The organism is Eoetvoesiella caeni (assembly GCF_003315175.1).
Classification (GTDB): Bacteria; Pseudomonadota; Gammaproteobacteria; order Burkholderiales; family Burkholderiaceae_B; genus Eoetvoesia; species Eoetvoesia caeni.
The window spans coordinates 1-107,833 of the sequence record NZ_QNRQ01000005.1 but is presented as its reverse complement, the minus strand read 5'-3'; the positions used below and the strand labels follow the sequence as shown (position 1 = coordinate 107,833).

The following is a 107,833-nucleotide window of genomic DNA, read 5'->3' as shown; positions in this document are numbered from 1 at the left end:
AAGGACTGTTCCAGTTTTTCCAGGAACAGTTTGCGTGCGACCGGCTTGGCGCCAAGGCTGCCAAGGTGCTTGGTCTGCTGCTGGCAATCAATATACTTGACGCCGTGCGCCATAAGGTAAATGACCAGATAGGCCAGCGCCAGCTTCGATGCGTCGGCGGCGCGGCTGAACATGGATTCGCCGAAAAAGAAGCGTCCAAGGCTGACGCCGTAAAGGCCGCCGGCCAGTTCGCCGTCGATCCAGGTCTCGATGCTGTGCACGCGTCCTTCCTGATGCCACTGGCCGTATGCGGCAAGGATATCGGGCGATATCCATGTGCCGCTTTGGCCGTCGCGCGGCTCGGCACAGGCTTGCATGACTTGTGCAAACGCCATATTCATGCGGATCTGGACGCGGGCGTCCGCGTCCTGTTCTTGCCGGGCAAGCTGGCGCAGTTTTTTCCGCAGCGAGCGCGAAGCGTTGAAGTCGGCGCAACGCAACAGCATGCGCGGCTCGGGGCTCCACCACAGAATCGGGTCGCCCTCGTTATACCAGGGGAAAATGCCTTTGGAGTAGGCCTCGGCCAGCCTGGCTATTGTCAGCGTGCCGCCGGCCGCCAGCAGGCCGTCGCCCAGTGCATGGTCGGGATGAGGGAATGGCGTATGCTCGTCGAGCCAAGCCAGGGTCTTCAAACCGCCGCCTCCTAGTCGCCCACAGGAAACAGGACGTCGTAGTGGCGTGTGGGAAATTGCCCGCTGGGCTTGTCTTTGAAATAGTGTTCGAGCGTGCTGCTGACAGTACGGAAGGCCAGGTCGCCCCACGGAATTTCCGACTCTTTGAAAAAGCCGGCTTCCAGGCTTTCGGGGCCCGGATGCAGTTCGGGGCTAAGCACTTTGCCCAAGTAAAAAATGTGCACCTGGTTGACGGCGGGTACGTCGATGACGGTATATAAAGGCCCTAGTTCGATTTGCGCACCGGCTTCTTCCTGGGTCTCGCGCATGGCTCCCTGGGCGGTGGTTTCGCTAAGCTCCATGAAGCCGGCGGGAAGAGTCCACTTGCCGTAGCGTGGCTGGATGGCGCGCTTGCACAGCAAGACGGTATCGTCCAGGACGGGCAGGACGCCCACGACGTTGCGCGGGTTCTGGTAGTGGATGGCACCGCAGTTTTCGCAGACATCGCGCTGGCGGTTGTCGTCGGGCGGTATGCGGATTACAAGCGCCGCGCCGCATTGACTGCAGAATTTTTGCGTTCGGGGGGCGGGGAAGTAGAAAGAGGGCGCGGGCATAGTCATGAGGGGCATTTTATAACCAATCGGCCACGAACCAAAGCACAAGAGGCATCCGCCCGAACCGGATCGGCACAGAAGTTCTTTCGTCGCCCAAGACTGTTGCCGGTCGTGGCGTCAGGGCTTTCAGCATCACGGCGGCGCGCCATCGGCGTCCGGCGCGGGAAAGCGCGTAAACCCCATCTGCTGCGGAATTTGCGCGGCCGGGCAAAAATGCATGGGCGCGGTGCGGGCTTGGCTGCCGGCATACAGCGGCGCCAGCATGACCGGCTGCTTTGGCGGCGCAGGATCAAGCACGTCCAGCAGGGCCTGGCCGTCCGCGGTGCGCAGCGCCTCGAACACGCCGACGGTATCGCGCCCCGCGATCAGGCCCGGGCCGTGCTCGGTGCTGGCGTAGAGCCTGCCTTCGTCGTCCACCCACCAGCCATGAATATCCCGCACCGGCAGGTCATTGTGCGTTTGCAAGCACGGGCCCGCGCCTATGGTGCGCAGAATATAGGGTGCGCTGTCCAGGCGAACGAAGACGCGTTGCGGACCATTCTGAAAATACCAGCGTCCTTGCATGTCGCCGCAGTAGTTGCGATTGATGAACTGAAGGATTTGCGGATTGGTGATGGCTTCGCCTTCGGCAAGCACGGCCTCGCCGTGCGAGCCTGCCGAGCCGCCATTGCCCTGGGGGTGTATGCGCCATTGCCCCTGCCGGTTCAGCGAGAGCCAGCCGAAAACAGCCGGTACGTCAGGCCAGCGGGACATGGCGGCAACGACTTGGTCGTCCATGAAAGCATCTGCATAAAGTTGGCAACGCTTCTATGTTAACCCTTGCGCTTTGCGGCCGGGCTGGCCTTATCGTGCCCAATGGGTTACCCTTAAAGAGGTGGGGGCGCACTGTGCGCCCCTAAATGCATTTAAGGAGAGTTCGTTACTATGTCGAAAAAACCGGCGCAGAAGAAAACACCCTTGATCATCGAGCCGCTTAATTGGGCGGCCCCCGAGTCCGAGAACCAGGAAGAGCAGCGTCAGGAAGACGTTGAAAAGAAAGACGGCAAAAAGGGCGAGCGCAGGTAGAGGGGATATAAGCCCCCACGCTGCGCCGCTACCGCGGTTGGCTTTCCCCCAGGCAATATAGTATGAATGCTTGACGGACCGTTGATACGAAAAAGCACGCCGGCTTGCATGGCGTGCTTTTTTTTGGGGCCGCGGCGGGCGATATGGTTTCAATCCGCAGTGGGGCCCCATACCGCACGGGCACAGCCCAAGTTAGCCCAGGCTTTGCTTGAATTCCGCCTGGTCGTACAGCCACGCATTACCTTCGCAGAATTGTTCCGCCGTGCGTCCACGCAAGAAGGCATTGCGCAGGTCGCGGGTTGCACCGGCGGCGTGGTAGACGTTGCCGTACAAGCGGGCGGTCAGTTGCGCCCGCGCAGTGCGCAGGTAGCGGGCGTCTTGATAAGACACCAGCGCGGCGGGCAGGTCGCCCTTCGATTCCTGTACTTTGCGAGCCAGGCAAACTGCGTCTTCCATGGCCATGCAGGCGCCTTGCGCCAGATATTGCAGCATGGGATGGGCCGCGTCGCCCAGCAGTGTTACCCGGCCCTTGCTCCATTCCTTGATGGGCTCGCGGTCGCACAGCACCCACATCCGCCATGATTCGATTTTGTTCAGCATCTGCTTCACTTCCGGAACGACGCCTTCGAATCGAAGCATCAATTCTTCGGTGTCGCCGTATGAATCCCAGCCTTCTTCGTAGCGATCGCTGTGGAAGACCGCGACCAGATTGAACAGCTTGCCGCCGCGCAAAGGGTAGTGCACCAAGTGGTTCTTGGGGCCGGCCCATAACGTCATGGCGTTGCGCCGGTTGGCTTCGGGTACATCTTCGATGGGCAGGACGGCGCGGTAGGCAATGTGCCCCGAGACCCGCGGCGGGCCGTCGTTGACGATTTTGGCCCGCACGCCCGACCACAGTCCGTCGGCGCCGATCAGCGCGTCGCCGGTGTAGGTTTCGCCGGCTTCTGTACGCAGGACGACATGGTCGCCCAAATCTTCGAAGTCGGCCATCTTGCAGCCTGAATGCATGGTTATTTTAGGGAAGTGCCGGCATTCGTCCAGAAGCACCGCGTGCAAGTCCGCGCGATGGATAAGGCCGTAGGGATAGCCGAAGCGTTTGCGGATGAGCGTCGCGGCCGAAATGGCGGTGATTTCGTCTCCCGAGATGCTGTCCATGACCACCAGGTCGTCCGGGAAAGCCGCCAGCGCGTTGATCCGATCAGTCAGCCCCAGTTGGTCGAACAGATAGAACGCATTGGGCCCCAGTTGGATACCCGCGCCGATTTCCTTGAATTCGCTGGCCTGTTCGAACAGATGTATGCGATGCCCTTGCTTGGCCAGGGACAGTGCGGCTGCAACGCCGCCGATGCCGCCGCCGGCGATCAATAGTGTGTGTGGATTATTGCTCATGGTTGCTGCTGTCCTCAAGATTCCAGATAGGTGTGCCAGGCATCAAGCTGTGTCTGTTGACCCAGGCGCCGTATGTGTTCGCCGCTCGCGCTAGCCCCGGCTTTCGCGCCACAAGCCCAGGGCTTTCTGGGCGGGGCGGTCGGAAAAGCTGAACAGCACGGAGTCTTCGTCCGACTGGTGCTGTACCTCGCACCACGAGGGCGCGACAAAGACATCGTGTTGGCCCCACTCGATGGTTTGTTCGCCGATGCGGCTGCGTCCGCGGCCTTCCACAACGCAGTAGACCGTGCCGTCCGTGCAACGATAGGCTGCACTTTCGAAACCCGCTGGCAGCAGTTGCGTAAACGCTGCCATGGTTGGCATGGGCGCGCCGCCGGTGGCGGGGTTGGCATATTGCAGCTTGATGCCGTGGTGGGCGTCCAGCGGGCCATTGCGATGGAGTTGATCAAGGGCTTCCCGGCTGCGGCTGTAGGGATAGACGAACAGCGGGGACGAGCTGCCTTGTGGCGTGTAGTCCAACGGCAGCAGGGTAGCGCCGTAGCGTGCCGCGGCGTCGCCTTCGGGGCGCACGATGGCTTGCGTTTCTTGCGGGTAGCTTTCGGCAAAACTGGCCGTGAACATATTCACAATGGGCACGTCCAGGCCGTCCAGCCAGATGACCGGCTCCGAACCCGGATTGCCGTGGTCGTGAAATGTCCACGAAGGCGTAATGATGAAGTCGCCGGGATGCATGGTGATGCGTTCGCCGTCGACGGCGGTATATGCGCCTTGGCCTTCGATGACCAGGCGCAGGGCCGCCGCGGCGTGGCGGTGGCTGGGCGCGATTTCTCCGGGCATGATGAGTTGCAGGCCGGCATACAGGCTTTGCGTTATCTGCGAAATGCCGCGCAAGCTCGGATTTTCAAGAACCAGCACGCGGCGTTCGGCTTCGCGCGCTGTAATCAACCCGCCTGCCTCCATCAGCAACGCCCGCATCTGCGCATACTTCCAGGATGCCGGAGCGTATTGGGCGCGCGGCTGGGGCGTGACAAGCCTGGCCATGGCGGCCCACAGCGGCGCGACGCCGTTCTGGTCCAGCCGCTGATAGAACTCTTGCCGCACGGCGTCATGTTCTCGCGTGCCGGGGGATGTAGCATTGCTCATGATGATCTCCGGAGTGCAGGCGGCTGTTGCCTCAGGCCGCGCGCACGTTTACCTGCATGGATCCGATCCCTTCTATCGAGGCCTTCATGACGTCGCCGGGCACCAATGGGCCCACGCCTTCCGGTGTGCCGGTAATAATGACGTCGCCCGGATGCAAGGTATAAAAGGACGAAGCAAACTCGATCAGTTCGGCAACGCCGAGGATCAGGTCGCTGGTGTTGGCCTGCTGGCGTGTTTCGCCGTTGACCGACAGTTCCAGGTCCAGGCTGGAGGCATCGGGCAGCTCGTCGGCCGTGACCAGCCACGGGCCCAGTACGGTATAGCTGTCGGGCGATTTGCGCAGGCTGCGTTCTTCAGGTCCGCGTATGGTGATGTCCAGGCCTATGCAGTAGCCCGCAACGTAGTCCAGCGCATCTTCGCGCCGGATATTGTTGCCTTGCTTGCCGATGACGACAGCCAGCTCGACTTCGTGATCGTTGCGCCTGTCGAGCTTGCGCAGGGCGATGCCGGCGTCCGCGCCCACCAGCGAACTGGGGGCCTTCAGGAACAGGCCCGCGCGCTGGATATGGTTGATCCGCATTTCGTGATGCAGGTTGGGGTCGTCCAGGACTTCCTGCAAATGCTTGACGTAGTTGACCGGCGCGGCAATGATCTTGCCGGGATTGGCCACTGGCGAGAGCAATTGCGCGCCGGCAAGCGGCACAGTCGGGGCCTGTTCCTTGATGGCGTCGATGCGTGCCATCAGTTCGCCCAGGTGGGCGATAAGCGGGTCATGGCCGGGCAGGGGATAGCGATGGCTGGGTAGCACGTCAAGCGCGGCGCTGACGTCGCGGATTTGTGTGCCTTCCACGAGTCCAAGCTGGTTATTGCCGAATCTGCAAAGTTTCATGGTGATATTCCAAATAGATAGGGTGATGGCGCTGCCGCGCCTGCGGCAATGCTCGCCAAGACGAGCCAGCCCGACAAGGATGGCCCCAGTATAGGCATCACAGGATTATCAGTCGATACATCATTTTTAATAATGTTTATCAAAATAATTGATGCTAAAGTATCTGGATGCACGATTGGCGATGCTTTCGCCGCCGGACGATCGGGATAGAGGGCCATGGACAACATTGATTTGAAACTGCTTGCCGTATTCGACGAGATCTTCAATACGGGCAATATTTCGCAAGCCGCCGAAAAGCTCGGTATCGGGCAGCCGGCGGTCAGCATGGGTTTGCGCAAGCTGCGCGAACATTTCAGCGATCCGCTTTTTGTCCGTACCAAGCAAGGCATGGCGCCGACAGCACTGGCGCAGGACCTGTTGCCCTATGTCCGGCAGACGCTGGCTTTGCTGCATACCATGTTGAATCACCGGGCCCGCTTCGAGCCCGCCACATCGCAGCGTTCGTTCCGTGTGTGCATGAGCGACATTGCGCAAGTGACCGCCTTGCCGTCCTTGCTGCGTGTGCTGAAGCGCGACGCGCCTTCGGTGCGGGTGGACATTACCACTGTGTCCGAAGACACTTTGCGCCTGCTTGAATCGGGTGAGGTCGACCTGGCAATAGGGTTCATGCCCCGGCTGGAAGCGGGCATTTACCAGCAAAAGCTCTTGGACGAGCGTTTTGTCTGCATTGCCAGCGCCGGGCATGCGCGGGTTCGCGACAAGCTAACGCGTGCGCAATTTCAGCAAGAGCTGCACATGACCGTAAGCCCCTCGGCCACCAGCACTGGCCTTATCGACGAGATACTCTTGGCGCACGGCATACAACGTACCATCGCCGTGCGCGTGCCGAATTTTTCCGGCATAGCCGCCAATATCGAAAACACCGACTATCTGGTCATCGTGCCCGAACGCCTGGGTTTGTTCCTGCAGCAGAATCGCCACATCAAAGTGTTTCCCTTGCCGTTCAACGTGCCGGGGTATCGGGTAATGCAGCATTGGCACGAGCGCTGCGCCCGCGACCCCGGAAACCGCTGGCTGCGCAGCGTGGTTTCCGGGATTTTCGCTTAGCCCGAATTGCGCAAGCCGGCGGCCACGCCGTTGATTGTCATGTGTATGGCACGCTGGATCTGGTTTTCGCTGCCGCGTGCCGATCTGGCGCCGGCCTGACGGTGGCGCCGCAACAGCTCCACTTGCAAGTGATTGAGTGGGTCGATATAGGCGAACCTTTCGCTCAGCGCGGCGGCCAGCACAGGATCTTCGGCCAGCACCTCGCGCTGCGCAACGCGGGTGAACATCTCTTGCGTCAGCGTGAGTTCGGCTTCGATGCGCTGGAAGATGTTGTTGCGCAAAGCGGCATCCGGCACAAGCTGCGCGTATTGCCTGGCAATGCCAAGGTCGGTCTTGGCCAGTACCTGCTCCATGTTCGACAACAGCGTTTTGAAGAAAGGCCAGGTTTGCGCCATGTCCTGCAACTGCGCCAGTCGGTTTTCGGGCGTGGAAGCCACCCCTTCTAGGCCGTTGTCGATATAACTGCGCAGCGCCGTTCCCATTCCGTACCACCCGGTCAACAGCAGGCGGCATTGAGCCCACGAGAAACCCCAGGGGATGGCCCGCAGGTCTTCGATCCGGCTATTGGCCTTGCGCGAAGCCGGGCGCGAGCCAATATTCAAGCCGGCGATTTCGAGCACAGGCGTCGATGCGAAAAAATAGTCATTGAAGCCTGGTGTGGCATAGACCAGGTTGCGGTAGGCGCGCTGAGCCGCATCGGACATGAAGTCCAGGGCCGGCCCAAACTGCGCCATATTGTCGTCTTCCATCCGGGTAGCGGTTGATGCCGGAACCAGGCTGGCTTCGAGCGTGGCGGCGACGAACATTTCCAGGTGGTAGCGGCCCACCTCGGCATTCTTGTATTTTGCCTGGATGACTTCGCCCTGTTCTGTCAGGCGTATTTGTCCATTGACCGTGCCGGGCGGCTGGGCCAGGATGGCATCGAAGCTGGATCCGCCGCCGCGGCCCACCGAGCCGCCGCGGCCGTGGAATAGCCGCAACTGCGTTTTGCGCTTCATGAAGACCTGGACCAGCCGGCGTTCGGCCTGGTAGAGCGACCAGTTCGAGGTCAGGTAGCCGCCGTCCTTGTTGCTGTCCGAGTAGCCCAGCATGACTTCCTGAATGTTGTCTTGCACATGATGCACGCGTGCCTTGACCTCGGGCAGGTCAAGCCAGGCGGCCATGATGTCGGGGCTGCGTTCCAGGTCGGGGATGGTTTCGAACAGCGGTACGACCATCAGGCCCTGGCGCCCGGCATGGCCGTCGGCGGGCGTTGGCTCGATAAGCCCCGTCTCTTGCTGCAGTACCAGCACTTCGAGCAGGTCGCTGAGGGTCTCGGTATGCGAGACGATGGTCTGGGTGATTGCCATCTCGCCGTATTTTTTGCGGCAGCTTGCCGCCATGCGCAAAATGGCCAGTTCTTTTTCGGTTTCCGGCGAGTAGGCCGCCCAGGGGGAAACCAGCGGCCTGGCCTGGTGGATTTCGGCGCGCAGCAATTCAATGCGGTCTTGTTCAGACAATGCGGCGTAGTCCACGATACCGCCGTCATGCCTGACTTGCGCGGTCTTGAACAATTCGGTCAGGACGCGTTCGTGTACGTCTGAGCTTTGGCGCAGGTCGACAGTCGCCAAATGAAATCCGAACACCGCGGCAGCCTGGCGCAGGCCGGTCAGGCGCAATTGCGCGATGAGGGCGCCATGGTGCTGGCCGAGCGAGTCGGCAAGCACTTGCAGATCGTGCATGAAGTCCCGTGGCGTGGAATAGGGCGGGGCGTCGTAGGTCGGCCACAATGCCAGCGTATGGCCGGCCAGTACGGTGGAGGTAGCGGCCAGCCGTGCGTAAATATGAATCAGCGCGCGGCGGTAAGGCTCGTCCATCCGGTGCGGCGAAGGGTCGCCGCTGGCCTGTGCCAGGGCCAGAAGTTCGGGGCTGACATCGCTTAGCGATTGGGATATCGACAATTCGATTCCCAGCAACTTGATCTCTTGCAGGTAATGCTGCAACACCAGCGTGGACTGGCGCAGCAGCGCCTGTTCCAGAGTCGAGGCATCCACATTGGGGTTGCCGTCGCGATCGCCGCCTATCCAGCTGCCCATGCGCAGGAAGGGCGGCAGCGGCTCGCTGCTTTCATTGAGCAGCGTGCGCGCGGCGGGTTGCAGCTTTTCGGCCAGATCCTGGTACAGCCTGGGTATGGCACGCAGAAATGTACTGTCGTAATACGTCAGCGCGTTGTCGATTTCGTCCAGCACGGTCAGTTTTTGCTGGCGCAGCATGCGCGTTTGCCACAGGACGGCAATCAGGCCAGTGAGCCGCTTTTGCATATGCCGCGCCTCCGACGGCGTCAGCGCGTCGGTATCGTGGGCCAGCAACACCGCGATTTCGCGGTGTATGTCCAGTGTGCTTTTGCGCTGTACCTCGGTTGGGTGGGCCGTCAAGACCGGCACGATGCAGGCGCTGTCCAGATAGCGGCGCACTTTGCGCGAGTCCACGCCCCGCGCTTTAAGGAAGTCCAGGACATGCAGCAGGCTGCCGTGCATGGGCGCGCCGTCGGCCAGTTCATGCTGGCGCTGGCGCCGATTCTGGTCGCGGTCTTCGGCAATATTGGATAGATGCAGAAAATAGCTAAAGGCGCGCGCAACCGAGTTGGTTTGGCCGGCGGCCAGTTTTTCAATCTGTCGGACAAGAATTTGTCCCGATTTAAGATCGCCCTCGCGCCGAAACTTTACCGCCGCCTGCCTGAGCTTTTCAACGACATCGTATGTGGCCTTGCCGTCGTTTTCCCTGATGACCTGGCCAAGGGTTTTGCCCAGCAGCCGAATATCGTTGCGTAGAAATGAAGGCGCTTCGGCGCCCCGTGCGGATTGCTTCACAAAGTCTCCTGTCCGTTTCGGTATGTTTGTTTTTGTTGCTGTGCCGCATGGGTACTATACTGATTTTGCTGCGGCGCAGCTAGGTTTTTTGCATATCGACGGACAACGAAAAGCCCTCCGTAGAGGGCTGGCGGGGCATTCGGCGGCCGGCCTGTGTGGAAAAATTTTCAGCTATACCAAGGGAGGATCGCTCTCGCGTCCAGGGTGCCTGTGTTTTTGCACTGCCGCAACAAAATCATCGATCGTGTTTTGCGCAAGATCTTTGGCGATGATCAGGCCTGCGTCCTTGGGGTCGATAGGGATGGCCGCACGTTGTATAAGAAGTTCCCCGCCTCCTATCGCTAATAATGCCTTGCCATGGCGGAACAGGTCCCGCAAAAACTCCAGCGCCAGTCCGTCGGCTGCGAGGGTTTCGATTGCAGCAGCGCCATCCGGTATGACGGCAGCGTCAAAAAGCGGCGAAGGGCTGTTTTGTAAAGAGGCGTCCAGGTCCAGCGGCGTTTCGGAATCCGCCGAGACAAGGCCGATATGCTGCCCCACCAGCCGGACCACCGCGCCTTGTGCAATCAGGGCTTGCGCCATTTGTTCGACTGTCTTGGCGTTGATCCCGTCGGCGGCAAGGATTGCGATTTTGCGTGTCCGTATCCCGGTCTCCCCGGGACGGGCCAATAGCGAAAGAAAATCCGAGCGCGTCACTTCGGGAATGACTTCTTGTGCGTTCGCCTTGGGCATCGGATCCGGCATTTCGCGCATTCCCAGATTCCCTGCCACGGCCGAAGCCAAGGTTTCCGAGACATTGCGCAGCTGAGCCACCATTCGCTGCCTGATCCCGGGGACCGTCACCTTGCTTAGCTCAAAAGAAAATGCATTGATGATGTGTTGTTTTTCGTGCTGGGCCTGGCTTTCGTAGAACAGGGTTGCCTGGTTGTAGTGTTCCGCGAATTTCTCGGGCTTGCCCCGAAGCTCGGTGGCGTCGACCGGTTCGGGAAACGATATGAACCCGGCCGAGCCAGCCTGGAATGGGCATCCGCCGCCCAGCGAGTTCGGCTCGTAGGCTGCCCGTCCATGATGGACGGCCTGCCGATGCATGCCATCCCGCTGATTGTTGTATACCGGCGCCAGCGGCGCATTGATCGGAATCTCGTGGAAGTTAGGGCCGCCCAGGCGTGTTATCTGTGTATCGATATAGGAATGTATGCGTCCCGCCAATAACGGGTCGTTCGTGAAGTCGATGCCGCGCACCACATGCGCCGAGCAGAAGGCCACCTGTTCGGTTTCAGCAAAAAAATTGTCGGGATTACGAGTGAGTACCATGCGGCCAATAGGCGTTATGGGAACCAGTTCCTCGGGGATCAGCTTGGTCGAGTCCAGCACATCGAAGCTGAACGATTCGGCCTGCGCTTCGTCGAAGATCTGAACCCCCAGTTCCCATTCTGGGTATTCGCCGGCCTCGATCGCTTCCCAGAGATCGCGGCGATTGAAGTCCGGGTCGGCGCCGGATATCTTGACGGCTTCGTCCCACACCAAAGAATGAGTGCCCTGTTTGGGGTCCCAGTGGAACTTGACGAATTTTGATTCGCCCCGTTCATTGATGAAGCGGAAGGTGTGGACGCCGAAACCCTGCATCATGCGAAAGCTGCGCGGAATGGCGCGGTCGGACATCAGCCACAACATCATGTGCGCCGACTCCGGCATCAACGATACGAAGTCCCAGAGGGTATCGTGCGCGGAAGCCGCTTGTGGCATGCCGTGATGGGGTTCGGGCTTGACGGCATGCACCAGGTCGGGAAACTTCATTGCATCCTGAATGAAAAAAACGGGCATGTTATTGCCCACCAGGTCCCAGTTTCCCTCATCCGTATAAAACTTTACCGCAAAGCCCCGTACGTCGCGCGCGGTATCTTTCGAACCGCGCTCGCCGGCCACCGTGGAAAAGCGCACGAACACGGGCGTGCGTTTGCCGCTTTCGGCAAACAGCGAGGCGCAGGTCAGTTCGGCAAGCGACTCATAACTTTCAAAATAACCATGCGCCGCCGAGCCGCGGGCATGGACGACTCGTTCGGGAATACGCTCGTGATCGAAATGAGTCAGCTTTTCCCGCAGGATGAAATCTTTCAATAGTGCTGGGCCCCGCAATCCGGCCTTCAGCGAGTCCTGATTGTTGGCGACGGGAACCCCCTGATTCGTGGTCATAGCTTGTCCGCTGCTGTCCGCCCGCACTCTGTCCAGCTCGCCGCTTGCCGCGTTGACTCCCGCCGCTGCGGGTTTCCCCGTTTTTTGCGATTCATTTGCTTCAGAGAGGGTGCTGGCGGTGGCCGAAGGATCGTCGGGTTGGACGGTATTTCCCGCCGGCGGCCGGGTCGCCGCTTCGCCGTACTCTGCCGCCTTGTTGGGGTTGGTGGGCATGCCGGCCGCCATCTCGCCGACCGCAAGTCTTTGTTTCAGGGCAGGGTGCTGTGCGTTAGCAGCGGGCAGTGATGCCGGTCCGCTGTCCGAATTCATATAGGCGGTATCGACCGCCGCCTGTTTGGTTTGCGTCTTTTTGCTGTTTCGGGTTGCCATTGTCAATTCCTTTCAAGACAGGTTTAAGGCTGAATGTCGCGTTATTCAGGACTACGAAAATCCCCGGCGGCGGGCGGCCGTGCGGGGTGGTGGCGGCAACTGCGGGAGCAAGGACGCTAGAGGTTCTTTTCGATCTCGGGGCTTTCCAGCGGGTCGAAGTCGCGCCACGTGCCGTTCTCCCAGCGCCCTTGTGCGCGTTCTATCTCCTGGCCGCCGGCATCGCGCAACATGCGTGCAATCTGCAACTCGTGTTCCGCATCAACATGAACGGCCAGGACCACGCCCGAAGGCCTGCCATCCCTGGGCTTGGCCGTCGTTTGTTCGGAGCGGGGTTCCGATCGCGGCCGATCTATCATTCTCAGGGCGCCAGCCAGCGACCCTACGTAGGCGCCTACCCCCGCGCCTCCCAGGACACCGGTAGTCGTAGAGCCAAAGATAAATCCGATAATGGCGCCCGCGCAGGCGCCGACCAGGCCTATCACGGCTGCGCCAAGCCATGCTCCGACGAAACCGCGCTTAGAAGCTCGCGTGCCGGTTGCCGGATGGTGGCTGTGGCTTTCTGTTGGATTGACGAAGAAAGTAAAGAGATTGTCCGCTTTGACCCCCGCAGCCATGAGCTGGCCAGCGGCGACTTCAGCGGCATCGAAGGTGTTGAAACGGGCAGCAACGATCAGGGCCATCTTGTCCACCTTTTGCGTGATGTGACACACGTGGTACCCACTGCAGCAAGTCGCGTGCCGCCGGCGTCGCCGGCGATGTTGCTTGCTGTTGGGACGATTACGCTGGCGCGTTCAGCCATGCCATTCCACGGCTATTGATCGTTGCGCGATTCCTTGGACTTTTCGAGCGTCTTCGGAATGCCCTCAAGCTTCTCGGCGTCCCGTTCCTCTTTTGCGGCTGCGTCCATGTCGATAGGGCGGCTCTTTTGAAGTTCCCGCGCCTTGGGTCCCTTGATGCCCGGATAACTTTGCGTCTGCTCCTGGGCGGGCTCTTGTGATGAAGGCTTCGTGGGTTTGCATTCCTGCGGCATGATTTGGCTCCTGTACATGACATCGGCTGCTCGGGGGTGCAGCCATCGTGAACGCAAAGCAAGCCCCATACCTGTAAAAGCGCACTTTGTAAGCAGAAACAAAAAAGCCCCATCAGCGCGGTGCTGTGGGGCTATGGCTTTGTGGTTTTGCGGAAATAGTCAAGAATTGCGGAAATAATCTTGTCGCTACATCGCTGGAAAACCGCATGTATTCTGGAGGCGCAACTCGGAATCGAACCGGGGTACACGGATTTGCAATCCGCATAAGAGGGTGAGTATTCATGCGGGTTTCTGTCCTGTTTTCAGTCCGCAATTCTTGAAAATCGACCTCTGCAAAGCCCCTATCCATGCGGCCCTCTCTTTTTTTGCGGACCGGAAATCATCGGGTTGGGCTGACCTTTTTACCCAGTCGGTGCCTGACATAATGCCGCGTCATGCTCTCGCTTGCGTGGCCTAATTGGTCTTTCGCTGCGGACATGCCTTGCGTATCCTCTTTGTCCGTTCCGGCCTTGGCGCGCAGGTCTCGGAACTGGAAGTCGTCAGCCGGTATGCCGGTATCCTCCCTGACTTTCTTTAGCCACTCGGACACTGTACGTCGCTGTACGGGCCTGCCGTACTGGCTGACCACTAAGTATGTCGTGACAATCTTAAACGCGTTGCGCCGCGCCCTGATGCGCTCAATCACCTCTTTGAGCTTGCCTGTCACTTCAATGCGCAGTTTTGCGCCGGTCTTGCCCTGCTTTACGTGTAAGTATCCGTCGCGTATGTCGTGGTCCGATAGGGCTACGGTATCGCTTGGCCGCTGGCCGGTAAGATAAGCAAGGTCTAGCGCGTCCCGCAATGGCGCGGGCGCTGCCAGCCAGACCGCTTCAAACAGCGCGTCCGATACGTACACATCCCGGCCATCCTCGTCATAAGAGGAAACGCCCTGGCAAGGGTTCGGCGCGTCCGTCAAGCCAGTATCCCGAGCATAGTTGAATATGTGGCTGAATAGCGCCTTTTCCCGGTTCGCCCGCACCTGGCCCGCGTCGACATCAACCTGCCTGCCTTTTCCTGCCAGCCAGTCCCGCGACTTCCTGCATCGCCATGTTAAGAACTGGCGAATATTGATTGGCCTGATTTCAGCCAATGGTGCACCATCAAAGAACTCCAGCAAGTTCGGCAATTCTTTCAGGTTGTCTTGCTGCGTCCTGGCGGCCTTGGTGGGGATAACGTCAATGCTGTACATTTGCGCCGCGTCGTTGAAGGTGGGGCTATGCACGGGCTTGACCTGCTCAAGCTTGGCCCATTCTTGCAAGGCGACGATATAGTTTGAGCCAAGTGGCTTTTCTTTGCGTGGCTTGCCGCCAAGGTCGTAATAATAATAAATCACGCCCCTGGCCTTGGCTCTGGCCCTCATGCGCGGCGGCAGATTCGTATTCTTGTATGCTTTGCGGCCCATGACTTACCCCATTCGTAACACTTTCGGCTCCCATGCTGGTTTAGGGGCAGGGGCGTTTTTTGGCGCGGTTAACGATTCGCGTACAACCACTGGCTTACCGCGGGCGTTTGGATAAAACGCGATACCTTGCTTGCGTAGATGTTCGCACTGCAATTCTTCGCGAGTGCGTTTGTCGCGTCCCGTCGCTATGCCAGTTAGTAAGCATAACTCCTCGTCGGTTAAAAAGAACTCGGACATTATCCGTACCTCCCCAAAAAACCCCGCACCAGGCGGGGCAGATTCCAATCTTTCGCTGTAACAGACAGCATTCGCTCAATTTCGTCGGCCATAGCATTTAATGATGGTGCGGGAAGCGAACCAAATCGCCGCGGAGACGACAAGGGCGCCGGGCCAGTTGACGATGGTCAGAAATTCGATGATGTCAGTCATGCCGGCTCCTTTGCGTCAGATTTCAGGGCGCTTACGTCGCGGGCGCATTCGTCCAAGGTTGCAACAAGGCCCGGATACATATGCTCCTGTCTGGCTTCTTCTTGCGCCTCGCAAATTATTTCCACGGCGACGGATAGTCCCGCATCCCGGCCAGCGGCGTAAGCATCGCGGGCGCGCTGTTTGTCGCCATTGCCCGCTGGGTCGTAGCCTGAAAACCAAGTCGCGAATGACGACTCCCCAACACGCAAGGTCGGAGTGCTATCCTTGTAGGCGGCAGGCTGTGCGGGCTGGCCGAAGCGGGATAGCACGGATTTTGCAATGTCCAGAAATTCATCTTCGTCGCAAAACAGGAAAAACTGTTCCTCACCACCGAACGCTATCAACTCGTCATCGCTCGGCACCTTCACCGGCTCGGCGGGTTGTGGGGTGGCAAGGACGGCTCGTATCCATTTCGCTGCCGCTTTCATGGCCCATACATCACGGTTCGCACCCGGCTTGATCTTGGCGTAGCCCTCCAAGGATTCGGCTAGGCGTTCCGCTGGCCCCTGAGCGCCATCCCACCACGTCACAAGCGGCCAAGTCACCGGCTCGGCTGGCATGAAGGCGGTAGGCCATGTGGCGTGCAGGCGCTGACAGACTTCTTCCAGGGAGTATTTCTTATCGGGCCAGTTGTCGGCGATGTAGTCCGCCAGCCTGTCCAGATTTAGTTTGTCATCTTCCGGCTCGGCAGCAGTCAAGGATTCCTTTACAACTGGCTCGGCGGGTTGTGGGGCGAAAGAAGCGGCGTCAAGCGCCTCTGAATATTCCGCATAGTCATCGTCATCAAGGTTGTTGCGCAAGAATCGGTCAACCTTGTCATAGGCATCATTTATCGCCACCGGCTCACCCCGCCCCTGCCGGTCAAGGGCGATGGCGGCTTGCCAAACCTCCCAAGCTCGCATGGTGGGCACAGATATGTATGTGTCGCTATGCACATTGCGTTGCAGCATATAGTGATCGCTGGCCCACGCCTCAAACGTCTCGCGCTCTTGTTCGATTTCGTTCATGATATTTACCTCAACTGAATGGCATACACGCGAACGGGGTCAGGCCCGAAGTGCGGATGCGTGATGGTTTTTATGGCGTAGCCGCGATACGGCAGAACAAGCCTGCGGTCGGTATCGTCTTTTGGCGGATACCCGAGAGTGAGGATGATTCGCTCGAAGTGGCGGCGATCAAGGCGGCGCGTCCAGTAGGGCGTTACGAGCCGGTATTCCTCCGTCTTCGCACCCGCCTTGATCTGCTCGAAATATTCGCCCTTGAGCGGCAAAACGAGATCAGCCATTCCCTTCCCCCCCAATGCGGCGACGGGCGTTCTCCGTGGCCTCCGCGTTGTATTCATCAATGGTTTTAAGCGGGAGGGATGGGTTTTGATGCCAATATCGCTCATGGCACCAGTAGCCGAACATAGTGACGCTGTAGCGCCCAAACCCTTGATTGCTGACTACCCCCAACTCGGCAAGGCGCTTAATCCGGTCCTTGCCAACGTCATAGCCCTGACCGTCTTCGGTCGTTTCGATAAATCGGTGCAAGTCGTGCTGATCGTCTTCTTGAAGGAAGGGCGACGCGTCATTGGGCTGCTCTTGCAGTGCTGCGCGGCGGTTCCACTCGTCAACGGCATCCTGCTGATTTTTATGGAATAGCGCGCTGGCATGGCCTACACACTTCCAATTCGCGCAACTGCAACCGTATCGTCGGCTCTCGCCATCTCCCCCTGATTGCCGATCACCGGGGCCGCCACAAAACGGACAGGGCTTGAGTTCGTCAGTCTTGGTTGTCATCAGGGGCCCCATGCAGATAATTGGTAATGGCGAGGTCCATATCCTGACCCTCGGCGATGGCCTTCAGGCCGACGCTCACTACCTCAGGCGGATAGCCGTACAGATCATGGCGTTGCTCGATGGCTACGCAGGCTTGGAAATTTCCGCTGATCATGGCTTTTGAGTAAATCTCCAGGTCAGTTGGCGCGTTAGTGGTTGTCATTTCCTTGCTCCTCTTCGTATTTCCGGTACAGGCCGTCTACGTGCTTTTGACGTTTATCCAGCTTCTTGCATCGCTCGATGTGCTGTTGTAGCGCCAAGTCATACGGTCTCATTTGCCTCAGAAGCCTGAGCTTTTCCTGCGGGTTTATGCTTTCATTGAATTGACGCGCAAGCCCGTCCCGCCTACTGAAGTCAGGCTTGTTTGCGGCCCAATGATCCATCTCTTGCCGATGGTCGTGTTCTATAGTTTTAGCCGCCAATTTCCACCGAATGAATAGCAGATCGCTTTTCCTGACCCGCGCAAAAGCATTCTCTCGCACCCACTGGAGAATTTCGGTTTTTGAAAAGTCCTGAAGAATGTCGAAGCTCATACTTGCTCCTGTTGGGTGAGGGCGGCACGCGCTAGCTCGCCAAGCTCAACTAGCGTTGACGCGTGAATCATCGGCTCGCCCTCGAAAGGGCATATCTCGCCATATCGCTCATATATGGTCAGCGCATCGTCAGCGGCCTGGGCGGCCATGCGCAGCCGCGCTATCTCCGCTGCCTGGGCATCCCTCTCAGCCAGCAGGGCGCGGATGGCTTCGGGGTTGGCGGCAGCGATGTAGCGGGTGTTCTTTGCGTTGGCGCGGACGGACAGGTCGTTGCCATCGAAGCCTGGCCAGAACACAACACACGGCCTTCCGCCGGAAGCTTGCGGAGTGCTATCTACCTGCATTGTGTTGCCGCTGATGTAAGCGCTCCACGGCCCCGGCGTAGGCCCGGCATCCAGCGCCGCCCGCAGTTCTGCGTATTGGTCAATCATTTCAACTCCATAAACAAGAACGCAATCGGCCAGGACATAAACAACATCGCCGCAATAACAATGACGATGACTACCCAACTCGACTCGCTGCCTGGATGACAATTGACCGGGGAACCTTGGGCGGCCGGATTTACTACGGTTGCGTGAATTGGCCTCGGGTTATCCCTAGAGTTATTCACAGGATTAGTGGATAAGTTCATGTGGCATGCTCCAGCTCTTCAAAGTCGAAGAGGGTGGGCATTGACGCTTCGCGCTCGGCCTGTCGAAGGTAATGGACTTGATCCTTGAAATACGCCGCGCTCAGTTCAGAACCGCCGGCCTTCCGGCCGAGCTTGATGGAGCGCACTCCAACGGTGCCCAGGCCGTGAAACGGGTCATAGGTCTTTTCGCCCTTCATGCTGTAGCGCTCGATTAGGCGATCCACAATATCGAACTGAAGCGGGCAAACATGTTTTTCGACGGCCCGGCGTGATTGCTCGCCGTTCAGAGTGTGCATACGACTGACGTCGTGCCACACTTCCGGATGATGGCTGCCAGGGGCAAGACTCATGAAGTCGCTGGGCAGCGCCTTGCGAGCCTGCAACTGCTCGCCGATTTCGCGATGATGATCAAAGTCATAAATGCGCTGCAGGCTGTCTTCGGTAAAGAACTTTGCCAGTTTGCCGGGGCCCATCATGGCCATTTCTTCGGCGGTCATCAGGCGATTGCCGCTTGAGCGCCAGAATGCATGCGCGTCAATCTGCCAACGAGCTAGGCTGTACTCGGCTTTGCTTTTGACTACTGGCGTATCGGCATAACCGCGGCTGCGGTCTGACTGGGGCTTGTGGAACAACAGCACGTACTCGGGCGAACCTACGCCCATTTTCGTACCGTCCTTGCACATTTCGGTGTATCCCAGCCGGTATGTTTGGTTGTTTTCCCGTACGACGTCGGTAATGACGGTGATCATGCCCATGTAATCAAAGCCATGCTTTTGGGCGTGGAAGATCGCTTCAGCGTGGAAGGGGCTTATCGTGGGCACGCCGGCGCCGGTGACATTCCCGAAGTTAATGCGATCTTTGACATGGCAGCAGTACATGCGGCCGGGCTTGAGGATCCGTAGCAGTTCCGGCGTCAAGTAGTCCATCTGGTCCCAAAAGTGATCATTGCCCTCGGTATGGCCGAAATCGTTGTAGCTGGGCGTGTATTCGTAGTGGTTCGCAAACGGGATGCTGGTAATGATCAGGTCGACGGAGTTCTCGGGCTGCTCGCGTGCTTCCAGAACACAATCGTTGTTTGCGACCTCGAAATACTCGCCTCGAACAACTTGGCGCTCAACGCCGATGCTCCTGGCCAGCGTGTCGTGCATGGCCAGCTGATCCAAGCCATACTCGCGCACCAGAGCTGCCATGCGTTGTTGTTGCTCGTCATGGCGCCGCCACTTCTCCATCAAGGTCGCGACGACTTCTCGCTCGGCTTCCGTGTGGATGATATCCAGACGCACACGTTCAGTTTGGCCAAAGCGGAATGTTCGGTGCACCGCCTGGATGAAATCGTTGAACTTGAACCCGACGCCGGCGAATATTTCGCGGTGACAATGTCGCTGGAAGTTGCAGCCGGATCCGGCGATGATGGGTTTCGTGGATAAGATACGGTGCAGGCCGTCGCTGAAGTCGATGATTCGCTGCTCACGCTCCTCCAGGTCTTGCTGGCCCCAGACACTCACGGCTTCGGGCATCGCCTTTTGGATGGCGTGGCGCTCGTCTTCGAGGTCGTGCCAGATAATGAAATGATCATCCGGCGACTCACCCACCAGAGTTTCGACCAGCTCGACGCGAGCGGGCAGGCTATCTCGCTTCTCGCGCGCAGCGGCCGACAGACCCATGGCCATGTCCGGCACCAACAGCCCTTGGCCGTTCTTTTCAGTGCCGGCCGTTGCATAATCGCTCGGGATTTCATGCCAGCGAACGTCCAGTTCGGGCAGAATGTAGCCTTCGTCACTGTGGCCCAGGTCGCTCGGCTTGGTAATAAAGACAGCCCAACTGGCGACCCAAAGCCAGAACTCCTTCTCTTTGTGCGGGTACAGGGTGAGATTGCCTGCTTTTTCGCTGTCGCGCTGGAAGAACCTGGTCAGAGCCTGGCCGGTGTCCATGACGCCCAGATAACCGGCATAGTGGATCAGTTCCTTATAGCGGTTTGGGTCGGGCGTGGCCGTGGCAACAAATTTGAATTCCACCGGAGCGAACGCCGGCAAGAACTCCTGGTATGTCTTACTGCCGTAGCTGCGGAGTATGGCCGCCTCATCCAGGCTGGTAGCCCGAAACAAGGAAGGGGTGATTTTGCCCTCGCGGACGCTCTCGTAATTGGTCAGGTAAATGGTGCGCTCGTCGTCGATTTCGGTATCGCTACGAATGAAGCGCAGGTCGACGGCGAAATCGTTGTGGAATCGCTCCCTGACTTCGCGAAAGAACTCTTGACGCACTCCGAGCGGCAGCACCTGTAGCCGTAGGCCGGGTCGGTGTGCGCCGATGATGCGTAAGGCTTCGAGCTGCGTGGCGGTCTTGTGAAGGCCAAAGCTTGCAAACACCGCCCGATTACCGCCCTTGACCATCCAGCGCACGATATCGCGAGTGTGTGGCTTGAGGGCTGGATTGACTTCTTCCATCGGTACATCAAAGCCGTTGAATGTGGCTAAATTGATCTTGTCGCGTAGAAAATCCTCGTACGGCTTCATAGTTTTTCCCTCACATAGCGGCTGTGGATCGACGCGACAGAATCGCGAGTTAGGCCCAGTTCCTTGGCAATGTCGGCATTCAACATGCCCTCTGCCTTCAGCTTCGCAATGGGCGGGCCCCATTTCAAGACATAGCCAGACGGGCCGGCTTTAGGCTCGGGTTCTGGGGCAGGCGGCAGAAGTGCAACGTGTAGATGTTGGCCGACGATGTGGGCGATGGCGTTCATGCTTCTTGCTCCTGCTCATTGCCAGCCATTACCCGCTTGCCCGGCTTGATCTGATTTATTTTCCCAATGAGAGTGCCGCCAGCCGATCCGTCTTTGCGCACAAACGGGTCGACGTATGGATCGTCAATCACGCAATACACATCCTTGCCTTTCTTGAGGGAATCGATGAGCCTTTCAGCCCTAGGGCCCCATAGCTCGGCTTCGACGAATTGCGTGGGACGGCAGCCATCCGGACCTTTGGCACCATAGTCGTAGGCCAATACCAACGTGGTGACTGGCATGCGGTTTGGCGTATAGCGCAGGACGGCATCTTTACAAATGCGGAAGTTGTCGATAAGGGAAGCCATTACGCGGCCTCCTTTTGCAACTGAGATTCGTCGTACCTCTGGATTCCCCAGGCCAAGGCGTAGCAGCACCAGGTGAACCTATTGGTGTAGCGTTGGAAGCCGTGCTCAAAGAGGTCTTCAAACCGCCAATGCGGGCGCGTAGAAACTCCGTAACCTGGTTGCCAGCAGAAGTCATAGGCAGCATAGATTGCCCGATCACCGCCATTGTCCAGCTCACCCAGGACATCGCGATCCACGGCCTCCCACAGTTCCCGCCGCTCGGCAACTGATAGCTGGCTGCGCGACTTGGCTTCCCGTACCCAGTTAACCCGGTACTCTTGGACGACCTCGCGAAATCGGTCTTCATCAAACTCCATGGCGCTGCCACCCGTTCGATGACCATCAACGGCTTCCAGCTTCTCCGCCCAATATGAGAGGTTGATGCCAAGCTGGCGCCCATGCCGTTGCGCGTACTCTCGATCTGTGCGGAAGAACTGGAACATATCCGCCAGCCGCGTAAACACATAGGTGCCCATATCCCCGCAGTAGCATAGGTAGCCGGGCCATGTGATCAGGTCAAAGTGCTGCATCATCGTCCCTGGCTCACGAAATCGAATGTGCCGGTACAGGCCGTCGTCCTTGATTACTTCCATAACATGGCTGTCCACGTCTTTAAGGAATCGTTGCTCGGTCGTCATGGTGCCTCTCAAATATCCGCAAGAGTGGAAACTTCACCGGGCTTAGGAAACCAAGCCGGTAGGCCGTCGAAACTGTCTCGCAGCTTCATGATTCCGCCGAAGCATTCAAGATCGCCCAGGCCGCCGAGAACGAACGTCAGCGGGCTATCGCTGTCTCTGGTGAAGAATCGGATGGAGTCGCCGAAGGTCTTGCCTATAGATAGGGCGTCATTTAGATATCGTGGGTTGACCGCGCCCGAGATCCCTTCCTTGTACCCAATGGTGCTGGCGACCCGTTCAATGCGCGGGAAGTCGCCCTCGACGAGGGCATTTCCCGGCTGGATAAAGAGGGGCTGGGCCGCCTCGCCAGATATCGTTGCGCTGCCGTTCGACATGACGTCGAGCGTGTGCTTGGCATTAGCGGCGTGCTTGAGTGCCGCCTTGTCCAGCGCGACAATGCACTCCTCCTCGGCAAAGCCATTCGGATCGCGCACGACGATGTACCGATGACCATTGGTGGCTACCAACATCACGGAATCATCTTCGAGTGGCCGGATGTTGATGCCATTCAGGTAGTACCGGATGTCATTCTGAGCGGCAAAGGGGTAGACCAGCTTCACAGCGATCGCATTGATGCGGACGATCAGGTGCGCGGCTTCAGGCGCTTCCGCAAATCCGTCAATGGCCGCTTGCTCCTGTTTCGTGTTGCTATTCATGGGCGTCCTCGCTGGCGACGATGGTCGCTTGGTACAACTCCGTCACGTTCTCGTACGGGAACAGATCCGGGCTGCGCTTTATGAACTTGCCGAAATGCGAACCTTTGGACTCGGCAGCCTGGAACGCCGCGAACTGCTCGTCCGTGAAATTGGCGTAGTGGTAGACGCTGCAAACGCCCTTGCGATTCTCGGGAAACCGGATTGCAAGTGTGTTGGTTTCTGGATGGTGGCCGATAGCAGCGATCTGCGAGGATTCAACCGAATCCATGGCGATGATTGGGCGGGGGGCGATGTTCTTATCCATGTTTCTCTCCGTGGTGGTGGGTACTAAATCTGGTGCCGCAGGCGGGAATCGAACCTAATGGGTATCCCCATCGCGCCTTCAGATTAAGAATCTGGTGCTCTCCATGAGCTACTGCGGATTTGATAAATGTCGCGACTGGTTTATTGGACGCAGCCGCTCCTTGTGGGAAATCGTTATGCAACCTCCAACTGTTGCTGGCGGACTGAGTTGATATGGCCGATGAGGGCCACACAGATCCGGTCAAAGTCGGATTCGTGGAAAAGGACGGAGGATCTCTCGCGCCCGGCCGGTTCGAATCCAATGGATTGCAGGAAATCGGCGGTCACGGCAAAGCCCAGGCGATCAGCGATGTGGCCAAGCCGCAAGGTCGGCGCCGTGGTCGGCAGGGTGGATTGGCGCCCGGTGTAGCCAATTGGAGTACTGCGAGGGCGCATTTCGGACGAGGCGGCTTGCTCAGCCGGCACAATGGGGGCGGCCTGGACGGGCTCCTGCTCTGCGGCCACAACGGCCCGGGCCTTTTCCTCTTCCTGCTTTTGAATCTCGACCCGTTGCGCTTCCAATTTTTCCGCCTCAGCCTTTTTGTGTTCGGCAATGCGCGTCGTGACGACTAGTTGGAAATCCTCGTCGGCCTTGGCGACCAGCTGCTGCATATCCATGAACAAAAATCCATAGCCATCGGCGTTTTCCTTGCACCAGGCCAACTTCGAACGAATGCCCTTAGCGACCGCATCGGCGGCGATTTTGGCGTTCGCCAGCTCGGTATTGATAGCGTCGTGCAGGCTGGCCAGCGTCCGCTTGTTCTTGGCGGCGCCGGCGAAATCGGGCTGGGCGCACACAATGCGGATCGGCTTAACTTCAAGATCCAAAGATTCGATGTGCTTGGCGTAAGCATCCCGCGCCGCGATCATCGCGTTTTCCTTGATGGTCGTCTTCTTCGTGGCGACGAGCTTTGTGAGTGTCAGCCGTTTGGTGCGCAATTCGGCCTGAATGAAGTCGATAGTCTTCATCAGCTCGTCAATACTGGCTGTCTGGCCCAGTGCCGCCGACTTCGTCAACTCAAGATTTTTTTCCGCAGACTCGCAGAATTTGACCGTGGCTTCAGCGTTCGAGAAGTCCTCGTCCGTTTCGAGATCAGTCTTGATTGTTTCAATGAACTTGATGGCGGCATCTTTGAATGCCGGCAGATTGCTTACAACCACTTCACCGCGAATCTGGACAGCCAATGCAGGCAACTGCATGATGGTGTCGGCAACGGGCTTTTCGGCGTACTCAACAGGGGCGTATTCCGTAAGGTCGGAGGAAAACTGCGCCCAGCCGGCGCGGATCTTGTCGGCAAGGACCGGGTTCGCGGTGTACCAGCAATGCCGCTCTTCGACCAGTTCGTCCCCATCCCACTTGGACGCCATGAACAATATCCGCTGCGCGGCAGATACCATACACTGTTGCTCCATCTGGATCTGATAGTGCATAGGCAGGTCAGCGCCAGTGCAATCGGGCGTCATGACGGAGCGCAGTTCATCGTTGAGGCTCTTATGCTCAAAGCCTGTTGATTCGTCCATGGTCAGCCCATCGAACGAAGCCGAGAGCTTGCCGTCGGAGCCAACGACTGGGTACAGATCGTCGTCGATTATTTCCTCGCCCAGCGGGCGGGCCAGAGCTTCGTAGCGGTGCCCATCGTCAAACCGACGCTGTGTCGCGGCAGTCACTTCGGGGCTGACGCCGGTATGCAGCTCGTGCAATAGTTCGGACCGGGTCTTATAGGGAGACTCCCCCATCATGGCCGGAGCGTCTGAAGCATTGAAGTGGTTGCGCCTGTGCTGATGCCAATCAACACTTCCCTGCAAGCAATTTACGATTTCCATGCGATTTCCTTGATGATTTTTCTGGTTTGCTCGCGCCCAAGGCCGAACGTCTTTCCAAGCGCGGTCATGGTCTGGCGAGGATTGGCGGCGTGCGCTTCACGGATCGATGCAGCAATGTCCATCGTGATCTTCGCGTTGTTGTTCATTTCGCCGCTGCCGTGCAACTTGACTATGTTCTGTCGAGCGATAGTGCGCGCCCTCTCTGGATCATGTCTCGTCCAGTGATCGGATCCGGCGGGAGCTTTTGCGCGACCTTTGCGCACCATGTCGGTCATGTTTTCCTGATGCGTCCCAATCGATAAATGGTCAGGGTTCACGCACAACCCGATATCGCATGAGTGCAGCAATTCCATACCCGGCGGAATAGAGTGGCCCGCCATTTCGTAAAGGGCTCGATGCGCGCGGACGATTCGCCCATTAAGATAAAGGTGCCCGTATCGGTTCCCAGAAGCCATCCATATCCAACATCCAGAAAAAGGGATGCGGGCGATTTTCTTTTCAATTCGATCGGGCAGGTGGATTTGCACGTTATTCCCCTTTGGTTTCAACGACTGCCCAAGAAGCGATTTCCATCTTCTGGTCTTCGGTCAGCAGTTCTTTGGATTCAATAGTGGCGATCAGGTCGTTGACCGACTTTTTCCCGCCTTCGATGGCCGCCTTCCAGCCGGCCTTCTTCTTATCGAAGGACTCCTGGGAGCATGCTTTCGGCTTGGCGGCGTCGGCGGCAGGGGTCTTCGACTGCTCGGCCTGGTTCTGCATAACAGTTTGCCAAGTGGCCTCGCCATCTCGAATGGCGCCATAGATGCCGCGCAGGCTTACCAGTTGCGCCGGAGAGCATTTGCCTAGGTCGTGCCCTAGATACCCGGTTAGGTCGGTTGCGGTGACATTGATTTCCGCGAACGCATCGACGATCTTCTTGCGCTCGGCGTCGGGATCCTGCGCGGCCTTGTCTAGACGGATGTGTTTGATAATGTCCTCGGCTTCGTCGCACAGGTCGCCCGGGATGATCCGCAAGCCGAGCGTTCGGATGGCTTTGGAAATCAAAGCGCCACGCTTATTCAGAATGTCGTCGTCGGTGCCTTCGACGGTGTACGAATCCTTCCCGTAGCTGTTCTTGCGCACGCTGATGTACGAACCGTCGCTATTCGGCTTGGAGCGCTCCACGGTCTTGGAAACGCGAACATCGAGCGGGTAGGTGATATTGGCCTCCAGATCGGTGACCGAGACTCGATGCACTTCCTTGAGATTGTCCTCAAAGATCATCGTGGTTTCGATCAGCACGTTTTTCATGCAGCGCAACGCTACTTCGACAAACCGAATGCCCAAGCCTTCGACGCCGGCGCCGATGGGTTTGGTGTAATAGGCGCTCTTGTTGTGGGCGAAGCTCGGGCGGCGGCATTCTTTGATCAGATCGGCGCGCACCTGGTCCCAACTGCGTGGGTTGCGCATCGCCATGATGTAGCGAGACTCGACCATTGCCTTGGATTGAGCCGCTATAGCAGTAGAGGCGGTTTCTTGCATGGCGAAGGTTTGCGTGTTTTCGCTGAATCCTTGGCTGACGGCCAGTGCATTTTGATTTTCAGACATTGTTTTCTCCTATGGCGTTTTCTCGCAGCCGTATTTTTTCCATGGCGCTCAAATGACCAGCGGCTGCGTTGCAAAGCTGGTGAGCCAGGACTAGATTGCTAATGTGGTTGGGGCCGGCATGGGCGACAGGCACTAAATGTTCGATGCTTCGGTCGCCATCAGTCATTGACCAGCGGCAGTAGAAACACAGGTTGCCGTCTCGCTCCAGCAGAGTCTTTGTGAGCGGAGATAGCTTTTTGCGGCGCTGCTTGGTACCTGCTTGCCAAGATCCGTTGCTGACAAACGCATTCCAGGCCGACTGCGCTGCGCCTGTAAACTTCGTATCGCCTTTCGCGTTGCAATAGATAATCGATACACCAGCGGAGCAGTCGAAGCGGATCAACTCCCATTCGCTGGTAGGCAAAAGCACCTGCGCGCCGCGAGAACAAAGAAACTCTCGGAACTTGATTTGCTTTTTAGTGATCGTGGACTTGCTGACCATGATCAAAACCCCACCGCCGCGCCGATATACATCACGGCCCCGGCAATGACCATCACAACAGCGGTACCGGCGATGACAGGCAGCCATCCGCCCGGAGGCGTCGAGCTATTCGGAGCCCAATGGCCCTGGCCGTCGTATTTGCTGACGCGAGGTGTTTTGCCGGTGAAGTTGGAGTGGCCGTAGTTGACGCCACCCGGCCAGTTATTTGATTGGCTCATGCCGCATCCTTAAATTTGGTCGCAACAACGCCGTCGCAGATCAATGCAAATGCGACAACTGCGTAAACGAGGGAGAAGGTGAGGACGGACATTAGTAGCCCTCCTGAACCAGATAGACGCGTTCGGCCTGGGCGGCCATCAGTTCGGCGTGAGCCTTGATGAATGGAGCGATGCGCGTGCCGAGGAACTGGTCGCATAGTGTGCGCAGGAAGGCGCTATCTGGAGACAGGGCCAGGCCCGCAAAAATACGCAGGTCGGCTGATTCTTCGTTTTCGGTCAGAACGTCCCAAAGATCGCCGGCGTCGTAATTGACATAGCGGCCCTGCGAATCAACGCTCTGCAGATGCCCTTGACCTGTGACCAGAATCTGGCGCACCAACACAATGGCGTTCCGCGTTTCGGCATTGAGGGTCTGCTTGTAGATCGATTCAGCCGAGGTATGAATGCCGTGCGGCAATTCGGGTGGTGTGATCGGTGGCTCTGGCTGCCGGTGCTGTATGTGTCCCATCTGGGTGCTCTCCATCTCGTACGTTGACGCTGTTAAGCGTGTTTGTGATGCGTGTTTGTGATGCGATGGACGAATCTTAGCTTAAAGCTAATGCGCGCAGCAAGCATTATCTTAGCTTTTGGCTAAATAAATTGTAACGGTGGAATCTGCCACTGCGGAAAGGGCGAAAAAAAGCCCGCGAGTGCGGGCATTTAAATTGATTGATGGCTATGTTGGCCTGCGGCGGGCGCAAGTGCTGGCAAGGGCGCATCGAGCATCAAGCGCTAGGTCGTAGGCGAGCGTCGCTAGGCTACCTTGGGCCGGGGCAACTAGACTTCCGAAAGTTCTGCATCCATCGCTGCTTGTTAGCAACAGGAGAGCCTCCAGTTGCTCCAATTTGGCAATACCTGCCTCGTAGTTATTTGTTTCGATGCTAATAACGCTACACACAATATTCACCTCTATTCAGGGTTTTAAGTTGTATTGGCCTCTCCGGTGCTTTGGCTTGGCATCTGACCGCTTATTGGTACGGTCAACCAAGTAGATCACCGTTGCAAGGATTCGCAAGCGTCGAATAAAGGTCAATACATGCAGTTTGCATGTATATTGCATGCAGTTATGAAAGATATGCTGCGCCACATGACAAAAGAAACTCAAAAAGACGCGCAGCAACAAACCCGGGGCACCCTTGAGAAAATAGATGTCCGCCTGCCGAGTGAAACAAAGAGTCGCCTTGAGGCAATAGCCAAGCGGGAGCAGCGATCCGGCAATAAGCAGGCCGTTTATTACATTGAGAGCGGCGTGAACGGGATAGACCTTGAGGCGCTGGCGCGAAAGATCGACCGAATCGAAGCGATGCTTACGGAGGCATTGCGGCGCCTGGACGAAAAGTAGGCAAAAGAAAACCCGCCGGGGCGGGTTGGAGGGTTTGCGCTAGTGCGCCGTGCGGTGTATCGCTAGACGCTCTAATTGCGAGTACAGCATCGCCTTTGCGAGTGAGCCGATAATTTGACGTTCAGCTTCCGCTCTTTCGGGCTCATCCGCATCAAAGATAACAATACGAATTTCTCGACCATTAAGGTAGGGCGAGTTCTTGATATCGCCGGCTTTCCGCATTACCGCCCCAGTCGCCGTGTGATTCGGAACGATAATGTCGATGTATTCGCCGTCAATGAGGTAGTTAAAAGAATATTTGTTTTTCGATTGCCCTTTGATTTTTGGCGACTTCTCGATTGCGCACCCTGGCTTCCATTGGCGCAATAGTATCTCCGCCTCTTCGACGATATTCCGGTTTCTTTCGCTCAAAGCAAGATGCTCGTGCTCCCATTCCGCAATGGAGAGCATTGCGGAAATTCCTGAAGCTAGCATGTGCGCCGACTGAGCTTTGGGGAAAACGGCTCGTACGTCTAGACCGTCGCCCATGAAAAAATTGTGCGCCGCTAGTTTTTCCTTGAGGTGCGCCATCCGGTTGCCCGACACATTAATGCCGACAGAAGAAAGATGGCTCAGCATGTCGCCGTTGTCGCTGAGAAGTACATGGTCACCATGCTCCAGCGCATAAAAAACTATGGCAGTTCCATCGGCATACGAGAATGGAGTCCCGATCTCAATTCCGGCCTCTCCATTGATGCCCCTAACCGGCACGCAGTTGAATGCGGCCGCATCTTTAAGCCAATCGCAGTTCATAATGGTGAGTTAAAAGCGCCAGTAAATTGCAAATTAATGCGTTCGCAGAAGAAGTTAAATGCTACATCCAAATTGCCGCATTGAACACCTTTTTCATTTACCGCATAAACGGCATCCCCGATATGTTCATGCGGCCCAAGAATTGGGCCTAGCAGCGCGTTATGGGAAACCTTATCAAACGGAGTCACGTTCAATTGATATGCGCGCCTGCTTGCCCCATTATGCAGTTTGAATAGGCCGAACTCGTAAAGACAGCGCTCAACGACGATTGGTTTTTTAATCTCTAATCGCACGGTCACTCCTGCGCTGTATGCGCCCGTCTCATCCTCGACCTGGAAGCTTGCAATCAGAAGCCCCTTGTGATTATTCCTCTCCGCCCACGAAAGAGAGAGATTGGCAAATTTTGCCGTCCGCATTAGCTCTGAAGCCATCGTCTCCGGCAGGTCATTAATCATCTTCTTTACCACGAACCCTCCGGAGCAAACGTTCGGACATCAATCTAAACTTTCGTTACACGCCAGCAAAGCCGCTTCCATACTGACAGGACCACTTTTAATCGGGGATGAATTGACCGATAACAACGCCGCAAATTGTCGCGCTGCTGTTGATCTCTATTAGCTTGGGGCCGGGCCAATCTGGGTTTAAGGCGCGCAGGAACTTGGTGTCACCCTCGACCACCAATTGCTTGAATGTGGCTTCTGCTTCGTTGTCCATGCGCACCACCACATTACTGCCGTGATCGGCCTGCTTGCTCGGGTCTACGAAAATAATACTTCCATCCCTATACCGAGGCTCCATGCTTACGCCCCGCACTCGTAATGCGTAAGCGTTAGGCCCATGAGCGCGCGGTATTGGTAACCATTCTTCCGCATCGCCTGGCGAAAAATTGTCGACAACGCCGCACCAATCTCCCGCCTTGACCCAGGATATTAGAGGCACGGGCGCGTGCATGGCGGGGCCTGCTCCGGTGTTCGCGCCAAAAGGGGAGGCGGCGGCACGATGGTCTGTGTCCAACCAGCCCGCCGGCTTCCCTGCTTTTCTCTCAATCTCACGGCATGTTGACGAGCGCATTCCCCGGGGCTTTCCCGTTCCCGAATTTATTGATCCGTTGAGCCACTGACTGACTTGGGAAGTGTCTTTGCCAATGTGCTCGGAAAGCTTTCCCACCCCTCCGAATTCTTCAGAGAGGGCAGCAAGGTTGTGTCGGCGTAATTCATCAATAAGCATGTGTGCAATTTAATAGCATAAAGCTAATAAGAAGAATTAGCTAAAGGCTTGTGTTTACATTAGCTTTAGGCTAATCTTTGGGTTATGAAACTAGCCGACTACCTATCTCAAGAACGGGGACGCCAATCCGCACTGGCGAAATCTATCGGCGCGCACGCTCCCGATGTGAGCCGGTGGGCCAGCGGCGCGCGACCCGTCCCGGACAAATATGCCTTTGCTATCGAGCAAGCCACTAACGGGAAAGTGACGCGCAAAGAGCTTTGCCCTGACGACTGGCAGCGGTACTGGCCTGAGCTGAAAGAGCCCACCCATGCGTAGATCACTCATTGCTTCCCTCGAACACCATCCGAAGAAAAATCTTCTCGACTTGCTCTTGGGTCGGCTCTCCGTACTTGGCAACCGCCAGCGCAATGGCCGCGTCAATAAGCGCCTGCAGCTCGTCGCCTTCGGGCACTTCGAGTCGGATGTCCATTTAATGCACCGTCACGCAATCAGCCTGCGCCCCGCGCTGGGCACACCAGACCAGCCACGCGTACACGCCGGTTATGTGGCCGTCGGTCGGATCGTCGAACGTTTCGTAGGCCAGATTGATGGCCTGATCAAACAGAGCCTCAGCATCGTATTCAGTCATTGCCAAATTATCGGCGGCACAGGGCAGGGTGGACATTCGTATTTTCCGTGGTGGATCGCAATGCCTACATCGTCTCTTTTTTTTGCGCAAAGGGGGTACACAAATGGGTTCAAATATTAATGCCCGGTTTGAAGACCCTGCTTATCAGGTCGAACTGGCGCTTACTCGCAGGCCGACTCAAGCCGATGTCGCCATAGAGACGGTGCGCAAACAAAGAAGTGCCGCTGCCGCCTTTACGCTGGCCTGCGGCGCATCAGGCCTGGAAGACAAGGAAATCTACCTCGCCATTGGTATTGATGCTGGTTATTTCAGCAATATCAAGAAGGGGAAAGCAACATTACAGGCAGACCTCGTAAGCCTCTTTTGCAAGCAGGTAGGCAACACCATCTATCCAGAGTGGCAGGCATACCAGCTTGGCTGCACCCTTGTCATGATCAAGTCTGAGGCTGAGCGCCGCATCGAAGATCTGCAATCCCAACTTGATAAAGAGCGCGAACGCCGCGCGTGGGCAGAGGACATTGCACTCGGACGAAGGGCAGCGGCATGACCCAACACAACCTTTCCTTCGTCACTGGCCGCCAGCTACGCGATGCCGGCATGCACACAGCTATCGGCCATGCTGCAGCTACACATGACGACTGGCCCGAGCAAGCCTTTGAGGCCTTGCAGACCTATGTTGCGACACACCCCGGCAAGGAATTCATGGCCGAGGATGTACGCAACTACGCCTATGACGTACTCGCGATTCCATACCCGCCGCACTGCCGGGCCTGGGGATCCATTATTGCCAGGGCCGCCCGTGAAGGGATGATTCGCCGCGTTGGGATTGGGCCGGTCAAGACAGCCAGTAGCCACATGGCGAATGCGTCGGTGTGGAGGGCTGCGTAATGACCGCCCCTATCCAGCCGCTCGATTTCTTGCAAGGCACAACGGTAGTTGATATCGGCGATTTGCGTGTAGCCAGAGGCAGGACACGGCGCGCGTGGTCATCGTGCAAGCATATGGCTCTGACGTACGACACACAAGAGCGCCGGGTGTATTGCACCGACTGCGAAACGGATGTCGAGCCGTTCGACGCCTTCATTCAATTGGTTGATTTACATGCGCATATCGAAGCGCGTATCACTCGGCTGCGCGAGGCCGAAAAACATACATTGATCATCCGTGCAGGAAAGCACATGGACGAAGCATGGCGTAGCCGACGTATGGCGCCACTATGCCCGCATTGCCGCGCCGCGATCCTTCCTGAGGATGTTGCGAATGGTGTGGCGATGGTCAACAAAGAAATGGAAATAAAGCGCCGGTCTGTCCGCGCTGCAAAAGGAGGCGCGTAATGGCTGAAATTACGCTTGTGCGCCAGCACGACATTCACCTTACCGAAGCTGAAAAGGAAATTGCACGGCGCGCCATGTTCGGCTACGTCGATGGCCTGGGCGAGCGCGGGCAAAAACAATGGCGCCGTCTCTGGAATCGCATGTTCAAGCTTGAGCCTGGCGAAATGATGCATATCCAGACCAATTTGCCTCGCAGCGGCCCATACCATCGTCGCCACATGAAAATCGAGCAAACGGTGTTCGAGGCCCAGGAGCGATTCCAGATATTCGATCAGTTCCTCTACTGGGTAAAGGTTGGAGCGGGTTGGGTCACATGGGCAGCCGGGCCATCGGGTGGCGTTGTGCCGATTCCCCGCTCCATTAGCTATGCCACAGCCGATCAGGACGAGTTCCAGCAGTTTCACGAGCAGGTTATGGGCTTTCTTCGTGGCCCCCATGCGGCTCGGTATCTCTGGCCACACCTTAAAAATGGTGCCGCTGACGAGATGATGGATTCAATTCTTATGGGGTTTCAGGAATGAATATCCAAAAAGGCGATTTGGTGATGGTAGTTAAGCCGACAGAATGCTGCGGTCTGGCCGTTGGTCTCGGCGCCATCTTCAGGGTAGAGCGGACTCTCTCAGGTCGCGGCAACTGCGGGCACTGCCAAAAGAAATTGGGCGCAGTCAGTGTCGCTTTTGGCCATAAGGGCACGACCGTGTTTCCGTTCCGCTCACTAAAGAAAATCGACCCTCCTGCTGATGGCGACTCGTTGCCTACCAGGGCTGATATTGAGGTGCCGGCATGATGCGTAGATCTGAAATTAAGCGCGGCACGTCACAACTGAAGCGCAGTCCTATGACCCGCAGCCGCGAGAAGAAGGGACCCGGCTTGGCCCAGCGGATAGCCGACTCCTTGGGTCGCGCCATCAATCACGCTCACAGCGAGCCGTCGGTCTTTCGCAGCCGGCAGCACCGGCAGAACGTTGCGGCGTTGCCGTGTGTGTATTGCGGCCTGGAAAAGAACAGCCAAGCCGCCCACCTGAACCTGTCAGCCCTGGGGAAGGGATTGGGCCTGAAAGTCTCCGACGCTCTGACGATTCCTCTTTGCTGCACACGCCTGGGTCAAATCGGCTGCCATGTCCGCCTTGATAGCTCGGGGCAGTACGACAAGGCTACTTCTGAAGCGCTGCAGCTTACGTGGATGCACAAAACCCGGAACACGCTTACCGCGCTGGGCCATTGGCCCGAGCAAGCCGAAGCCGACATGATTCATGTCGTCGGCGCCTATTTAAAGAGGGCGGCATGAAACAATCTAGTTTCTTCGATGGTTCGCGACGCCTTCAGATGACAGAAAGCATTGAGCTAACTATTCAATCGCTACAGGCCTACGGCGACGATCATCCGCATTGGGCTCTCGCCTGGTCGGGTGGGAAGGACTCATCTGCCACGCTGACGTTGATCATTCACTTGCTGGACACTGGCAAGATCACGGCACCAAAGACGTTTACGGTCTTTTATGCTGACACTCGACAAGAACTGCCACCTTTGGCGATCGCTGCGCGCCAGATCATGGATGAATTGGAAGATCGTGGTATTCGCACAGAAGTTGTCACGGCGCCGCTGGATAAGCGGTTTATGGTTTACATCCTGGGGCGTGGCGTGCCGCCGCCGAATAACAACACACTTCGATGGTGCACTCGTCAGATCAAGATCGACCCGATGCAACACGCGCTCGAGCAACGCCTAGCTGAACTCGACGGGAATGTCTTGATGATTACCGGCGTACGCCAGGGCGAGAGCGCAATTCGAGATCATCGCATTGAAATGAGTTGCGGCAAGGATGGCGCCGAGTGCGGACAAGGCTGGTATCAGAAAGTATTGCCAGAGGCGAAAGGGCTACGTGGACGTCTAGCGACGTTGGCCCCGCTCCTGCACTGGCGCGTATGTCATGTATGGGAATGGCTCAAGCATTGGGCGCCCCAGGCCGAATTCGGGGATTGGTCAACCGCCATGATTGCGGATGCCTATGGTGGCGACGAAGCCGAAGAAATCAACGCCCGTACCGGGTGCATTGGCTGCCCTTTGGCCAGCGAGGAAAAGGCGTTAGAAACCGTTCTAGCGATGCCGCATTGGGCCTATCTTGCCCCGTTGCGCGGCCTGAAACCGCTATGGCGAGAACTGCGCGAGCCCCAATACCGCTTACGCAAAGCTGGCCTGGAGCGTCGGAAGGATGGCTCCATCGCATCCAACCCGCAGCGGATGGGCCCATTGACGTTTGAAGCCAGGCTTATGGGTTTAGATCGCGTATTGGCAATACAAGTCGAATGCAATTCTGCCGCCGCACATACAGGCCGGCCGGGCATAGACTTGATCAATCCGACGGAGGAAGCGCGAATACGTGAACTGATCGCTGCCGAAACTTGGCCAGACGGTTGGTCCGGTGACGAGCCGCACGGTGATGTAATTCTGCCTGCTGTGTATCAGAACGGCTGGATTCAGCCTTTGTTGTTCAGCGAGGGGGCTGCATGAAATGGTCTGAGCAATCAATAGGCCGAGCCCTGGCGCAGCAGTTTTTCAACCGAAAGTACTTGGTGGTGGTGCCGAACTGCAACTGGACAGGATACGAGTGCGACATCCTTGCTGTCACTGAGAATCTGCGCATCATCGATGTCGAGATCAAGATCAGTCGTAGCGACTTGAAGGCCGACGCCAAGAAGGACAAGTGGGTCAAACGTACCTTCACCGGCTATGCGCCGGAAGAGCAGATCCACAACGAGCAGGGGCGGCTGATTCAGATTCGACGCCGGGCCCTTTACGATGAATTACGCCTGCAGTGGCCGCGCAAGATCTGGAAGCACTACTACGCGCTGCCTGAGGACATTTGGGAAGACAATCTGCTTGATAGCCTCGGCTCACCGGCCAGCGGCGTTCTGCTGCTCACTCAGATCGATGATCGCTTGTATGTACGCTGCCGACGGCCCGCAAAGCCATGCAAGGACGCAGACAAGCTGAGTCCGGCCACAGCCATAGATATTGCCCGCCTAGCCAGCCTGCGCATGTGGAACGCATATCAGAAATTGGACGAGGTGTCTTGCGCCCTCGTTCAAAAGACTTTTGATTCGCCGGAAGTCATGATGGGTAGTAACTCGTCAACGGAGGCCTTTTAATGGATTGGTTCAGGCTCTACGGCGATATGCCCAGCGATCCCAAGGTGCAGATGATGAGCGCGAAAGCCCATGCCCTTGCGGCTATAGCGCATGCGATAGCCTCGGAAAATCGGACATGTTACCCAAACTGGCAGGACGTCGCAAAGAAAAGCGGCTTGAGCCAAGACGAATTTATGTGCGCGTTTGATGAGCTAGTTTCGAACGGGATAGTTTTTGACGGATTTCCAAGCTTACTCGTGCTGTTGGCCGATGATTACCCTTTGGCGCCTATGTTTGGGCCGATTAACAGCGCAAGGCCAAGCGCATCGGCGTGGGCCTCAATTCGAACTCGCATATTTAAGCGTGACGACTATACATGCACATATTGCGGCACGAGAGGCGGAAGGCTGGAGTGTGACCACATAGTCCCTATTGCTAAGGGCGGCGGCCATGATGGCTCCAACTTGACCACATCTTGTTTTCGGTGCAACCGATCGAAGCACAGCAAAAGCTTGGCGGAATGGAGGTCACTATGGCCGGCAATTGGCTAAAGCTGGAAGCGAGTACGCCCGATAAACCGGAGGTCTTAGCAATAACTGTGGCTATGGGCTGGGATGATCCCGATCTTGTTGTCGGAAAGTTGTTCCGCGCATGGCGGTGGTTTGATGAGCACACCATCGAAGGTAACGCACCACGCGTTACCGTAGCGTTGCTGGATCGAATCATTGGAGTTAGCGGCTTTGCATCTGCAATGGCTGAGGTCGGCTGGCTCGTGATCGCTGATGATGGGTTGTCGTTGCCAAACTTCGACCGGCATAACGGCAAGACCGCAAAAGACCGCGCTTTGACCGCGAAACGCGTGGCGACTCATAAAGCTAACGCAAAAAGTAACGCTGATAACGTTACCGACGCGTTACCTAGAGAAGAGAAGAATAGAGAAGATATACAGAAGAAAGAAGCTAAAGCTTCTTCTGCGCCGGCTCGAAAAATCGAGCTCGACGCCGACGGCAAATGGACCGGGATACCGATTGCTCAGCGATCAACCTGGGAAACAGCCTATCCAGCCCTCAGCCTGGATGCGGAGCTCGCGAAAGCTGCCGCTTGGATCCTTGCCAATCCAAAAAACAAAAAATCGAACTACGCCCGCTTCCTGACGAACTGGCTCTCCAGGGCCCAGGACAGCGCACGGCCGGCCACACCATCGAATCAACAGCGATTCGACCCAGTGGCATTCGTAAACCGAAATAGGACTGACCATGGACGCAATCACGGCACCATTATCGACGTGTAATCAATCCGTCTGGATGCAGCAAAACCAGGCCCTTGGCATGTCGCTCATGGACCACTTGTTCAACCGCTTGGACGGTGCGTATCCCCGAAAATGGCGGGCGGACTTCCAGAACGAGATCGCCATCGCGAACTGGAAAGAGACCTGGGCGGAAGCTTTTGACGAAGAGGACGTCACGCCGACGGAGATCAAAACCGGGCTTTCGAACTGTCGTCGGATGTTCGACTGGCCGCCCTCGCTGACCGAGTTCTTGCGTGCTTGCCGTCCTGGCATGGATCCGGAGATTGCTTTTCACGAGGCGGTGCAAGGTTTGATATGCCGCCGAAGGGGAGAGCGCGGCGCATGGTCTCACCCAGCGATTTACCATGCTTCCGTCGATGTTGGTCAGCATGATGTACTGAACTGCACGTATGGCGCCGTGAAAGTGCGGTGGGAAAAATGCCTACTTGCGCAACTGGCCAAAGGAGCATGGGCTGAGATACCCGAGGCAACCATCGCGCTGCCAGCCCCAGCGAAAACGGAACAGAGCAACGCCGAGGCCAAAGCCGCCATGAACCGGATGGGCGCCGGCAATATCCTGAATAAATCCGGGCGTGAACACAAACGCTGGGCGCACAAGATTCTCGACAATCCCAAAGGAAGATCGCCAACGGTTATTGCGATGGCTAAGGCCGCTCTGGAGGGCGCTGCCGCATGACCGTCCAATGCATCGCCTGCCAGCATTTCTCCTACCAGAACGCTCCACGCCAGATAGCGTCCGATGGCGGCTATGGCCACTGCGCCTTCGACCCGGCCTGCCGATTTTCCAGCGCGATCTACGAACACCATTGCCCGAAATTCAAGGCGGCCGATAAGGAAACCGTGGATAAACGGCACGCCTGGCGCGACGAGCGCCAAGCCAAATTTGCTCGGGAGGTGCTGAAAAATGATCATTCTTGAGCTCCCGTGGCCACACGAAGACTTGAGCCCGAATGCTCGTGTGCATTTCATGGCCCTATCCCGCGCCAAGAAGAAATATCGCTCTGATTGCTGGTATCTGGCTCTGGCAGCCAGGGGTAAAGCACAAGGGCCGCAAACGCTCAGCTTTATGTTTCACCCTCCGCACAACCGCAAATACGACCGTGACAACCTCATTGCGTCAATGAAGGCCGGCATCGATGGGTTGGCTGACGCGCTCAAGATCAATGACAGCGACTTTCATCTTGGCGATATCGATATTGGCGCGCAGGCCCCAGGCGGCAAGGTTCGGGTATTCATTAGTGAAAAATCCGAATGACGACACCAAAACCCCGCATCATCCAGATCGACAACGGCAAATGGCAGTGTTCTGATGCCAACCTGACCCGTACCGGCAAAACCGCCAAACAGGCATATGACCGGTGGATGTCCGCAGTCTTGCACAACCAGGCCAAAGCCCAGCTAAAGCGCGTGCGCCAGCCGCATCAGAACCTCACTATCGCCAAGCCGCGCAAGGCCGCGCCCGTTGCGGCGCCTAACTATCACGAGTCGGTGGTGCAGCAGGTCGCCGGTACGCAGCCGCGCAGAAAGTACGTGCCGCCGGCACTGATGCGGCTCAATGGCCAGCGTGCAGCGGCATTTCAAAAACCGATGATCACGCCCAACGGCGTTGGTAATTACCGGGAATATTCAAAGGAGACGGAACGATGACACTAGCGCACGATAACGACGGGCTGTTCGAGACCGCGCACAATGCGCTGCTGTTCGCCTTCAACTTTTCAAACGAACAATATGATCGGCCATTGATGAATCGGTATGCCGATGACCCGGTCTCGTATGTCTCTAAGGAACTGTCCGGCATGGACGGGGCAGGGCAGGCCGGGATAATCATGAGTAGGCTTATGGGACTGCCCCCGCTATATCAATACATTATCTTCGCCAAATACGCGCCGCAGGTCATCAAGTGCGACTGTGATCGCGCTTGTTGTCGGGGCTATAGGGATAACCGGCTATGGTTGGCGGCGATCAGTGAAATTTCATCGACGGCACTGCGCGAGGCGTTATCAGGCTGTATCTCGCATCGGGTTTTGCGCGACGGCATCGTCAAAAAGCTTTTCGAGCGCAAGAAGGCGAAGCATAAGATCGTGCTGTCCGACCTGGCAGAGCGCTGTGGCGTTCCTCAGCGTACCGCCCTGGATCAATCTGCAAAGATCCGGCGCTGGTACCACGGGGCGAACGCAACGAAGAACCACGAGGCCATACAGGGGCATGTGCAACGGGCGGAATTGCTGGCTGAGAATCTGTTTGAATCGTGCGGAATAGTGAAAGTTCTTGACTGACTGCCAAAACACATGCAATATAGACAGTAATTTGAGATTCTCATAGTTGCGCCTAAAGCTCCGAAACAGAAATGTTCGGGGCTTTTTGCATTTTGACGTGGGGTGGCGCAGTTGGCAGCGCGCCGGGCTCACAACCCGGAGGCCGCAGGTTCGAATCCTGCCCCCGCAACCAATTTCTTGTTTGTCTCCTTGCTGGGAAACCGGCAATTTGCGGCCCTACTGTCACTCGATGGTGGGGCCGATCTTTTTGAACAGAATATGGCAAAGCGACAATCCGAACCGACGATTGTGCGCCCCGTGCCACCAGAGTCGGCTGAAGACGAGTTGTACGCCCGACTGATGCCAGCGCCAGAGGTCGGCACTTGGGTGCAAGACAGCATCTTGGCTGAAGATGGAACGCTACACAATCTAGATCATACCCACCTGATAGACGCTGATCTGTGTTTCCTGTGGGCATCATCTGCATTCAGTAAGCAAGGCCGTACCGTGGTAGGCCAGACCGAGCAGGTAATGTTCCGCGCCGGCGGCTGGCAGAAGGCCCGGCAAGAGCAGCAGATGCGCGACTGGTTCGGCCGGGTGCCGGCCTTCATCATTACCCTGGCTGCTGATTATTGCGCTCAATGCAGCGATGCTGAGTTCTGCTCTCTGGTCGAACATGAGCTTTATCACATCGCCCACGACACGGACGAATTCGGCACACCCAAGTTCACCAAGGAAGGCTTGCCGAAGCTGGCACTGCGTGGACACGATGTCGAAGAGTTCGTCGGCGTAGTGCGGCGGTACGGTCCTAGCCCTGAGGTTGCGCGCATGGTCGAAGCTGCCAAAGGCCCTGCTGAGGTGTCCAGGCTGAACATCGCACACGCATGCGGCACTTGCTTAATGAAGGCTGCGTAATTTTTACCCACTCCCTACGGATATAACATTATGGCAAAGCTCAATGAGGCGATGCAGCGCTTCATTGTGCAAGCGCTGGCCTGTTACGACACTCCCACTCAGGTGGCAGAGTCAGTAAAGGAAGAGTTCGATATCGTAGTCACCCGCCAGCAGGTGGCGAGCTATGACCCCACCAAGGTAACGAGTAAGGCGCTGGCCAAGAAGTGGCGCGATCTGTTTGCATCGACCCGCGAGCGCTTCCGCAAGGAAATTGCCGAGATCCCGATTGCTGACCAAGCATACCGGTTGCGTCAATTGCACCGCATGGTTCAAAGTGCCATGAATCGCAAGAATATCGTTCTGGCGGCGTCGCTTCTTGAGCAGGCGGCCAAAGAGCAGGGCGGCATGTTCACCAACAAGCGCGAGCTGAGCGGCCCGAACGGTGGACCCATTCCTATGATGCCTACCACTATCGAGCTGGTCGCGCCCAATGACCACAGCGAGGATTAAGTTACCGCCGAAACTGATTCCAGTTTTCAGCGGTCTAGCCCGGTACCGCGGCGCGCGCGGCGGCCGGGGCAGCGCTAAAACGCGCAGCTTTGCGCTGATGACGGCGGTACGTGCCTACATGTTTGCCGAGGCCGGTGTTTCAGGCGTAATCCTGTGCGGCCGTGAGTACATGAATAGCCTGGAAGATTCCTCTATGGAGGAGGTCAAGCAGGCGATTCGTTCGGAACCCTGGCTGGATGCCTACTTCGATATTGGCGACAAGTACATCCGCACGAAGAACAAGCGCGTGGCCTATGCGTTCGCCGGCCTGCGCCATAACCTGGACAGCATCAAGTCCAAAGCGCGGATCCTGATTGCGTGGATCGACGAGGCCGAAAACGTCAGCGAGACGGCCTATATCAAGCTCCTACCGACAGTTCGAGAAAATGGCTCGGAAGTCTGGATCACCTGGAACCCGGAAAAGGACGGTAGCCCGACCGATCAGCGGTTTGTGAAAAACCCGCCGCCCGGGTCCAAGATTGTCGAGTTGAACTATACCGACAATCCCTGGTTTCCGGATGTGCTTGAGCAGGAACGGCTTTCTGACCGTGATCGGCTGGACGATCAGACCTATGCCTGGATCTGGGATGGTGCTTACCGCGAAAACAGCGATGCTCAGATCCTAGCCGGAAAGTACCGGGTAGCTGAATTTTCGTTTGAAGATGCGTTCGATGGCCCGTATTTCGGTCTGGATTGGGGTTTTTCGCAGGATCCCACGGCAGGCGTTCGATGCGGCATATACGACCAGCGTCTATATATAGAGCATGAGGCCGGCAAGGTTGGCTTGGAGAACGATGATATAGCCAGTTTCATGATCGCCCGCCTTCCTGGTATTGAATTGCATGTGGTTCGCGCTGACTCGGCCAGGCCGGAGACAATCAGCCACGTTAAGAGCAAAGGCAAGAATGGCCAGCGCGCCAACCTGCCACGCATCGAAGGCGTGGAAAAGTGGAAGGGCAGCGTCGAGGATGGGATTGCCCATCTGCGCAGCTACAAGGAAATCATCATTCACCCACGCTGCAAAAAAACACTGCACGAGGCCAGGACATACAGCTACAAGGTAGATCGCATGACCGGCGATGTGCTCACCGACATTGTGGACGCTAACAACCACTACATCGACGCAACGCGTTATGCCCTTGGTCCGCTCATTAAACGCAGCGGCGCCTTGGGTCTGATGCTTCCAAAACGCCTTCAAGGCAAAAAATAACTATGGCCATTTTCAAACTATCCGCGCTCGATGGTGGCGTGGTGCTGATCGTGCGCGCCCGTTGCCTGACATGCGCCCGGCAGGTTGCTATTGATTATGCCGGCCCTGAGGGCACGCGCGTATGGGCCAGCCGCTCGAATTCGACGGTAGATCTGATCCGAGACCCCGAGAGTCACGGCTATCTGAGCGAAGGCAAGAGCGGCCTTATCAAGCGAATTGAACATGACTCAACCGAATAACCTGACGCTGGCCGTCAATCATGCGCTGAACGATGCCAGGATGGCCCGCGCACGCATGGGCTTGCTGACTGGCGGTTATGCCCTGGACGACAAGCGCAAATGCAGCGCTTGGGCGGAATATGGATTTCCGACCGATGTTACCTATGACATGCTATTCGGGCTGTACCGTCGCGGCGGTCTGGCCCATGGCGCCGTCAATAAGGTCATCGGCGCATGCTGGAAAACTAGCCCGTGGATTATCGAAGGTGACAAGCTAGACGAAGCCAAGAAAGAAACGCCTTGGGAGAGTGCCGCTACCCGCACATTGACCGCCCGCATTTGGCGCTCTTTCGCTGAAGGGGACCGGCGCCGCCTTGTCGGGCGCTACTCTGGCCTGTTGCTGCACATCAACGATAGCCAGGGCTGGAATAAGCCAGTTGCCAAGGGCAAGAGCTTGGTCAAGGTCACGCCCGCTTGGGCCGGGGCCCTCAAGCCGTCGAAATTCGATACCGACGAGAATTCGCAGACCTACGGCCAGCCCACCGAGTGGGAGTACGCCGAAACCCGGCGCGACGGCATGGTGGGGCGTCGAGTCAAGATTCACCCTGATCGCGTATTCATTCTTGGCGACTGGGATGGCGATGCTATCGGATGGCTGGAGCCGGCCTACAACGCGTTTGTGTCACTGGAGAAAGTCGAGGGCGGTAGCGGCGAATCGTTCCTGAAGAATGCGGCGCGCCAGCTCAATATCAATTTCGACAAAGAAATCGACTTTGCGAATCTCGCCAGCATGTACGGCGTGTCAGTGACCGAGTTGCAGGAGAAATTCAACGAGGTTGCGGTAGAGATGAATCGCGGCAATGACGTTGTGTTGCCCACTCAGGGCGCGACGGTTACCCCGCTGGTTACTGCGGTGGCCGACCCGGCCCCTACGTATGGCATCAACCTGCAGACGGTTTCCGCTGCGCTGGACATTCCCAGCCGCGTACTGGTTGGCAATCAGCAAGGCGAACGCGCCAGCACTGAGGATCAGCGATATTTCAATGCCACTTGCCAGTCTCGTCGCATGAATCTTTCATTCGAGATCGAAGACTTCGCTGATCACCTAGTGCGCATCGGCATCATCAAGCCGGTTGGTGAAAAAACCGTCATGTGGGATGACCTAAACGAACAGACAGCGGTCGAAAAGCTGGAAAGCGCTCTGAAAATGAGCCAGATCAATCAAACCTCCATGGCTACCGGCGAAGCCGTGTTCCAGAGCGACGAAATCCGCTCGGCCGCCGGCTATGACGCGGATGGCGCGCAGCCGCTGGATGAGGATGAGGATGAGGATGGCGGCGAAACCTAAATCACCGATCCTACCGAGTAATCCTGCTGATCCCACTGGCGTTGATCGCCTGGAACGGGGCGCGATGCGTGAGTTTGCCAAGCGTATGCGCAAGATTCGGGACGGCTACATAGCGGTTCTCAAGCGTATCCCCGCAGAGCTTGCGGTGAATGAGCGCTACACGTTCAGGCTGGACCAGTACGTTTTGGAGGCGCTTTACGCCGAGTTGTCTATTGTCGTCGATAGCGTCCTGCTGGAGGGCGGCGCTCGCGACAACTGGTTCCTTCGCGCTTATGCCGAGGTGTCGTACCAGCGTGGCACGGCTCAGGCGCATGTGAATCTGGCGCAGCAGTCCGAAGCCTACAAGGCCGGGCGTATGTCGCTGGACAGCTTATTGCGCTCACCGCCATATCAGGCCCGTGTGGCACTGGTCAGGGCTCGAGCGTTCGAAGAGATGAAAGGTCTGGCCGCTGACGTAAAGGCCAGGATGGGCCGTATTCTGGCCGATGGCATTGGTCGCGGCAAGAACCCGACCGTTATTGCCAAGGAACTCACAAGCCAATCGGAAGGTATAAGTGCCGGTCGAGCTCGAAACATTGCTCGAGCGGAGATACCCATGGCCTTGCGCCGGGCACGTTGGGATGAAAAGGACCAGGCCGAAGAAGATTACGGCGTGCAATCCAAATTGATGCATATATCCGCGCTCAGTCCGACGACGCGCATTACGCACGCAGCGCGCCACGCGAAACTTTTCACTTCAGGCGAGGTGCGCGATTGGTACAGCAAAGATGGTAACGGAAATAACTGCAAATGCGCCCAGACAGAGGTTTTAGTGGATGACGACGGTAAGCCGCTGGTGCCTGGTATCCAGGCACGTGCGCGTAAGAACTATGACGTCATGAAAAAGAAAGGCAAAGGCCCTTGGGCCAAGGAATAGGCCATGAAAACAAACAAAGTCACGTTGCGGGTCAACCGCGGCGATGTCGACCAAGTGCAAGTCAATGTCACGACGCAAGTCAACGCCAAGCAAATCCGCAAGATTACGCACAACGGGCGCGAGCACTGGGTGCTACCCAGCTATACGCTGCCTGCCAACGTCATTATGAACGGCGGCCTGTACCCGGCCAGCGAGATCGATGCCCACTATCAGGGCCTGGAGGGCACGCTGGCCCCGCTCGGCCACCCCACGGTCGATGGCAAGTTCGTGTCCGCCTTCAGCCCCGAGGGCATCAATGTGGGCTATGCCGGGGCATTCAACCGCAACGTCAAGAAATCCGGCAATCGGGTCTATCTGGAAAAGTGGGTAGATATCGAGGTCGCAGGCCGTACCGAACAAGGCCGCGAGTTGCTGGAACGTGTTGAAGCGCTGGAAAAGGGCGAAGACGTGCCGCCCATCCATACCAGCGTGGCTGTGTTTCTCCAAGAGATCGAGCCCAACGAAGAGCAGAAAGCCGCCGGCGCGGAATGGGTCGCCAAGATCAACGGCATGGATCACGATGCCATCCTACTGAATGAAGTGGGCGCGGCTACCCCAGAGCAGGGCGTCGGACTCATGGTCAATGCTGACCAGGCCAAGCCACTGGCGGCGAACTCAGGCGCACTGGTGGGCGAGTCCTACCGTGAACGTGAGCAGCGCCTGGATCGGGCCGCCAAGGAGCGTTTCGCCCCGGGCGGCGATGACTATGCGTGGATAGCCGACTTTACCGATACCCAAGCCATCATCGTGCGCAATGGCGGAGTAGCCGAGGTCTATGGCTACACCACGGAAGGCGGCAAGATCGTATTCGGCGATTCCGGTGCCGCTGTTGTCCGCCAGGAGTCCTGGGTGGCGATGATTGCCAACAGCGTTAAGAAGATTTTCAACCATCAGGCCCGGCCTGATAAAACCATGGAGGGCGATATGCCTCTAACCCCTGAAGAAAAGGCCGGCCTCGTCACTGATGTCGGCGCTGCTGTTGCTGCCAATGTGGCGGAGCAGCTCAAGCCCCTGACGGATGCCGTTGCGGCATTGCAGGCCAATCAAACGGCGCTATCCGACTCGCTGACGGCCAACGCCCGAGCCGAGGAAGTTGAAAAGCGCAAGGCCGTAGCCGAGAAGCATGGCGAAGTAGTTGCCAATGCCTTGTCCGGCGATGCGCTGGAAGCGATGTACAAGTCGCTGGGCACCGCCGCTCCTTTGGCGGGCAACTCCGGCCAAGAGCAGGCCGAGACCGGCGCGCCCGACCCCGCAACCTACTTCGGAGGTAAGTAATCATGGCACGCTATCGTCGCGTCAACATTGACGGCAAATCCCTCTTCAAGACGGAAACGCGGCTGCTTGCGGCTGCTACCTATCCCGGCACCTTCGCCGTGATCAACGGCAGCGACAAGTTCGCCCAATCCGCCGCTGTGGCGGGCCGGATGTACATCATCGACTGCGCCCATCACGAAGGCCTGGGCATCGAGGATCAGATCCCCGCAGACCACTCGGCCATCGGCAACTATCTGGAAGAAGGCCGCGAGTTCGCGGTCCGTATGGCGGCCGGGACCTATAAAAAGGATCAGGCTGTCACGGTTTCGGCTAGCGGCCTCGCGATCCCGGTACCAGCGGCAGCCGGCACCTATTCGGTGATCGGCTATATCCAGGACGACGTAACCACGACTGCGGTGGATTTCATCCGCATTCGCGCTCGCGCCTCTTCCGTAACTGTGGCATAAGGAGCCAGGACTATGTTTTTTACCCCTGAAACGCTGGCCGCGAACAGCCGCATGCGTGGTCATTGGACAGAGCTGTGGGCAAACCGCAATCAGTTCAATTCCCAGCAAGCCATGATGGTCAACGCATATCGCGCGACCATGACCCCCGAACAGATCGCCTGCAACGCCGTCGCCGGCCTGGGCCGTGACTTCTGGGCCGACGTTGACCGCCAAATCATCCAACTGCGTGATCAAGAAGTTGGCATGGAGATTGTCAACGATCTAATGGGCATTCAGACCGTGCTGTCGGTGGGCAAAACGGCCAAACTGTACAACGTGGTTGGAGATATCGCCGACGACGTATCGGTCAGCCTGGACGGTCAGGCGCCGTACTCGTTCGACCACACCGACTATGGCAGCGACGGCGACCCGATCCCGGTGTTCTCCGCCGGGTTCGGCGTGAACTGGCGCCACGCGGCCGGCCTGCAAACGGTCGGAATCGATCTGGTGCTGGATTCGCAAGAAGCCAAAATGCGCAAGTTCAACAAGAAGATTGTTGCCTATACGCTGGACGGTAGCGCCAACGTTCAAGTCCAGAATTACCCTGCGCAAGGTCTGCGCAACCACCGCAATACGGTCAAGATCGACCTGGGCGCCGGCGGGGCGGGCATCAATCTGACCACGGCCACAGCAGCGCAAATCATCGCGTTCTTTGGAACTGGCGCATTCGGCCAGACCGCGCGCACCAATAAGGTCGTCGCTTATGACGTCCTTTGGGTATCGCCCGAAATTTGGGCGAACTTGGCCCAGCCGTACGTGGTCAACGGCGTCATCAGCGGCAACGTGCTCAATGCCATTCTGCCTTTCGCGCCAGTCAAGCAGATCAAGATGACCTACGCGCTCACGGGCAACGAGTTCCTTGGCTACGAGCGCCGTCAGGATGTGGTTACACCGCTGGTAGGCATGACCACAGGCACGATGCCGCTACCGCGTCCGCTGCCCAACACCAACTACAACTTCCAGATCCTCGCGGCCATGGGTATCCAGGTCAAGAGGGATGACGACGGCCTGTCGGGTGTTGTGTACGGCGCTGACCTAACATAAGGAGGGTGAAATGGCTAAATACCAAGTAGTCCGCCCGTGGTTCGGCGTGGCAATGGGGCAGATCGTGACCTTGAAAGAGGTTCATCCTGCGTTGCGTGCCAATGTCATGTTGGTGAGCGAAGGTGCGCCGAAGGAATCGGATGCCGCGGCCAAGGTGCTTGATGCGGCCCGGGCAGAGGCGCAATCCATCATCGATGCGGCTAAAGCCGAGGGCCAGGCCATCATCGATGCGGCCCGGGCAGAGGTCGAAAGCCTCATTGCAAGCGAAGTCGCTGAAACTGCGTCTTTGACGCCAGCAACGCCGGACGCAACGTCCGACAAGCCCAAAGCAACGCCGAAAGGCAAGTAACCGCCACCTTCGGGTGGCTTTTTAACGGCCCTGCCTCATGGTGGGGCCGTACCTATTTCTGGGTTCAGACATGATCACAACCGAGCAAGCCGCCGAGTATCTGGCGAGCGTGGGCGTCAATCTGCCTGATTTCATCCTGGCCGCGCTCGTTGAGCAGGCCAACACCATAAACGATTGCCTGGCCGAGCACTATTCGCCCGCCGTGGCGCTGTTGATTCAGTGCTACTTGCTGGGCTTGATGGCTTTGGGCCAGGGCGACCGCTACATCAGTAGCCAGACCGCCCCATCGGGGGCCTCGCAGTCGTTCCGCTATATGGCGTTTGCTGATCGCTGGCGCAGTCTTATGGGTCTGCTTCGCGGCCTGGATACCTACGGTTGTGCGACTGGCCTTGTTCCTCCAGACCCGACAGCCGTGGCCCACGGCGGTATCTGGATCGGCAAGGGCGGGCGCTTTTGCGAGGGCTCGTAGCCAATACTGTTTATCTGCTCAGCAATGAGGTAAAATGGACGAGCCCGCAAAGTGCGTCAACACCGTGCGGGCTCTAACCACAACATCATTCATTGGAGGAATGACAGCATGGCTACGCCAATTTTACATCACGTTGAAAGTGATGAATATCTGATTTCTGGTGTTTACGCTATACGAAATCGAGTGACGGGAGACTTCTATGTTGGGTCTTCCAAGAATATAAGAAACAGATGGGCGGTACATAAGTACCAGTTAAGCAAAGGAACTCATGGAAGCTCAAGGCTTAGAAATGCTTGGGGGGAATACGGGGAGGCGGCTTTCGAGTTTCTGCTTCTCAAGATTGTTTTAGGCTCAAGGGCTGAAATATATGCGGCTGAACAGCAATACCTGGACAGCTTCAAGCCCAGCTACAACATATCAGCAAGCGCCATAGACAGTTCCGGCGTCGTTCCCTCAGAGGAAGCGCGTCGAAAAATGTCAGAAGCCAGAAGCGGGGAAAAGAATTATTGGTTTGGCGTAAAAGGTCCAGCCAACCCGGCGTATGGAAGAAAGCAGCCTGAGCGCCTCAAGGCTCTATTGTCTGAAATGCGGAAAGGGGAAAAGAACCCTATGTATGGCATCACGCCGCCGCACGCGAAACTGACGGACGATCAGGTCAGGCAGGTCAGGGCTTTGCTCGCAGAAGGAAGAACGATGGCTTCGATAGCCGAGGCGTATGGAGTGTCCATAGGGGCAATCAACCATATAAAGCATGGACGATCCTATGTGCGAGTTGCGTAGGAAAATAGGAATGGCCCGCTTCGGCGGGTTTTTTAATGGACGCAGACTATGTGCAGCGCTGTCGCTAGATGGAGTTATCAGAACACGGCAACGGTCAAGCCATTCGTATCTTTGGACGACTGGACCGGTGCAACCGTGTACGGCCCTGAGTACACGATTGCCTGCACATGGACCGCGGACTCGGAGCAGGTACGCGAGACTGGCGGTCAATCCGGCGCGCGTGGCGCTGAGTTCGTCTCCAAGCACATCATCTTTACCGAAGATAAACGCCCCAAGTATCTGGACATGATCATGTTCGATGGATCCGATGGTTGGGAAGAGATCCGGGCTGTGACCGGCTGGGATATGTCCAGCCTTGGCGAGCCCGATAGCCCCGACTTTAAGCTGGTGACATAGCCATGCCTGCAAAGGGAATAGAGCGCGTGCGCAAGAGCTATCGTCGCACGGTGGAGCGCATCGCCGGCCAAGTATCGGAAGGGGCCGTGTACGAAATCCTATCGCAGGGCGGCGCAATGGCAGCGACCATGACGCCGATTGACACGTCGAATCTGATCAACAGCCAGTATGCGCCGCAAATTGAACAGAACAAGGGCAAAGTGTCCGGCCATATAGGCTACACAGCGGAGTATGCCTCTGCCGTGCACGAAGCACCCGGAACCCTGGCGGGCCAGCCGCGCAAGAGCGGAAATGGCGATTACTGGGACCCGAACGCCGAGCGGGAGTTTCTTTCCAAAGGCTTTGACGAGATCAAGCCGGCCATCCCCGCCATCTTGAAACGGAACTACCGCAATGCTTAACGAATTCAAGGAATGGGCCGAGGCCGTGCTTGGCTCGGCCTACGTCTATTCCATGGGCATGTGGACGGATCGGCCTGGAATCGCAGAATCAAAAATTTGCGCTATTCAGGGGAACGGCGGCCCAGGCCCAGACGTTGATGACCGGCGCGCACGGTTTCGCGTGATTCTGCTGGGGCCTGCCAATGGCCGGCAGCATGCGGCAGCGATCATGGCAGACGTGCAGGCCTTGGCGCTTGCCGCGCTGGGCGATTCAGTCCCGTGTGGCGCGGCTCGGGTGCGCGCTATCGGCGAGCCCACCGGGCCAGGCTACACCAACGAGACCCGAGCATGGTTCTCACTCGATTTTGAAGTGCTTTTCTGACCGCCTCCGGGCGGTTTTTACTTTCTGGAGGCCACCAAATGGCATGCAATAAAACGAAATACACGGGCCGTGACGTGGTCCTGGAATACTTCATCGGCTGCGGCGACGCGTTGCCGGCTGAGGCCGATTGGAAGCGCTTTGGGTCGATGCGGACCAAGGAATTTACCCTTGAATGGGAAACCGCTGACGGAACTGCCGATGATTCGGTAGGGGCGCTGCGTGAGAACCTTGCGACGTTTCAGAGCCTGTCCATTTCCGGCGATGGCACGCTCAAGGCATCCGGCAGCGGCTCGGCCAACCTGATCGAAATGACCAAGCACGTGGCCAATCCCACGGCAACCGGCGGCGAACCAGTGGCCTGGATGCGCATGACGTTCCCGGACCTGACGTTCGTTGCGTTCATGCTGGTCACCAACATGAGCCGCAGCGCGCCTTACGACGACGTGGCCACGTACAGCCTGGAAGCCAGCGCTACCGCGTCCGACTTCGGTCTGATCGTTACCGACACTCCAGATCCGGATGCGCCAGCAGTGACTTCAGTAGAAGTCGTGCCGGCCACTCTGGCCATGACTGTGGGCGAAACCTACGACCTGGAATCCGTGGTGCTACCCACTAATGCCAATCAAGGCGTGACGTGGTCTAGCTCTGTGCCTGCCGAGGTTTCGGTGAATGCGGTAACTGGTGCGGTTGAAGCGCTGACCGCGACCACCACTACAGCGACCATCACAGCGACAAGCACGGACGATCCGACCAAGACCGATTCTTGCGTCGTTACCGTGTCGTAGTCATTTACGGGGCTGGTCGGGCATGCGCTCGACCTGTCCAGCCGCTGCACCTAATCCTGTTCCGTACTGGCTTTGGGCTGTGCTGTAGTCGATCAAGGTGTCATTCGCGTCAAAGCGAAGCGTTGCCATGTTCGAGCGTGAGTCCGCGCCACCAATGAAGGCCCCGACGAACGGAATGTAAGTTTCAGGTCGGGCGCTTGATTCAACGTAGTTGTAGACCACCGTTACGGTGCCATCGGACTGGCGCATGGTTGTGGTCGGCTGACCTAGTGCCGCGATCACCTCGGTCTTCGTGGTTTGGCCTTTGGTGAATTTTGATACTTGATCATCAGTCACCCGCACGCCCGATGATGCACAGCCTACAAGTAGGGCGACGAGAAAAACCGCAACGAATCGAATCATGAGCACTCCAAGTTTATTGAGCGAATGTAACAGAATGAGCGGCCCATGCAAATCCTAACCGAGATTGGCGAGATCGGCGTCTATATGGGCGACGAGTCATATTCGCTTCGGCCTTCACTTTATGCGATGACGCGCTTGGGTGAGCCCGCAGACATTGTGTGCACTTATGCGAACGTCATGGCAGGCGACCTGCAAGATGCACTTGCTGTCATATTCGCATGCTGCGAAGCCGACTTATCTGCCGTATTCGGATGTTTTGAGAGCACAGAAGCAGGCTTGAAATACGTCGCTGGTTCCGCGCCTCAGGAGCATGTTGTTCCGTTGGCTCAGTGCCTGATGAAGCATGGCATTACCGGTGCGCTTGAGCCGTTACCGCGCCGTCACGACGAGGATCCGGAGTATGTCGTTCGGTTCCTTGCGCGCGATCATGTGGCACTGGCAATGGCTCATCTTGGCATGAGTGAAAAGGACGCCTGGAATATGACCATGACAAGTCTGGTCGGAGCATTGCGCGCCAAGTTTCCGCAGCAAGAAAGTAATGCGCCCGGGGCCAGGGCGCCAAGCAAAGAAGAGCACGAAGCCACGATGGAGTGGTTTGACAAGATAGAAGCAAAGCGCAAGGCAGCGCAAGGGGCGCATTGATATGGCGGCACAAGGCGAAAATGTAGGCGGCATCTACTACGAAGTCGAAGCGGATACGTCCAAGCTGGTCAATAGCAGTCAGAGCGTTGATAAGTCGCTCGATGGCATGAACAAGCGCTTTGCGCAGACAGACAAAGCCGCTGCCAAAGCTGACATGCGCATGACGAAAGTTGCCGCGTCAGTGCAGCGAATGGGCCGCGAGTCCGGCATAGCCAGTGTCGCTATGGGCGCCTTAGCGAAAGTAGTGTCTGGAATCGTTTCGCTTAAAACAGCCGTCATGCTGGTGCAGATGGCAGAAGCCTACAACGAAATGGCCGAGCGGATTGCCATGGCGACAAACGGCACTCGCGAATTCAATATGGTGCAGGACCGGCTGCTGTCCACAGCCAACGGAACTTACCGAGCGCTATCCGAGGCCCAGGAGGTCTATATTCGTACCGCTGACTCATTGCGGTCGATGGGCTACAGCACTGAGCAGGTCCTGGACATTACCGATTCACTGTCGTATTTGTTTGTGACCAATGCCGCCAGTGCGGATCGCGCAAGCACGGCCATTTCTGCATATTCCAAGGCAATAAACAAGGGGAAGGTCGAGTCGGACGCGTGGGAATCGATTATTGCTGCCACGCCTTCGATCATCAACGACATTGCCGAGGCCAGCGGGAAGAGCGCAGCCAAGATACGCGAGTTAGGCGCTTCAGGAAAAATAACGGCGAAGGAGCTTAATGAAGGGCTGCGCCAGTCCTTGCAGAGCAATAAGGCGGCTGCGGATGGCATGGCCACGACAGTTAAGGATGCGCTGGTCGCTGTGCGCAACAACCTTTCAGTGCTTGTCGGCAAGGCGAATCAAGCCACAGGCGTGACGGATGACCTGGCTACGGCAATTAAGGGTGTGGCAGAGGCCATTCAGAGCGTTGACGTAAACGAGCTTGTGCGCCAGGTCGACGCTCTTCAAGTGTCGATGGTCGCCGTTAATGACTTGGCTGGTGACTGGCTCAAGCCATTCATGGTAAGCACCGATGAGGCCGCATCCTATCTGCCGAAGTCTTTCGCTGACTCCGTACTTAACACCGCAAAGGAGATAGACGGCCTTTCGATGATCTTTACTGGTACGGTAGGCGCAATCCAGGGGATATGGCAGGCTCTGGCGAACAACATACCGGCATTTTTCAAGAATGCATATAACTCGGCTTTGTCAGATGCTGCTAGCTTCGTGAATGGACTGGCAGACATCATCAATCAGCCGCTTCAGGCATTTGGGCGTGAAGGGATTGGCAAAGTATCGTTTGGGGCCGGCGAACAGAAGAAGATTATCAGGCTCGCCGATGCGGCAAAACAAGGGTGGAATAACGCTGCTAAATCTGCTGGCGCCTATGCCGCTATCGCAGGCGGCATGGAGGATCGCGAGCTTCTTCGGTCGGTGCTTGCTTGGGGAGAGGCCTATGAAACATCTGGCGCACGAGCGAAGAGCGCAATTCAAGGCGCTACTGATGCAACCGAAAAGCTAACGGCCGCGCAGAAGAAGGCGATCAAAGATCAAGAAGCAAACAAGAAAGCCATCGATGATCTAGCGCAATCACTGATGCTCGCAGCGATATCCGGCGAAGAGTTGGCCGTTGCCAGGGCGAAGCTTGCATTGAATCCCGCTGCGACGGCAGATGAAGTTGCCCAGGTAGAGGCTTTGGCCCGCGCCCTATGGGCAGTAGATGAGGTGGAGAAAGCCAAGAAGAAGTTTGGCGACGATCCAATGAAGTACATCAAGGGCGACGTGTCGCCGCTATCGGGAGGCGCTTTTGATGACCAGACGGCGCGATACGAGGCTGAGGCGGTCGCTGAGCAAGAAAGGTACACGGCGCAGCTTATCCGATTGCAAGAGGCGCTGAATCTGCAACAAGTCACTCGAGAGCAATACGCAGCCCAGGAGCTGGCGTTCGCACAAACTCACGCCGATCGCATGGCGCAGATCGAAGCGGCAAAGCAGCAAACCATGCTTGCGGCAGGTGAAAAGGGCTTTGGCGCCATGGCCGATGTCCTGAAAAAATCACAAGGGGAGCAATCTGGCATTTACAAGGCGATGTTCGCTGTATCGAAAGCATTCGCAATTGCGCAATCAATCGTTGCTATTCAGACGGGGATTGCGCAGGCCGCTGCGTTGCCTTTTCCTGCCAACTTGGCGGCCATGGCGGCAGTGGCAGCAGAAACCGCAAGTATTGTCGGCACCATTACCAGTGCAAATTTTGGTGGCGGACGCCAATACGGGGGCCCTGTTGCTGGCTCCGGCATGTACCGCATCAACGAGACCGGCGCGCCCGAAGTGCTGAACACCGCCAGCGGCAAGCAGTACTTGCTGCCCAACACGCGCGGCCAGGTCGTGAGCAACAAGGACGCAACCAGCGGGTCTGGGGAATCGGCTCCGCGTGTTACGGTCAACCTCATTGAGGATGCTTCGCGCGGCGGCCAGGTCGAGCAGACCCAGGGCGACCAGGGGCAGATCATTGATGTGTTCGTTGCTGATATCCGCGGTGGCGGCAAGGCTTCGCGAGCCATGGAATCAACGTATGGACTTCGGAGGCAAGGGCGATGATTGAAACTGATATCGACTACCCGGAGGGGCTGCCGAATCCGCTTCGGGAAGGGCATAGTCTTCGCCCTGTGTCACCTTTTATGATTACCGGCATGCAGTCAGGGCGCTCTCGCTCGCGGCGGGCATTTACGAGCGTGCCGACACGGGGCACATGGGACTTCCTCTTCAAAACCGACAATCATGCAGCCGCGTTTGAGGCGTGGTTTCGGGATGCGATCCATGACGGCGCGGACTGGTTCAACATCGAGCGCAAGACGCCCTTAGGCTTAATTAAGCTGGTGTGCAAGTTTACCGACGTGTACACCGGCCCGACCCTGATCGGTCGAAGCTCGTGGCGATTCTCTTGTCCGCTAGAAGTCTGGGAACGCCCGCTCATGCCAAAAGACTGGGGTAATTTCCCTTGGTTTGTTATTGACGCCAACATTTTCGACCTGGCTATGAATCGGGAGTGGCCCGAATCATGACTATGGTAGCTGTTTGGTATGCCAGCGCGCCGACCGATGAGGTGGCGATTGCTTCACTCGAGATTAATGTTCCGGGCCATGATCCAATCCGCATTTGCAATGGGTACGAGGATCAGTGGCTCGGCATTGAGGGCATATACCGGCTTTTCGAAGCCGAATCGCTGTCTGTGGCTTTGCCCGCCAAGAACACAACAGGCCAGCAGACGCTCAGTTTCGGCGTGCCCGGCGTAAACGGCATTGCGCAGCGCTATGTCGATGACGCGCTGGAGGCTGGTGAGGTTGTGACGATGACCTATCGCATGTACTTGGTGAACGATAAATCTGCGCCGGCTGAGCGCCCGAAGATCATGACGGTGGTGGGCGGTGGCTTTGAGGGCGCAGATGCGACATTCGAAGGTTCGTACTATGACCTTCTGAATTCAGCGTGGCCGCGCGAACGGTACACAGTCGAATCGGCGCCAGGCGTGCAATACCTATGACCATTGACGATCTACTGAAGACTCGGTATGTGAAGTACGGGCGCGGGCCGAATGCCTATGACTGCTGGGGCTTGTCGAGGGTCGGGCGTGTCGAGTTATTCGGGCGCGAGTGGCTGCCCAGCTTTGTGGATATTGACCCCGATGACAAAGAGGGTCTTACCGTGGCCGCACTGGACGTGCGCCGGGCCGGGGCTTTTGAGGAAGTGGGCTTTGTGCCCGGCGCCATCGCGACGGCCTGGCGCGCGCGTCTATGCGTCCACGTCGGGCTGGTGGTCGAGGCCGACGCCAGACTGTGGATTCTTGAGACCGATGTCGGCACCGGCCCGACCCTTACCAGGCCTAGCCAGTTCGAGCGCCGTTATACGAAAGTGATTTGCTATGACAATTAAAGTCTATCCTTCGCTCATGCCCGGGGAGCCCATGGAGACGCACACGTGGGAGGGAACGCTGGCCGGCTGGCTCGAAACCAATGGAATCGACTATACGGCCCAAGAAACCCAACCCATCAGCGTTACGGTCAATGGTCAGGCGTTACCGCTGGATCAGTGGGCGACACAAAATCTTGCGCCTCTGGACCTGGTCGAGATTCGGCCCTTACCCCATGGCGGTATATTCAAAGGGCTGGCCAATATCATCGGCGGCCTTTTCAATGCCGTTTTCGGCTGGCTATTCCCCAGGGGCGGCGGCGACGATACAGGAACGCCAGAACAGGGCCGTCAGCTTGGCGCCGCAGAAGGCAAGGCCAATCGCGCGAAGCTGGGCGAAGTCGTGCCCGAGTTGGCCGGACGGTTCCGTCGATACCCGGATTACCTGACGCCGCCGCGCCGGCATTTCGTCAACCGCCGTGAGCAGTGGCTAGAGTTTCTGGCTTGCGTCGGGCCAGGCCAATATCAAATCCTTGACGACGAGGTGAAGGTGGGCGATACGCCATTTTCATCTTTGGGGGCGGATGGCGAATATCAAATATTCGAACCGGGCGCGGACTTGTCCGGCGTGTCGATGCATGAGCATTGGCATACGGTCGCCGAGGTTGGTGGCACATCATCGGGCACGGCCGGCCTAGAACTCAGCACAGAGGTGGGCAACCGGGTCAATGCGGATCCGACCTCCTACAGTTTTAGCGGCCTACAGGTGGACCGTACTTCAGGCGCATTTCCTCCGGCTTGGGGCGCTTTGACGCTGGTCACCATCGAGTATCCACGGTCATATGCGATCACGACACAATCGGAAGTGATCGGCGGGTCGCTGACTAGCATTTCCGAGTTTGAGGGCTATTTCGGCCACCTGGACGTCACACCATCAAGCAAGATTGCGATGGGGCCGCGCGGTGCGGCTGTCGAGTATACGATCCACTCTGCAGTCGCCGTCGGCGCCGGCGTCTACAAGGTAAGACTCACGACGTTTTCGGGGGAGCCGCCTACGGAGGTCCCTGTTCTGCTACCGCCATCGCCCAGCCAGACGTTGATGTTCGGATCGCCCGTACTGCGCACCATCGGAATGATGGCCGACACATCGATGACCCTGCAAGGGCCGCTGACGTTCGAGACGGCAACCGTGTCCGGCGCGACAATCGTGTTTGCCGGTGGGCGCGTATACGGAGAATGGACGAGCGAGTTTGTCGCATGCCCGGGAAACGAGATTTCGACCGCATTCGAGGTAGATGTCTTCTTCCCTGGGGGGCTTGCCTATATCAACGAGGATGGGTCGCTATCTGGCAGATCCATAGATATTGAGATCCAGTATCGAGACATAGCGGGCGGCGCCAGGACAACGATGCAGCGCTCGTATAGCGACAACACGCTTGATCAAATCGGCGTTACGGAGCGGATCAACATATCTGCGATGAATGCCGCCTTCAGGGTGCGTCGCGTGAGCGCCGAGGGCACTGAAACCAATGTTCGGGATACCGCGCACTGGTACGGCCTCAAGTCGCGCCTGCGCACACGGACCAGTTACCCGAACTGGACAACGATGTCGACCAAGCTGCGCAGCGGCGGCCGTCTCGCTGCTCAGTCAGAGAACCAGATAAACATTGTGGCCACCCGAATCTTGCCAACCTTATTACCTGACGGCACATGGTCCGCGCCGCAGCCAACTCGAGATATATCCGCATTCCTGCGCTATATCGATCACTCCATTGGCTATACGGATGCCAACCTGGATATGGAAGAGCTACAGCGCTTGCAGGCCATCTGGGCGTCCCGGGGCGAGACGATGGACCATGTGTTCGATCTTACGACCGTTAAAGAGGCTATGAATGTCACGCTCGGCGCCGGCATGGCCGAGCTCACGGTATCGGATGGGCTGATCCGACCTGTGCGCGACGACGTGCGAACCCAGTTTGAGCATTCGTATAGTCCGCAGAATATGACCGGTTCATTGCGCCGCACCTTTCGCGCCAGGCGGCACGATGACCCGGATGGTGTCGAGGTCGAGTACACGGATGACGAAACATGGACGCAGCAGACCGTCGTTTGCGCACTGCCTGGAAGCCAGCGACTCAAGCTGGAGAAGGTCAAATTACAGGGCGTAACGGACCGGACAAGGGCTTGGCGCATCGGCATGCGGCGCGCTCGCATTAACCGCTACCGCAATTGGGAATACCAGTTCGACGCAGAAATGGATGCGCTCAATAGCGAGTATCTGTCCTATGTGCCTCTCTTTGATGGCATTCCCGGATATGGGCAGTCGGCGCTACTGGAACGCATTGAGGCTGTCGGCGGCGGCGCCATGCTCCATGTGAGCGAACCTCTGAAGTGGGAAGCGGGGCAGAGTCATGTCGTCGCGTATCGGCGACCAGATGGCACGCTGGCTGGACCATGGCCGGCAGCACCGGGCATCGACGATTACAGCGTCATTGCAGACGTTCCGCAGCCCTGGCCCGTTGTGACGCTCAAGATGGAGCCGCCGCATGTGTATTTCGGCACCGCAGAGCGCTGGGCTTTTCCCGCACTGATCACGGACATCAAGCCGCAAGGCATGGAATCGGCCAGCGTGACAGCCACGAATTACGATGTTCGCGTATACGCCGACGACGACAACTTCCCATCTGACTGATTAACACCTTCACCATTGATTCTGAGCCCGCCATTGTGCGGGCCTTTTCCATTGAGGCGCAGCATGACCACATACAACACCGAAAATCCGATTGGAAGCACTGAGGTCAAGGACCTGTACGACAACGCGCAAAATCTGGACATTGCGACCAATGATCGCACGGCCCGCGCCTGGATCGATCGCCTAGGGAAAAATCGACGCACGATGTGGGGCATGGAAGAGGATTTTCAGGACTTTCTCGTGAATTCCGGGTATGAAAATATCGGTGACTATGCTGCCGGCCTCGAGATCACCGCGCGAAATCAGATTTTCTGGAAGGATGGCGAGCTGTATCGTGCCGGCAAAGTGCTTGATTTGCCGTATACAACGACAGGGGAATGGGTCGATGAAGAAGGTCTGTTTGTTGCGGTCGGTGACGCAGCTTTGCGCCAACAGCTTGCTGACAAAATTGATCCAGGTAGCGGCGCCGCGATGGTCGGCTATGGTGCAGGCACTGTAAAGGACGCGCTGGACTCCAATGCCGCCAGCATCGCGGAGAACGCCGGCGCCATAGACAGCAATGCACTGGCCGTAGACGCAATAAATACCCGACTCAAGCCAGGCTTGCTTACGCCAAGAGCAAAGCCTTCAAGTTTTGATTACGTGCCAGGCAATATATGGGAGTGCGTAACGGCGGGGCAAGCAAAGCATGATATTGATCTTGAGCAAGAGTTTCGCACGGCTTATGGTTCGATTATGGGGGCAGAGGCAGGGCCAACCGGGTTGACAGATAAATGGGTTGATCCAGTAAATGGGGTTGATAGCGCGGAAGGCGGGGATCTTGCGCACCCGTACAAAACGCTCAAGCACGCGTATCAGAGCACGGTGGGCACAGTCTGGCTAATGCCAGGGCGATACACCGAGCTTTTTGATTTGCGTTGTTCTGATAGAACATTGGGTGATGGGAGCGCTAGGGCGGTGATGGTGAAAGCCTGGGAAGGCCCGGGGACCGTTACTTTTGTCACGTCAGGACAGCAGCCCGCCGAAATGACTTGGGCCGATCAGGGGAATCAAGTGTGGTCTGCCACACCCGCAGACGGGAAAGTAGTCGAGCTAATTATCTTCCACGACGAAGGCAAAGAAATACCCATCCATTACAAGGGGGGCATCACCCCGCTGGTAAATACCGGCTATGGCTGGTATCAAAATATGGATGACAATGTAGTTTATTTGGCGTTTGCAGGAAGAAGTATTAATGCTGATAAAGCCAAATTTGAAATTATTTACGTAGGAGCAGGAGGAACGCTCTTTGGGCCGAAAGTTTATCTGCACGGAATCACCTTCCGGGGCATTGATCAAATTAAAGCCTACTACGAAAACTCAAATCGCCCTGTGATCTACGCTAAAGATTGCACCTTCGAATATGGCGGTTATTCCAATGTGACCACCCAAGGCGCTATTTTCTTTTCCCAGAACTGCGTATCCCGCCGCGCGCTAGTTAATGATGGCTTTAATTATTATGATTCAGTCGCGGGGTCGCCTTATGCATCTACGCCTGGAGGCGTAGTAACTCAGGCATTAGAAATAGGCAATATCTGTATTGAAAATGGGGTGGTGGAATGCAAGGGGTTCCAGGCATTCCCAGAAAATCAAACCAGAAATAAGCAAGGAAGCTCGGGACACGAAAATTCAATCATAGCGCGCATAAACGGCCTCTACGAAAACAACTACGGCCAAAATATCGCGGATACTGGCGCAGGCAGCAGAACCTGGATGGTGGGGTCAAAGTGCGGTAATCCATTTGGTCAAATAGGCGGTGGAGCTGCGCTCGGTGGGTTTCCCAGTCTTTGGACCGAGGGCGCTGTATGGCTAGACACCGTGACGGCTGGCGGGCGGTTGTCTACAGAGGGCCTGCATGTTGAGACAGGTATCTGCCATACATATCGGTGCGGCTTTTCTGGAACCACAGCCGATACTGTTGTTGGCGGCACGGCAACGCTAAGCAGTTATGACGCTCTGGCGCCGGAAATCTAAGAGACATCTGCATTTAGCCACCTCTACGCCAAACCATAAAACACCACATATTTTCCAGCATAAGTCGAAACGAATCATAATGTTACTATCTCAAGGCTGCTTATTAGAGATCGGTAATGAATCGGATACGACGAAACTTGTTGGGCTTAATGGCGCTCTCGCCGCTCTTGGGCGACAAGGGCGCCATGTTTGGCCTAGTTTCGGATTCTGTTGCATCACTTCGAACGAAACCACAGGGCTTTGAATACGTCCCCGGAAACATCTTCGGAAGCGCTGTATCGGGTAAAGCCAGACATAACATTGACTTGGAGCGGGAATTTCACCTAATGTATCTTTCAGATACTGGCGAACAAGGCGATCTGTTGGACATATGGGTCGATCCTATTGACGGGTCCGACTCGAACAGCGGCAGCATTCATTCCCCGGTCAAGACGGTCAGGCATGCGGTGCGAATCGCACATGGGACAGTCTGGCTTAAATCAGGGCGATACACTGAGCAGTTCGATGTGCGACATACCGATCGCCAAATGAGGAATGGTCAGTCAAGAGCCTTGATGATAAAAGGGTCGGGCGGGCCGGTCCTGTTTGTCGGCCCTGGTCAGCAGCCTTCCGAAATGACCTGGGTCTTAAATGGGGCGGTGTGGGAGGCTACGCCGGCTGGCGGGGAAACCGTCGAAGTGATCTTGTTTATTGACGGCGGGCACGAAAAGCCAATTCAATACAAGACAAGCGAGGTCGAACTGGCGAGTTGCGACTCCGGATGGCACCAAAACTCCAGAACAAAAAAGATATTCGTACGCTATGAAGGTCGAGACCTAACCCTTAGCAAGGATAAGCTTGAGATTTTCTACGTGAGCAGCGGAAATATTGTACTGGGCGCAAAGCTATTTCTGAGCGGCATTACCTTCCGCGGAGGGCCTCAGTTTAATATCTGGTACCAAAACGGGATGCGTCCAATATTTTACGCAAAGGATTGCGTGTTTGAGTACTTGCAAGGAGCCAATGTAGCTACTCAAGGCGCTATTTGCTTTACACAGAACTGCGTATCCCGACGTGCCTTGGTCAACGATGGCTTTAACTATTACGACTCAATAGCCGACGGCGATATTCCTGGCGGCATCCCAACCCAGGCGCTTGAGATTGATAATTCCGCTATCGAAAATGGCGTGCCGGAGTGCGTTGGGTTTGTGAACTTCCCTAGCAATCAATATAGGAATAAGCAAGGATCGTCAGGCCACGAAACCACTTTGATTTGCCGCATCAATGGCTTATACGAGGGCAACTACGGCCAGAACATCGCGGATACTGGCATCAACAGCCGGACTTGGATGGTCGGAACTGAATTGAGAAGCCCGCGCAATGGCTTGGCGGAAGACGGTGCTCAGATTGGATACCCGAATCTATGGGCGGAAGGAATCACTTGGCTCGACACAGTCACATCCACCGGTCCTTATTCCACCGATGGCCTATATGTCAGATCAGGCCCGTGCCGAATATATCGCTGTAGTTTCTCAGGAACTGCAGCAAATACGTTTCAAGAGCCCGGCGCACTGATTGCTGAATATGATGCGTTGGCGAAAGTCATTAAGGCATAGGCGCGCACCATCACAGAGGAAAATTTACTTAATCGCCGAGCTACCAAAAACTTGAATCGGGGGTTCGCGGCTAAGTAAGAAGCCGCCTCGGTCAGCGTTGCGCAGGCCGCTTTACCCAGTGCTCGCCTAGTACGAGCGTTTTTTTACGTTCCTTCATTGGGGTCTTTTAAACCCAAATCGCATAACTCTACGCCGCCTTCAGTTCATTCTGAGGGTGGCTTTTTTACGTCTACACGGAGGCGCTATGTCTCACAGGAGCAAACACATGCCCGATGACCTGCAAGCAGCAGCGGCCAACACAGGCGGCGCCATCGTCGTTTACGGAGTCACCCTAAGCAACTGGGTGCTGATAGGCTGGCTGGTCTACATCGGCCTGATAGTCGTTTTGAAGCTGCCGGACATTCCGCGCAAGTTCCCATTTGTGCGAGTGCTGCTGGTAAAGCTTTTGGGGATGCTTCGTGGACGCAAGAACTAAGGTTGCGGCCGGCGCGGCGGCCATCGCCGTATCGGCTCTAGTGGGCCTGGAAGGCTACACCGGCGGCCCGTACCTGGACAGCGCGGGCGTCCTGACCGACTGCTACGGCAACACCAAAAACGTGCGCCGGGACCTGGTGCGCAGTCAGGCCCAGTGCCAAGCGCTGCTAAATAGCGAGGCCTTGCGCATCGGCAACCATATTCTGTCGCTCACGACAAGGCCGGTCAGCACGCAAACGCTGGCGTCTTACATCAGCTTTACCTACAACGTGGGGGATTCTGCATTTCGCGCATCAACCTTGCTCAAGTTGCACAACCAGGGCCGATACCGCGAAGCGTGCGAGCAGATGAGGCGCTGGGTGTACGTGACGGTGGCTGGCATCAAGATCAGATTGCAAGGGCTGGTCAATCGCCGAGATAAAGAGGTGGCGCTATGCCTATCCGGTCTCAACTAATTGCCGCGGCGGTCGGCCTGGCGCTGGCATTCGGTTCGGGCTGGATGGTGCAGGGCTGGCGCTACACCGCAGAAATTGCGCAGATCAGAACGGATCAAGCTACCGCACTGGCCAACGCCCAGGCCAAGGCCAGGAAAACCGAACACGCCTATCAAAACGTTTTAGAAGGAGTCGTCCATGATGCCGATGCCAAAGTCGCGGCTGCTGCAATTGATGCTGCTGCCGCTCGTGATAATGCTGGGCGGCTGCGCGCACAGCTTACCCGTCTCAGTCGATCCCCCCGCAATACCACCACTGCCGGCTCAGGCCCGGCAACCGGCGATCCCATCGGTGTGCTTGCCGTCGTGCTCAGCGAGGTTAGCGACCGATCAACAGAGCTGGCTGGATTCGGTGACCAGTCTCGAATAGCGGGGCTGGCCTGCGAGGCGGCTTATGATGGAGTCAGGGCCGCCAAATAAAGAACCCCTCAGCAGCCATCCCATCGAAACAGGACAGCCGATAGGTGCCGTCAGAATTTTTTTAACTGAGCCCTTCGCTGGCTTGCGGCGCCTATGCTGCATCCGTGGCGACTGCAAAACGTCTCAAGCGTCATGGATCGCAAGTCATCAGCTCGAGCGGCCCACCAGTCATCCCACGACCAGGCAACACCGACCTCGCTGCGCAATCTTTTGATGGTGGTGATGCCAATGGGTAATTTTGTGTCGCGCAATCGTGTTGCTTGCAGGTACTGAGCCAGCTCGACGGTAATGATGGTCGCTACGCCTCGTCCGCCCGGCCCGCGAGGCTCGTCGCTCGGCCAGCCGATCAATACCTTAAACCCAAGGGCGGTATCCCGCGCCTCGCGCACATCCCATTGCGCACCATCGTAATCGGTGGCGTGGCCGATGATCTGTGCCTCACGCGCCAAGTCGCGCCTCCAGTGCGGCGCGCGCCTTACGTTGATCCAACATGGATGCGGCGCCGGCCCGCAACATAACCAGATTGCCGTTAGTGAGGCTGCGCGCCAATGCGCCGATTTCGTCGCCGCGCTGCACCGTGCCTAACATCTCCCACCCGAGCAGGGTGATGTGCTGGTATAGCCGCCAGGGGCCACCTGGCGTTATAGTGAGCCGGTCCCGGTTGCTCATTTCTGGCTCGCGAATACATCGGCGTCCCCGCTGGACTCAAAAGCCATGTAGCCGCCGTCAGCCTCAATAATCTCAGCCGCCCATGGGGCGAGATCTTGAGCTTCTTCGAGGGTCTTGCACTCAATAAATTCTTTGCGCATAGCGATCTCCGATTGCCGCCCGGTAGAGCGGCGAATACCTTACTCAGCGATTTGTTCTTTGGTGGCGGCTTGCCAGTTTGTCCACCAGCGGGCAGACCAGCCGCTGGTGCGTGCATTTAGCTTTTCAAAGGTTTCGTTGCTGATAATCCAGGCCTTGCGCTCTTTGTCGAAGGTGCCGCCTTCGGCCTTGAACTCGTCTTTAAGGTTGTAGGCGTTTCCGATTGCGTATGTCATTTTATTTCCTTGCCCCTCATTGCCGGGAGGCGCCGGTGAGTTGGTTAACTCGATAACTTCATTATAGGCCGCGTGAAACAAGTTCGCAAGCACTATTTCATCAGCACAAACCCTATGCCGCTGAAACGCAAAAGCCCCATCAGCGCGGGGCTGTGGGGCTGGTGTTTTTATTCTTTTGCGGACTAACTGCGTTTTTGCGGACTGAAAGCGGTTTGTAACTCTCTGGGAACCCGCATGAATACTGGAGGCGCAACTCGGAATCGAACCGGGGTACACGGATTTGCAATCCGCTGCATGACCACTCTGCCATTGCGCCGTAGTTAAAGCAAAAGCAATCTGTTACCAGACAGCTAAGCCCGCCATTCTACCTTAAACGGAATAATCATGCAGGCGACACCTACAATTTAGAATTCTTTGCGATCGTACCGGGCAAGTCAGAGAATTAGGGCTTGGCCGGGTCGTAACTGAGCGAACTAACCAGGATGGTGCGTTTTAAGCCAATCTTGCAAGGCGGTATCAATTCGAGCCTGCCAGCCGGGTCCGGTGGCACGGAAGCGCTGCAGTACATTTGTGGACATCCGGATGGTAATACGTTCTTTTGTGGGGTCTTTTTGGGGGCCACGTCGACGTATACCGAGCTTTTCCTGGAGTGATTCAGGCAGTACCTCGTGCGCTGGACGAAACTGCTGGAAATCCTCGGCGTCGAGCTCTCGCACTTCGCCGTCTTCATTGATTATCGGCTTTTTGGCGTTGGGCATAATCCAATTCCTCGCGTCGATTGGCTTTGCGCAGGCTGATTACAAGCAGGCCGGTTTCAGTTTCAGTGAACACCACAACATGTAGCCGTAATTCGATATGGCGCGATAGCGCTGTAGCGTATTTCGCCGTAGTTTTTGCGTGTATCCAGATGAACTAAAGCGGTATCAAAGTCAAACAGTGCAACCTTGTCAAATGACAGTCCGCGCTCAATAATATTGCGCGTGTTTTTCGCTGGGTCGTATGTGATGACTCGAGGTAAATTGTACATACGAATTTAGCATCCGTAAAGTAAATTGTGCATATAAGTTGAATATGGTTTTCAAGGTGTGTCCTACCGCCAAGGAATAATCTTCGTATTCGACACGAATAGCAGTATGGTGATTGTCAACTGGCAACCGTTGCGTGATCATCTCGTTGCCGTGGTAGTCTCGCGGCGTCCAAAGCGGACATGTTCAGTTCTGAGCACCTAGATCACTTTCCTTGACATCAAAATTGATCGCGCTCAGACTTCTCAGTTACCTCCATTTAAAGAAAATTGCATGTCTGGCTTTTCAACTCGCCCCGCTTGGGGCGATGTGCTGCTCACGGCGCTTGGCCCAGCCATCTGGGGCTCTACCTACATCGTCACCACAGAATTTCTTCCGCCCGACCGGCCATTTACGGCGGCTTTGCTTCGAACTTTGCCGGCGGGCTTGCTGCTGGTCCTGTTCATGCGGCGCTTGCCCCGCCGCAGCGAGTGGCTGCGCCTGCTGGTGTTGTCGGCATTGAACATCGGTATTTTTCAAGCTTTGTTGTTTGTGGCGGCTTATCGCTTGCCCGGCGGATTGGCGGCGGTGGTGGGGGCGATACAGCCTTTGCTGGTCATGGCGCTGGCCTGGGCGGTCGACAGCCGGCGGCCGGTGCGCCTGGCCGTTTGGGCCAGTGTGCTGGGAGTGCTGGGCATGGCGGTGCTGCTTTTGTCGCCCACTACGGTATGGGAGCCCATTGGCATTACCGCGGCGCTGGCCGGCGCGGCGGTGATGGCCGCGGGTACATTCCTGACACAGCGCTGGCGCATGAATATGCCGGTGCTGGCGCTGACCGGGTGGCAGTTGTTGTTGGGCGCCTTGATGCTGGCGCCTGTGACATGGCTTGCAGAGGCGCCGCTGCCGGCCATGACCCTGGTCCAGGTGCTGGCCTATGTATACCTTTCGCTTGCGGGCGCTTTGCTGGCCTATGCGCTTTGGTTTCGCGGTGTTGCGCGGCTATCCCCGGTGGCCGCCACCTCGTTGGGCCTGCTAAGCCCCATAACGGCGGTGCTGCTTGGCTGGGTGCTGCTGGGGCAGTCCATTACCGGGGTTTCGCTGCTGGGGCTGGTAATGGTGCTGGCCAGTATTCTGGCGGTGCAATGGGCCATGGCGGGCAGTTCGGCTCAAAGCCGGCGTGCCGCCATGCAGGCCGGGAAAAGCGCTATTCATATAAAGTAGCGCCTTCCCCGGCGGCCCCTCTAGGCCATCTGTCCGAACCGGCCGCTATTGAAGTCTTCCATGGCCTGTGCGATCTCTTCCTCGCTGTTCATGACAAACGGGCCATAGCCGACTATCGGCTCGTCTATGGGTTCACCGCTGATCAGCAGCACAACGGCATCGTTGTTGGCTTCAATTGTGACTTGGCTGCCAGCCTGCTCCAGGACGGCCATTTGCGACTCGCGGGCAACCGTGCTGCCATTCACCAATACCGTTCCACGCAATACGATAAGCGCTGTGCTCCAGCCTTCCGGAACATCAAGCTCGTTGATGCTGCCTTGATTCAGGCGCAGATCCCAGACGTGCATGGGCGAAAAGGTCCGGGCAGGCCCGCTTTGCTCCGCAAACTCTCCTGCAATCACGCGGACTGTTCCGGCATTGTCCGGCAGGGCAATTGCCGGGATGTCGCCATCGAGGATAGCCTGATAGCCCGGCACGGCCATCTTGTCGCTGGCCGGCAGGTTTACCCAAAGTTGCACCATCTCAAGCGTGCCGCCCGCCTTTGCAAAGGCTTCGGAATGGAATTCTTCATGCAGGATACCCGCGCCGGCCGTCATCCATTGCACATCGCCCGGGCCAATAATGCCGCCCTGGCCGGTCGAGTCGCGGTGTGCGACCTCGCCCTTGTACACAATGGTGACGGTTTCGAAGCCCCGGTGCGGGTGCTGGCCGACCCCGCGCAATTTATCGGTCGGTGTGAATTCAGCCGGGCCGGCATAATCCAGCAGCAGGAAGGGGCTGAGTTGCTTGCCATGGCTTTGGTACGAGAACATGGAGCGCACGGGGAAGCCGTCGCCAACCCAGTGGGGGCGAGGAGCGCTATAAAGGCCAAGAACTTTCTTCATTTAAATCTCCTGTCGGCGACGGAGTGTCGCTGTATGAAAAAAGCATAATGGCAGGACGATTTTCGCGGTAGTAGACGATTCCGGCTATTTGCGTTCTATTTTCTGAACGATGAAAGGCATATGTCGTTCTTTAAATAGAACGCTAAGTGCCGTGTTTGCCATCTAGTGCGCTTATCGTTGCTCCACTACTATGAACATACCGAAACGCACACAGTGACCTTCGTGTCAGCGCCAAGTTGCATAGGCCGGCGCGCAGGCCCAAGCCGTTCATTCATTCTTTATTAGAAATCTCAACAGGAGTTACACAGATGGCAAAGGTTCTTGTTCTATATCATTCGGCATACGGCCATATCGAAACCATGGCTAATGCCGTGGCCCAGGGCGCGCGCGAAGCGGGCGCCGTCGTCGATATCAAGCGTGTTCCGGAACTGGTGTCCGAAGAAGTTGCCAAGGCATCGCACTACAAAACCGACCAGGCCGCTCCTATTGCGCAGGTTGCCGATCTTGCCAATTACGACGCCATTATTGTCGGCAGCGGGACCCGCTATGGCCGCATGTCTTCGCAAATGGCCAATTTTTTCGACCAGGCGGGAGGCTTGTGGGCCAGCGGCGCACTGAACGGCAAGGTCGGCGGCGCCTTTACTTCCACGGCTACCCAGCATGGCGGCCAGGAGGTTACGTTATTCTCCATCTTGACCAATCTTATGCACTTTGGTGTGATTACAGTCGGCTTGCCTTATAGCTTCCAGGGCCAGATGCGCCTGGACGAAGTAACCGGCGGCAGCCCCTACGGCGCGACCACCATTGCTGGCGGCGACGGTTCGCGTCAGCCATCCGAGACCGAGTTGGACGGCGCGCGCTACCAGGGCCGCCATATTGCCGAGATCGCCAATAAGTTGTTTAGTGAAGTGGGCGAAGCTGAATTGCAGGCAGGTTAAGGGTTAAAGCAGGGCGCAGTACACGTAACGACGGTTCAGGCGCCAGGATAGAGCATAGATCTGCGCCCGACCGAATGGGACGCTGGTCCCTGCCATGGCACACTATGGCAAGGACCGGACAGATATAAAAAAAGGAAATTCAATGGGATTGCTTGTCAAGGGCGAGTGGGTCGATCAGTGGTATGACACATCGGCTACGGGCGGAAGCTTCGTGCGCACCGAGGCTCAGTTTCGCAACTGGATCACGCCGGACGGCGCCCCGGGCCCCAGCGGTGAAGGCGGCTTTGCCGCGCAGCCGGGCCGCTATCATTTGTATGTCTCGATGGCGTGCCCATGGGCCCACCGTACGCTGATTTTTCGCGCCCTGAAAGGCCTGGAAGAAATGATCAGCGTATCGGTGGTCCATCCCTATATGGGCGACCACGGCTGGACCTTCAAGCCGGGGCCGGGCGTGGTGGCCGATCCGCTGGTGAACGCCAAGTATATGTACGAGGTGTACCGGCATGCGCAGTCCGACTATAGCGGCAGGGTGACGGTTCCTTTGCTATGGGACAAGCAGCAAGGAAAAATAGTCAACAACGAGTCCTCCGAGATCATCCGGATGTTCAATTCGGCTTTTGACGGGGTGGGAGCCAAGGCCGGCAACTACGCGCCAGCCGAACTCATGCCTGAAATCGACGCCGTCAATGCGCGCGTTTACGGCACCGTCAACAACGGCGTGTACAAAGCGGGGTTTGCAACCGAGCAAAGCGTTTACGAGCGGGAGGTCACCGCATTGTTCGCTTCGCTGGACGAGCTTGAGCAGCGCCTGGGCAAGCAGCGCTACCTGGCCGGCAACCGGGTTACCGAGGCTGATTGGCGCTTGTTCACTACCCTGATCCGTTTCGATGCGGTCTACTACGGCCACTTCAAATGCAACTTGCGGCGCCTGGTCGATTACCCCAATCTTTGGGCATACACGCGCGAGCTGTATCAATGGCCTGGTGTGGCCGGTACGCTGAACATGCAGCATGTCAAAGAACACTATTACACCAGCCACGCCACGATCAATCCGAATGGCATCGTGCCGTTGGGGCCGGTCTTGATGCTGGACGAGCCGCACGGGCGCGAGCGCCTGCCGGCGGTCCAGCCCACGGCCTGAGCGCGTGCACCTGGCCCGGCCCGGTTCGCCAATTTCCATTCCTGACGCCCGTCCGGCGGCTGGCCTTCAGCAGTTGCCCAAAGCCTCGAAGCGTTGCGCAAGATAATCCACTAACGTGCGCACGGCCGGCAGCAGGCCGCGCCGGGAAGGAAACACCGCATGGACGATTTCCGCCTTGGGTGCCCAGTCGGGCAGCAGGCTTATCAGTTTGCCCTCGGCAAGGTCTTCGCGGATGATCATCAAGGGCAGTTGTACCGCGCCAATGCCCGCAAGCGCGGCGCTGTGCAGCCCGCGCATGTCTCCGGTAACGAAGCGGGGGGTATGGTATAGCTCTACTTGCTGGTCGTCGGGGCCATATAGGCGCCAGGCATGGTTTTCCTGCGGGGGCCCCAGGCCCATGCTGGGCCACTGGGCCAGGTCGGCGGGCGCCTTGGGCATGCCGTAGCGCTCGACGCAGCCGGGGCTGGCAACCAGGCATTGCCGGGTTGGGCTGCCCAGAACGCGCATCACCAGGTCGCTGTCTTCGATGGGGGGCGGCCGTACTCTTATCGCGATATCGATGGCTTCGCCTACAGGGTCGACACGGCGGTTGGTCGCATCCAGGTGCATGGTGACGCGGGGGTTGTCGGCCATGAAGTCGGCCAGCATGTTTTCCACGCCCGCGTGCAGCATTGCCACGGGGCAGCTGATGCGCACGATGCCTTGCGGATCGGCGCGTGTGATCTCGATGGCTTCCTGCGCCGCCTGGGCTTCGACCAGCATGGCCTTGCAATGGGCGTAGTAGGTCTGGCCGATTTCCGTAACTGCAAAACGCCGCGTCGAGCGCTGGATCAGCCGCACGCCCAGTCTTTCTTCCAGGGTAGCCACCCGTCGGCTCAATTTGGATTTCGGCACCCCCAGCGCGCGGCCGGCCGGAGCGAAACCGCCGTAATCGACTACCTGAACGTAATAATACAGATCATTTAAATCTTGCATGCCGGCTTATTGTTTCGTTATGAGTGGTGGCTTAAGTTCAATGTTATACGATAGAGCAGAACCCCATCTATGATGTAGTTTCCAGAACGGACAATGAGCTTTGCATAATGGACAAAATTCGGCTCGACAAATGGCTTTGGGCTGCGCGCTTTTATAAAACCCGCAGCCTGGCCGTGCAGGAAATCGGCAAAGGCAGGGTGCTGGTGAACGGCCAGCCTGCCAAGCCCGCACGCGAAGTGGCGGCGGGAGATCTGGTTAGCGTGCGCAAGGAAGACCCGCCGATGCAGGTTCGCGTGTGTGCCGTAAGCAGTGTGCGCGGCCCGGCGCCGGTAGCCCGCCAATTGTATGAAGAAACGCCCGAAAGCATGGCTGTGCGGGAGCGCGCTGCCGAGATAAAGCGCCTGGCTCCCGAACCCGCGCTTGAAATTATCTCCGGACGCCCAACCAAGCGCGATCGGCGGCTAATTGATCTTATGCGCGGGAAGCAGGATTAGAACTGGTTATTGCCGAAATCGCTGGTTCAACTCGGCATTGCTGACCAGGCCGGCGAAGCCATCGAACTTGCCTTCGCCCGCGATCTGTTGCGATACGCGCAAGAAAGCATCCATGGCCACGCGCGCCAATGCGCCTCCCACACTGATGCGGCGCACTCCCATCCGGGCCAGGTCGTCCACGCTAAAGCCCAACGAATTGCCATTCAGGAAGTTGACGGCTCGCCCGCCAACGGCCTGGACCGTAGCTTCAATGTGATCTTGCGTCTTGATCCCGGGTGAATAGAGGCAGTCCGCACCTGCATCGGCAAACGCTTTCAAGCGGCGGATTGTTTCGTCGATGTCGGGGGCTCCGCGTATAAAGCCTTCGGTTCGAGCGGTCAGCATGACCTGCTGGCCCGTACTGTCGATGGCCGACCTTGCCGCCTTGACGCGGGCCACGGCGTGCTCGAATTCATACAGTCTGTGTTCGCCGCCCTGCGGCGCATCTTCGATCGACAGGCCCGCAACACCAGTTTCGATGCAACGCACGATGTTCGCCTGCATTTCTTCGGGGTCGTCGGCAAATCCATTTTCAAAATCTGCATTCAGCGGAATGCTTACGCTTTGCGCCAGGTCGCGCAAGTGGGCAAGCACAGTGTCAAGGCTTTGTGCGCCATCCGGAAGTCCATCCGCGTGGGCATGTCCAGAGCTTGTCGAGGCAATGGCTTTGAAGCCCATGTCCTCAAGACAGCGCGCGGTACCGATATTCCAGGGGTTCGGAATTACGAAGCAGCCTGATTGGTGCAGCTTGGCAAAGGCCGCCCGCTTCTGGGCGGTGCCGGAATGATGGGGCATGATGTCTCCTGGAGTTGGATGGAATGCGCGACGCCCATGAAGTCTGTTGATCCATGGGCTGCACCTGCTTGATGTTATGGTCGGAACGAAATGTGATCAAGGAGTTTTTGGCGCCGCCCGCATAGCCTCATTTGGCCGGCGTAGCCAGGCAGGCAGCATAGCCCTGCAGCGTATCCGGCCACGCTGGCGTCCAGCCGCTGGCCCGAAGCCGGGCGTTCGACAAGCGCTTGCCGCTGGGCGCCTGTGGCTGACGTGCAGGAGCGGGGGCGCCCGCAAACCTTGCCAGTGCATCGTATAGCTGTGCTGTCGGAAGAGGGGTGTCGTCTGTGCCGATGTATAGCGGCAAAGGGTCGGCCATGGTCAGCAGATGCGCACAGGCCCTGGCTGCGTCGTCAATGTGTATTCGATTGGCCCAATGGCCGGGTCCGTCCGGCGCCGCGATCCTGCCGCCGCGCAGTCCGTCGATCAATCGCAACCGCTGGGGGCCGTATAAGCCGGAAAGACGCAGCGCAACCCCGCGGCCAGGTCCCAAAACGGCATGCAGCGCGGCCTCGGCATCCAGCAGCGACTCGCTACGGAAATCCGTTCTTTGAGTGGGAGTGTTTTCATCCACCCAATTGTCGGAGGGCCCCCAGACAGCGGAGGACCCCACCAATACGCAGCGCTGCAGCTTATTCAGGCAAGGCATCGACAGGCTGCCCAGCAGCCTCGGGAGCCCACAGGAATAAACCTCGGCGTAATGCGCCATGGTTCTGCCGCCTGGAGACGGCGCGTACAGGACATGAGTGATTCGGGCGAATTCGCCATTGCCCAGGACAGAGAGGCTCTCTGCACTCCCTAGATCTGCCTTGTGCCAACTGATAGTGCTGTTTGGGGCTTGCCCCATCCCGCTGCGGCGCAGCCCAATACAGTTCCAGTGCCCGGGATCCAGCATCGCCGCTGTCCGCTCGCACAGGTCTCCGCCTACAAGTAAAAGAGTATTCATGTCGGTCACCGCCATCATTCTAGCCTTATTGTTTTTGTATTGTTTTTTAGTTATATTCAATACGAATGCCACTCAACAGGATTTAGCCATGTCTCGAACGACAACCATGACTGTTCGCCTCAAAGGGCAACTAAGCGAATTTGTTGCGGCCAACGTTGGCGAAGACGGCGCTTACGATAATGTCAGCGAGTATATTAGGGATCTCATCCGACGCGACAAGGAACGGGTGGAGGAGGAAGCGTTCCACCGGCTCAAGGCCGAACTGACCCATGCGTTCGCAGCACCGGAGTCCTCCTATCAGCCCCTGACCGCCGCGGAGCTTATCGCGCGCAACAATCGGCATGGCTAATGTCCGTATACAAGAGGCGGCATCCTATCGCCTCGATGAAATCTACCTCTATACACGCAACAAATGGGGAACGCCGCAGGCTGATCGCTACATCAATGGATTGTTCGAGGCCTTTTCCAAGATCGAAACCCGCGAGGTAGTATCGCGACCTGTGCCGGCCGACCTCGGAGTGGAGGGTTTTTTCTTTCGCTATGAGAAGCACGTGGTCTACTGGCGAAGGCTGTCGAACGGCGACATCGGTATCGTGACGGTTCTGCACGAGCGGATGCACCAGATTGATCGGTTTCGAGAGGAATTCGAAACTTGGTCGTCGACGCCTGGTAAATGAAGGCTTAACCGCCGTCCCCAATATCGAAGCGCGTAACTTTATCGTTATCCAGCCGGAAAATATGCATCACTGTTTTGTCCTTCAGTCCGTGGGTCTGGCCGCTTAAGGGTTGGCCGTCAAGGTCGAAGACGGTCTGAATTACTTCGACCGCTACGGCTCCGTCCTTTGTTTGCCGAAACTCTATTGGCTCAACGTGCGGACTGACGACAGCCCATTGCTGTGTCCAATAGGCGCGCACAGCCTCATGCCCATGAACGTGTCCGCCGTCCATGCCGTTGGCCCAGACAACGTCGTCGGCCAGTGCGGCAAGGACACCGTCGATATCTCTGGCGTTGAAACGATCATACATTCCCTTGATAAGGTGAACATCATTTTGCGGCACGGTGATTTCCTTGGTTTGGATTGAATGGCGCACGCGGCGCCCAACGCTGAGGCTCCGTTGCGCAGTTTATAGCATCGGATGCTCCACGACCTAGAACAGCGTCAACTGGGGCTTGTCTTCCGGCGGTCGCGAAAAAAGAGTGGTGTCCAACGGCTGTCGCGTTTGATTCAGTCCGGCTTTGGCGCACGCTTTTTTGAATCTCTGCTCAAGAAGGTCGGCAAACACGCCGGTTCCTTTCATCCTGGTCTTGAAATCGGAGTCGTATATTTTGCCGTTGCGCATCTGCTTGACCAGGTTCATGACATGAGCTTCTTTCAATGGATGGTGGGCGGCCAGCCATTCGCGAAACAGGTCGGCAATTTCCAAGGGCAGCCGCAGCAAGACATACGCCGCACTTTTGGCCCCGGCGTCTTGTGCGCTGAAAAGAATCTTTTCCATGTCGTGGTCGGTCAGTGCGGGGATGACAGGCGCCACCATTACGCCGGTCGGAATGCCGGCTGCGCTTAGGGTGCGAATGGCGTCGATGCGCGCCCCCGGCGTGCTGGCGCGTGGTTCCAGCGTTCGTGCAATGGTCCTGTCCAGCGAGCCCACCGACATGAACACCCGAACCAGATTCTTGCTGGCCATGCGAGCCAGCAATTCGATGTCCTGGGTTACCGACGCGGACTTGGTGGTAATGGCGACGGGCTGGTTGAATTCTTCCATGACTGCCAGAATCGAAGCTGTTATTCGCAGTCGCCGCTCTATGGGCTGATAGGGGTCGGTGTTGGCGCCCAGGGCAATAAGCTTGGGCACATAATTCGGGCGTGATAATTCCTTGCGCAGCAGTTCGGCCGCATTGGACTTGGCATACAGCTTGGTTTCGAAATCCAGGCCCGGCGAGTGATTCAGATATGCATGGGTGGGCCGGGCATAGCAATAGATGCACCCATGCTCGCATCCTCTGTATGGATTGATGGACTGGTCGAAACTGATATCGGGCGATTCATTGCGGGAAATGATGGACTTGGCTTTTTCGAAAGAAACCGTTGTGGCCGGCTTGGGCGCGGCTTCGTCGGTTTTTGCCCATTCATCGTCAAACGATTCGCGTTGAAGCTGCTCGAAGCGGGACGTTTTGTTCGAGACGCTGCCTCGGCCTTTGATGGGAGGAGTTGCCTGCATGGTAGTCTCTGTATACTGTACAAATAAACAGTATATTGCGGCGCTGCCATCGGCGCAATGCCCCCTTTTCGCCGATTAAGGGCCGAACTGGAACCGTTCGAATTGATGCAGCTTTTCTTCGATCAGCCTTTTGTGCAAAGACTGCCTGCCTTTGCCGACCCAGCTCCATTGCTGCAACAATAGCTCGCGCCGCGCGCGATCAGCCTTCAAGTCAAGCACGGCCACGATTTCGCCGTCGACAAGTACAGGCAATCCCATATACCCGAAGACACGTTTTTCTTTGGGCACATAGGCTTCAAACAGATGTTCGTAACTGAAGAACAGCTTCAGTCTTTTGCGTTGAATGATCAGCGGATCGAACGGAGAAAGAATATGTACGCCCCGGCTCGCTTCGGGAATGTCGGCCACAGTGGGCGGGCAGGCCCAGTGTTCTATCTTGTCCGCGCCGTCTATCGCTACGGGAACAAGGCGCTTTTGCCGCAGCCTGGCTTCGATTGCTTGTCGAACGAGGGGTTTTTGCTTTGGGTTCAGGTGGCAGATTGAATCAAGGCTGACCACTCCTTGCGAGCGTAGCGACCTGTCCAGCAAATAATTGACAACCTGTTTCTCGGACGCCTTCCGTGGAGGCGCGTCCCACTGGAAGTGCCGGCTCGTCAGCTCGTATGTCTTCAGCATGCCCGAGCGTTCGCTGACTGTCAGCTTGCCGGTGTGAAAGGCCAATTGCAGCGCCCGCTTCGAGGGCTTGCGGCTTGCCCACGCATGATCTTTTTCTACCAGGATGTCATCGTCAATGTCCCGAATCGACAAGGCGCCATGGTCGCGAACGCGCGTAACGACTTTGCGAAGATCGCTGTTGGTCACAGAATTGAACCAGCTTTTCGGCGATTTGCGATGGCGCTCCATATCGGCAATAAAAAATCTGAAGTCATCGGTCGGGACGTACGACAGCGCGTGAGTCCAGTACTCGAAAACAGTCTTGTCGATCGTTTGCGCCTGGTGCAAATGACTGCGGCGGTAGGTGGGTATTCGTGTCCAGAGAATATGGTGATGGCAGCGCTCGATCACGTTGATGGTGTCGATCTGCACATAGCCAAGATGCGCGATAGCGGCGGGCGTGGCATCGGCTCCGCTGCCGAACGGCCCCGCGGTATCGAGCCGCTGGGCGCGCAGCCAGATATGCCGCGCCTGCGCTTGCGTCAGCGGGAAGGGAGTGAGGGAGTGTTCAGGCATATGGCTTTATTCAAGGCGCCGATCTTCATCGGATTTTATAGGAATGGCGGATCACGCCGTGCCGCCAGCTGCGGGGTCGGCGCGATACCGCAGCGCTTCGACGAATGCCGAGAATGCGGGGGAAGCCTGGCGTCTATTCGGATAATACAAATGATAGCCCTGGAAGTAGGGGCACCACTTGGCCAGAACCTCTTTCAGCCGGCCGTCGGCCAAGTATGGGGAGACCAGTTGTTCAGGCACGTAGGCCAGGCCGATTCCGTCTACTGCCGCATTGAGAACATGCATGATGCTGTTGAACATGCGGCGTCCAGCATCAATCCACTACAATCAAAGGCCCTGACAATGCACTGAGCATAAAGGCTTTAGCTTTGGTCCGTACGAGAAAACCGCTACATCGATGGATACCCACCCGCGCCAGCCTGCAGTCCAACCGCTGGTTAAAGTGGATGGGACCCGTGCTGAACGATCCGCGGCTCTGGCGCGTGAGCCGGCGCGGAATTGCCCTGGGCGTCGCGCTTGGGATTTTCTTCGGGCTGCTGGTGCCGTTGGCTCAGATTCCCATTTCCGCCGCTGCCGCCGTGGCATTGCGGGCCAATTTGCCTGTGGCCGCGGCGGCAACGTTCGTGACCAATCCAGTCACATTCGGGCCCGTCTATTATGGTGCCTACCGTTTGGGCAAGGTTATTTTGGGCGAAAAGCCCGCAACAGAAGCAGAGGTGCTGGCCGTGCTGGCCAAGGTTCAGGACCAGCCTGTTCAGGCAAATGGTTTTATTGACCATATGCGCCGCGCATGGCAGCGCTTGAAGTCAGCAGGCAAGCCCTTGGTCGTTGGACTGGCTGTCGTCGCTACGGTAAGCGGGTTGACAGCTTACTTCGTTATAAGCGGTGTGTGGATTTTAAAGACACGCTGGACGCGCAAAAGGCGGCTGCGCGAGCGGCAATGAATTGCCGTGGTTTGTCAGTTCGTTGATGGATTTAAGCTATGCCAACAAGAGGCAGACGCAATGGAGGCCGAAAACGTAAAAAGGGCCGAACAGAAGTTCGGCCCTTTTAAATTCTGGAGCGGGAGACGAGACAGGCACTAGGGCGCTAAATCCTTGTTTCCCAATCACATTCTTCGCCGCCGTGAGCAGCGAAGGCCTGAATTATAGCCTTGTTCTTCGCCCTCGGCAACAAAACTCATCCAACAACTTCCATCAGCGTCCAAGGACTGCCATTTCATCCCCTGACAACCGACGCAGAATACACGGCTACCAGAGGCCCGCCCCTGCAACGCCGCTCGACACTCAGGTCTCCTTGCGTCAGGAATGGCATCAGCATCGAACGTTGAGACCGCGCTTGGTTTGATGCCGTGCGCACCACAGCCCAAGGCTGTTCGTGATGAAGGCCAAGCGGCGAGCAAGGAAAGATGGGGCGCATGTTCACATCACCTGGTCAGCTGGCGACCGTGTGGGAGCGGCGCGCAACAGCCTCAAACTGGCCACAGCCCAGGATCGCTGGATGCTATGTCGATATATCAGGATGCCAGAACAAGCATCACACGCGCGGTTTTCTCTGCGTCCCTCTGGACGTTGAGCAACGACTGCGCCCCAGCGCGACTTGTGAAACCGTAGGGATATCAGACCATAGCGAATCGGTCTTGATACGCCTGACGCACCCCATGACGCTGGCACCGTGAGCGCCATTGTCGAGCGTGCTTCTTCCTTGTTACTCGACGGGCCGGCAACTGGTCGATTCTTGCACATTGAGCAAGAGAGGGCCACCTGTGGCGGATGCCATGATCTCGTCCGCCCACGTTCCGGGGCATTCGTCCCTGGCATCCGCCACAGGCATAACGACACAACAGCCCTTGGCAGGGCGAGAAAGGAGCCGGTGATGTAGCGCTTCCGAAAGGAGACGAAAACATGCACAAGGAGCCACCATTATCAAAGGTGTTCTATCGTCCCATCGAAGCTGCCATACGGTGGGCTGGGTTGTTGCGGTACAAGGCGTCGATCCTCGCCTCGATCGCATCACCGCGGTGCCTGCCGCAGACATTGGACTGCCCGCGATGGAACGAGTGTCGGCTGTACTCGGAACGCATCTACGACGGCATCCTCAACTCGGAACTGCCCTTTGGCAAGAACGGGATCACGCTCAATGACCCAGAGTTGGTGAGTTCACCCGATCTGACCATCCGCCACGTCGATCTGAAACGCTGGATGCGCACTCACTATCCTGAGCATCGACCCGGATTCCTGTTCAGCCGCAGCGAGCGCATGGCGCATCCCTCCATCACCCTGGAAACAGGACAGGCAATCCTGCTGGAACGGCAGGCTCTGCAGGCCGCGCTGGACCATAGCCGGCGTGAGATGCGCAAACTTCAAGCGCAACACGAAGCCTTGCTCAAGCAGTCCGCGGTGCTGTTGGCATCCAAGCAGTGCGCGATCAGTGATCGAGCGGAGACCACGTACCTGAACATCATCGGTGGCATGCTGACGCTGATGCTGGGTCAATCCCCATCGGGTGTGCCGTACTCCAGCTTCAAGACGCAGGAGGCCATCGTCACCGCATTGCTCGCCCACTATGGCGGCACCATGGGCATCACGGAGCGAACCTTGAACGGCAAGTTCGCCAACGCCAGGAAGAATGTGCGTAGCGCAGCCGCGTGAATTCTTCCATCTTGTATGTGCAGTCTCGGAGATTGCATTTGCAATGTCTTTTTGCAGCCATGTCTATTGAATAGAGGTCACGCCAACAAACGCCACTGAGCGTTCAGGAGTGACCGCCATGTCGCAAGTACCTGTACTGCCACCGCACGAGCGCCGCATCCTGCGGCTCGATGAAGTTGAAGCGAAGTCCGGCTTCAAACGCGCCCACATCTACAACCTGATGAAGAAGCGCCAGTTTCCACAGGCGTTGCGCCTTGGCGTGCGCGCGGTGGGCTGGGATTCGGTCGAGATCGATCAGTGGATCGCCGAACGCCTTAACAACCGCACCTGACTCGCTCCCCCTCGGACTTCCCATCGCCAAACGGAGAGCGCCATGCAGGTCGTATCCATCATTTCAACGAAAGGTGGCGTCGGCAAGACGACCACGGCCGCCAACCTCGGCGGGCTCGCCGCGGACGCGGGGCTGCGCGTGCTGCTGCTCGATCTCGACGTGCAGCCCACCTTGTCCTCCTACTACGATCTGGCTCACCGCGCGCCCGGCGGCATCTATGAGCTGCTGGCGTTCAACGAGCGCGGTCTCGACCAGCTCGTGTCCCGCACCATCATCGCGGGCCTGGACCTGGTGCTCTCGAACGACCACCGGGGTGAACTGAACACCTTGCTGCTGCACGCGCCAGACGGGCGCCTGCGGTTGCGCCACCTGCTGCCGGCGCTGGCGCCGCTCTATGACCTGGTGCTAATCGACACCCAAGGCGCGCGCTCGGTGCTGTTGGAGATGGCGGTGCTCGCCTCCGGCCTGGCGCTGTCACCCGTGACCCCGGAAATCCTTGCGGCCCGCGAACTGCGGCGCGGCACCATGCAGTTGCTGGAGGACATCGCGCCGTATCGGCACCTTGGCATCGAACCGCCACCGCTGCACCTACTCATCAATCGTGTCCACCCCGTGTCCGCCAACGCACGCATGATCCAGCAGGCGCTGCACGACCTATTTCAGGATCACACGGGCATCCGCGTGCTGGGCACCGACGTGCCGGCCATCGAAGCCTATCCGCGCGCTGCAACCCGCGGCATGCCGGTGCATCGCGTCGAGTATCGACAGCCACCAGGCAGAGTTGCGCCCGCTGCGCTCGACACCATGCGCACGCTCGCCGGCGAACTGTTCCCGCAGTGGCAAGACAGATTCGCCCGCGTGTCCGGCCGTCCTCCACGTTCTATTGAAACCGGGAGGTCCCGTGGCGAGCGCACATGAACTGTCCCGTGGCCACAAGCGACTGCGCGCCCTGATCGAGTTTGCGGTGAGCGAAGGCTGGCACGTCAAACGTACTCGGGGTGGACACCTCAAATTCACCAAGACCGGCTGCGCCGCCATCTACACCAGCTCGACAGCGAGCGATTACCGGGCAGACCTCAATGCCCGTGCGCAGATCCGCCGAGCCGAGCGCGAGGCCCGCATGGCCCGGCCCGCCAACGCCGAGGGATGCGGCCATGGCTGAGATGACCTCCCAGGACATGGCCGGCAAGCTGCTTGCCGCCGGGTTCGAGCGCAGTGGGCCATCGGCCACGGCTTTGAGTGACCCCATCGCCGACACGCCGATGGTCGTGACGCTGGACCAGTTGCGGCCCTACGACCACGATCCCCGCAAAAAGCGCAACTCGGCCTACGATGAAATCAAGGCCTCCATCCGCGAGCGCGGCCTGGATGCGGCGCCAGCCATCACACGCCGTCCTGGCGAGGCGCACTACATCATCCGCAACGGCGGCAACACCAGGCTGGCGATCCTGCGCGAACTCTGGACAGAAACGAAGGACGAGCGCTTCTTCCGCATATCGTGCCTGTTCCGGCCGTGGCCTGCGCGCGGGGAGATCGTCGCGCTGACCGGGCACCTCGCCGAGAACGAACTGCGTGGCGGCTTGACGTTCATCGAGCGCGCCCTCGGCGTCGAGAAGGCGCGCGAGTTCTATGAAGCGGAAAGCAGCACGACCTTGAGCCAGTCCGAGCTGGCCCGTCGCTTGGGCGCCGACGGCTTCCCCGTGCAGCAGTCACACATCAGCCGCATGGCCGATGCGGTGCGCTACCTGCTGCCTGCGATCCCGACCGTGCTGTATGGTGGCCTCGGTCGCCACCAGGTCGAGCGGCTGTCGGTCATGCGCAAGGCCAGTGAGCGCACGTGGGAGCACTATGCCAAGGGCCGCTCCCTGCCGCTCGACTTCGACAGTTTCTTCCAAGAAGTGCTGTCGCAGTTCGATACCCAGGCCGACGAGTTCTCGCCGCAGCGTGTGCAGGACGAGTTGATCGGTCAGATGTCCGAGCTGCTGGGCATCGACTACGACGTGCTTGCCCTGGACCTGACCGAATCCGAGAGCCGCCACCGCGCCCTGGTCAGCGACCCAACCCCGCCATCGGCGCCGCCGGCATTGCCTGAGCCTGGGGCCATCGCACGGCCGCCGATTGAACCGGCACCGTCCCCCGCCACAGCAGCACATTCTGCAGGCCACTCTGCCGCCGCGCCGACAAGGCCCCAGGACGATGCGGCCCCGCGTGAGGCATCCGCAGCCACCCCTGCGGCAGCGGCTGGCGATCTACTTGACGAGCACATCGTCTCTCCGGCACCCACGACGCAGCGGCTCCAGTCCATCCAGCGCATGGTCGCCGACCAGTTGGGCGATGCGCTTCCGCCCGACTTCTCGGCCAACGTGCTGCAGTCGATTCCCGTGCAGGCCGGTGGCCTCTATCCCATCTCGGACATCTGGCATATCGACCCAGGTCTCGACGCACCCGGCCGCCTGCGCGTCCACATCGCGCAGTTCGCGCGCGAGATCGCGGGCGAGGTCGACCTGGACGCGTGTGTCGAGGATCGTTCAGATGGCATCGGGTTCGCGTGTCGTGCCCCGACCCAGGTTTCGTCGCCGCTCGCACGTGCCGTGCTCGCGCTGCTGGTTTCCCTGGCCGGTCAGCAGTCGGCCGACGTGGGCTTGGACGGCGGGCACTTCGTCACCGACCTGCCAGCGCTGTTGCACGGCCAAGGCCAACGTCATGCCGACGGGGCCCGGCGATTGAGCGACACCGCGCTGGTCAAGCTGTTTCGTCTGCTGCGGCTGGCCCGGCGCCTGCTGGATCTGGAAGCCGGCGCTCTCGGTCCTGGGACCTGAGCGAGGGAGGCCCGCATGTCCGCACCGAACCCACTCAACCAGGCCGTCATCGCGCAGGCGCTCTACGATCTGCGCAACGGGCAACTGCGCCGCTGCAAGGCGATGGGATTCGGTGAGGAAGAATTGGATGCGCTCAAGCATCCGGCGCTGATCAGCGTACTGGCCAATGCCAGCGTCTCGTGGTGCTCTGTCTCGGTGAACCGGGAAGTGCTCCGGCGATTGCTCAAACAGGCGCAGGACGTGGAGAAGGAGATCGCCACCGTCGATCGCATGTTGCGCCTGGGGGCCAGTACGGAAATGGCGAGCCGTTTTTATGGGCTGACGCACCAGGAAGTCGCGCTACGGCGTGAAGTTCTCGGCCTGCCCAAACGCAAGGGGCGCCATCCGGTTCTGGACGAGGAGCAGGACACCGAGCTGTGGCGACGCTGGAAGGCCGTGACCAGCAGCAGGAATGTCGAGCTGGAGGATGAGACCTCGGTTCTTGATGCGGCAATGGACCTCGCCGAAGGCATGGAACTGCCGCTGTCGGTGGTCTGGGCTGCGATCAAGAACTGGATCGATCAGGGATTGGGTTGAGTCATGGCCGTGGACGACGCTGCACCACGAGCACCACGCCAAGGCCCGGTCGCCCTCGCTGATCTGTTCGACAGCGCGCTGAAAGACCTTGCACCGAAACCTCGCCCGCCCGCGTCCGCGCCAGCTCCCGCATCCGCAACATCTCCTGTCTCCGCAACCGGCGACGGTTTTCTGTTCAGCGGCAATCGGCACGAGAGCGTGCCGCGACGGCTGTTCCTGGACCGACGCCTGACGCCGCTGGAACGCAATGCCTGGCAAGTCTTTCGGATGATGCTCAACGAGGATGGGGTCACGGCGTTTCCGACGTATGAGCAACTTCGCCCGTGGCTCGCGTCAATGCCCTGCGCCGGACAGGCCTCTCACGAGACCGTGGCACGGGCGCTGACGCTGTTGCGCCTGACTCGCTGGTTGAGTCTCGTGCGCCGCAGGCGTGACCCCAAGACCGGGCGCATCCTCGGCAACCTCTACGTCCTGCACGATGAGCCCCTGACGCCTTTCGAGGCGATGCAGCTCGACCCGGACTACTTGGAGCTCGTCAGCCAGGCCCTGGGCCATTCGGCCAGGGCCGTTCAGGTCGTGGGCTTGCACACCCTCAAGGAGATCGCCGAAGACCCGTTGCTCTCCGGCCGCACGTTGCCCTCGCGGCTGCAGGTCCTTGCCGAACGCCTCGCCAACCAGGGCATTGGGTCGCAGGAGAGTTATCCACAGGAGGATAGGGTTCACGATTCCGAAGAAGGGGCGCCGAGCCTTCTTCGGAATTCTGATGACCCCTCTTCGGATTCCGAAGCAGGGCCGAAACCCGCGTCAGACGGCACTCTTCGGAATCCGAAGCAGGACCGTACTGTACGTAGTAGTCGTATTAATGAAGTACGTACTACCGCGCGTGAGCGTGGGCAGGTGCGCGCGATGCCGGGAGTTCGTCTGCCTGATCGCTTCCTCGGCTTGAAGGAAGAGCAGCAGGCCGGCGCCATGGTGGCATTGCAGCAGGTCGATGCCCCGCTACGCCAGGCCGTGCTGGACGAATGGGCGGATCGCTGTCGCGGCAGCACCATCCGCAACCCGGCAGGCTACCTGTTCGGCATCATCCAACGCGCCATCCGTGGCGAGTTCAACGCCTGGGCCAAGCAGGCCGGGTCAACACCGCCACCTGCCCCTGCACGAGATTCACCGCCTGAGCCACCGCGCAATGTGGTTCCACCCGAGGTAGCCCGGCAGCACATCGACCGGCTGCGCGACCTTCTGCGCAGTAGCTGAGCGCGACGAGCGACAAGGGCGTGAAGCAGACGTCGATGGCCGTCAGTAGAGCTATCCCCAGGGGATAGATGTACTACAAGGTGTAACGCCGACCGGCGCGGCCTGGTACTCCCGCCCACGGGCCCGTAATGGCGTCGGTTTCATGAGCGGCCCGCACCATCCGCGCGAGCAGCGCTCCATGCCGTTTGATGGAGCTATCCCCTGGGGATAGCTCGTGCCAGAGGCCACCGTTGCCAGGACAACCGGGGACTGGTTCATTTCGGTTTGTTGACTGACTGCCTTCCGCTGCGTGCCGATCCTGACCGCTCCTTTTCCCAAGCGAGCGGACACCATGGCAACCAACGAACCTCTGCAACTCAATCTCGGCTCTTTGCGCAGCGCGATGTCGCTGACGCTTCACACCCACCACGCCTCGCGCATCTGGCATGGCCGCGCCGCCGCCGAGGGGCGACCCGGCATTGTCGGCCTGAACGGCTACATCGCCGTGATGAACAAGATGAAGCGCGGCTCGGAACAGGACGACCCGTACAGCGACTGGTGGATGTTGCGCATTGAGGAAAAGCTCGACCAGACCAAGACCACGCTGCAATCGCTGCGCGAGCAGGTGGACCAGGCACTGGCCGGCGTGCCTGCGGCGTTGAGCCTGGGCGAGAACCTCAACGTGCAGCCGGTGAAGCTCCCCTTGTTCGTGAACGCGCAGCTCGGCTTTGCCGCCGTCTATCTTCTGGCCGACTACGACGACATCGCCCGCAAGCTTATCCTCGCCCATCACACCGCACTGATCGATCGCTCGACATTGGAGCGCTGGCTCAACGAAGGTGCCCACGCGCTGCGCAGCCTGTTCAGCCTGGCCCAGCAATACCGCTACTCGGGCTGCACCCGCGACGACTTCGCGGCCAAGAACGCCGCAGCTCGGGCAGCATTGGAGAAGTTCGGCGAACTGCCGCAGGACGTGCTCGAAGGCATGCGCCGCTCGAAGTTTGCGCCGCCCATCGCACGCCGCGGGCTGCAACAGCGCGGTGATAGCGCTGCCGCAGCCGCTCCTCCCACCAACGAAGGCACTGCCGCCGATCCGGCTGAGGCCAGCACCGGCGAGGACGAACAGGCATGAGCGACCCGAACCGCGAACCGCGCTACTTCCGTGGTCTGGAACAGCCAGCCTTCATGCGGCTGGAACACGCGGCCTCTCTAAAAGGCCTTTTAAAGCCTTTTAAAGGTAAAGGGGACTTCGAGGGCTGGGCCAGCCAGTGCTTCGCCATGCGCGACGAATTGATTGCCCTGGCGCAGCGACAGGTGCTGCCACAGGCGTGCGGGCATCCCTTCCACCTGCTTCCCGTCGAGCTGGCTCAGCAGACCACTGGCGCAGGCACGACCTTTCTACGCTGGCGCAAGCACGACCGATCGGCCATGGGCGTGGTCCTGTGGCAGGAGCTGATCGCCACGACCAGCACGCCGGTCAACCTGCTGCACGACCTGCACGCGATCGAACTGCAGCGCATCACGTTGAACATGCAGATCAGCCTGCTGCACACCCTTGGCAGGCAAGCGCAGGAATGCGCCAGCAAGGCCGCGCAGGCAGACAACACCTACCTGCGCCGGCTCGCGTCCGTCCCTGCCGCAGTGCGCGATCGGTGATTGCGCCAGCCATCCGAGCACGCGCCCGAGCCCAACGAGGCACGGGTATTTCAACCACCACGGAGATTGCACCATGAGCACACAATTCATCGGCGAGGGCAACATCGGCTCGCCCCCCGAGTACCGCGAATTCCCCAACGGCAATGACGATCCTCGCCGGCTGCTCCGGCTGAACGTGTACTTCGACAACCCCGTCCCCACCAAGGGCGGCGAGTTCGAGGACCGCGGCGGCTTCTGGGCGCCGGTGGAACTCTGGCACCACGACGCCGACCGCTGGCAGCAGCTCTACCAGAAGGGCATGCGCGTGCTGGTCGTCGGCCGCATGGAGCGCGACCCCTGGACGGACAACGAAGATCAGCCGCGCGAGACCTGGCAGATCAACGCGCGCAGCGTCGGCATCCTGCCGTACCGCATCGAGTCCGTGGCCCTCAGTCCGAAGCCGCAGGAGGCAGAACCGAAGCCACAGGCTGCCCAGGAATCGACCGCGCCGAAGGAGGCGAAGCGCAGGAAGTGAACCGGCATGGAGGGCGGCCGCCGTAGTGCTTCGCCGCCCTCCATGCACCCCGCAAGCTATCCCCTGGGGATAGCTCCATCAACGTCCATCGACTTCCACGCGCTCCCGCAAATCGCGGCTCCTGGTCCGCACACCTGCGGCCACGCGCCATCCCCGCCCGAGCCATTCCATCGGCGTGAAAGCGGTCGCCGGCGCATGCGGCTTGTTTGCTGCTACCCCAGGTGGCGCTCGGCATCGTCGATTCCAGCAACTCCATGAACAACGGGAATCGGGATGGACGGACATGCGGCTGTTCTTGTGCGAGAAGCCCTCCCAGGGCAAAGACATTGGCCGGATTCTCGGTGCCACGCAGCGCGGTGAAGGCTGCCTCAACGGTTCCGGCGTCACCGTCACCTGGTGCATCGGCCATCTCGTCGAAGCGGCAGCCCCCGAGGTCTATGACGCGGCGCTCAAGCGCTGGTCGCTGGAGCAGTTGCCCATCATTCCTCAGCACTGGCGGGTCGAGGTCAAACCGAAAACCGCCACGCAGTTCAAAGTCGTCAAGGCGCTTCTGGCTAAGGCGACCCAGCTTGTCATCGCCACAGATGCCGACCGCGAGGGCGAGTTGATCGCCCGCGAGATCATCGACCTGTGCGGCTACCGCGGTCCCATCGAACGGCTGTGGTTGTCGGCGCTGAACGATGCGTCCATCCGCGCGGCACTCGGCAAGCTCCGGCCATCGGCCGAGACGCTGCCGATGTACTACTCGGCGCTGGCGCGCTCTCGGGCGGATTGGCTCGTCGGCATGAACCTCAGCCGCTTGTTCACGGTGCTGGGACAGCAGGCCGGCTACGACGGCGTGCTGTCGGTAGGCCGCGTCCAGACCCCCACGCTCAAACTGGTCGTGGACCGCGACCGCGAGATCACCGCCTTCGTGTCCGTGCCGTACTGGGCCATCGACGTGTCCCTGTCCGCCGGTGGCCAGACTTTCGCCGCGCAGTGGGTTCCCCCGAAAGCATGCACCGACGACGCCGGCCGCTGCCTGCAGCAGCCCATCGCGCAGCACGCCGCGCAGCAGATCCGCGCCGCGGACAGCGCCCAGGTGGTGGCGGTCGAAACCGAGCGCGTGCGGGAAGGCCCGCCGCTGCCGTTCGACCTGGGGACCTTGCAGGAGGTGTGTTCCTGGCAGCTTGGGCTCGATGTGCAGGAGACCTTAGACATTGCTCAGGCCCTATACGAGACGCACAAGGCCACGACGTACCCGCGCTCCGATTCGGGCTACCTGCCCGAAAGCATGTTCGCCGAGGTGCCAACGGTCCTCGACAGCCTGGTCAAGACCGATCCCTTGCTGCGACCGATCATGGACCAGCTCGACCGCACTCAACGCTCACGCGCCTGGAACGACGCGAAGGTGTCTGCTCACCACGGCATCATCCCGACGCTCGAACCGGCGAACCTCTCGACCATGAGTGAGAAGGAACTGGCAGTGTATCGGCTGATCCGGGCGCATTACCTGGCGCAATTCCTTCCTCACCACGAGTTCGACCGCAATGTGGCGAACCTCTCCTGCGGCCAGCAGACGCTGGCGGCCACCGGCAAGCAGGTCGTCGTCAAGGGGTGGCGCCTGGTGCTGGCCGAACCGCAATCCGAGGAGGATGGCGACCCTGCGGCGCGCAGCCAGGTACTGCCCGCGCTGCGCGAGGGCTTGGCATGTCAGGTGGCCGACGTCGATCTGAAGGCGCTCAAGAGGCTGCCCCCTCGGCCCTATACGCAGGGCGAGTTGGTCAAGTCCATGAAGGGCGTCGCCAAACTGGTCTCGGAGCCGCGCCTGAAACAGAAGCTCAAGGATACGGTCGGCATCGGCACCGAAGCGACGCGGGCCAACATCATCAGTGGCCTGCTGACGCGGGGCTACCTCGTGAAGAAGGGCCGCGCCATCCGTGCCTCAGATGCGGCCTTCACCCTGATCGACGCGGTGCCCACAGCGATTGCCGACCCAGGGACAACCGCCGTCTGGGAACAGGCGCTGGACATGATCGAAGCTGGACAGCTCACGCTGGACGTATTCATCGGCAAGCAGGCTGCATGGATCTCACAGTTGATCGCGCAGTACGGCAGCACGTCCCTGTCCATCAAGGTTCCCCACGGACCACCTTGCCCACAGTGCGGCGCACCGACGCGCCAGCGCACCGGCAAGAGCGGCCCATTCTGGTCGTGCAGTCGCTACCCCGACTGCAAAGGCACGCTGCCGGTCGAATCCGGCACGTCCAAGCGTGGTGCCTCGCGCCCGCGCCGCAGCGGCCGCAAAGGCTCCTGACCGACCCCGTTCCCCGTGAGCCGTGCCCGCAATCGGCGGCGCGGCCTGTGTTCCGCACGCCCTGCGGGACGCCCAGCGCGCAACGCCTTCTTGTCCGTGTGCGCGTCCCGCTTGGTCATCCCCGGCCGCGGGACCTGAAGGTAGCTTCTCCGCGAACCGCCTCCTGCGCTTTCTGCTGATCTGCATTTCTCCCGCCTCTGCGAAGGGTCCCCCGGTGGCTTGCCAAGCTGCGCGAGCCACCCGGAGACCCTTCGTGGTCAGCGGTATTCGGTGCCGGTGCCCGCCGGCGCAAAAACGGGCTCCCTTTGTGCGCGGATGTGCGCCAGACGATGCCGGCGCGAACCACGACATGCGCCGGGTGTGATTGCTGATGAGCAGACGGTTCTAGCGACGACCGGGCCTGCACCAGCCCACGGGTGGTTCTGTCCTCCCGAGCCGAAGGCCGCAGGGCCTTCGGCGCCTTTCTCCTGCCTATCAACGTCCCGGCCCGCCCCGGGCCACACGAACAGGAGACCCGACATGAACCCGCAACCTTGCACCCTTCGCGGTGCACCCCAGGCCGCGCCACTGCTGTACGGCAGCGTGTGCAGCGGCATCGAGGCCGTGAGCCTCGCATGGCAACCCCTCGGCCTCAAAGCCGCGTGGTTCGCCGAGATCGAGCCGTTCCCGAGCGCCGTGCTCGCCCACCGTTACCCCCATGTGCCCAACCTGGGCGACGTGACCGCGATCGCCCGTCAGGTGCGCGCCGGCACCGTGCCGGCGCCCGACATCCTGGTCGGCGGCACGCCGTGCCAGTCGTTCAGCGTTGCCGGCGCGCGACAGGGGCTGAACGACCCGCGCGGCGCCTTGACCCTTGCCTATGTGGAGCTTGCAAATGCCATCGACCAAACCCGCCACCAAGACCGCCGCCCGCCGGCAACGCTCGTCTGGGAAAACGTCCCCGGCGTCCTCAACGACCGCAGCAATGCCTTCGGGCATTTCCTGGGCGCACTGGCCGGAGAAAGCCGTGCGCTCCAGCCGCCAGGGGAAAAATGGGCGCACGCTGGTTGTGTGTCTGGACCCCGCCGCCGCATCGCCTGGCGCGTGCTCGACGCTCAATATTTCGGTGTCGCCCAACGCCGCAAGCGCGTGTTTCTTGTGGCATGTGGTGGTGATGACCTCGATCCCTCCGAAGTACTTTTTGAGCGCACAGGCCTGCGCGGGGATTCTTCTGCGGGCCGCGCGCCGTGGCAAGAAGCTGCCCGCGCTGCTGGACCGGGTGCTGCAGCAGCAGGCGGATACGCAGGATTCGCTGGACTGAGCCAGCCCTACGGCAAGGTCACGACGACGTTCGGATTCAGCGGCGGCATTGGCCCCGTCGATGTTGCGGCATGCCTGATGGCCGCGGGTCCCAAGCACGACATCCGCACCGAGACGTTCATGGTGCAGTCCATCGCCGGCAGCATCGCCCACACCCTCGACACCGCCAACAACGGCAAGGGCAGCAGCGAGGACGGTACGGGAAAGGGCGTGCCGATCATCGCCTTCACCGCCCAGGGCAGCGGCGCGGACGCCACGATCGACCTGACGCCGAGGCTGCGTGCCGGCGGGCATCGCTACAGCCATGCGAACGCAGGCGTCGCGCCCGCCATCGCCTTCGTGCAGAACAACCGCGGCGAAGTGCGCTTCGAGTCGGGCCATGGACAGGTGTCTTGCACCGTCCTGTCCAACGGCAAGCCGGGCTACGGTGTGCCGATGGTGGCCTGCGTTGCCCTGCGGGGACGGACGCAGGGTCTTGCTGCCGAACTGGGCGGAAGCGTTGCGGCGGCGTTGCGTACCAGCGGCGGCGCAGACAAGCCCCATGTCCTGGCTCCCGACTTCGAGGCGCATTTCCGGTACGACTGGAATGACCCCGGCCCGGGAGACTGGTCGCAATGGCGGGTGCGGCGGCTGATGCCCATGGAGTGCGAGCGGCTGCAGGGCATGCCCGACGACTACACGCTGATCCCGTATCGCGGCAAGCCTGCCGCAGACGCTCCGCGCTACAAGGCGATTGGCAACTCCATGGCCGTCCCGTGCATGGCTTGGCTGGGCAACCGGCTGGTGCAGTGCCTGCACAAGACGGACTCGACCGCTTCGGATTGATCGACGACGCAGCCTGCCGGCCGCGCCATTCTCCCCCTGCATTGCCGATGTATCGGCAGCAGCCCGCAGCCAGGGTGTCAAGGCTGCCGTGGGTTCCGCCCACGCCACCCACCAGTTCGCTTCGGCATCTCACCGGCGAACGCTGCCCACCGGGGCATCGATGCCTCCTTTCTCCAACCCACGGGATGGTCGCCACGTCCCGTCAGGGGCATGTCGCCACCCGGTCGATTTCAGGACTTCCCATGGACACCGTCACCAAGCAAGACCGCATCACGCTGAAGAACCTCAAGGTCACCGACTTCGCCAGCGAGGAAACGCTGTGCTTCACCGCGACCATCGTGTTCGACGGCACTCCCATCGCCGAGGCCCGCAACGACGGGCATGGCGGCTCGACATTCCTCCGCGCGCTCAACGGCAAGACGACGCTGCTGGCTCAGGCCGAAGCCTTTGCCAAGGGCTTGCCGCCTGCGCCGCTCGATCTAGGCCAGGAGGGTGAAGACCCTCATTACATCGACATGACGCTCGACTTCCTGGTCGATGAACTGGCCGATGCCATGCACGCGGAGCGCAAGGTGCGAGCCGCCTTCAACCGCGACATCGGCAACAAGGTGCTGTTCATCAAGGACGGCAAACTGCTGTTCATCAAAGGCATCAAGCTCAAGGCTATCGCCGACCGCAAGGCGTACTTCGCTTCGCTGCGCACCAGGCAGGCCCAGCCCATCGTCATCCTCGCCGAGCTTCCGCCCGAGCGGGCATTCGACCTGTGGAAGCAGCATGTCCTGGGCGACAAGACTCGCTGACCCAGCTTCGCCTTATCCTCCTGACAGCCCCGCATTTGCTGCGGGGCTTTCTTTTTTCCGCGTTCGCCAATCGGGGCTGTTGCAGATGCCGATTTCCGGCTGACGCGGCTCGCCTCGCGCACGAAGCTGCCCGCATGTGTCGCTGATCCGTCAGCAGCATGCCAGCAGCCAGGGTTTCCAGGCTGCCGCGGATTCTCTCCGCGCCACCCGCCAGTCCGCCATCGCATCGAGTCTGCGGACGCGCGTCCTCGTGACGCCGATGCATTTTTTTTCAACCGCATGCGGGAGCTGCCATCCCGTGAGGGACAAGGCCCCGCTTCTCCAAGGAGACCGTCCATGTCCCAGCAAGCCTCTTTCGGCCAATTGGCCTTGATCCATTGCGGCAAGTTCCTGCCGCTCGAAGTCCTGCATAGCGCCGCCGGCCACTACATCGGCACGCGCGATACCGAAGGTCCCGTTTCGCGGGAATCCTGCCAGTACTTCCGCAGCTATGCCGCGGCTCAACGTGCCCTCGAAAGAGGCGGCTGGTCTCAGCTCGCCACACCCTGATCCAACTTGAGGAATCACGTCATGAACCAGCTTTTGCCACGGGAAGTCGTCGATCAGATCATGCGGGAAGAGCAGCACTTCGCCGCCGCGCCCCAAGCCTTCTTCGAGGCCTGGAAGCGTGGCGTCGAGATCGCAGGCCCGCAATGGTTTGGCGACGGCACGCGCGACGGCCTGAACCAGGCCAAGAGCAAGTGGGACCTGCGTCCCGACATGCTGCGTGCCAACGACGCTCTCGGCGTCCTGAGCAGCGGAGAACGCATGCTCCTGTCCGCCATGTTCAGCTTCTACAACGCGCGCGAGGGCGGTGCCATGCTCAAGCGCTGCCACTTCCAAGGACTGTCGGACTTCGACGGTCTCGATCTGCAACGCCGCAAGGTCATCGCCGACCTGCTGGTGAACTACAGCGGTTGGTGAGCCGGTCTCCGGCATACCACCGTCTTTTTGTTCACTGCCCATGAGGGACATGCGCCCACGCGACCATGTCCCTCAATTTTTCTTCCGTCAGCCTGCGCCGATTGGCCCAAAGCCATCGATCAGTGCCGCCTGACGCTTTTTCCACTTTCAACCCACCGGGGTTCAATTCCCGGTGGCGGGAATTGGCTCCATTATTCAATCTGGAGAAATCCCATGACCCAGAATCCCAATCCCTTTGTACGCGGCTACTGGAATCTGAAAATCGTCCGAACGCTGTGCATCAGCTACGGGGACGGAAGTCCGCATGTGTGGCGAAACATCCACGCGAGCCAACAGCACCTCTCCGACGGGGCGCTGGTTTCTTCCCCCTGCATCGTCACCAGCGACTTCGCGTGGATCAGGAACGGCACTGACGCCATCAGCGACGAGCTGATCGCCGAATGTGATGCTGTTGAAGGCATCAACGGCGAAGGCGTGGTGGGCGCCGTGGTCTATGCCATCCATGGCGACGACCTCGACGGCCGCCCGGTCCACATCGGTGACACCTATTCCGAGGAGGCCGCGCGCGACGTGGTGCAGCGGTTGAGTTTCGAGACCGGCTATTACAGCCGCTGCTGGGAAATCAGCAGTGCACACATCAGCCAAGAAACCGGCCAGTACCTCGCCAACCTGGCAGACCTTGCAACACCGGAGGCCTTTCTTTTCATCGCCTTCCGGGTTCCGTACAGCCCGGCGATTGGCGTCAAGCTGATCTCCACGCCCTGGACAGACAAGAACCTGGAATATGCCGAGGGCATCAGTGCGGAGCAGCTTCGACAGGAGCACCGGGACAAGGGCATGCCTGACGACCTGGCAAACATCCTTGAATTGGCCGGCCAGGCCGATGTGCGCATCCTCATCCTAGATGCCGACGCACCCGCGCTACTGGGCCTGCCACTGGCTGAGACCTAGCAGATGCACGACGCGCAAGCCTTCCCCTTCATCCCCCACATGCCAGCCCGCCTCCCACCAGGAGCCGGGCTGGTTCAATTCCATAGGAGCAATCTCATGTTCCCCGACCTCATCTTGCCCACGCCCGACTTCGAGAATCAGCTTGGAGCCTGCGTCGACGCCATGAGCCAGGACGACGCCATCGGCCAGATCCTGGTATTCGAACGCATGAGCGGTACGCTGCACATGCGCCATATCGACAGCGCCGATCTGGTGGACACCGACATTGACGACTACGAAATGGTCGTATTCGACGGTGGCAACACAAGCGGTGACACGTGGAAGCACGTGTTCTTCCCGCGTCAGCGCGAACACTACTTCGTGTACGAAGCCTGACCCCAAGCCCCTTTCGAGGGGCTTTTTCTTGCCCACGGCACAGGAAAGCGGGTGCGACGGGGTGCTGTTTCCTGCGGGCGAGCCGCTCACTCCCGGGCCATTCTTGCCCCATGTTCGTCGGCGTTGCCGACACATGCCCAGGCAGCCGAGACCTTCAAGGCTGCAAGCACGGGAAACCGTGCTGGTCGATGCTTTCCACGGACGTGCCGCGTCCACACCCACAAGGGACCTCTCCCTTGCGGGCGGGGAATCCCTTGTTTCTTCCTCAAGGAGATTTCCCATGGACCGTTCCCTCATCAAATCCATGATGCCTTCGCTTGTTGCAGGCCACGTGCCCCGCAACGTGCGGTCGTTCAAGTACCGCGTGTTCGACGATCAGCCGCAGTCTTCGACATTGGGCTTCGTCATCGACCCCCAGCCCTTCGACGGGAAGGTAGTCGCAATCACTGACGACGCCATCGTCGTCAAGCTCAAGCCGAGCGAGTTCGCTGTGCTCGATTCCAAGCTGGTGACCACCGTCCCCGACGAAGGCGCCAAGGTGCATGTCCTACCCTACGCACGGCGCCGTTTCGATGGGCTGCGGGCGGACACGCCGGAAGAGCGCACCGAGATGACGTCCGACGGCATTCCCTACACCGTCAAGACGCACATCCTCGGCTCCGCGCCGGCCAAGCTGCCCATCCCCGAGCCGCAGTGCATGGAACTGGGCCAGCTCATCCAGCAGTTGGAGGAAATGCCAGCGCCCGATGGCTTCCGGCGTATCACCCACATGCTGGTCGATGCCGGTGCCCGGGATTTCACCTGGGTCGATCCGACACCGTCCAAGATCATCGAGACGCCTCCGGCGATCAGCTTCACGGTCTTGACCGCGAAGTTCGAGGGCCGGGTGACGGTGCTGTACGACCGAGGTGGCGACACCTACATGGTGGAGCTGCACCGCGACGGCGAATTGGTCGATCGGCATGACGAGGTGTATTTCGACATGCTCGGCGAAGTGTTGGAGCGACTTATCGACGACGGACGTTGGCGCCTGATCGATGTGAGCGTGATCGACGCCAAGGCTGCCCGGCAGCGCCAGGCGGTGCCGGCATGACGCCGGGGACTGAATCCTGGCGGTTCTTCGGCTGACCCGTGGCTCCCGCCACGGCGTTTCAGCCCATTGGTCATGTGCCCACAGGCTCTCCATCCAGGCGGGTGGAGGGCCTTTTCTCTATCCACACAGGAGATTTCAACCATGTCACTGCGATTCAAAGGCTCCGACCTGCGCCCCGTGCTGACCGAGGCCATCGCCAGCCAGTGCCCCGTCATCCTGGTCAAGGACCAGGGCGTGTACTTCCTCGCCGAGCAGGGAGAACGCCGCCCGGATGGGCGAGTGAAGCTGCTGGCCTATGCCGTCGGCTGCAACCCGGATACCGATCCGTTCGACGACTGGTGGGAGCTGGCGCGCGCCGAACTGGGCGGCGACGACTTCGCGGAGTACTTCGACCCGAAGGACGGCGTATTCACGCGCATCCTGCACACCGAAGACGACCTGATGCTGTCGGCCACCGCCACACATCTGTCGCTGGAGGTGGTGCCTCCCGCATAGCGCGGCAACCGCCACTCGACTCTCGCAGCCCCCGCGCCGGGGGCTTTCTTTTTGCGTTGAGCCGGGCTGCGTGGACAAAGGGGAACACCCGGATGCCAATTGATTGCTGCCGCGCGCGCGAGGGCCGGCCATGCTGACCCCATGCCTGCTGACGTTGTCAGCGACATGCCAGGCAACCATCGGTCTTTGAGGTTGCGGCGCAGTTTCCACTGCGTGACCAAGCCAGCTCGCACCGCATCCATCCGCGAGCGGCCACCAGTCCCTGGTGGTGGATGCTTTCGCCTTATCAACCCATCGCGGGGTTACGCACCTTTCCCCGCATGCGTGGGCTCGGTGTGTCTCCGCTTTTCCCAATGGAGATTCACCATGAACACCACTTCGAACGAGAAATCGTATTTCGACCTCCACACCTCGGGCATCGGCTACATCCAGCGTGTCCGTGAAGTGCCCGTCAGGGGCGGCCGCCGTGCGCAGCCCTTCCTGGCATGCACCATTGCCGCGCTGGTCGGCCCCGCCAGGGACCCCAGCTACCGCTACTTCGACGTCAAGGTCTCGGGTGCCGAGGCCAAGAAGCTCGTTCAGCGCTATATCGGCGTTGACGATCCCAAGCAGCGCCCGCTGGTGCGCTTTCGCCTCGGCGACCTTTGGGGCGATGCGTACATCCGTGACAAGGGCGAGAACCAAGGCAAGGCCGCCGCGTCTCTCAAGGCGCGACTGCTCAAGGCCGAGCTGATCGAGCGGGCCGAACTGGCTTCGATCGAGCAGCACGAGCTGATCACCCGTGGCATCGGCTACCTCAACCGTCCGAAGGACATCACCCCCAAGGATGGTGACCCGTTCCTGTCGTGCTCCATCGCCGCGCTCGCCGGACCTGTCGATGAACCGGAATATCGGTACTTCGACACGATCGTCGCCACCCCTGAAGCCGAGCATCTGGTTCGCCGATGCGTGCAGGCCATCGAAGGGGATCGCAAGGTACTGATCGCCTTCCGTCTCAACGACATGAAGATCGATCCGTACATCCGCACCAAGGGCGAGCACGCTGGGGAACCGGCCGCAAGCCTGGAATCGACGCTGGTCCACATCGGTCTGATCAAGATCGATGGCACCCAGGTCTATCCGACGAGCCAGGCACAAGCCGAGGCAGCGCCGGTGGAGGACGCACCCGCGACCGAAGCCGTCATCGACACTGCCGCCGACGCCGTTTCCGACCAATCTGCCGAGCCCGCTGAGCGCGAGTCCGAAGTTGAAGTCGAGGAGCAGGAGCCGGCATTGGCTGCTTCGTTCTGATCCGGCATGGCCCCTCACGGGGCCTTGCCTTTTTCCTATTCGTCAAGGAGAACCATCATGGCAGCCACATCGGCACCTACGAGATCAGTCCTACCCATCGTCGTTCCGGGCCAGCTCACGTTGCGGACCATCCGCGGCAAGAACGGCCCGTTCACGGTTGGTCGTCTTTCCACCCCCATCGGCGAGTTCGCGGTTAAAGACGCGGAGTTGGAGCAGTACCCCGAAGGCAAGTACGACGGGGATTTCGTCATTCGCTACATCTTCGCGAAGTCCTACCCGGTCGCGGGCGGCGCGCGGTTTGAAGTCCGCGCCAACCTCGATGGTATGACGCTCAACGGCATCGACAAACTGAGTCGTGATGAGGCCCGCAGCTTCGCCACCCAGGAAGTCGATCCACTCGATGAAGAGGTGGGGACGCAACCTGCGGAAACGCCGGCCAAGCCCGCCAAGGCCTCCAGACCCGCCAAGCCCGCACCCGTGCAGGCCTCGGCGGACCCGCTGGTCGATACCACGCCCTTCGGTGTGGACGCACCGACGCTCGCTGCGGCGGCTGCTCCCGACGGCACCGAAGGGGGCGACAGCGCTTTGTTCGGCCTGCTCTGGCCACTGGGCGAGTCCGTCAAGCTGGATTCGACCATCGACCGCCGGGCCCTGCGCGCGCAGATCGCCCGCCTGGGTGAACTGGGCTACGCGCTTAACTTCAAGACGCAGGAGTGGAGCCGCCAGGCCGAACTGCAACCTGCGTGATCGCAGACACCGCATGCACGGTGTTCTTCATCCACCCGCCGGGGTTCTTTCCCTATGCGGAGAGGCCCCGGCTTTCTTCTGGAGGTCTCCATCATGTCCACCATCGCTTGCGATACACCCCGTTCTGCACTGGATGAACCCGCGTGGCGGGCTCTCTGCGAGACGGCAGCCGCACAAGCCACCAAGGGTTGCGGACTGTCTCACGACTACTACGTAGAGCGCTTCAGCTCGGCGATCGACGCGCAAGTTGGTCGATTGCCCGAAGAACATCGCGCACAGGCGCTGCAGATCGCACAGGAATGGGACTACGCCACACCGGCCGAAAGGCAGGAAACCCAGGACTGGAACGCCGAAAACGGCTATTGCTCGCACGGAATCGAACTGGGTTATTGCCCGGCCGGTTGCGATTCGGACTATTGAGGTCCGGCACACGTCATCGCCGCTTGCGCGGCTTTTCTCCACCGCTTGGGGCAGCACCTACCTCAGGGGCGGTGCTGTTTCCGATTCACCGAGGACATCACCATGAGTCGGCACTACTTCGACACCATTCACAAGGGCTTTCCCATCACTGTCGTACTGGGCTGGGACCGGCCGGCAAATTACTTCTTCCTATTTATCGAGAAGCCGGCCGAGCTGATCGACGATACCGCGAAGGTCGAGAGCGACGACTTCTTGTACAGCAACCTGCACGAGAGCGACCCGTTCAACCACGACCTGGACTACTACCGAGTGGTCCTGCGCCATTTCCAGATCGACGTGCCCGAAAGCATGTTCACCGAAGTCCAACAGGACTGCGAGGGCAACGTTGGCAACCGGGTCGTCAAGCATCAGGCCGACGGCTCGTTCACCGAACAGACGTTCTGAACGCCCAAGCGGATCGAACACCTGATCCGCATTCCTTCATCCCTAACGGGGCATTCGCTGCCCCTGCGGGCGGTGCTGCCCCTCATTTCATCGAGGACACCACCATGCACGCACACACTTCATCCACCACGCTGTTCCACATCGACGAATGCCCGGACCTGATGGCCGACGCCTGCGTCGGCGACGACCAGGGCAGCCTGATCTTCCTGTCCATCTGGGCGCGCGACACCGCCGTCCAGCAGTTCCTCGCCCGCCTGACCCTCGGGCGCGACGAGCAGGGACTGGACCAGTTCCACATCCTCACCGACCAGGGCGGCAGCGTCCCGGTGTTCATCGGCAACGTCGATCATCTGGAGAAGCGCATCACGCGGGCCTACCGGCGCACGCTGTTCGGCTCCCTCTCCAACGTGTGGCTGTTCGACCGGCGCTGCGTCAAGCCCGACAAGGCCAACGCCAGCGCACTGGCATTGCTGCCACGCGACAGCGCCCACCGGCTTGACCGCCTGTGGACGCTGGTGCGCGACACCTGCCCGTTGCCGCTACTCGACCACTGGCGCGAAACCGTGCTGGAGCTGCTGCAGACCCGCGAGATGCTGGCCCGCCTTCCGTTCGCCCTTGGGCCGTTGGAAGGCCATCGGCTCGCCATCGACGTGCCGGCGCTGACCCTGGCGCTGGGCTCTCTGATCCGCAGTGACGCACTCACCGCCTATCCCTATCCGGCCAAGATTTGGACGCCGAAAGCGGTAGCGGCTTGATCCACCCGCGGAGGCACGCCTTGGCGTGCTTCCGCCATTCCTTCCCGCCAACCAGGAGACTTCCATGGCCCGCATGTTCCCGCGGCTCGCCCGCAATTTCGCCAAGAACGGTTACTACCCGACCGACGAACCCACGCTCGAAAGAGCCCTCAACGCACTGATGCCCAGCGACGGGACGATGTGCATCCTCGATCCCTGCGCCGGCGAAGGCGTGGCTGTCGCCGAAGCCGCCCATGCCCTCGGGCGCGAGCAGACCAAGGCGTTCGCCGTCGAGTTCGACGCGGAGCGGGCACGCCATGCCCGCGGCCTCGTCGATCATTGCCTGCACGCGGACCTGATGGACACAATGGTCTCCAAGCAGTCGTTCGGACTGCTCTGGCTCAACCCGCCGTATGGCGACCTATCCAAGGATGTCAATGGCAACATCGGCTATCAAGGCCAGGGCCGTGCCCGCCTCGAAAAGCTGTTCTACCAACGCACCCTGTCGCTGCTGCAGTACGGCGGCGTGCTGGTCTTCATCGTCCCCGGCTACGTGCTCGACGCGGAGCTGGTCGGCTGGCTGACACGCCACTACACCGATTTGCGGATCTACCGAGCGGTGGAGACGCAGTTCAAGCAGGTGGTGATCTTCGGCCGCAGGGCACGCCAGCGCGAGCAGGCCCTCGATGGCGTCAAGGCCATGCGCAATCTGCTGCTGCAGGTGGGGCTTGGCGAAGTCGAAGCCGAGGAACTGCCGAGCGATTGGCCGTTCCTGCCGTACATCGTCCCCGCCACTCCGGCCGAGCCGGAGCATTTCTTTCGCGTGACGATGGAGCCCGAGCAGTTCGCCGACGAAGTTGGCCGGTTGCAAGGCCTCTGGCCGTCGCTGGACACGCACCTGGGGGCCGCGCAGCAGTCGCTGCGTCCACCGGCGCGTGCTCTTTCCCACTGGCATCTTGCCCTGGCGTTGGCCGCGGGTGCGATCTCCGGCGTGGTGCGCTCCAAGACCGGGCGTGTGCTTGTCGTCAAGGGGGACACCCACAAGGACAAGACGCTCCAGCGGGAATTCACCGAACGCGACGATGGCTCCATCGCCGAGACCCGCATCTTCACCGACAAGTTCGTTCCCGTCATCCGCGCGTGGGACATGACGCCTGGCTCCCCAACTCGGGGCGAGGTGTTGACCATTCGCTGACCTCTTTCCACCGCCGACGGTTCGGCGTTTCTTCTCCCACCACGGGGCATGCCATTGCCCCTGTGGGGGTGGTGCATGCCCCATTTTTCTTCGGAGCATCACTATGTCCCTCGATCTTGAATCTACTGCCGCAGAAGCCACTCCCGTGCAGGGTGAACTGCTCGACGCGGCACCTTCTCCTCTGACCCTGAGCCTTCAGGATTTCGTCGGTGAGTTCGGCGACGAATTGCTGGACTCTCTCAATCGGGCTAACCCGCCGGTCTATACCGGCCAGCCACAGGCGCACCGCCAGCTCATCGTCGCCAGCCTCAAACGCAAGCTGTTTGAGGCCCAGGCCGAAGTCGTCTATGCCGCCGCCGAGCTGCTGGTCGATCGTGGCGAACGCGCCGCGATCGTTAATGGCGAGATGGGGTGCGGCAAGACGACCGTCGGCATCGCCACGGCCGCCGTCCTCAACGCCGAAGGCTACCGCCGCACCCTGGTGCTTTCGCCGCCACACCTGGTTTACAAGTGGCGACGCGAGATCCAGGAGACGGTGACGGGCGCCAAGGTCTGGGTCCTCAATGGTCCGGATACCCTCGTCAAACTTATCAGGCTGCGCGAGCAGTTGGGTGTGCAGCCCACGGGCCAGGAGTTCTATGTCCTGGGGCGCGTCAGGATGCGGATGGGGTTCCATTGGAAGCCTGTCTTCACCCGGCGGCGCACCCGCCACGGAGACGTGGCGGCCTGCCCGGACTGCGGCACTGTCATCACCGACCTTGACGGCGAGCCGGTCAACCCGATCGCACTCGAAGCCGAGGAGTACCGCAGGAAGTGCAGCCATTGCGCCGCGCCCTTGTGGACGCTGATCCGTCCGAGAAGCCTGTCCGGCAGTGACCAGTCCTCGGCTGTCCTCAAAGCCTTGAAGCGCATCCCGACCATCGGGGAAGTCACCGCGCAGAGGCTGATGCAGAAGTTCGGTGATGGCTTCCTGGCCTCGATGCTGGGCGACAACATCCATGAGTTCATCAACCTCATGGATGGCAGCGGCGAGCTGGTGTTTTCCGACCGTCAGGCCACGCGCATGGAACGTGCGATGGCCAACATGGAGTTCGGCTTCGGCGAGGGCGGCTACCAGCCGTCCGAGTTCATCAAGCGCTACCTACCGCAAGGCACGTTCGACCTGCTCATCGCCGACGAGGCACACGAGTACAAGAACGGCGGAAGCGCCCAGGGCCAGGCCATGGGCGTGTTGGCGGCGAAGGCTCGCAAGACCTTGCTGCTGACCGGCACGCTGATGGGCGGCTACGGCGACGACCTGTTCTACCTGCTGTTCCGAGCCCTACCCGGGCGAATGATCGAAGACGGCTACCGCCCGACCACGAGCGGCAGCATGACCTCGGCCTCGATGGCGTTCATGCGCGATCACGGTGTCCTCAAGGACATCTATTCCGAGAGCACTGGCACGGCGCACAAGACCGCGAAAGGCACGAAAGTCAGTGTCAGAACGGTCAAGGCTCCGGGCTTCGGCCCCAAGGGCGTGTTGCGTTGCATCCTGCCGTTCACGATCTTTCTCAAGCTCAAGGACATCGGCGGCAACGTCCTGCCGCCGTATGACGAGGAGTTCCGTGAAGTCGCGATGGACACGGCGCAAGCCGCGGCCTACCGCGATCTGGCGGGTCGGCTCACCGCGGAGCTGAAACAGGCTCTGGCGCGACGCGATACGACCTTGCTGGGCGTGGTCCTCAACGTGCTGCTGGCCTGGCCGGATTGCTGCTTCCGGTCGGAGACCGTGGTGCATCCGCGCACGCGCAACACCTTGGCGTTCGTCCCGGCTCAGTTCTCTGAGTTCGAGCTGACGCCGAAAGAGCGCGAGCTGATCGACGTCTGCAAAGAGGAGAAGGCGCAGGGCCGCAAGGTTCTGGCCTATACGGTCTATACCGGCACGCGCGACACCACGTCGCGCCTGAAGGTGCTGCTGGAGCAGGAAGGCTTCAAAGTGGCGGTACTGCGCGCAAGCGTGGATGCCAGCCGCCGCGAGGACTGGATCGCCGAGCAGTTGGACCGTGGCATCGACGTGCTCATCACCAACCCCGAACTCGTCAAGACGGGATTGGACCTGTTGGAGTTTCCGACGATCGTGTTCATGCAGTCGGGCTACAACGTGTACTCGCTCCAACAGGCGGCACGCCGCTCCTGGCGCATCGGGCAGAAACAGCCTGTGCGCGTGATCTACCTCGGCTACGCCGGCTCCTCGCAGATGACCTGCCTTGAGTTGATGGCCAAGAAGATCATGGTCTCGCAGTCCACCTCGGGCGATGTGCCCGAATCCGGGCTCGATGTCCTGAACCAGGATGGTGATTCCGTCGAGGTTGCACTGGCCCGGCAACTGGTAACCGCCTGATCCTCTGTCTGCCGGCATCCCTTTTGGGGTGCCGGCGGTTTTTCTAGGAAATTGCTGCTCGGAGGATTTGATCGCCGCCCCCGTTTCCAACGCCGGGAAGGCTAAACTGATCGGACAATATCGAAATCTAAGGAGGCACTATGGCTATGGTGATCGAAGCCGCATATGCAGACGGCACTGGTGTAGCCAATGCACTGCGTATGTCTCAGGTGCAGTGGCACGAGTTGCAACGGAATTACCGCGTTGGTGATCTGCAGATGCCTTGCTGCAGCGCTCCAGCGGTCCCCAAGGTCAGTGCTAATGGCTACCCATTCTTCGCACATCTAGGAGGTGCGTGCACTACTTCCGAAGAAAGCCAATGGCATCTGGCGGCCAAGATACTTGTGCGCAGCGTGCTCGAAGACTTGGGTTGCCGCGCTTCGGTTGAAATGCCGGGTTCGGGTGACGCAGGCCGCTGGCAGGCTGACGTTTGGGGTGAGCGCAATGGTGTTAGGTTGGCCGTCGAGATCCAAAGGTCGTATCAGTCGCTCCGCGACTACCGTAAACGCCAAGGGCGGTACAGCGACGAGGGCGTCAAGTCGCTTTGGTTGTTGGGGCAGGAGCGATACAGCACTCTCGCAAAGAGCATGGGCAAGGAGCGCTTGCGCACCGAATTTGGGGGTAAGTTCCCGCCAGGCGGACACTTCGGCCCGTGCCTTCCTGATCTACCCGTCGCGATGCTTGAGCTAGAGCCAGTGCCCACGATCAAAGGTGCCGGATTCTTTACTGCGACCCTTCCAGACCTGCTTGAGGCAGTGCTAAGCAATCGCTTTCTCTGCATTGACGGTCTTTGGTGTATTAATAACCTGGACTCGATGAGTAGCGCCGCCAAACGCTCACACGAGCTCGCCGCAGCCAAGCGCGTGGCGGCAAACACGTAGTTCGGCTGTGGTGCTCCTTGTCATGTGCCGAAGAAACGCCCGGGCTCCTCAGTTCCTATGGCCAGTACTCAAATGCCGGTGGCACGCATTCGAGCCTCTAGCTCATCTAAGAATGGCGAGCGCCCAAGGCGCATCGGGCCATAGCGCCCCTCAACGAACCCCGAATACAACATGTGGACCTCGTCACGCGCACGTGTGAGACCCACGTAGAACAGCCGGCGGCTTTCTCGCAACTTCTCTGGACTCTCGTTGCGCCACGGTAGATTTCCGAGGTCGAGACCGACCATGATGACCACATCGTACTCGCACCCTTTTGCGGAGTGGAGTGTCAGCAGATTTAGATGATCAGGCGAACCGTCCCTACCGCCCAAACTCGTCATGTCCAGCGTAGCCAGTGCGCCGCCTTCGGCGAGCGCTGCCGTCATGCGATCGAGTTGTTCCTTCTGATCGGCAAGCGCCAATTCAGCAGCCAACAGACGGTCAACGATGCCGCTACGCAGCGAAGCGACAAAATCACGCGCAGGTTGCTGGTCGGAGCGTAACGCCCATAGCAAAGCGGTTAGCTCTTGTCCCTCGCGCCTAGCTTGTGCATCGTCCAAGCTCGCTCGATGAAATGCGAGATAGCGGTCGATCAGTCCGCGCAATTGTGGGCGTCCGACACGCCAGCCGCCCGCGCACCACGCCGCACAATCTTCCACCCAGCTCGTCAGGGAAACCTTGCGGTAAGGCGCCGCAGTGTCCACGCGGATGTAATCTAAACCGCCGGCGGTCACAGCTTCGGAGACGATATCGCCTGCGCGGTAGTCTTTGTACAAGATTGCGATATCACCCAGTGTTCGTCCCGGCTTAGAAGCCAATGCTGCCGGAATAATTTGCGCGACAACGTGCGCGGCTTGATCGGCCATACCACCTGGCCGCAGGACGAATTCAATGGTCGCTTGTCGAGCTGGATCGCTCGCTTGATAGCCCCGGACTTCTCCGAGCGCCATCTCCGACGCCGTCACGATCCCTGTGCCAGAGCGATAATTCAGTTGGAGCCTAACAGGCTCGATGTCTCCGCGTGCGGCCAGCTCCATGAGCAACGCGCCGTCAGCGCCCGTGAATCCATAGATCGACTGATCCGCATCACCGACCGCGAAAAGTCGGACACCCCCGTCGAAGGCAAGGCGTTTGACGATGCGATGCAGTGCCACGCCTAAATCCTGGTACTCATCCACCGCGAGCACGGGGAATTTTGCCTGAACCAGAGGTAGTACCCAGTCGTGCTCGGCGATCAAACGCTGGCCGAAGACGACCATGTCATCGTAGTCAATCAGCCCCTCGTCGCGCAGAGCGGCCTCGTAGGCCTCGGCCCACGCAGCGAGCTCCTCCTCGCTACGCCAAGCGACGCTATTTCGATTGAGCACGGAACGGCGATGCCGCCCGAGGTCAATGACCTTGTACGGATGGTTCTGCCCGAAAATTGCGTCTCCAGTTTGCTTCAACAACCGATCACTGACTCGTTGAGTGGCCACCGAAAGCGGGAAGGATATGGGCAGGCCGGCCAAGCGTCCATACGGCATCAAGAGATGACGCAGACAGAACCCATGGACTGTACCAATGAAAAGATTAGGTGCCTGCTGAAGTCCCAAGCTTTCAATTCGGCGAACGAGTTCGCGAGCGCACTCCTGACTGTACGTGATGCACGCAACGCCACGAGGGGACTCGACGTCTTCGGCCAGGATTCGGGCGAGCTTTAGGACGAGCGTCTTGGTCTTACCGCTCCCGGGACCGGCGAGTACCACACAATGTCCTTGAGAGTTGTAAGCTGCCAACTGCCCTGGATTTCCAGCCAACTCGGCAGCCTGAGCCAGGTAGGCTGTACCGACGTTACGCGACGGCATCGCGGATATGCTCCAGCGCAGAGCGAATGTAGGCCGGGCAAACGCCCTCAGACACCGACGGCGCAAGTGCCTGTGCAAATCTCCCCTTGCCAATCCGTTCAATCAACTTCAGCAGCCGGTCTTCATCGACCTGATCCGGATCAGCCACCCACTCTTGTAATGCGTCCCGGGTGACTTGCCTCAGCGGCAACTCCTGCTCGATTACCGCCTTCATCGCCTCGGCCATTCCGGCAGCGAATAGGTCGGATTCCAGCGTGCTCTCGTTGACGAAGTATCCAAACTCCGCGGCGTACTTGAGCACATCATCTATATCCAGGTCATCGTAGCCATATTCTTCATCGACCTCGTTCAAGAGATTAATTAATCGCCTGTGGGCCAGTGGAGGTTTGCCATTGACCGGGTCGCGATCTGTCAAAATTACATGTGGAATATTTAGCCCTTTAGGGCCCAAAAGCTTCACATAAGGAGTGAAGTTCGTCCCCCCGACCGAGCACACAGTGATTCCAAGTATGTCGAAAGGAATCCCGAGGGCCTCGGCGAACGCGGGGATGATGAAGCGCTCAGCGTCCCCTTCAACCAGAATCACTCCCCGGGAAAAGAATATTTCTCCGCGAGTGACGTCGATGTAGCGCTGGAGGTCGTCTTCATCCCTCTGTGTGAAAGGTGCGTTTGCGGTTGAAACCGCGATGGTTTTTCCGTCCGCTGCGTTATGGCGCAGGAGAACGATGGACCTAATCGGTGCAACGCTTGCGATATGCGGTGAGTGAGTAGTGAGAATTGTCGTCAGCGGAGGGGCTTCGTCCTCATCTTCAGCTCTTGTGCCGAGGAAGTAGCGATAGACAAGACGCTGGACATGCGGATGCAGGTGCGCTTCGGGCTCCTCGACGACGAAGAATGTGTGGTCGCGCTCCCCCTCGGAGACGAAGCGGTCGAGTTCGAGGCTCTTCAAGGCCAGGAAGATCAGATTTGCCGTTCCTAGGCTGGCATCGCCGACACCGCGAACACCGTTGTCGATGAGCAGCCGAAGGCTACGCAGCAACGCATCGACTCGCGTAGGTGCAAGTCCGAGCGATACCGGGACGGCATGCTGCCCACCGGCGATGGCGATCAACCGTTCGCTGATTCGTTCCGCTGTCGCGACCACTTCCTCATGACCGGCCAGCTCTCGCTGTGCTTCATCGACCTGATTCTGGATCTCCTCGCGGGCGTCATCATCCAGGGATGCTGCGAGATCCTCAATGAGCGGTCTCAATGGCGAATTACGCCAGCTCGCAAGGTCCTTTTCAGCGTCGCGCAGCGCTACCTGAACATCTATTGGCAACATTCGGCGAAGTGCGCCACCAATGAGCATATCGGGATCGTTACCACCGAAGATTATGTACTCATAGTCTTTCAACGATTCTGGGGCGCGCCCCAGTCCCGCTTTAGGCTGGAAGCGATAGGTGAGTCGGGCCACCATAGGAGGGCCAGGATTAATCACGCAGTCGTTGAGGTGGGCCATCAACCGGGGATCGTTTGTGAAGTCCGTTAGATCCACAGAGACCTCAATGGTCGCACCAACCTTGTCTTCGCCAAGTCCGTCCCAGAAATACTCAAGCCCCAGTTGTCGATCGCGTTCAGACAAACCTGGATCAAGGATCAACTGCAGGCCGCGAATGAAATTGCTCTTGCCAACCTTGTTCTCTCCAACGATGACGATGCTTTCCCCCGTCTCGACATCAACATCCGAGAAATTGGCGAAATTGATCAACCTGACCCGAGAAACCCTCATTTACGTCCCCATCCATTGGTGTTTTAACAAATAGTAGCAGTCATGCGGCCGGCCTCCATCCGCCGACCACGACCGAGCTTTTCCGTTACAGCCCCCCTCGAGGCCGATTTTGTTCGACTAGACCGCTGCCGGTAAATCGGACGCAGCGTGGTCCGCATTGTTTGCTGCTGCTCCCGGCCTAAGCGGCGATGGTGAGGGCTCGATGTTTCAGGACGCCGAGCTTATGTGCCCAACTCCACCTTGGTTTCACCATCCCGAACGCCGCCTGCTGGCGGGAGTCCTCGGCCTGCTCTGGTCGGTGCTGGCTGGCGGTTGCGCGACGACGACTGCGCCACCCGCGCCTGATGTCATCGAGGAAGTCTCGGCCGCACCCGAACCCGAGACGCCCGAGTACATCCCCGTTGTGCGTTACGGTCGCTACACGCTAGTCGAGCTAGCACCCCCGGCTGCACAGCGGGACCTGCTGTTGCAGACCATCGACGTGTCCATGCCCGAAGATGCCCGCGCCACCGTCGGCGATGGGCTGCGGCATGTGCTCAAGCGCAGTGGTTACGGCCTGTGCCAGACGGCGCACGCGGTGACCGAGCTGTATGCCCTGCCGCTGCCGGCGGCGCACCTGCACCTCGGCCCCATGACCTTACGCGATGCGCTGCTCACACTGGCTGGCCCGGCTTGGGAACTGCACGCGGATGATCGCGCACGACAGATTTGCTTCGAACGGCCCGCCGACAGCGCGGCTATCGAACCTGCATCCGAGCCATCCGCCGCCGACGCGGTGCAGACGTTCCCGGTGGAGCCTTCGGTTTCGGGAAGCCAGCCATGAGCGCCCCACAACCCGCCCAGCGTTCAACCGCCGCCGTGGTGGTGCAGAGCCTGATGTGGCTCTGGCTGCTTGGCCTC

General features: G+C 58.9%; 134 protein-coding genes and 2 tRNA genes (1 of these 136 cut by a window edge). 83 read left to right on the top strand and 53 right to left on the bottom strand.

The window, feature by feature from the left end; genetic code table 11:
- From aat to DFR37_RS11140, 3 genes are all read right to left on the bottom strand, one after another.
- Positions 1–671: the 5' portion of a leucyl/phenylalanyl-tRNA--protein transferase gene (aat, locus tag DFR37_RS11150; protein WP_113933312.1), read on the bottom strand. The gene continues 82 nt to the left of window position 1, outside the view; the window shows 671 of its 753 coding nt (coding positions 1–671); it begins with the start codon at positions 669–671; its stop codon lies beyond the left edge, outside the window.
- An 11-nt stretch (positions 672–682) separates the two neighbouring features.
- Positions 683–1,270: an NUDIX hydrolase gene (locus tag DFR37_RS11145; protein WP_113933311.1), complete on the bottom strand. Its 588-nt coding sequence runs from the start codon at positions 1,268–1,270 to the stop codon at positions 683–685.
- A 126-nt stretch (positions 1,271–1,396) separates the two neighbouring features.
- A complete protein-coding gene (locus DFR37_RS11140) occupies positions 1,397–2,041 on the bottom strand; it encodes a DUF2946 family protein (protein ID WP_113933310.1) in 645 nt (214 codons plus the stop codon).
- A gap of 147 nt (positions 2,042–2,188) precedes the next feature.
- On the opposite strand from DFR37_RS11140, the gene DFR37_RS23005 reads away from it, so the two are divergent.
- On the top strand, positions 2,189–2,329 hold the full coding sequence (locus DFR37_RS23005; protein ID WP_170139889.1) for a hypothetical protein: 141 nt from the start codon (positions 2,189–2,191) through the stop codon (positions 2,327–2,329).
- A gap of 192 nt (positions 2,330–2,521) precedes the next feature.
- Here the strand turns inward: DFR37_RS23005 and DFR37_RS11135 are convergent, their stop codons facing one another.
- The 4 genes from DFR37_RS11135 to DFR37_RS22835 form a co-directional block, all read right to left on the bottom strand.
- A complete protein-coding gene (locus DFR37_RS11135; protein WP_113933309.1) occupies positions 2,522–3,718 on the bottom strand; it encodes a 3-hydroxybenzoate 6-monooxygenase in 1,197 nt (398 codons plus the stop codon).
- Positions 3,719–3,808: 90 nt separating this feature from the next.
- Positions 3,809–4,861: a gentisate 1,2-dioxygenase gene (gene gtdA / locus DFR37_RS11130; protein WP_113933308.1), complete on the bottom strand. Its 1,053-nt coding sequence runs from the start codon at positions 4,859–4,861 to the stop codon at positions 3,809–3,811.
- Between the two features lie 31 nt (positions 4,862–4,892).
- Positions 4,893–5,750, bottom strand: coding sequence for a fumarylacetoacetate hydrolase family protein (locus tag DFR37_RS11125; protein ID WP_113933307.1), 858 nt, complete (start codon positions 5,748–5,750; stop codon positions 4,893–4,895).
- Positions 5,747–5,968: a hypothetical protein gene (locus tag DFR37_RS22835; protein WP_147251618.1), complete on the bottom strand. Its 222-nt coding sequence runs from the start codon at positions 5,966–5,968 to the stop codon at positions 5,747–5,749. The genes DFR37_RS11125 and DFR37_RS22835 overlap by 4 nt, the downstream gene beginning before the upstream one ends.
- Here DFR37_RS22835 and DFR37_RS11120 point away from each other — a divergent pair.
- A complete protein-coding gene (locus DFR37_RS11120; RefSeq protein WP_113933306.1) occupies positions 5,967–6,857 on the top strand; it encodes a LysR family transcriptional regulator in 891 nt (296 codons plus the stop codon). The genes DFR37_RS22835 and DFR37_RS11120 overlap by 2 nt on opposite strands.
- Here DFR37_RS11120 and ppc read toward each other — a convergent pair.
- The 8 genes from ppc to DFR37_RS11080 all read right to left on the bottom strand — a co-directional run bounded on the left by ppc (position 6,854) and on the right by DFR37_RS11080 (position 16,492).
- On the bottom strand, positions 6,854–9,706 hold the full coding sequence (gene ppc / locus DFR37_RS11115; RefSeq protein ID WP_113933305.1) for a phosphoenolpyruvate carboxylase: 2,853 nt from the start codon (positions 9,704–9,706) through the stop codon (positions 6,854–6,856). The two genes, DFR37_RS11120 and ppc, sit on opposite strands and share 4 nt — an antisense overlap.
- Before the next feature lie 171 nt (positions 9,707–9,877).
- Positions 9,878–12,268 (bottom strand): catalase, encoded by a 2,391-nt coding sequence (locus DFR37_RS11110; RefSeq protein ID WP_113933304.1) that lies wholly within the window; start codon positions 12,266–12,268, stop codon positions 9,878–9,880.
- Between the two features lie 116 nt (positions 12,269–12,384).
- Positions 12,385–12,948 (bottom strand): hypothetical protein, encoded by a 564-nt coding sequence (locus DFR37_RS11105; RefSeq protein WP_113933303.1) that lies wholly within the window; start codon positions 12,946–12,948, stop codon positions 12,385–12,387.
- 131 nt (positions 12,949–13,079) lie between these two features.
- Entirely contained in the window at positions 13,080–13,298 is a 219-nt protein-coding gene (locus tag DFR37_RS11100) for a hypothetical protein (protein WP_113933302.1), read from the bottom strand.
- Between the two features lie 379 nt (positions 13,299–13,677).
- A complete protein-coding gene (locus DFR37_RS11095) occupies positions 13,678–14,739 on the bottom strand; it encodes a tyrosine-type recombinase/integrase (protein WP_113933301.1) in 1,062 nt (353 codons plus the stop codon).
- A gap of 3 nt (positions 14,740–14,742) precedes the next feature.
- The gene (locus tag DFR37_RS23555; RefSeq protein ID WP_113933300.1) at positions 14,743–14,976 is read right to left on the bottom strand and encodes a DUF4224 domain-containing protein; all 234 of its coding nucleotides are present in this window, start codon (positions 14,974–14,976) and stop codon (positions 14,743–14,745) included.
- Between the two features lie 188 nt (positions 14,977–15,164).
- Positions 15,165–16,214 (bottom strand): phiTE_015 family protein, encoded by a 1,050-nt coding sequence (locus tag DFR37_RS11085; protein ID WP_113933299.1) that lies wholly within the window; start codon positions 16,212–16,214, stop codon positions 15,165–15,167.
- A 5-nt stretch (positions 16,215–16,219) separates the two neighbouring features.
- The gene (locus DFR37_RS11080; protein WP_113933298.1) at positions 16,220–16,492 is read right to left on the bottom strand and encodes an ASCH domain-containing protein; all 273 of its coding nucleotides are present in this window, start codon (positions 16,490–16,492) and stop codon (positions 16,220–16,222) included.
- Between the two features lie 103 nt (positions 16,493–16,595).
- Between DFR37_RS11080 and DFR37_RS23285 the strand changes: the two genes are divergently transcribed.
- Positions 16,596–16,850 (top strand): hypothetical protein, encoded by a 255-nt coding sequence (locus tag DFR37_RS23285; RefSeq protein ID WP_242341821.1) that lies wholly within the window; start codon positions 16,596–16,598, stop codon positions 16,848–16,850.
- 121 nt (positions 16,851–16,971) lie between these two features.
- Here the strand turns inward: DFR37_RS23285 and DFR37_RS22830 are convergent, their stop codons facing one another.
- The 16 genes from DFR37_RS22830 to DFR37_RS11000 form a co-directional block, all read right to left on the bottom strand.
- A complete protein-coding gene (locus DFR37_RS22830; protein WP_147251617.1) occupies positions 16,972–17,190 on the bottom strand; it encodes a hypothetical protein in 219 nt (72 codons plus the stop codon).
- Positions 17,177–17,560 carry a hypothetical protein gene (locus DFR37_RS11070; RefSeq protein ID WP_113933296.1) on the bottom strand — a complete coding sequence of 128 codons (384 nt, stop codon included), beginning with the start codon at positions 17,558–17,560 and terminating at the stop codon, positions 17,177–17,179. The genes DFR37_RS22830 and DFR37_RS11070 overlap by 14 nt, the downstream gene beginning before the upstream one ends.
- Complete coding sequence (locus DFR37_RS11065; protein ID WP_113933295.1) at positions 17,557–17,991, bottom strand: ead/Ea22-like family protein; 435 nt, start codon at positions 17,989–17,991, stop codon at positions 17,557–17,559. The genes DFR37_RS11070 and DFR37_RS11065 overlap by 4 nt, the downstream gene beginning before the upstream one ends.
- A complete protein-coding gene (locus DFR37_RS11060; protein ID WP_113933294.1) occupies positions 17,988–18,191 on the bottom strand; it encodes a hypothetical protein in 204 nt (67 codons plus the stop codon). The genes DFR37_RS11065 and DFR37_RS11060 overlap by 4 nt, the downstream gene beginning before the upstream one ends.
- Positions 18,188–20,704, bottom strand: a complete 2,517-nt coding sequence (locus DFR37_RS11055) for a DNA methyltransferase (protein WP_113933293.1) — start codon at positions 20,702–20,704, stop codon at positions 18,188–18,190. Before DFR37_RS11055 ends, DFR37_RS11060 begins: the two co-directional genes overlap by 4 nt.
- Positions 20,701–20,931, bottom strand: a complete 231-nt coding sequence (locus DFR37_RS11050; protein WP_113933292.1) for a helix-turn-helix domain-containing protein — start codon at positions 20,929–20,931, stop codon at positions 20,701–20,703. Before DFR37_RS11050 ends, DFR37_RS11055 begins: the two co-directional genes overlap by 4 nt.
- Positions 20,928–21,278, bottom strand: a complete 351-nt coding sequence (locus DFR37_RS11045) for a single-stranded DNA-binding protein (RefSeq protein WP_113933291.1) — start codon at positions 21,276–21,278, stop codon at positions 20,928–20,930. Before DFR37_RS11045 ends, DFR37_RS11050 begins: the two co-directional genes overlap by 4 nt.
- Complete coding sequence (locus DFR37_RS11040; RefSeq protein WP_113933290.1) at positions 21,278–21,955, bottom strand: hypothetical protein; 678 nt, start codon at positions 21,953–21,955, stop codon at positions 21,278–21,280. Before DFR37_RS11040 ends, DFR37_RS11045 begins: the two co-directional genes overlap by 1 nt.
- Positions 21,956–21,963: 8 nt before the next feature.
- The gene (locus tag DFR37_RS11035; protein WP_113933289.1) at positions 21,964–22,650 is read right to left on the bottom strand and encodes a hypothetical protein; all 687 of its coding nucleotides are present in this window, start codon (positions 22,648–22,650) and stop codon (positions 21,964–21,966) included.
- A complete protein-coding gene (locus DFR37_RS11030; protein ID WP_113933288.1) occupies positions 22,643–22,954 on the bottom strand; it encodes a KTSC domain-containing protein in 312 nt (103 codons plus the stop codon). Before DFR37_RS11030 ends, DFR37_RS11035 begins: the two co-directional genes overlap by 8 nt.
- A 173-nt stretch (positions 22,955–23,127) precedes the next feature.
- Positions 23,128–24,816, bottom strand: a complete 1,689-nt coding sequence (locus DFR37_RS11025) for a YqaJ viral recombinase family protein (protein WP_113933287.1) — start codon at positions 24,814–24,816, stop codon at positions 23,128–23,130.
- Positions 24,804–25,343, bottom strand: coding sequence for an HNH endonuclease signature motif containing protein (locus DFR37_RS11020; protein ID WP_113933286.1), 540 nt, complete (start codon positions 25,341–25,343; stop codon positions 24,804–24,806). Before DFR37_RS11020 ends, DFR37_RS11025 begins: the two co-directional genes overlap by 13 nt.
- Before the next feature lies 1 nt (position 25,344).
- A complete protein-coding gene (locus DFR37_RS11015; RefSeq protein ID WP_242341822.1) occupies positions 25,345–26,403 on the bottom strand; it encodes a hypothetical protein in 1,059 nt (352 codons plus the stop codon).
- Positions 26,396–26,884, bottom strand: a complete 489-nt coding sequence (locus DFR37_RS11010; RefSeq protein ID WP_113933285.1) for an HNH endonuclease — start codon at positions 26,882–26,884, stop codon at positions 26,396–26,398. The genes DFR37_RS11015 and DFR37_RS11010 overlap by 8 nt, the downstream gene beginning before the upstream one ends.
- 2 nt (positions 26,885–26,886) lie before the next feature.
- Positions 26,887–27,102, bottom strand: a complete 216-nt coding sequence (locus tag DFR37_RS11005; protein ID WP_113933284.1) for a hypothetical protein — start codon at positions 27,100–27,102, stop codon at positions 26,887–26,889.
- 91 nt (positions 27,103–27,193) lie between these two features.
- Positions 27,194–27,610, bottom strand: coding sequence for a hypothetical protein (locus DFR37_RS11000; protein WP_113933283.1), 417 nt, complete (start codon positions 27,608–27,610; stop codon positions 27,194–27,196).
- A gap of 597 nt (positions 27,611–28,207) precedes the next feature.
- On the opposite strand from DFR37_RS11000, the gene DFR37_RS10995 reads away from it, so the two are divergent.
- Positions 28,208–28,483, top strand: coding sequence for a hypothetical protein (locus DFR37_RS10995; protein ID WP_147251616.1), 276 nt, complete (start codon positions 28,208–28,210; stop codon positions 28,481–28,483).
- Between the two features lie 39 nt (positions 28,484–28,522).
- Here DFR37_RS10995 and DFR37_RS10990 read toward each other — a convergent pair whose 3' ends face one another.
- The 3 genes from DFR37_RS10990 to DFR37_RS23145 form a co-directional block, all read right to left on the bottom strand.
- Positions 28,523–29,275: a DUF1828 domain-containing protein gene (locus tag DFR37_RS10990; protein ID WP_113933281.1), complete on the bottom strand. Its 753-nt coding sequence runs from the start codon at positions 29,273–29,275 to the stop codon at positions 28,523–28,525.
- Positions 29,272–29,730: a hypothetical protein gene (locus tag DFR37_RS10985; protein WP_147251615.1), complete on the bottom strand. Its 459-nt coding sequence runs from the start codon at positions 29,728–29,730 to the stop codon at positions 29,272–29,274. The genes DFR37_RS10990 and DFR37_RS10985 overlap by 4 nt, the downstream gene beginning before the upstream one ends.
- Positions 29,731–29,827: 97 nt before the next feature.
- Entirely contained in the window at positions 29,828–30,226 is a 399-nt protein-coding gene (locus tag DFR37_RS23145; protein ID WP_211317246.1) for a LexA family protein, read from the bottom strand.
- Between the two features lie 360 nt (positions 30,227–30,586).
- On the opposite strand from DFR37_RS23145, the gene DFR37_RS10975 reads away from it, so the two are divergent.
- On the top strand, positions 30,587–30,820 hold the full coding sequence (locus tag DFR37_RS10975) for a transcriptional regulator (protein WP_113933278.1): 234 nt from the start codon (positions 30,587–30,589) through the stop codon (positions 30,818–30,820).
- 1 nt (position 30,821) lies between these two features.
- On the opposite strand, the gene DFR37_RS23000 is transcribed toward DFR37_RS10975, so the two are convergent.
- A complete protein-coding gene (locus DFR37_RS23000) occupies positions 30,822–30,974 on the bottom strand; it encodes a hypothetical protein (protein WP_170139887.1) in 153 nt (50 codons plus the stop codon).
- A complete protein-coding gene (locus DFR37_RS10970) occupies positions 30,975–31,169 on the bottom strand; it encodes a hypothetical protein (protein ID WP_113933277.1) in 195 nt (64 codons plus the stop codon).
- A gap of 67 nt (positions 31,170–31,236) precedes the next feature.
- On the opposite strand from DFR37_RS10970, the gene DFR37_RS10965 reads away from it, so the two are divergent.
- From DFR37_RS10965 to DFR37_RS10810, 32 genes are all read left to right on the top strand, one after another.
- Positions 31,237–31,680, top strand: coding sequence for a transcriptional regulator (locus tag DFR37_RS10965; protein WP_180148040.1), 444 nt, complete (start codon positions 31,237–31,239; stop codon positions 31,678–31,680).
- Positions 31,677–32,021: a hypothetical protein gene (locus DFR37_RS10960; RefSeq protein ID WP_113933276.1), complete on the top strand. Its 345-nt coding sequence runs from the start codon at positions 31,677–31,679 to the stop codon at positions 32,019–32,021. Before DFR37_RS10965 ends, DFR37_RS10960 begins: the two co-directional genes overlap by 4 nt.
- Entirely contained in the window at positions 32,021–32,467 is a 447-nt protein-coding gene (locus DFR37_RS10955; protein ID WP_113933275.1) for a hypothetical protein, read from the top strand. Before DFR37_RS10960 ends, DFR37_RS10955 begins: the two co-directional genes overlap by 1 nt.
- Positions 32,467–32,988 (top strand): DUF1367 family protein, encoded by a 522-nt coding sequence (locus DFR37_RS10950; RefSeq protein ID WP_113933274.1) that lies wholly within the window; start codon positions 32,467–32,469, stop codon positions 32,986–32,988. The genes DFR37_RS10955 and DFR37_RS10950 overlap by 1 nt, the downstream gene beginning before the upstream one ends.
- Positions 32,985–33,254 carry a hypothetical protein gene (locus DFR37_RS10945; RefSeq protein WP_113933273.1) on the top strand — a complete coding sequence of 90 codons (270 nt, stop codon included), beginning with the start codon at positions 32,985–32,987 and terminating at the stop codon, positions 33,252–33,254. Before DFR37_RS10950 ends, DFR37_RS10945 begins: the two co-directional genes overlap by 4 nt.
- Positions 33,251–33,754 carry a hypothetical protein gene (locus DFR37_RS10940; RefSeq protein ID WP_113933272.1) on the top strand — a complete coding sequence of 168 codons (504 nt, stop codon included), beginning with the start codon at positions 33,251–33,253 and terminating at the stop codon, positions 33,752–33,754. Before DFR37_RS10945 ends, DFR37_RS10940 begins: the two co-directional genes overlap by 4 nt.
- Positions 33,751–34,977, top strand: coding sequence for a phosphoadenosine phosphosulfate reductase domain-containing protein (locus DFR37_RS10935; protein ID WP_113933271.1), 1,227 nt, complete (start codon positions 33,751–33,753; stop codon positions 34,975–34,977). The genes DFR37_RS10940 and DFR37_RS10935 overlap by 4 nt, the downstream gene beginning before the upstream one ends.
- Positions 34,974–35,615, top strand: a complete 642-nt coding sequence (locus tag DFR37_RS10930; RefSeq protein ID WP_211317241.1) for a hypothetical protein — start codon at positions 34,974–34,976, stop codon at positions 35,613–35,615. Before DFR37_RS10935 ends, DFR37_RS10930 begins: the two co-directional genes overlap by 4 nt.
- Positions 35,615–36,145 (top strand): HNH endonuclease, encoded by a 531-nt coding sequence (locus DFR37_RS23545; protein ID WP_211317240.1) that lies wholly within the window; start codon positions 35,615–35,617, stop codon positions 36,143–36,145. Before DFR37_RS10930 ends, DFR37_RS23545 begins: the two co-directional genes overlap by 1 nt.
- Complete coding sequence (locus tag DFR37_RS23135; RefSeq protein ID WP_242341826.1) at positions 36,079–36,885, top strand: hypothetical protein; 807 nt, start codon at positions 36,079–36,081, stop codon at positions 36,883–36,885. Before DFR37_RS23545 ends, DFR37_RS23135 begins: the two co-directional genes overlap by 67 nt.
- Positions 36,851–37,579 (top strand): replication protein P, encoded by a 729-nt coding sequence (locus DFR37_RS10915; protein WP_170139886.1) that lies wholly within the window; start codon positions 36,851–36,853, stop codon positions 37,577–37,579. The genes DFR37_RS23135 and DFR37_RS10915 overlap by 35 nt, the downstream gene beginning before the upstream one ends.
- Entirely contained in the window at positions 37,576–37,821 is a 246-nt protein-coding gene (locus tag DFR37_RS10910; RefSeq protein WP_113933269.1) for a hypothetical protein, read from the top strand. Before DFR37_RS10915 ends, DFR37_RS10910 begins: the two co-directional genes overlap by 4 nt.
- Complete coding sequence (locus DFR37_RS10905; protein ID WP_147251614.1) at positions 37,808–38,158, top strand: endonuclease; 351 nt, start codon at positions 37,808–37,810, stop codon at positions 38,156–38,158. Before DFR37_RS10910 ends, DFR37_RS10905 begins: the two co-directional genes overlap by 14 nt.
- Positions 38,155–38,550, top strand: coding sequence for a hypothetical protein (locus DFR37_RS10900; protein ID WP_113933267.1), 396 nt, complete (start codon positions 38,155–38,157; stop codon positions 38,548–38,550). The genes DFR37_RS10905 and DFR37_RS10900 overlap by 4 nt, the downstream gene beginning before the upstream one ends.
- On the top strand, positions 38,547–39,179 hold the full coding sequence (locus DFR37_RS10895; protein WP_113933266.1) for a hypothetical protein: 633 nt from the start codon (positions 38,547–38,549) through the stop codon (positions 39,177–39,179). The genes DFR37_RS10900 and DFR37_RS10895 overlap by 4 nt, the downstream gene beginning before the upstream one ends.
- Positions 39,180–39,275: 96 nt before the next feature.
- Positions 39,276–39,351 (top strand) — tRNA-Val (locus DFR37_RS10890).
- A gap of 86 nt (positions 39,352–39,437) precedes the next feature.
- Positions 39,438–40,073: a putative metallopeptidase gene (locus DFR37_RS10885; protein ID WP_147251613.1), complete on the top strand. Its 636-nt coding sequence runs from the start codon at positions 39,438–39,440 to the stop codon at positions 40,071–40,073.
- Positions 40,074–40,103: 30 nt separating this feature from the next.
- Positions 40,104–40,562 (top strand): DUF2280 domain-containing protein, encoded by a 459-nt coding sequence (locus DFR37_RS10880; RefSeq protein ID WP_113933264.1) that lies wholly within the window; start codon positions 40,104–40,106, stop codon positions 40,560–40,562.
- A complete protein-coding gene (locus DFR37_RS10875) occupies positions 40,543–41,811 on the top strand; it encodes a PBSX family phage terminase large subunit (RefSeq protein WP_113933263.1) in 1,269 nt (422 codons plus the stop codon). The genes DFR37_RS10880 and DFR37_RS10875 overlap by 20 nt, the downstream gene beginning before the upstream one ends.
- A 2-nt stretch (positions 41,812–41,813) precedes the next feature.
- The gene (locus DFR37_RS10870; protein WP_170139885.1) at positions 41,814–42,050 is read left to right on the top strand and encodes a hypothetical protein; all 237 of its coding nucleotides are present in this window, start codon (positions 41,814–41,816) and stop codon (positions 42,048–42,050) included.
- The gene (locus DFR37_RS10865; RefSeq protein ID WP_113933262.1) at positions 42,034–43,377 is read left to right on the top strand and encodes an anti-CBASS protein Acb1 family protein; all 1,344 of its coding nucleotides are present in this window, start codon (positions 42,034–42,036) and stop codon (positions 43,375–43,377) included. The genes DFR37_RS10870 and DFR37_RS10865 overlap by 17 nt, the downstream gene beginning before the upstream one ends.
- A complete protein-coding gene (locus DFR37_RS10860; RefSeq protein ID WP_113933473.1) occupies positions 43,361–44,293 on the top strand; it encodes a phage minor head protein in 933 nt (310 codons plus the stop codon). The genes DFR37_RS10865 and DFR37_RS10860 overlap by 17 nt, the downstream gene beginning before the upstream one ends.
- 3 nt (positions 44,294–44,296) lie before the next feature.
- Complete coding sequence (locus DFR37_RS10855) at positions 44,297–45,607, top strand: hypothetical protein (RefSeq protein WP_113933261.1); 1,311 nt, start codon at positions 44,297–44,299, stop codon at positions 45,605–45,607.
- A 2-nt stretch (positions 45,608–45,609) separates the two neighbouring features.
- Positions 45,610–46,053, top strand: coding sequence for a hypothetical protein (locus tag DFR37_RS10850; protein WP_113933260.1), 444 nt, complete (start codon positions 45,610–45,612; stop codon positions 46,051–46,053).
- 12 nt (positions 46,054–46,065) lie between these two features.
- Entirely contained in the window at positions 46,066–47,136 is a 1,071-nt protein-coding gene (locus DFR37_RS10845; protein WP_113933259.1) for a major capsid protein, read from the top strand.
- A gap of 10 nt (positions 47,137–47,146) precedes the next feature.
- Complete coding sequence (locus tag DFR37_RS10840) at positions 47,147–47,485, top strand: F0F1 ATP synthase subunit B family protein (RefSeq protein WP_113933258.1); 339 nt, start codon at positions 47,147–47,149, stop codon at positions 47,483–47,485.
- Between the two features lie 70 nt (positions 47,486–47,555).
- The gene (locus tag DFR37_RS10835) at positions 47,556–47,954 is read left to right on the top strand and encodes a DUF7370 family protein (protein ID WP_113933472.1); all 399 of its coding nucleotides are present in this window, start codon (positions 47,556–47,558) and stop codon (positions 47,952–47,954) included.
- A gap of 108 nt (positions 47,955–48,062) precedes the next feature.
- Positions 48,063–48,734 (top strand): NUMOD3 domain-containing DNA-binding protein, encoded by a 672-nt coding sequence (locus DFR37_RS10830; protein ID WP_113933257.1) that lies wholly within the window; start codon positions 48,063–48,065, stop codon positions 48,732–48,734.
- Between the two features lie 135 nt (positions 48,735–48,869).
- A complete protein-coding gene (locus DFR37_RS10825; protein WP_211317239.1) occupies positions 48,870–49,130 on the top strand; it encodes a hypothetical protein in 261 nt (86 codons plus the stop codon).
- Between the two features lie 2 nt (positions 49,131–49,132).
- Entirely contained in the window at positions 49,133–49,531 is a 399-nt protein-coding gene (locus DFR37_RS10820; RefSeq protein WP_113933255.1) for a hypothetical protein, read from the top strand.
- Positions 49,524–49,892, top strand: a complete 369-nt coding sequence (locus DFR37_RS10815; RefSeq protein ID WP_113933254.1) for a phage tail termination protein — start codon at positions 49,524–49,526, stop codon at positions 49,890–49,892. Before DFR37_RS10820 ends, DFR37_RS10815 begins: the two co-directional genes overlap by 8 nt.
- Positions 49,893–49,930: 38 nt before the next feature.
- Positions 49,931–50,677: a phage tail tube protein gene (locus DFR37_RS10810; RefSeq protein ID WP_113933253.1), complete on the top strand. Its 747-nt coding sequence runs from the start codon at positions 49,931–49,933 to the stop codon at positions 50,675–50,677.
- Here DFR37_RS10810 and DFR37_RS10805 read toward each other — a convergent pair whose 3' ends face one another.
- The gene (locus DFR37_RS10805) at positions 50,678–51,079 is read right to left on the bottom strand and encodes a hypothetical protein (RefSeq protein ID WP_113933252.1); all 402 of its coding nucleotides are present in this window, start codon (positions 51,077–51,079) and stop codon (positions 50,678–50,680) included.
- 177 nt (positions 51,080–51,256) lie between these two features.
- Here DFR37_RS10805 and DFR37_RS10800 point away from each other — a divergent pair, with 177 nt between their 5' ends.
- The 11 genes from DFR37_RS10800 (at position 51,257) to DFR37_RS10750 (ending at position 63,300) form a co-directional block, all read left to right on the top strand.
- Complete coding sequence (locus DFR37_RS10800) at positions 51,257–51,721, top strand: DUF6246 family protein (RefSeq protein ID WP_170139884.1); 465 nt, start codon at positions 51,257–51,259, stop codon at positions 51,719–51,721.
- A gap of 1 nt (position 51,722) precedes the next feature.
- On the top strand, positions 51,723–54,305 hold the full coding sequence (locus DFR37_RS10795; RefSeq protein WP_113933250.1) for a tape measure protein: 2,583 nt from the start codon (positions 51,723–51,725) through the stop codon (positions 54,303–54,305).
- A complete protein-coding gene (locus DFR37_RS10790; RefSeq protein WP_113933249.1) occupies positions 54,302–54,769 on the top strand; it encodes a hypothetical protein in 468 nt (155 codons plus the stop codon). Before DFR37_RS10795 ends, DFR37_RS10790 begins: the two co-directional genes overlap by 4 nt.
- The gene (locus DFR37_RS10785; protein WP_113933248.1) at positions 54,766–55,248 is read left to right on the top strand and encodes a DUF1833 family protein; all 483 of its coding nucleotides are present in this window, start codon (positions 54,766–54,768) and stop codon (positions 55,246–55,248) included. The genes DFR37_RS10790 and DFR37_RS10785 overlap by 4 nt, the downstream gene beginning before the upstream one ends.
- A complete protein-coding gene (locus DFR37_RS10780; protein ID WP_113933247.1) occupies positions 55,245–55,637 on the top strand; it encodes a hypothetical protein in 393 nt (130 codons plus the stop codon). Before DFR37_RS10785 ends, DFR37_RS10780 begins: the two co-directional genes overlap by 4 nt.
- A gap of 31 nt (positions 55,638–55,668) precedes the next feature.
- Entirely contained in the window at positions 55,669–58,305 is a 2,637-nt protein-coding gene (locus DFR37_RS10775) for a host specificity factor TipJ family phage tail protein (RefSeq protein WP_242341823.1), read from the top strand.
- A 63-nt stretch (positions 58,306–58,368) separates the two neighbouring features.
- Positions 58,369–60,318 (top strand): hypothetical protein, encoded by a 1,950-nt coding sequence (locus DFR37_RS10770; RefSeq protein ID WP_113933245.1) that lies wholly within the window; start codon positions 58,369–58,371, stop codon positions 60,316–60,318.
- A 116-nt stretch (positions 60,319–60,434) separates the two neighbouring features.
- Positions 60,435–61,913: a hypothetical protein gene (locus DFR37_RS10765; protein WP_147251612.1), complete on the top strand. Its 1,479-nt coding sequence runs from the start codon at positions 60,435–60,437 to the stop codon at positions 61,911–61,913.
- Positions 61,914–62,178: 265 nt separating this feature from the next.
- Positions 62,179–62,388 carry a hypothetical protein gene (locus DFR37_RS10760; RefSeq protein ID WP_113933243.1) on the top strand — a complete coding sequence of 70 codons (210 nt, stop codon included), beginning with the start codon at positions 62,179–62,181 and terminating at the stop codon, positions 62,386–62,388.
- Entirely contained in the window at positions 62,372–62,842 is a 471-nt protein-coding gene (locus DFR37_RS10755; protein WP_113933242.1) for a lysozyme, read from the top strand. The genes DFR37_RS10760 and DFR37_RS10755 overlap by 17 nt, the downstream gene beginning before the upstream one ends.
- The gene (locus DFR37_RS10750; RefSeq protein ID WP_113933241.1) at positions 62,821–63,300 is read left to right on the top strand and encodes a DUF2514 family protein; all 480 of its coding nucleotides are present in this window, start codon (positions 62,821–62,823) and stop codon (positions 63,298–63,300) included. The genes DFR37_RS10755 and DFR37_RS10750 overlap by 22 nt, the downstream gene beginning before the upstream one ends.
- 50 nt (positions 63,301–63,350) lie before the next feature.
- Here the strand turns inward: DFR37_RS10750 and DFR37_RS10745 are convergent, their stop codons facing one another.
- The 6 genes from DFR37_RS10745 to DFR37_RS10730 form a co-directional block, all read right to left on the bottom strand.
- Entirely contained in the window at positions 63,351–63,749 is a 399-nt protein-coding gene (locus tag DFR37_RS10745; RefSeq protein ID WP_113933240.1) for a hypothetical protein, read from the bottom strand.
- A complete protein-coding gene (locus DFR37_RS22825; protein ID WP_147251611.1) occupies positions 63,739–63,969 on the bottom strand; it encodes a hypothetical protein in 231 nt (76 codons plus the stop codon). Before DFR37_RS22825 ends, DFR37_RS10745 begins: the two co-directional genes overlap by 11 nt.
- On the bottom strand, positions 63,966–64,109 hold the full coding sequence (locus tag DFR37_RS22995; protein ID WP_170139883.1) for a hypothetical protein: 144 nt from the start codon (positions 64,107–64,109) through the stop codon (positions 63,966–63,968). Before DFR37_RS22995 ends, DFR37_RS22825 begins: the two co-directional genes overlap by 4 nt.
- 39 nt (positions 64,110–64,148) lie before the next feature.
- Entirely contained in the window at positions 64,149–64,343 is a 195-nt protein-coding gene (locus tag DFR37_RS10740) for a hypothetical protein (RefSeq protein WP_113933239.1), read from the bottom strand.
- Between the two features lie 242 nt (positions 64,344–64,585).
- Positions 64,586–64,659, bottom strand: a tRNA-Cys gene (locus DFR37_RS10735).
- A 157-nt stretch (positions 64,660–64,816) separates the two neighbouring features.
- The gene (locus tag DFR37_RS10730; protein WP_113933238.1) at positions 64,817–65,101 is read right to left on the bottom strand and encodes a BrnA antitoxin family protein; all 285 of its coding nucleotides are present in this window, start codon (positions 65,099–65,101) and stop codon (positions 64,817–64,819) included.
- A gap of 540 nt (positions 65,102–65,641) precedes the next feature.
- On the opposite strand from DFR37_RS10730, the gene DFR37_RS10720 reads away from it, so the two are divergent.
- Positions 65,642–66,568 carry an EamA family transporter gene (locus DFR37_RS10720; protein WP_113933237.1) on the top strand — a complete coding sequence of 309 codons (927 nt, stop codon included), beginning with the start codon at positions 65,642–65,644 and terminating at the stop codon, positions 66,566–66,568.
- 20 nt (positions 66,569–66,588) lie between these two features.
- Here DFR37_RS10720 and DFR37_RS10715 read toward each other — a convergent pair whose 3' ends face one another.
- Complete coding sequence (locus DFR37_RS10715) at positions 66,589–67,452, bottom strand: pirin family protein (protein ID WP_113933236.1); 864 nt, start codon at positions 67,450–67,452, stop codon at positions 66,589–66,591.
- Between the two features lie 308 nt (positions 67,453–67,760).
- Here DFR37_RS10715 and wrbA point away from each other — a divergent pair, with 308 nt between their 5' ends.
- Positions 67,761–68,390 carry an NAD(P)H:quinone oxidoreductase gene (gene wrbA, locus DFR37_RS10710; RefSeq protein ID WP_113933235.1) on the top strand — a complete coding sequence of 210 codons (630 nt, stop codon included), beginning with the start codon at positions 67,761–67,763 and terminating at the stop codon, positions 68,388–68,390.
- Between the two features lie 142 nt (positions 68,391–68,532).
- A complete protein-coding gene (locus tag DFR37_RS10705; RefSeq protein WP_113933234.1) occupies positions 68,533–69,531 on the top strand; it encodes a glutathione S-transferase family protein in 999 nt (332 codons plus the stop codon).
- A gap of 66 nt (positions 69,532–69,597) precedes the next feature.
- Here DFR37_RS10705 and DFR37_RS10700 read toward each other — a convergent pair whose 3' ends face one another.
- Entirely contained in the window at positions 69,598–70,506 is a 909-nt protein-coding gene (locus tag DFR37_RS10700; protein WP_113933233.1) for a LysR family transcriptional regulator, read from the bottom strand.
- Between the two features lie 107 nt (positions 70,507–70,613).
- Between DFR37_RS10700 and DFR37_RS10695 the strand changes: the two genes are divergently transcribed.
- Positions 70,614–71,000, top strand: a complete 387-nt coding sequence (locus tag DFR37_RS10695) for an RNA-binding S4 domain-containing protein (RefSeq protein ID WP_113933232.1) — start codon at positions 70,614–70,616, stop codon at positions 70,998–71,000.
- A gap of 6 nt (positions 71,001–71,006) precedes the next feature.
- On the opposite strand, the gene DFR37_RS10690 is transcribed toward DFR37_RS10695, so the two are convergent.
- Positions 71,007–71,834, bottom strand: a complete 828-nt coding sequence (locus DFR37_RS10690) for an isocitrate lyase/PEP mutase family protein (protein ID WP_113933231.1) — start codon at positions 71,832–71,834, stop codon at positions 71,007–71,009.
- Between the two features lie 127 nt (positions 71,835–71,961).
- A complete protein-coding gene (locus tag DFR37_RS10685) occupies positions 71,962–72,819 on the bottom strand; it encodes a Rossmann-fold NAD(P)-binding domain-containing protein (protein ID WP_113933471.1) in 858 nt (285 codons plus the stop codon).
- Between DFR37_RS10685 and DFR37_RS10680 the strand changes: the two genes are divergently transcribed.
- A complete protein-coding gene (locus DFR37_RS10680) occupies positions 72,818–73,168 on the top strand; it encodes a ribbon-helix-helix domain-containing protein (RefSeq protein WP_242341824.1) in 351 nt (116 codons plus the stop codon). The two genes, DFR37_RS10685 and DFR37_RS10680, sit on opposite strands and share 2 nt — an antisense overlap.
- On the top strand, positions 73,161–73,496 hold the full coding sequence (locus tag DFR37_RS10675; protein ID WP_113933230.1) for a type II toxin-antitoxin system RelE/ParE family toxin: 336 nt from the start codon (positions 73,161–73,163) through the stop codon (positions 73,494–73,496). The genes DFR37_RS10680 and DFR37_RS10675 overlap by 8 nt, the downstream gene beginning before the upstream one ends.
- A 4-nt stretch (positions 73,497–73,500) precedes the next feature.
- Here DFR37_RS10675 and DFR37_RS10670 read toward each other — a convergent pair whose 3' ends face one another.
- The 4 genes from DFR37_RS10670 to DFR37_RS10655 all read right to left on the bottom strand — a co-directional run bounded on the left by DFR37_RS10670 (position 73,501) and on the right by DFR37_RS10655 (position 76,569).
- Positions 73,501–73,878: a nuclear transport factor 2 family protein gene (locus tag DFR37_RS10670; protein ID WP_113933469.1), complete on the bottom strand. Its 378-nt coding sequence runs from the start codon at positions 73,876–73,878 to the stop codon at positions 73,501–73,503.
- A 90-nt stretch (positions 73,879–73,968) separates the two neighbouring features.
- Positions 73,969–75,039 carry a PA0069 family radical SAM protein gene (locus tag DFR37_RS10665; protein WP_113933229.1) on the bottom strand — a complete coding sequence of 357 codons (1,071 nt, stop codon included), beginning with the start codon at positions 75,037–75,039 and terminating at the stop codon, positions 73,969–73,971.
- Between the two features lie 75 nt (positions 75,040–75,114).
- Positions 75,115–76,269: a winged helix-turn-helix domain-containing protein gene (locus DFR37_RS10660; protein ID WP_113933228.1), complete on the bottom strand. Its 1,155-nt coding sequence runs from the start codon at positions 76,267–76,269 to the stop codon at positions 75,115–75,117.
- Between the two features lie 51 nt (positions 76,270–76,320).
- Positions 76,321–76,569, bottom strand: coding sequence for a LysR substrate-binding domain-containing protein (locus DFR37_RS10655; protein ID WP_211317238.1), 249 nt, complete (start codon positions 76,567–76,569; stop codon positions 76,321–76,323).
- A 146-nt stretch (positions 76,570–76,715) separates the two neighbouring features.
- On the opposite strand from DFR37_RS10655, the gene DFR37_RS10650 reads away from it, so the two are divergent.
- The 28 genes from DFR37_RS10650 (at position 76,716) to DFR37_RS10515 (ending at position 103,279) form a co-directional block, all read left to right on the top strand.
- Positions 76,716–77,213, top strand: a complete 498-nt coding sequence (locus DFR37_RS10650; protein WP_113933227.1) for a DUF2062 domain-containing protein — start codon at positions 76,716–76,718, stop codon at positions 77,211–77,213.
- Positions 77,214–78,173: 960 nt separating this feature from the next.
- Complete coding sequence (locus DFR37_RS10645; RefSeq protein WP_012112309.1) at positions 78,174–78,920, top strand: hypothetical protein; 747 nt, start codon at positions 78,174–78,176, stop codon at positions 78,918–78,920.
- 118 nt (positions 78,921–79,038) lie between these two features.
- The gene (locus DFR37_RS10640) at positions 79,039–79,251 is read left to right on the top strand and encodes an AlpA family transcriptional regulator (RefSeq protein WP_012112310.1); all 213 of its coding nucleotides are present in this window, start codon (positions 79,039–79,041) and stop codon (positions 79,249–79,251) included.
- Positions 79,252–79,293: 42 nt separating this feature from the next.
- Positions 79,294–80,169, top strand: coding sequence for a ParA family protein (locus DFR37_RS10635; RefSeq protein WP_012112311.1), 876 nt, complete (start codon positions 79,294–79,296; stop codon positions 80,167–80,169).
- On the top strand, positions 80,153–80,413 hold the full coding sequence (locus DFR37_RS10630; RefSeq protein ID WP_012112312.1) for a hypothetical protein: 261 nt from the start codon (positions 80,153–80,155) through the stop codon (positions 80,411–80,413). The genes DFR37_RS10635 and DFR37_RS10630 overlap by 17 nt, the downstream gene beginning before the upstream one ends.
- Positions 80,406–82,070 (top strand): ParB family protein, encoded by a 1,665-nt coding sequence (locus DFR37_RS10625; RefSeq protein ID WP_012112313.1) that lies wholly within the window; start codon positions 80,406–80,408, stop codon positions 82,068–82,070. The genes DFR37_RS10630 and DFR37_RS10625 overlap by 8 nt, the downstream gene beginning before the upstream one ends.
- A gap of 15 nt (positions 82,071–82,085) precedes the next feature.
- On the top strand, positions 82,086–82,646 hold the full coding sequence (locus DFR37_RS10620; protein ID WP_012112314.1) for a DUF2857 domain-containing protein: 561 nt from the start codon (positions 82,086–82,088) through the stop codon (positions 82,644–82,646).
- A 3-nt stretch (positions 82,647–82,649) separates the two neighbouring features.
- Positions 82,650–83,900 carry an STY4528 family pathogenicity island replication protein gene (locus tag DFR37_RS10615; RefSeq protein ID WP_113933226.1) on the top strand — a complete coding sequence of 417 codons (1,251 nt, stop codon included), beginning with the start codon at positions 82,650–82,652 and terminating at the stop codon, positions 83,898–83,900.
- Positions 83,901–84,231: 331 nt separating this feature from the next.
- Positions 84,232–85,011 carry a PFL_4669 family integrating conjugative element protein gene (locus DFR37_RS10610; protein ID WP_113933225.1) on the top strand — a complete coding sequence of 260 codons (780 nt, stop codon included), beginning with the start codon at positions 84,232–84,234 and terminating at the stop codon, positions 85,009–85,011.
- The gene (locus DFR37_RS10605; RefSeq protein ID WP_113933224.1) at positions 85,008–85,535 is read left to right on the top strand and encodes a DUF3158 family protein; all 528 of its coding nucleotides are present in this window, start codon (positions 85,008–85,010) and stop codon (positions 85,533–85,535) included. Before DFR37_RS10610 ends, DFR37_RS10605 begins: the two co-directional genes overlap by 4 nt.
- A gap of 73 nt (positions 85,536–85,608) precedes the next feature.
- The gene (locus DFR37_RS10600) at positions 85,609–86,049 is read left to right on the top strand and encodes a single-stranded DNA-binding protein (RefSeq protein WP_113933223.1); all 441 of its coding nucleotides are present in this window, start codon (positions 85,609–85,611) and stop codon (positions 86,047–86,049) included.
- A 283-nt stretch (positions 86,050–86,332) separates the two neighbouring features.
- The gene (locus DFR37_RS10595) at positions 86,333–88,345 is read left to right on the top strand and encodes a DNA topoisomerase III (protein WP_113933222.1); all 2,013 of its coding nucleotides are present in this window, start codon (positions 86,333–86,335) and stop codon (positions 88,343–88,345) included.
- A 519-nt stretch (positions 88,346–88,864) separates the two neighbouring features.
- A complete protein-coding gene (locus DFR37_RS10590) occupies positions 88,865–90,469 on the top strand; it encodes a DNA cytosine methyltransferase (RefSeq protein WP_113933221.1) in 1,605 nt (534 codons plus the stop codon).
- Positions 90,470–90,711: 242 nt separating this feature from the next.
- Positions 90,712–91,269: a hypothetical protein gene (locus DFR37_RS10585; protein ID WP_113933220.1), complete on the top strand. Its 558-nt coding sequence runs from the start codon at positions 90,712–90,714 to the stop codon at positions 91,267–91,269.
- Positions 91,270–91,605: 336 nt separating this feature from the next.
- Positions 91,606–91,818 (top strand): hypothetical protein, encoded by a 213-nt coding sequence (locus DFR37_RS10580; protein WP_073664035.1) that lies wholly within the window; start codon positions 91,606–91,608, stop codon positions 91,816–91,818.
- A 21-nt stretch (positions 91,819–91,839) separates the two neighbouring features.
- On the top strand, positions 91,840–92,232 hold the full coding sequence (locus tag DFR37_RS10575) for a hypothetical protein (RefSeq protein ID WP_099814803.1): 393 nt from the start codon (positions 91,840–91,842) through the stop codon (positions 92,230–92,232).
- 213 nt (positions 92,233–92,445) lie between these two features.
- The gene (locus DFR37_RS10570; protein WP_099814802.1) at positions 92,446–93,183 is read left to right on the top strand and encodes a DUF5983 family protein; all 738 of its coding nucleotides are present in this window, start codon (positions 92,446–92,448) and stop codon (positions 93,181–93,183) included.
- 96 nt (positions 93,184–93,279) lie between these two features.
- Positions 93,280–93,558, top strand: coding sequence for a uridylate kinase (locus DFR37_RS10565; protein WP_099814801.1), 279 nt, complete (start codon positions 93,280–93,282; stop codon positions 93,556–93,558).
- Between the two features lie 280 nt (positions 93,559–93,838).
- Positions 93,839–94,651 carry a GTPase gene (locus DFR37_RS10560; protein WP_099814800.1) on the top strand — a complete coding sequence of 271 codons (813 nt, stop codon included), beginning with the start codon at positions 93,839–93,841 and terminating at the stop codon, positions 94,649–94,651.
- Between the two features lie 141 nt (positions 94,652–94,792).
- Positions 94,793–95,146 carry a DUF3085 domain-containing protein gene (locus tag DFR37_RS10555; RefSeq protein ID WP_099814799.1) on the top strand — a complete coding sequence of 118 codons (354 nt, stop codon included), beginning with the start codon at positions 94,793–94,795 and terminating at the stop codon, positions 95,144–95,146.
- Positions 95,147–95,512: 366 nt separating this feature from the next.
- The gene (locus tag DFR37_RS10550; protein WP_099814798.1) at positions 95,513–96,436 is read left to right on the top strand and encodes a DUF3577 domain-containing protein; all 924 of its coding nucleotides are present in this window, start codon (positions 95,513–95,515) and stop codon (positions 96,434–96,436) included.
- 57 nt (positions 96,437–96,493) lie between these two features.
- Positions 96,494–97,183 (top strand): DUF3275 family protein, encoded by a 690-nt coding sequence (locus tag DFR37_RS10545; RefSeq protein ID WP_099814797.1) that lies wholly within the window; start codon positions 96,494–96,496, stop codon positions 97,181–97,183.
- Between the two features lie 93 nt (positions 97,184–97,276).
- Positions 97,277–97,603, top strand: coding sequence for a hypothetical protein (locus DFR37_RS10540; RefSeq protein WP_099814796.1), 327 nt, complete (start codon positions 97,277–97,279; stop codon positions 97,601–97,603).
- A 102-nt stretch (positions 97,604–97,705) separates the two neighbouring features.
- Positions 97,706–98,047 carry a hypothetical protein gene (locus DFR37_RS10535; RefSeq protein WP_099814795.1) on the top strand — a complete coding sequence of 114 codons (342 nt, stop codon included), beginning with the start codon at positions 97,706–97,708 and terminating at the stop codon, positions 98,045–98,047.
- A gap of 104 nt (positions 98,048–98,151) precedes the next feature.
- On the top strand, positions 98,152–98,802 hold the full coding sequence (locus DFR37_RS10530) for a hypothetical protein (protein WP_012112318.1): 651 nt from the start codon (positions 98,152–98,154) through the stop codon (positions 98,800–98,802).
- Between the two features lie 25 nt (positions 98,803–98,827).
- Positions 98,828–99,976, top strand: coding sequence for a DUF6094 domain-containing protein (locus DFR37_RS10525; protein WP_227335317.1), 1,149 nt, complete (start codon positions 98,828–98,830; stop codon positions 99,974–99,976).
- A gap of 103 nt (positions 99,977–100,079) precedes the next feature.
- A complete protein-coding gene (locus tag DFR37_RS10520; protein WP_012112320.1) occupies positions 100,080–102,359 on the top strand; it encodes a helicase-related protein in 2,280 nt (759 codons plus the stop codon).
- Between the two features lie 140 nt (positions 102,360–102,499).
- Complete coding sequence (locus DFR37_RS10515; protein ID WP_012112321.1) at positions 102,500–103,279, top strand: competence protein CoiA; 780 nt, start codon at positions 102,500–102,502, stop codon at positions 103,277–103,279.
- Positions 103,280–103,347: 68 nt separating this feature from the next.
- Here the strand turns inward: DFR37_RS10515 and DFR37_RS10510 are convergent, their stop codons facing one another.
- Together DFR37_RS10510 and DFR37_RS10505 are read right to left on the bottom strand one after the other, a co-directional pair.
- Entirely contained in the window at positions 103,348–105,162 is a 1,815-nt protein-coding gene (locus DFR37_RS10510; RefSeq protein ID WP_012112322.1) for an ATP-dependent helicase, read from the bottom strand.
- Entirely contained in the window at positions 105,149–106,933 is a 1,785-nt protein-coding gene (locus DFR37_RS10505) for an ATP-dependent nuclease (RefSeq protein ID WP_012112323.1), read from the bottom strand. Before DFR37_RS10505 ends, DFR37_RS10510 begins: the two co-directional genes overlap by 14 nt.
- Before the next feature lie 223 nt (positions 106,934–107,156).
- Here DFR37_RS10505 and pilL2 point away from each other — a divergent pair, with 223 nt between their 5' ends.
- Positions 107,157–107,756: a PFGI-1 class ICE element type IV pilus protein PilL2 gene (gene pilL2, locus DFR37_RS10500; protein WP_113933468.1), complete on the top strand. Its 600-nt coding sequence runs from the start codon at positions 107,157–107,159 to the stop codon at positions 107,754–107,756.
- The last annotated feature ends 77 nt before the right edge of the window (positions 107,757–107,833 follow it).

Bases quoted from the DNA above. Each gene is read 5' to 3' on its own strand.
- DFR37_RS10660 (WP_113933228.1), bottom strand. From the start codon at position 76,269: ATGCCTGAACACTCCCTCACTCCCTTCCCGCTGACGCAAGCGCAGGCG.
- DFR37_RS10530 (WP_012112318.1), top strand. From the start codon at position 98,152: ATGCACGCACACACTTCATCCACCACGCTGTTCCACATCGACGAATGC.
- DFR37_RS10650 (WP_113933227.1), top strand. From the start codon at position 76,716: ATGGGACCCGTGCTGAACGATCCGCGGCTCTGGCGCGTGAGCCGGCGC.
- DFR37_RS10900 (WP_113933267.1), top strand. From the start codon at position 38,155: ATGACGACACCAAAACCCCGCATCATCCAGATCGACAACGGCAAATGG.
- DFR37_RS11055 (WP_113933293.1), bottom strand. From the start codon at position 20,704: ATGAAGCCGTACGAGGATTTTCTACGCGACAAGATCAATTTAGCCACA.
- DFR37_RS10610 (WP_113933225.1), top strand. From the start codon at position 84,232: ATGGCAACCAACGAACCTCTGCAACTCAATCTCGGCTCTTTGCGCAGC.
- DFR37_RS10665 (WP_113933229.1), bottom strand. From the start codon at position 75,039: ATGCAGGCAACTCCTCCCATCAAAGGCCGAGGCAGCGTCTCGAACAAA.
- wrbA (WP_113933235.1), top strand. From the start codon at position 67,761: ATGGCAAAGGTTCTTGTTCTATATCATTCGGCATACGGCCATATCGAA.
- DFR37_RS22830 (WP_147251617.1), bottom strand. From the start codon at position 17,190: ATGACAACCACTAACGCGCCAACTGACCTGGAGATTTACTCAAAAGCC.
- DFR37_RS10905 (WP_147251614.1), top strand. From the start codon at position 37,808: ATGATCATTCTTGAGCTCCCGTGGCCACACGAAGACTTGAGCCCGAAT.
- DFR37_RS10875 (WP_113933263.1), top strand. From the start codon at position 40,543: ATGACCACAGCGAGGATTAAGTTACCGCCGAAACTGATTCCAGTTTTC.
- DFR37_RS10855 (WP_113933261.1), top strand. From the start codon at position 44,297: ATGAAAACAAACAAAGTCACGTTGCGGGTCAACCGCGGCGATGTCGAC.
- DFR37_RS10930 (WP_211317241.1), top strand. From the start codon at position 34,974: ATGAAATGGTCTGAGCAATCAATAGGCCGAGCCCTGGCGCAGCAGTTT.
- DFR37_RS10785 (WP_113933248.1), top strand. From the start codon at position 54,766: ATGACTATGGTAGCTGTTTGGTATGCCAGCGCGCCGACCGATGAGGTG.
- DFR37_RS10795 (WP_113933250.1), top strand. From the start codon at position 51,723: ATGGCGGCACAAGGCGAAAATGTAGGCGGCATCTACTACGAAGTCGAA.
- DFR37_RS10860 (WP_113933473.1), top strand. From the start codon at position 43,361: ATGGCGGCGAAACCTAAATCACCGATCCTACCGAGTAATCCTGCTGAT.
- DFR37_RS10560 (WP_099814800.1), top strand. From the start codon at position 93,839: ATGGACCGTTCCCTCATCAAATCCATGATGCCTTCGCTTGTTGCAGGC.
- DFR37_RS11030 (WP_113933288.1), bottom strand. From the start codon at position 22,954: ATGGATAAGAACATCGCCCCCCGCCCAATCATCGCCATGGATTCGGTT.
- DFR37_RS11015 (WP_242341822.1), bottom strand. From the start codon at position 26,403: ATGTCTGAAAATCAAAATGCACTGGCCGTCAGCCAAGGATTCAGCGAA.
- DFR37_RS10640 (WP_012112310.1), top strand. From the start codon at position 79,039: ATGTCGCAAGTACCTGTACTGCCACCGCACGAGCGCCGCATCCTGCGG.
- DFR37_RS11010 (WP_113933285.1), bottom strand. From the start codon at position 26,884: ATGGTCAGCAAGTCCACGATCACTAAAAAGCAAATCAAGTTCCGAGAG.
- DFR37_RS10510 (WP_012112322.1), bottom strand. From the start codon at position 105,162: ATGCCGTCGCGTAACGTCGGTACAGCCTACCTGGCTCAGGCTGCCGAG.
- DFR37_RS10940 (WP_113933272.1), top strand. From the start codon at position 33,251: ATGATGCGTAGATCTGAAATTAAGCGCGGCACGTCACAACTGAAGCGC.
- DFR37_RS10720 (WP_113933237.1), top strand. From the start codon at position 65,642: ATGTCTGGCTTTTCAACTCGCCCCGCTTGGGGCGATGTGCTGCTCACG.
- pilL2 (WP_113933468.1), top strand. From the start codon at position 107,157: ATGTGCCCAACTCCACCTTGGTTTCACCATCCCGAACGCCGCCTGCTG.
- DFR37_RS10750 (WP_113933241.1), top strand. From the start codon at position 62,821: ATGCCTATCCGGTCTCAACTAATTGCCGCGGCGGTCGGCCTGGCGCTG.
- DFR37_RS10565 (WP_099814801.1), top strand. From the start codon at position 93,280: ATGTTCCCCGACCTCATCTTGCCCACGCCCGACTTCGAGAATCAGCTT.
- DFR37_RS10810 (WP_113933253.1), top strand. From the start codon at position 49,931: ATGGCATGCAATAAAACGAAATACACGGGCCGTGACGTGGTCCTGGAA.
- DFR37_RS10915 (WP_170139886.1), top strand. From the start codon at position 36,851: ATGGACGCAATCACGGCACCATTATCGACGTGTAATCAATCCGTCTGG.
- DFR37_RS11135 (WP_113933309.1), bottom strand. From the start codon at position 3,718: ATGAGCAATAATCCACACACACTATTGATCGCCGGCGGCGGCATCGGC.
- DFR37_RS10950 (WP_113933274.1), top strand. From the start codon at position 32,467: ATGGCTGAAATTACGCTTGTGCGCCAGCACGACATTCACCTTACCGAA.
- DFR37_RS10985 (WP_147251615.1), bottom strand. From the start codon at position 29,730: ATGATTAATGACCTGCCGGAGACGATGGCTTCAGAGCTAATGCGGACG.
- DFR37_RS10850 (WP_113933260.1), top strand. From the start codon at position 45,610: ATGGCACGCTATCGTCGCGTCAACATTGACGGCAAATCCCTCTTCAAG.
- DFR37_RS10695 (WP_113933232.1), top strand. From the start codon at position 70,614: ATGGACAAAATTCGGCTCGACAAATGGCTTTGGGCTGCGCGCTTTTAT.
- DFR37_RS22835 (WP_147251618.1), bottom strand. From the start codon at position 5,968: ATGGCCCTCTATCCCGATCGTCCGGCGGCGAAAGCATCGCCAATCGTG.
- DFR37_RS10625 (WP_012112313.1), top strand. From the start codon at position 80,406: ATGGCTGAGATGACCTCCCAGGACATGGCCGGCAAGCTGCTTGCCGCC.
- DFR37_RS10770 (WP_113933245.1), top strand. From the start codon at position 58,369: ATGACCACATACAACACCGAAAATCCGATTGGAAGCACTGAGGTCAAG.
- DFR37_RS10935 (WP_113933271.1), top strand. From the start codon at position 33,751: ATGAAACAATCTAGTTTCTTCGATGGTTCGCGACGCCTTCAGATGACA.
- DFR37_RS11060 (WP_113933294.1), bottom strand. From the start codon at position 18,191: ATGAACTTATCCACTAATCCTGTGAATAACTCTAGGGATAACCCGAGG.
- DFR37_RS10645 (WP_012112309.1), top strand. From the start codon at position 78,174: ATGCACAAGGAGCCACCATTATCAAAGGTGTTCTATCGTCCCATCGAA.
- DFR37_RS22995 (WP_170139883.1), bottom strand. From the start codon at position 64,109: ATGCGCAAAGAATTTATTGAGTGCAAGACCCTCGAAGAAGCTCAAGAT.
- DFR37_RS11145 (WP_113933311.1), bottom strand. From the start codon at position 1,270: ATGACTATGCCCGCGCCCTCTTTCTACTTCCCCGCCCCCCGAACGCAA.
- DFR37_RS11110 (WP_113933304.1), bottom strand. From the start codon at position 12,268: ATGGCAACCCGAAACAGCAAAAAGACGCAAACCAAACAGGCGGCGGTC.
- DFR37_RS10715 (WP_113933236.1), bottom strand. From the start codon at position 67,452: ATGAAGAAAGTTCTTGGCCTTTATAGCGCTCCTCGCCCCCACTGGGTT.
- gtdA (WP_113933308.1), bottom strand. From the start codon at position 4,861: ATGAGCAATGCTACATCCCCCGGCACGCGAGAACATGACGCCGTGCGG.
- DFR37_RS10760 (WP_113933243.1), top strand. From the start codon at position 62,179: ATGCCCGATGACCTGCAAGCAGCAGCGGCCAACACAGGCGGCGCCATC.
- DFR37_RS10690 (WP_113933231.1), bottom strand. From the start codon at position 71,834: ATGCCCCATCATTCCGGCACCGCCCAGAAGCGGGCGGCCTTTGCCAAG.
- DFR37_RS10585 (WP_113933220.1), top strand. From the start codon at position 90,712: ATGGACACCGTCACCAAGCAAGACCGCATCACGCTGAAGAACCTCAAG.
- DFR37_RS10505 (WP_012112323.1), bottom strand. From the start codon at position 106,933: ATGAGGGTTTCTCGGGTCAGGTTGATCAATTTCGCCAATTTCTCGGAT.
- DFR37_RS11045 (WP_113933291.1), bottom strand. From the start codon at position 21,278: ATGGCTTCCCTTATCGACAACTTCCGCATTTGTAAAGATGCCGTCCTG.
- DFR37_RS10975 (WP_113933278.1), top strand. From the start codon at position 30,587: ATGAAACTAGCCGACTACCTATCTCAAGAACGGGGACGCCAATCCGCA.
- DFR37_RS10600 (WP_113933223.1), top strand. From the start codon at position 85,609: ATGAGCACACAATTCATCGGCGAGGGCAACATCGGCTCGCCCCCCGAG.
- DFR37_RS10680 (WP_242341824.1), top strand. From the start codon at position 72,818: ATGTCGGTCACCGCCATCATTCTAGCCTTATTGTTTTTGTATTGTTTT.
- DFR37_RS10820 (WP_113933255.1), top strand. From the start codon at position 49,133: ATGCCTGCAAAGGGAATAGAGCGCGTGCGCAAGAGCTATCGTCGCACG.
- DFR37_RS10965 (WP_180148040.1), top strand. From the start codon at position 31,237: ATGGGTTCAAATATTAATGCCCGGTTTGAAGACCCTGCTTATCAGGTC.
- DFR37_RS10700 (WP_113933233.1), bottom strand. From the start codon at position 70,506: ATGCAAGATTTAAATGATCTGTATTATTACGTTCAGGTAGTCGATTAC.
- DFR37_RS23285 (WP_242341821.1), top strand. From the start codon at position 16,596: ATGGCACCAGTAGCCGAACATAGTGACGCTGTAGCGCCCAAACCCTTG.
- DFR37_RS23145 (WP_211317246.1), bottom strand. From the start codon at position 30,226: ATGCACGCGCCCGTGCCTCTAATATCCTGGGTCAAGGCGGGAGATTGG.
- DFR37_RS11065 (WP_113933295.1), bottom strand. From the start codon at position 17,991: ATGATTGACCAATACGCAGAACTGCGGGCGGCGCTGGATGCCGGGCCT.
- DFR37_RS10705 (WP_113933234.1), top strand. From the start codon at position 68,533: ATGGGATTGCTTGTCAAGGGCGAGTGGGTCGATCAGTGGTATGACACA.
- DFR37_RS23545 (WP_211317240.1), top strand. From the start codon at position 35,615: ATGGATTGGTTCAGGCTCTACGGCGATATGCCCAGCGATCCCAAGGTG.
- DFR37_RS11080 (WP_113933298.1), bottom strand. From the start codon at position 16,492: ATGGCTGATCTCGTTTTGCCGCTCAAGGGCGAATATTTCGAGCAGATC.
- DFR37_RS10550 (WP_099814798.1), top strand. From the start codon at position 95,513: ATGAACACCACTTCGAACGAGAAATCGTATTTCGACCTCCACACCTCG.
- DFR37_RS10595 (WP_113933222.1), top strand. From the start codon at position 86,333: ATGCGGCTGTTCTTGTGCGAGAAGCCCTCCCAGGGCAAAGACATTGGC.
- DFR37_RS11100 (WP_113933302.1), bottom strand. From the start codon at position 13,298: ATGCCGCAGGAATGCAAACCCACGAAGCCTTCATCACAAGAGCCCGCC.
- DFR37_RS23000 (WP_170139887.1), bottom strand. From the start codon at position 30,974: ATGGACATCCGACTCGAAGTGCCCGAAGGCGACGAGCTGCAGGCGCTT.
- DFR37_RS10805 (WP_113933252.1), bottom strand. From the start codon at position 51,079: ATGATTCGATTCGTTGCGGTTTTTCTCGTCGCCCTACTTGTAGGCTGT.
- DFR37_RS10945 (WP_113933273.1), top strand. From the start codon at position 32,985: ATGAATATCCAAAAAGGCGATTTGGTGATGGTAGTTAAGCCGACAGAA.
- DFR37_RS10555 (WP_099814799.1), top strand. From the start codon at position 94,793: ATGTCACTGCGATTCAAAGGCTCCGACCTGCGCCCCGTGCTGACCGAG.
- DFR37_RS10960 (WP_113933276.1), top strand. From the start codon at position 31,677: ATGACCCAACACAACCTTTCCTTCGTCACTGGCCGCCAGCTACGCGAT.
- DFR37_RS10520 (WP_012112320.1), top strand. From the start codon at position 100,080: ATGTCCCTCGATCTTGAATCTACTGCCGCAGAAGCCACTCCCGTGCAG.
- DFR37_RS10615 (WP_113933226.1), top strand. From the start codon at position 82,650: ATGGCCGTGGACGACGCTGCACCACGAGCACCACGCCAAGGCCCGGTC.
- DFR37_RS10685 (WP_113933471.1), bottom strand. From the start codon at position 72,819: ATGAATACTCTTTTACTTGTAGGCGGAGACCTGTGCGAGCGGACAGCG.
- DFR37_RS10545 (WP_099814797.1), top strand. From the start codon at position 96,494: ATGGCAGCCACATCGGCACCTACGAGATCAGTCCTACCCATCGTCGTT.
- DFR37_RS10885 (WP_147251613.1), top strand. From the start codon at position 39,438: ATGGCAAAGCGACAATCCGAACCGACGATTGTGCGCCCCGTGCCACCA.
- DFR37_RS11000 (WP_113933283.1), bottom strand. From the start codon at position 27,610: ATGGGACACATACAGCACCGGCAGCCAGAGCCACCGATCACACCACCC.
- DFR37_RS11005 (WP_113933284.1), bottom strand. From the start codon at position 27,102: ATGAGCCAATCAAATAACTGGCCGGGTGGCGTCAACTACGGCCACTCC.
- DFR37_RS10515 (WP_012112321.1), top strand. From the start codon at position 102,500: ATGGCTATGGTGATCGAAGCCGCATATGCAGACGGCACTGGTGTAGCC.
- DFR37_RS10955 (WP_113933275.1), top strand. From the start codon at position 32,021: ATGACCGCCCCTATCCAGCCGCTCGATTTCTTGCAAGGCACAACGGTA.
- DFR37_RS10830 (WP_113933257.1), top strand. From the start codon at position 48,063: ATGGCTACGCCAATTTTACATCACGTTGAAAGTGATGAATATCTGATT.
- DFR37_RS11040 (WP_113933290.1), bottom strand. From the start codon at position 21,955: ATGACGACCGAGCAACGATTCCTTAAAGACGTGGACAGCCATGTTATG.
- DFR37_RS10910 (WP_113933269.1), top strand. From the start codon at position 37,576: ATGACCGTCCAATGCATCGCCTGCCAGCATTTCTCCTACCAGAACGCT.
- DFR37_RS11125 (WP_113933307.1), bottom strand. From the start codon at position 5,750: ATGAAACTTTGCAGATTCGGCAATAACCAGCTTGGACTCGTGGAAGGC.
- DFR37_RS10845 (WP_113933259.1), top strand. From the start codon at position 46,066: ATGTTTTTTACCCCTGAAACGCTGGCCGCGAACAGCCGCATGCGTGGT.
- DFR37_RS23005 (WP_170139889.1), top strand. From the start codon at position 2,189: ATGTCGAAAAAACCGGCGCAGAAGAAAACACCCTTGATCATCGAGCCG.
- DFR37_RS10740 (WP_113933239.1), bottom strand. From the start codon at position 64,343: ATGACATACGCAATCGGAAACGCCTACAACCTTAAAGACGAGTTCAAG.
- DFR37_RS10880 (WP_113933264.1), top strand. From the start codon at position 40,104: ATGGCAAAGCTCAATGAGGCGATGCAGCGCTTCATTGTGCAAGCGCTG.
- DFR37_RS11035 (WP_113933289.1), bottom strand. From the start codon at position 22,650: ATGAATAGCAACACGAAACAGGAGCAAGCGGCCATTGACGGATTTGCG.
- DFR37_RS10605 (WP_113933224.1), top strand. From the start codon at position 85,008: ATGAGCGACCCGAACCGCGAACCGCGCTACTTCCGTGGTCTGGAACAG.
- DFR37_RS10535 (WP_099814795.1), top strand. From the start codon at position 97,706: ATGAGTCGGCACTACTTCGACACCATTCACAAGGGCTTTCCCATCACT.
- DFR37_RS10570 (WP_099814802.1), top strand. From the start codon at position 92,446: ATGACCCAGAATCCCAATCCCTTTGTACGCGGCTACTGGAATCTGAAA.
- DFR37_RS10870 (WP_170139885.1), top strand. From the start codon at position 41,814: ATGGCCATTTTCAAACTATCCGCGCTCGATGGTGGCGTGGTGCTGATC.
- DFR37_RS11140 (WP_113933310.1), bottom strand. From the start codon at position 2,041: ATGGACGACCAAGTCGTTGCCGCCATGTCCCGCTGGCCTGACGTACCG.
- DFR37_RS10815 (WP_113933254.1), top strand. From the start codon at position 49,524: ATGCTTAACGAATTCAAGGAATGGGCCGAGGCCGTGCTTGGCTCGGCC.
- DFR37_RS10865 (WP_113933262.1), top strand. From the start codon at position 42,034: ATGACTCAACCGAATAACCTGACGCTGGCCGTCAATCATGCGCTGAAC.
- DFR37_RS10995 (WP_147251616.1), top strand. From the start codon at position 28,208: ATGAAAGATATGCTGCGCCACATGACAAAAGAAACTCAAAAAGACGCG.
- DFR37_RS10575 (WP_099814803.1), top strand. From the start codon at position 91,840: ATGAACCAGCTTTTGCCACGGGAAGTCGTCGATCAGATCATGCGGGAA.
- DFR37_RS11095 (WP_113933301.1), bottom strand. From the start codon at position 14,739: ATGGGCCGCAAAGCATACAAGAATACGAATCTGCCGCCGCGCATGAGG.
- DFR37_RS11050 (WP_113933292.1), bottom strand. From the start codon at position 20,931: ATGAACGCCATCGCCCACATCGTCGGCCAACATCTACACGTTGCACTT.
- DFR37_RS11105 (WP_113933303.1), bottom strand. From the start codon at position 12,948: ATGGCCCTGATCGTTGCTGCCCGTTTCAACACCTTCGATGCCGCTGAA.
- DFR37_RS10800 (WP_170139884.1), top strand. From the start codon at position 51,257: ATGGCAGGCGACCTGCAAGATGCACTTGCTGTCATATTCGCATGCTGC.
- DFR37_RS10540 (WP_099814796.1), top strand. From the start codon at position 97,277: ATGTCCACCATCGCTTGCGATACACCCCGTTCTGCACTGGATGAACCC.
- DFR37_RS11120 (WP_113933306.1), top strand. From the start codon at position 5,967: ATGGACAACATTGATTTGAAACTGCTTGCCGTATTCGACGAGATCTTC.
- DFR37_RS10835 (WP_113933472.1), top strand. From the start codon at position 47,556: ATGATCACAACCGAGCAAGCCGCCGAGTATCTGGCGAGCGTGGGCGTC.
- DFR37_RS10580 (WP_073664035.1), top strand. From the start codon at position 91,606: ATGTCCCAGCAAGCCTCTTTCGGCCAATTGGCCTTGATCCATTGCGGC.
- DFR37_RS10675 (WP_113933230.1), top strand. From the start codon at position 73,161: ATGGCTAATGTCCGTATACAAGAGGCGGCATCCTATCGCCTCGATGAA.
- DFR37_RS22825 (WP_147251611.1), bottom strand. From the start codon at position 63,969: ATGAGCAACCGGGACCGGCTCACTATAACGCCAGGTGGCCCCTGGCGG.
- DFR37_RS23555 (WP_113933300.1), bottom strand. From the start codon at position 14,976: ATGTCCGAGTTCTTTTTAACCGACGAGGAGTTATGCTTACTAACTGGC.
- DFR37_RS10775 (WP_242341823.1), top strand. From the start codon at position 55,669: ATGGAGACGCACACGTGGGAGGGAACGCTGGCCGGCTGGCTCGAAACC.
- DFR37_RS11070 (WP_113933296.1), bottom strand. From the start codon at position 17,560: ATGAGCTTCGACATTCTTCAGGACTTTTCAAAAACCGAAATTCTCCAG.
- DFR37_RS10765 (WP_147251612.1), top strand. From the start codon at position 60,435: ATGAATCGGATACGACGAAACTTGTTGGGCTTAATGGCGCTCTCGCCG.
- DFR37_RS11085 (WP_113933299.1), bottom strand. From the start codon at position 16,214: ATGAACGAAATCGAACAAGAGCGCGAGACGTTTGAGGCGTGGGCCAGC.
- DFR37_RS10730 (WP_113933238.1), bottom strand. From the start codon at position 65,101: ATGCCCAACGCCAAAAAGCCGATAATCAATGAAGACGGCGAAGTGCGA.
- DFR37_RS10970 (WP_113933277.1), bottom strand. From the start codon at position 31,169: ATGTCCACCCTGCCCTGTGCCGCCGATAATTTGGCAATGACTGAATAC.
- DFR37_RS10790 (WP_113933249.1), top strand. From the start codon at position 54,302: ATGATTGAAACTGATATCGACTACCCGGAGGGGCTGCCGAATCCGCTT.
- DFR37_RS10655 (WP_211317238.1), bottom strand. From the start codon at position 76,569: ATGTTCAACAGCATCATGCATGTTCTCAATGCGGCAGTAGACGGAATC.
- DFR37_RS11025 (WP_113933287.1), bottom strand. From the start codon at position 24,816: ATGGAAATCGTAAATTGCTTGCAGGGAAGTGTTGATTGGCATCAGCAC.
- DFR37_RS10635 (WP_012112311.1), top strand. From the start codon at position 79,294: ATGCAGGTCGTATCCATCATTTCAACGAAAGGTGGCGTCGGCAAGACG.
- DFR37_RS10990 (WP_113933281.1), bottom strand. From the start codon at position 29,275: ATGAACTGCGATTGGCTTAAAGATGCGGCCGCATTCAACTGCGTGCCG.
- DFR37_RS10840 (WP_113933258.1), top strand. From the start codon at position 47,147: ATGGCTAAATACCAAGTAGTCCGCCCGTGGTTCGGCGTGGCAATGGGG.
- DFR37_RS10895 (WP_113933266.1), top strand. From the start codon at position 38,547: ATGACACTAGCGCACGATAACGACGGGCTGTTCGAGACCGCGCACAAT.
- DFR37_RS10780 (WP_113933247.1), top strand. From the start codon at position 55,245: ATGACCATTGACGATCTACTGAAGACTCGGTATGTGAAGTACGGGCGC.
- DFR37_RS10620 (WP_012112314.1), top strand. From the start codon at position 82,086: ATGTCCGCACCGAACCCACTCAACCAGGCCGTCATCGCGCAGGCGCTC.
- DFR37_RS10590 (WP_113933221.1), top strand. From the start codon at position 88,865: ATGAACCCGCAACCTTGCACCCTTCGCGGTGCACCCCAGGCCGCGCCA.